This window comes from Pseudoalteromonas sp. NZS71_1, from assembly GCF_015864305.1.
GTDB lineage: Bacteria > Pseudomonadota > Gammaproteobacteria > Enterobacterales > Alteromonadaceae > Pseudoalteromonas > Pseudoalteromonas arctica.
On the sequence record NZ_JADYXM010000004.1, the window covers coordinates 288,358 to 387,480 of the forward strand.

72 protein-coding genes and 2 pseudogenes (1 of these 74 only partly in view) are annotated in these 99,123 nt (G+C 38.8%); 54 read left to right on the forward strand and 20 right to left on the reverse strand.

Annotation, left to right across the window (positions count from 1 at the left end; translation table 11 throughout):
- The 4 genes from I6F43_RS08955 to rluB all read left to right on the forward strand — a co-directional run.
- A protein-coding gene (locus tag I6F43_RS08955) for an exonuclease III (protein WP_197101948.1) crosses the window boundary here: on the forward strand, positions 1 to 102 show its final stretch. 330 nt of this gene lie to the left of the window's left edge; the window shows 102 of its 432 coding nt (coding positions 331-432); the start codon falls outside the window, past its left edge; the stop codon is at positions 100 to 102.
- Positions 103 to 332: 230 nt separating this feature from the next.
- Positions 333 to 854, forward strand: a complete 522-nt coding sequence (locus I6F43_RS08960) for an EF-hand domain-containing protein (protein WP_165721507.1) — start codon at positions 333 to 335, stop codon at positions 852 to 854.
- Between the two features lie 151 nt (positions 855 to 1,005).
- A complete protein-coding gene (scpB, locus tag I6F43_RS08965) occupies positions 1,006 to 1,596 on the forward strand; it encodes an SMC-Scp complex subunit ScpB (RefSeq protein WP_024592539.1) in 591 nt (196 codons plus the stop codon).
- On the forward strand, positions 1,593 to 2,465 hold the full coding sequence (gene rluB, locus I6F43_RS08970) for a 23S rRNA pseudouridine(2605) synthase RluB (protein ID WP_007582584.1): 873 nt from the start codon (positions 1,593 to 1,595) through the stop codon (positions 2,463 to 2,465). The genes scpB and rluB overlap by 4 nt, the downstream gene beginning before the upstream one ends.
- Positions 2,466 to 2,546: 81 nt before the next feature.
- On the opposite strand, the gene I6F43_RS08975 is transcribed toward rluB, so the two are convergent.
- Positions 2,547 to 3,293 carry a YciK family oxidoreductase gene (locus I6F43_RS08975; RefSeq protein ID WP_007375386.1) on the reverse strand — a complete coding sequence of 249 codons (747 nt, stop codon included), beginning with the start codon at positions 3,291 to 3,293 and terminating at the stop codon, positions 2,547 to 2,549.
- A gap of 206 nt (positions 3,294 to 3,499) precedes the next feature.
- On the opposite strand from I6F43_RS08975, the gene I6F43_RS08980 reads away from it, so the two are divergent.
- Positions 3,500 to 5,929, forward strand: a complete 2,430-nt coding sequence (locus I6F43_RS08980) for a VolA/Pla-1 family phospholipase (RefSeq protein WP_197101950.1) — start codon at positions 3,500 to 3,502, stop codon at positions 5,927 to 5,929.
- 100 nt (positions 5,930 to 6,029) lie between these two features.
- A complete protein-coding gene (gene sohB, locus I6F43_RS08985; protein WP_197101952.1) occupies positions 6,030 to 7,046 on the forward strand; it encodes a protease SohB in 1,017 nt (338 codons plus the stop codon).
- 96 nt (positions 7,047 to 7,142) lie between these two features.
- Here the strand turns inward: sohB and I6F43_RS08990 are convergent, their stop codons facing one another.
- Positions 7,143 to 8,477 (reverse strand): dicarboxylate/amino acid:cation symporter, encoded by a 1,335-nt coding sequence (locus I6F43_RS08990; protein WP_024590095.1) that lies wholly within the window; start codon positions 8,475 to 8,477, stop codon positions 7,143 to 7,145.
- A 194-nt stretch (positions 8,478 to 8,671) separates the two neighbouring features.
- On the opposite strand from I6F43_RS08990, the gene I6F43_RS08995 reads away from it, so the two are divergent.
- Positions 8,672 to 11,995: a hypothetical protein gene (locus tag I6F43_RS08995; protein WP_197101954.1), complete on the forward strand. Its 3,324-nt coding sequence runs from the start codon at positions 8,672 to 8,674 to the stop codon at positions 11,993 to 11,995.
- Between the two features lie 248 nt (positions 11,996 to 12,243).
- Positions 12,244 to 14,952: a type I DNA topoisomerase gene (gene topA / locus I6F43_RS09000; protein WP_197101956.1), complete on the forward strand. Its 2,709-nt coding sequence runs from the start codon at positions 12,244 to 12,246 to the stop codon at positions 14,950 to 14,952.
- A gap of 304 nt (positions 14,953 to 15,256) precedes the next feature.
- On the opposite strand, the gene I6F43_RS09005 is transcribed toward topA, so the two are convergent.
- Positions 15,257 to 15,499, reverse strand: a complete 243-nt coding sequence (locus I6F43_RS09005; RefSeq protein WP_007582596.1) for a hypothetical protein — start codon at positions 15,497 to 15,499, stop codon at positions 15,257 to 15,259.
- Between the two features lie 240 nt (positions 15,500 to 15,739).
- On the opposite strand from I6F43_RS09005, the gene I6F43_RS09010 reads away from it, so the two are divergent.
- A complete protein-coding gene (locus I6F43_RS09010; RefSeq protein ID WP_007582598.1) occupies positions 15,740 to 16,285 on the forward strand; it encodes a TIGR00645 family protein in 546 nt (181 codons plus the stop codon).
- Positions 16,286 to 16,377: 92 nt separating this feature from the next.
- Here the strand turns inward: I6F43_RS09010 and I6F43_RS09015 are convergent, their stop codons facing one another.
- Positions 16,378 to 18,000, reverse strand: coding sequence for an alpha-glucosidase family protein (locus I6F43_RS09015; protein ID WP_197101958.1), 1,623 nt, complete (start codon positions 17,998 to 18,000; stop codon positions 16,378 to 16,380).
- Positions 18,001 to 18,662: 662 nt separating this feature from the next.
- On the opposite strand from I6F43_RS09015, the gene I6F43_RS09020 reads away from it, so the two are divergent.
- From I6F43_RS09020 to I6F43_RS09045, 6 genes are all read left to right on the forward strand, one after another.
- The gene (locus I6F43_RS09020) at positions 18,663 to 21,446 is read left to right on the forward strand and encodes a TonB-dependent receptor (protein ID WP_197101960.1); all 2,784 of its coding nucleotides are present in this window, start codon (positions 18,663 to 18,665) and stop codon (positions 21,444 to 21,446) included.
- Positions 21,447 to 21,578: 132 nt separating this feature from the next.
- On the forward strand, positions 21,579 to 23,069 hold the full coding sequence (locus I6F43_RS09025) for a tryptophan halogenase family protein (protein WP_197101962.1): 1,491 nt from the start codon (positions 21,579 to 21,581) through the stop codon (positions 23,067 to 23,069).
- Positions 23,070 to 23,071: 2 nt separating this feature from the next.
- Positions 23,072 to 24,922 carry a glycoside hydrolase family 13 protein gene (locus tag I6F43_RS09030; protein WP_197101964.1) on the forward strand — a complete coding sequence of 617 codons (1,851 nt, stop codon included), beginning with the start codon at positions 23,072 to 23,074 and terminating at the stop codon, positions 24,920 to 24,922.
- Positions 24,923 to 25,012: 90 nt separating this feature from the next.
- Positions 25,013 to 26,872 carry an alpha-amylase family glycosyl hydrolase gene (locus I6F43_RS09035; RefSeq protein WP_197101966.1) on the forward strand — a complete coding sequence of 620 codons (1,860 nt, stop codon included), beginning with the start codon at positions 25,013 to 25,015 and terminating at the stop codon, positions 26,870 to 26,872.
- The gene (locus I6F43_RS09040; RefSeq protein WP_010555040.1) at positions 26,865 to 28,370 is read left to right on the forward strand and encodes an MFS transporter; all 1,506 of its coding nucleotides are present in this window, start codon (positions 26,865 to 26,867) and stop codon (positions 28,368 to 28,370) included. Before I6F43_RS09035 ends, I6F43_RS09040 begins: the two co-directional genes overlap by 8 nt.
- Before the next feature lie 10 nt (positions 28,371 to 28,380).
- Positions 28,381 to 30,789 (forward strand): glucan 1,4-alpha-glucosidase, encoded by a 2,409-nt coding sequence (locus I6F43_RS09045; RefSeq protein WP_197101968.1) that lies wholly within the window; start codon positions 28,381 to 28,383, stop codon positions 30,787 to 30,789.
- A 291-nt stretch (positions 30,790 to 31,080) separates the two neighbouring features.
- On the opposite strand, the gene I6F43_RS09050 is transcribed toward I6F43_RS09045, so the two are convergent.
- The gene (locus I6F43_RS09050) at positions 31,081 to 32,988 is read right to left on the reverse strand and encodes an alpha/beta hydrolase family protein (protein WP_197101970.1); all 1,908 of its coding nucleotides are present in this window, start codon (positions 32,986 to 32,988) and stop codon (positions 31,081 to 31,083) included.
- A 73-nt stretch (positions 32,989 to 33,061) separates the two neighbouring features.
- Entirely contained in the window at positions 33,062 to 36,247 is a 3,186-nt protein-coding gene (locus tag I6F43_RS09055; protein ID WP_101164482.1) for a TonB-dependent receptor, read from the reverse strand.
- Positions 36,248 to 37,665: 1,418 nt separating this feature from the next.
- Between I6F43_RS09055 and I6F43_RS09060 the strand changes: the two genes are divergently transcribed.
- The gene (locus I6F43_RS09060) at positions 37,666 to 40,593 is read left to right on the forward strand and encodes a TonB-dependent receptor (RefSeq protein ID WP_007582611.1); all 2,928 of its coding nucleotides are present in this window, start codon (positions 37,666 to 37,668) and stop codon (positions 40,591 to 40,593) included.
- Positions 40,594 to 40,800: 207 nt separating this feature from the next.
- On the opposite strand, the gene I6F43_RS09065 is transcribed toward I6F43_RS09060, so the two are convergent.
- Complete coding sequence (locus I6F43_RS09065; RefSeq protein ID WP_007582612.1) at positions 40,801 to 41,817, reverse strand: LacI family DNA-binding transcriptional regulator; 1,017 nt, start codon at positions 41,815 to 41,817, stop codon at positions 40,801 to 40,803.
- Between the two features lie 291 nt (positions 41,818 to 42,108).
- Here I6F43_RS09065 and glk point away from each other — a divergent pair, with 291 nt between their 5' ends.
- From glk to I6F43_RS09095, 6 genes are all read left to right on the forward strand, one after another.
- On the forward strand, positions 42,109 to 43,101 hold the full coding sequence (gene glk, locus I6F43_RS09070; RefSeq protein WP_010555044.1) for a glucokinase: 993 nt from the start codon (positions 42,109 to 42,111) through the stop codon (positions 43,099 to 43,101).
- 36 nt (positions 43,102 to 43,137) lie between these two features.
- Positions 43,138 to 44,151, forward strand: coding sequence for a LacI family DNA-binding transcriptional regulator (locus I6F43_RS09075; protein ID WP_010555045.1), 1,014 nt, complete (start codon positions 43,138 to 43,140; stop codon positions 44,149 to 44,151).
- 336 nt (positions 44,152 to 44,487) lie between these two features.
- Positions 44,488 to 46,338, forward strand: a complete 1,851-nt coding sequence (gene edd, locus I6F43_RS09080) for a phosphogluconate dehydratase (RefSeq protein ID WP_007582619.1) — start codon at positions 44,488 to 44,490, stop codon at positions 46,336 to 46,338.
- Positions 46,339 to 46,371: 33 nt separating this feature from the next.
- Positions 46,372 to 46,992 carry a bifunctional 4-hydroxy-2-oxoglutarate aldolase/2-dehydro-3-deoxy-phosphogluconate aldolase gene (gene eda / locus I6F43_RS09085; protein WP_002959756.1) on the forward strand — a complete coding sequence of 207 codons (621 nt, stop codon included), beginning with the start codon at positions 46,372 to 46,374 and terminating at the stop codon, positions 46,990 to 46,992.
- A 9-nt stretch (positions 46,993 to 47,001) separates the two neighbouring features.
- Positions 47,002 to 48,006, forward strand: coding sequence for a type I glyceraldehyde-3-phosphate dehydrogenase (gap, locus tag I6F43_RS09090; protein ID WP_007582622.1), 1,005 nt, complete (start codon positions 47,002 to 47,004; stop codon positions 48,004 to 48,006).
- A 212-nt stretch (positions 48,007 to 48,218) separates the two neighbouring features.
- Positions 48,219 to 49,343 (forward strand): sterol desaturase family protein, encoded by a 1,125-nt coding sequence (locus I6F43_RS09095; RefSeq protein ID WP_197101972.1) that lies wholly within the window; start codon positions 48,219 to 48,221, stop codon positions 49,341 to 49,343.
- A gap of 87 nt (positions 49,344 to 49,430) precedes the next feature.
- Here the strand turns inward: I6F43_RS09095 and I6F43_RS09100 are convergent, their stop codons facing one another.
- The 5 genes from I6F43_RS09100 to I6F43_RS09120 all read right to left on the reverse strand — a co-directional run bounded on the left by I6F43_RS09100 (position 49,431) and on the right by I6F43_RS09120 (position 58,075).
- Positions 49,431 to 50,753 (reverse strand): leucine-rich repeat-containing protein kinase family protein, encoded by a 1,323-nt coding sequence (locus I6F43_RS09100; protein WP_442960236.1) that lies wholly within the window; start codon positions 50,751 to 50,753, stop codon positions 49,431 to 49,433.
- A gap of 41 nt (positions 50,754 to 50,794) precedes the next feature.
- Positions 50,795 to 51,508 (reverse strand): YebC/PmpR family DNA-binding transcriptional regulator, encoded by a 714-nt coding sequence (locus tag I6F43_RS09105; RefSeq protein ID WP_010555049.1) that lies wholly within the window; start codon positions 51,506 to 51,508, stop codon positions 50,795 to 50,797.
- A 270-nt stretch (positions 51,509 to 51,778) separates the two neighbouring features.
- Positions 51,779 to 53,857: a M13 family metallopeptidase gene (locus tag I6F43_RS09110; protein WP_197101976.1), complete on the reverse strand. Its 2,079-nt coding sequence runs from the start codon at positions 53,855 to 53,857 to the stop codon at positions 51,779 to 51,781.
- A gap of 240 nt (positions 53,858 to 54,097) precedes the next feature.
- Positions 54,098 to 55,876 (reverse strand): ABCB family ABC transporter ATP-binding protein/permease, encoded by a 1,779-nt coding sequence (locus I6F43_RS09115; protein ID WP_197101978.1) that lies wholly within the window; start codon positions 55,874 to 55,876, stop codon positions 54,098 to 54,100.
- A 135-nt stretch (positions 55,877 to 56,011) separates the two neighbouring features.
- Positions 56,012 to 58,075 carry an HAD family hydrolase gene (locus tag I6F43_RS09120; protein WP_197101980.1) on the reverse strand — a complete coding sequence of 688 codons (2,064 nt, stop codon included), beginning with the start codon at positions 58,073 to 58,075 and terminating at the stop codon, positions 56,012 to 56,014.
- A 471-nt stretch (positions 58,076 to 58,546) separates the two neighbouring features.
- On the opposite strand from I6F43_RS09120, the gene I6F43_RS09125 reads away from it, so the two are divergent.
- The 7 genes from I6F43_RS09125 to I6F43_RS09155 all read left to right on the forward strand — a co-directional run bounded on the left by I6F43_RS09125 (position 58,547) and on the right by I6F43_RS09155 (position 63,843).
- A complete protein-coding gene (locus I6F43_RS09125; protein ID WP_197101982.1) occupies positions 58,547 to 59,008 on the forward strand; it encodes a hypothetical protein in 462 nt (153 codons plus the stop codon).
- A gap of 108 nt (positions 59,009 to 59,116) precedes the next feature.
- Entirely contained in the window at positions 59,117 to 60,955 is a 1,839-nt protein-coding gene (secD, locus tag I6F43_RS09130) for a protein translocase subunit SecD (protein ID WP_197101984.1), read from the forward strand.
- A complete protein-coding gene (gene secF / locus I6F43_RS09135) occupies positions 60,948 to 61,892 on the forward strand; it encodes a protein translocase subunit SecF (protein ID WP_197101986.1) in 945 nt (314 codons plus the stop codon). The genes secD and secF overlap by 8 nt, the downstream gene beginning before the upstream one ends.
- Before the next feature lie 181 nt (positions 61,893 to 62,073).
- Complete coding sequence (locus I6F43_RS09140; RefSeq protein ID WP_010555055.1) at positions 62,074 to 62,550, forward strand: GreA/GreB family elongation factor; 477 nt, start codon at positions 62,074 to 62,076, stop codon at positions 62,548 to 62,550.
- A gap of 322 nt (positions 62,551 to 62,872) precedes the next feature.
- Positions 62,873 to 63,130, forward strand: a complete 258-nt coding sequence (locus tag I6F43_RS09145; protein ID WP_010555056.1) for a type II toxin-antitoxin system Phd/YefM family antitoxin — start codon at positions 62,873 to 62,875, stop codon at positions 63,128 to 63,130.
- Positions 63,118 to 63,435, forward strand: a complete 318-nt coding sequence (locus tag I6F43_RS09150) for a type II toxin-antitoxin system RelE/ParE family toxin (protein ID WP_024592928.1) — start codon at positions 63,118 to 63,120, stop codon at positions 63,433 to 63,435. Before I6F43_RS09145 ends, I6F43_RS09150 begins: the two co-directional genes overlap by 13 nt.
- A 198-nt stretch (positions 63,436 to 63,633) precedes the next feature.
- On the forward strand, positions 63,634 to 63,843 hold the full coding sequence (locus I6F43_RS09155) for a zinc ribbon domain-containing protein (RefSeq protein ID WP_007582647.1): 210 nt from the start codon (positions 63,634 to 63,636) through the stop codon (positions 63,841 to 63,843).
- 299 nt (positions 63,844 to 64,142) lie between these two features.
- Here the strand turns inward: I6F43_RS09155 and I6F43_RS09160 are convergent, their stop codons facing one another.
- Entirely contained in the window at positions 64,143 to 64,481 is a 339-nt protein-coding gene (locus tag I6F43_RS09160; protein WP_197101988.1) for a zinc ribbon domain-containing protein YjdM, read from the reverse strand.
- Positions 64,482 to 64,774: 293 nt separating this feature from the next.
- Here I6F43_RS09160 and I6F43_RS09165 point away from each other — a divergent pair, with 293 nt between their 5' ends.
- Genes I6F43_RS09165 through I6F43_RS09175 form a run of 3 tightly spaced genes read left to right on the forward strand, consistent with a single transcriptional unit; the run spans position 64,775 to position 67,807 of the window.
- Positions 64,775 to 66,169 carry a RimK family protein gene (locus I6F43_RS09165; RefSeq protein WP_197101990.1) on the forward strand — a complete coding sequence of 465 codons (1,395 nt, stop codon included), beginning with the start codon at positions 64,775 to 64,777 and terminating at the stop codon, positions 66,167 to 66,169.
- A gap of 4 nt (positions 66,170 to 66,173) precedes the next feature.
- The gene (locus tag I6F43_RS09170; protein WP_197101992.1) at positions 66,174 to 67,286 is read left to right on the forward strand and encodes a GNAT family N-acetyltransferase/peptidase C39 family protein; all 1,113 of its coding nucleotides are present in this window, start codon (positions 66,174 to 66,176) and stop codon (positions 67,284 to 67,286) included.
- An 8-nt stretch (positions 67,287 to 67,294) separates the two neighbouring features.
- Entirely contained in the window at positions 67,295 to 67,807 is a 513-nt protein-coding gene (locus I6F43_RS09175) for an MgtC/SapB family protein (RefSeq protein WP_024608831.1), read from the forward strand.
- 54 nt (positions 67,808 to 67,861) lie between these two features.
- On the opposite strand, the gene I6F43_RS09180 is transcribed toward I6F43_RS09175, so the two are convergent.
- Positions 67,862 to 68,872, reverse strand: coding sequence for a GlxA family transcriptional regulator (locus I6F43_RS09180; RefSeq protein ID WP_101164035.1), 1,011 nt, complete (start codon positions 68,870 to 68,872; stop codon positions 67,862 to 67,864).
- A 126-nt stretch (positions 68,873 to 68,998) separates the two neighbouring features.
- Between I6F43_RS09180 and I6F43_RS09185 the strand changes: the two genes are divergently transcribed.
- Positions 68,999 to 70,906: a beta-ketoacyl synthase gene (locus tag I6F43_RS09185; protein WP_197101994.1), complete on the forward strand. Its 1,908-nt coding sequence runs from the start codon at positions 68,999 to 69,001 to the stop codon at positions 70,904 to 70,906.
- Between the two features lie 191 nt (positions 70,907 to 71,097).
- The gene (locus tag I6F43_RS09190; RefSeq protein WP_076923950.1) at positions 71,098 to 72,123 is read left to right on the forward strand and encodes an energy transducer TonB; all 1,026 of its coding nucleotides are present in this window, start codon (positions 71,098 to 71,100) and stop codon (positions 72,121 to 72,123) included.
- Positions 72,124 to 72,230: 107 nt separating this feature from the next.
- Here I6F43_RS09190 and I6F43_RS09195 read toward each other — a convergent pair whose 3' ends face one another.
- The gene (locus I6F43_RS09195; RefSeq protein ID WP_024590122.1) at positions 72,231 to 72,647 is read right to left on the reverse strand and encodes an MgtC/SapB family protein; all 417 of its coding nucleotides are present in this window, start codon (positions 72,645 to 72,647) and stop codon (positions 72,231 to 72,233) included.
- A gap of 213 nt (positions 72,648 to 72,860) precedes the next feature.
- On the opposite strand from I6F43_RS09195, the gene I6F43_RS09200 reads away from it, so the two are divergent.
- Positions 72,861 to 74,378: a BCCT family transporter gene (locus I6F43_RS09200; RefSeq protein WP_331460605.1), complete on the forward strand. Its 1,518-nt coding sequence runs from the start codon at positions 72,861 to 72,863 to the stop codon at positions 74,376 to 74,378.
- Between the two features lie 72 nt (positions 74,379 to 74,450).
- A complete protein-coding gene (locus I6F43_RS09205; protein WP_197101996.1) occupies positions 74,451 to 74,789 on the forward strand; it encodes a hypothetical protein in 339 nt (112 codons plus the stop codon).
- Here the strand turns inward: I6F43_RS09205 and fghA are convergent.
- Together fghA and I6F43_RS09215 are read right to left on the reverse strand one after the other, a co-directional pair.
- Positions 74,743 to 75,585, reverse strand: a complete 843-nt coding sequence (gene fghA / locus I6F43_RS09210; protein WP_121954832.1) for an S-formylglutathione hydrolase — start codon at positions 75,583 to 75,585, stop codon at positions 74,743 to 74,745. The two genes, I6F43_RS09205 and fghA, sit on opposite strands and share 47 nt — an antisense overlap.
- Before the next feature lie 72 nt (positions 75,586 to 75,657).
- Entirely contained in the window at positions 75,658 to 76,779 is a 1,122-nt protein-coding gene (locus tag I6F43_RS09215) for an S-(hydroxymethyl)glutathione dehydrogenase/class III alcohol dehydrogenase (RefSeq protein WP_182720871.1), read from the reverse strand.
- A gap of 134 nt (positions 76,780 to 76,913) precedes the next feature.
- On the opposite strand from I6F43_RS09215, the gene I6F43_RS09220 reads away from it, so the two are divergent.
- From I6F43_RS09220 to hflX, 8 genes are all read left to right on the forward strand, one after another.
- On the forward strand, positions 76,914 to 77,786 hold the full coding sequence (locus tag I6F43_RS09220) for a LysR family transcriptional regulator (RefSeq protein WP_197101998.1): 873 nt from the start codon (positions 76,914 to 76,916) through the stop codon (positions 77,784 to 77,786).
- Between the two features lie 147 nt (positions 77,787 to 77,933).
- Complete coding sequence (locus I6F43_RS09225) at positions 77,934 to 79,151, forward strand: lipoprotein-releasing ABC transporter permease subunit (RefSeq protein ID WP_197102000.1); 1,218 nt, start codon at positions 77,934 to 77,936, stop codon at positions 79,149 to 79,151.
- Entirely contained in the window at positions 79,144 to 79,842 is a 699-nt protein-coding gene (gene lolD, locus I6F43_RS09230) for a lipoprotein-releasing ABC transporter ATP-binding protein LolD (RefSeq protein ID WP_007375330.1), read from the forward strand. The genes I6F43_RS09225 and lolD overlap by 8 nt, the downstream gene beginning before the upstream one ends.
- Positions 79,832 to 81,076 carry a lipoprotein-releasing ABC transporter permease subunit gene (locus tag I6F43_RS09235; protein ID WP_008134012.1) on the forward strand — a complete coding sequence of 415 codons (1,245 nt, stop codon included), beginning with the start codon at positions 79,832 to 79,834 and terminating at the stop codon, positions 81,074 to 81,076. Before lolD ends, I6F43_RS09235 begins: the two co-directional genes overlap by 11 nt.
- Before the next feature lie 14 nt (positions 81,077 to 81,090).
- Entirely contained in the window at positions 81,091 to 81,483 is a 393-nt protein-coding gene (locus I6F43_RS09240) for a hypothetical protein (RefSeq protein WP_197102002.1), read from the forward strand.
- Between the two features lie 110 nt (positions 81,484 to 81,593).
- Positions 81,594 to 82,067 (forward strand): DUF1456 family protein, encoded by a 474-nt coding sequence (locus I6F43_RS09245; RefSeq protein ID WP_002960721.1) that lies wholly within the window; start codon positions 81,594 to 81,596, stop codon positions 82,065 to 82,067.
- Between the two features lie 373 nt (positions 82,068 to 82,440).
- The gene (gene gdhA / locus I6F43_RS09250) at positions 82,441 to 83,793 is read left to right on the forward strand and encodes an NADP-specific glutamate dehydrogenase (protein WP_197102004.1); all 1,353 of its coding nucleotides are present in this window, start codon (positions 82,441 to 82,443) and stop codon (positions 83,791 to 83,793) included.
- A 198-nt stretch (positions 83,794 to 83,991) separates the two neighbouring features.
- A complete protein-coding gene (hflX, locus tag I6F43_RS09255) occupies positions 83,992 to 85,341 on the forward strand; it encodes a GTPase HflX (protein ID WP_024592374.1) in 1,350 nt (449 codons plus the stop codon).
- Positions 85,342 to 85,441: 100 nt separating this feature from the next.
- On the opposite strand, the gene I6F43_RS09260 is transcribed toward hflX, so the two are convergent.
- Positions 85,442 to 87,175, reverse strand: a complete 1,734-nt coding sequence (locus I6F43_RS09260) for an AMP-binding protein (protein WP_197102006.1) — start codon at positions 87,173 to 87,175, stop codon at positions 85,442 to 85,444.
- 185 nt (positions 87,176 to 87,360) lie between these two features.
- Positions 87,361 to 87,807: a DUF3010 family protein gene (locus I6F43_RS09265; RefSeq protein ID WP_007582681.1), complete on the reverse strand. Its 447-nt coding sequence runs from the start codon at positions 87,805 to 87,807 to the stop codon at positions 87,361 to 87,363.
- Positions 87,808 to 88,162: 355 nt separating this feature from the next.
- Here I6F43_RS09265 and thrS point away from each other — a divergent pair, with 355 nt between their 5' ends.
- The 10 genes and pseudogenes from thrS to I6F43_RS09315 all read left to right on the forward strand — a co-directional run bounded on the left by thrS (position 88,163) and on the right by I6F43_RS09315 (position 98,824).
- Positions 88,163 to 90,073: a threonine--tRNA ligase gene (gene thrS, locus I6F43_RS09270; RefSeq protein ID WP_007582683.1), complete on the forward strand. Its 1,911-nt coding sequence runs from the start codon at positions 88,163 to 88,165 to the stop codon at positions 90,071 to 90,073.
- 59 nt (positions 90,074 to 90,132) lie between these two features.
- On the forward strand, positions 90,133 to 90,693 hold the full coding sequence (gene infC / locus I6F43_RS09275) for a translation initiation factor IF-3 (protein WP_002960714.1): 561 nt from the start codon (positions 90,133 to 90,135) through the stop codon (positions 90,691 to 90,693).
- Between the two features lie 212 nt (positions 90,694 to 90,905).
- On the forward strand, positions 90,906 to 91,106 hold the full coding sequence (gene rpmI / locus I6F43_RS09280) for a 50S ribosomal protein L35 (RefSeq protein WP_002960713.1): 201 nt from the start codon (positions 90,906 to 90,908) through the stop codon (positions 91,104 to 91,106).
- A gap of 15 nt (positions 91,107 to 91,121) precedes the next feature.
- The gene (rplT, locus tag I6F43_RS09285; RefSeq protein ID WP_002960711.1) at positions 91,122 to 91,481 is read left to right on the forward strand and encodes a 50S ribosomal protein L20; all 360 of its coding nucleotides are present in this window, start codon (positions 91,122 to 91,124) and stop codon (positions 91,479 to 91,481) included.
- Between the two features lie 486 nt (positions 91,482 to 91,967).
- Positions 91,968 to 93,785, forward strand: coding sequence for a M14 family metallopeptidase (locus I6F43_RS09290; RefSeq protein WP_197102008.1), 1,818 nt, complete (start codon positions 91,968 to 91,970; stop codon positions 93,783 to 93,785).
- Position 93,786: 1 nt separating this feature from the next.
- A pseudogene (locus I6F43_RS09295) lies at positions 93,787 to 94,428 on the forward strand (MBL fold metallo-hydrolase).
- 107 nt (positions 94,429 to 94,535) lie between these two features.
- Positions 94,536 to 94,994 (forward strand): Lrp/AsnC family transcriptional regulator, encoded by a 459-nt coding sequence (locus tag I6F43_RS09300; protein ID WP_007375323.1) that lies wholly within the window; start codon positions 94,536 to 94,538, stop codon positions 94,992 to 94,994.
- Between the two features lie 128 nt (positions 94,995 to 95,122).
- A complete protein-coding gene (locus I6F43_RS09305) occupies positions 95,123 to 96,679 on the forward strand; it encodes a SulP family inorganic anion transporter (RefSeq protein ID WP_010554472.1) in 1,557 nt (518 codons plus the stop codon).
- A gap of 251 nt (positions 96,680 to 96,930) precedes the next feature.
- Positions 96,931 to 98,007, forward strand: a complete 1,077-nt coding sequence (locus tag I6F43_RS09310) for a sensor histidine kinase (protein ID WP_197102010.1) — start codon at positions 96,931 to 96,933, stop codon at positions 98,005 to 98,007.
- Positions 98,000 to 98,824, forward strand: a complete 825-nt coding sequence (locus tag I6F43_RS09315; protein WP_007582688.1) for a LytR/AlgR family response regulator transcription factor — start codon at positions 98,000 to 98,002, stop codon at positions 98,822 to 98,824. The genes I6F43_RS09310 and I6F43_RS09315 overlap by 8 nt, the downstream gene beginning before the upstream one ends.
- Positions 98,825 to 98,877: 53 nt before the next feature.
- Here I6F43_RS09315 and I6F43_RS09320 read toward each other — a convergent pair.
- Positions 98,878 to 99,123: pseudogene (locus tag I6F43_RS09320) on the reverse strand (IS4 family transposase); the annotation flags it as partial.

Consider the following 99,123-nt stretch of genomic DNA (forward strand, 5'->3'; position numbering starts at 1 on the left):
TTAGCACCTGTTCGTCAAAAAATTGGTAACCTAAACTCATTAAAATGTAATGGTCAAAACGTTACTGAGTTTGTTAAGCGCTACCAAAACGCAGCAATCTAATTATTAGCTTAACTATAATAATAAGTAAATTTGAAATGCCTGGTTTTTACCGGGTATTTTTTTGCAAAAATTACAAGGTTGTTTGCAAAGCTTGCAAGCTTAACTTATTGAAACTGTTTAATAAATATACCGGTCGAGATTAAGTTATTGATTATTATAAGTTAACTATTATTGGCATTGGATTTGTATTAGTTAAAGTGACATTTAATTAATTACGAAGGATACGTCTTATGAAAAAGTTAACATTAGCAGCCACTATTTTAGCATCATTAAGCCTAGCGGCTTGTTCATCTAATCAAGGTCTTGAAAGAATAGACAGTGACTTTGCAAGTTTAGATAATGATAGCGATGGCTACATCTCAAAAGTTGAAGCTGATGACGATAGCATTTGGGGCCATTTTTCAAATATTGATACCAATATGGATAACGAAATTAGCCGCAAAGAATTTAACACTTATATGAAGCTTAATAATGGCAAAGTAGCCACTGATTCTGAAGTAAGTGAGTCGGCATTTAAAGCTGAAATTGCTAAATTCGATAAAATTGAAAGCAGCTTTGCAAGTCTAGATAACGACAGCAATGGCTATATCTCGGTAGTTGAAGGTAACGATGATGATATTTCAAATCATTTTGGTTACATGGATAAAAACCAAGATAAGCGCATCAGTAAAAGCGAGTTTATGGGTTACATTAAAAAATACGGTAACGCAGTGGCTGAAGATGATGCATTAGAAGCTTTTAAAAGTAACTAATAGTTACCATTTTAATAAGTAAGATTAAAGCCAGTGCTAGTCACTGGCTTTTTTGTGTTTTAAATTTAGTTATTTGATAGATATATTTTCCTAGTTTGGTGTTGTTCTGTCATAATAGATGGCTGTGTATTTTTATTTGTTAAGAGTGTGTATGGCGGGTCGGCGAATTAGTGATGAACAACTAGTTGAGATCATTGAAGCAGCTATTTTTGTTGCAGATAAGCCTGTTAGTAAACGCCACCTCAAAGACATCGTATTAATAGATTTAGCTATTTCTATGACGCGAATAAATGACGCAATAGATACAATACAAGAGCATTTTCAAACTCGTGGTATTCGCTTAGTTGAAGTGGGTAGTGGGTATCGGTTTCAGGCATGCAGTAGTTTAAGCCCTTGGTTAAATAACTTGTGGCAAGAACGCGCACCAAAATACTCGCGTGCTTTACTGGAAACATTATCACTTATTGCATACAGGCAGCCCATTACACGCGGCGAAATTGAGCAAGTAAGAGGTGTTACTACGGGTTCGAATATTATTAAAACCTTACTCGAAAGAGAGTGGGTTAAAGTGGTAGGGCATAAAGAGGTTCCGGGAAAGCCGGCTTTATATGCAACTACTAAGCAATTTTTAGATTATTTTTCGTTAACTGGACTTGAAAATTTACCTGCGTTGCCAACAGAGCAGCAAAGTAAAATTAACCAGTTATTGAGCGATCCTTCTGTGAGAGAACCATCCGAATGAGTATTATACAAGGTGAAAAGTTACAAAAAGTCTTAGCCCGTGCAGGCGTAGGCTCACGCCGTGAAATGGAAAAATACATTGACGCAAACCGCGTTAGTGTAAACGGTAAAGTGGCAAAGTTAGGTGACCGTGTTGAAGAAACCGATTTGATTCGTGTTGACGGACACAGTGTAAAAATCGAAGAAAAAGCAGACCGAATCTGTCGTGTGATTATGTATAACAAACCAGAAGGTGAGTTAAGCACACGTAAAGATCCTGAAGGGCGTCGTACTGTATTTGACCGACTTCCTCGTATTGATGGCGATCGCTGGATTGCGGTTGGTCGATTAGACGTTAATACATCGGGTTTAATGCTTTTTACAAACGATGGTGAACTGGCAAACCGTTTAATGCACCCAAGCTATGAAGTAGAGCGTGAATACTCTGCACGTGTATTTGGTGAAGTAACCAACGAGACGGTTAAAAACTTACTACGTGGTGTTGAACTTGAAGATGGTCCAGCCAAATTCACGACTGTAACCCCTATGGGTGGCGAAGGCGTTAACCGTTGGTTTAACGTAACGTTAAATGAAGGGCGTAACCGTGAAGTTCGTCGTTTATGGCAGTCTCAAGATGCGGAAGTATCTCGTCTTATTCGTATTCGTTACGGTAAATTAGAGCTTGATAAGCGCGTGCCACAAGGTGGTTGGATGGAGTATGATTTAGAAACAGTAAACTACTTGCGTAAAACCGTTAAATTAGGCCGCGAAACACAAACTAAGCTTTCTGTTATGCCTGAAAAACGCAAAGATAAACGCGCCAAAATCAACCAAATTCGTAAAGCAGTTAAAAAACACAATCAGCGTGTTAAGCCGACTAAACGTAAATAATCAATTAATTATTTATTGAACACAAAAAAGCCGCTAATTGCGGCTTTTTTAATGTGCTGTTTAAATTATTTAAACTCTAAATTACTTTTTTACTTGAGCATCTAACGATTCGCCATTCACTTCACTAGAATCGTCACTCATTAGATATAAATATGTAGGCATTAAATCCTCTGGTGTAGCAAGTGCGTCTCTATCTTCACCTGGATATGCAGCAGCTCGCATTGAAGTGCGAGTAGCGCCTGGGTTAATACAGTTTACACGAATATTCGTTTTACCTACTTCACATGCCCATGTTTGCATCATACCTTCTACTGCAAATTTTGAGATGGCATAAGGCCCCCAAAATTCACGACCTTTGCGGCCTACACCTGATGACGTAAATACTATCGATGCATTATCAGACTTACGAAGAACAGGAAAAAGTGCTTTAGTGATCATTGCTTGTGCAGTCACGTTTACTTTCATTATGTTTTCGAACGTAGATGAGCAAAAATGTTCAAGCGGACCGAGTGACCCTAAAATACCTGCATTATTAAGCAACCCGTCAAGGCGTCCAAACTGATATTCGATTGTTGCAGCAAGGTCACGGTAGTTTTGCTTCGTTGCGCCTTTTAAATCCATAGGGACTATTGCAGGTTTAGGGTAGCCAGCATTAACAATTTCATCGTAAACACATTCAAGTTTATTAGTTGTTTTTCCTAATAAGATAACTGTAGCGCCGTATTTTGCATACGTAATTGCTGCAACTCGGCCAATACCATCACCGGCGCCTGTTATTAAAATAACTTTATCTTTAAGTGCGTTTTCAGCTGCTTGATATGTGTGCATAAAAGTACCAATTCATATAATTTTTTTGATTTTAACATAGCGAAACGTGAAGTAATCGAATTTATTGTAAAATTAGGTGGCGAAAATAGAAACTTTACGTTAAGTTTAACTGGTCTAATGTCTCATTAATAACCTGATTACATTGTTTTAACTTAATACACTGATTAAACACACTATAAAAATAAAATACGTGCGGAGCCAACAATATGAAAAAAATGCTACTTTCACTCTCGGTTACAGCTGCTTTAGCAGGTTGTGGCGGTGGAGAAACGTTAACAGATGTCAAAAACGACACAGCACCAGTTATCCCAACAGCAACAGTTACATTTGATCCAGCAGCAGGTATCTTATCGGTACCTAATGATTTATTAATGAGTGGAACTCAAGACGGTACACTTAATATTCCTGGTGAATTAGATGACAACAATGTGTCTATTTCGCGCGCAGCTTATGCAAACCCTCAACTTGCACTAGGTGCACTTGATGGTTGGTCTTCGCAGGTTCCTTATAAAATCGATTTAACATTCCCACCAAATGTGAGTTTAGATGAAGCGTCTGCTGGGACCCCTGGTACAGTAAGAATTTTTGAAGTTGTAATGGGTGCAAGTTTAACTGATGCAGAATGTTCAGTTGTAGCTGCCGGTACTGCTTGTAAATTGGTTGGTGAGCTTACTTTTGGTGTTGACTTTGTTACTCAAGCTTCAGGTGATGGCGTTGCAATTATTCCTTTAAAACCATTTACCGCAGGTAGCTCATACATCAATGTATTAACTACTGGTCTTAAAGATTCATTAGGGCGCTCTATTGAGCCTTCTTCTACTTATGGGCTGGTTAAACAAGAAGCGCCATTAATTACAGAAGCTCAACTTGGTTTGCAGGGTGCTGTTAACAGTTACGAAAATGTAGTTGTAAGTTCAGGAGATATCGCAAAAGAAGATATTATTTTTTCTAGTGCGATGACTATTCAATCAGCAGGCCCTGTACTTGGGACAATTAAAAAGTTACTAGCTGCAAGCTTGCAACAGCCTGCGTTACCAACTCCTGCGCTTCAAGTTCCTGAACAGCCTATGGTAAATGTACAACAAGTATTTGCTTCTCAGGGTGTAGAAGTCTCTGCTGCTTTCTCTGGTGTGCAATATCAAAAAGGTAGCATTATGTTACCGATGTATTTAGGTACGCCAACGGGTACTGATATTAGTGATTTAAGTGATACATATTGGCAAGGTATGTGTGATAACGCGGTGGCAATAATTGGTTATAAGGCCGTTGCAGGCGATGCATTTCCGACAGATCCTATTAGTGAAAATGATGGTTTATGTTCTGCATTAAGTGACGGACAATTACGTGACTTAGGACTAGACAGCACACGTCATTTAACAAAATACAACTCAATTCCAAAAGTACAAAGCATGGCAAATGTGCCAGTGCAAGTTACTAAACCTATTTTACCGATAATTAATGGTGTCCGTGCACAGTTACAATTAGATCCTATCGCAATGCCTGAAGGTGGATGGCCTGTTGTGATTATGCAGCACGGTATTACAACACAAAAAGAAAGTATGCTTGCTTTAACTGCGCAGCTTTCTATTCAAGGCTTTGCAACGGTTGCTATTGACCATCCAAGACATGGTGAGCGCGGAATAGATGTTGATGGTGATGGAACAGACGACTTCAATGCAACAACGGGTTCTGTGCTTAGTTACATGAACTTAAGTTCATTACTTGTTGCACGTGATAGCTTACGTCAATCGGCTGCTGATTTATTAGGCCTTCGTTTAGGCTTAAACTTTATTAACGATACAACTATTAATAGTAAAGACGTTACCTACATTGGGCATTCGCTAGGTTCTATTGTTGCTCCAGCATTTATTGCTCAAGCTAATACGCCAATGGCAGAAACGCTTGATCCGCTATTTAATGTAAACACGGTAGCTCTCGCAAGTGGTGGTGGCGGTATAGCAAGCTTCTTACTTGAATCTGCTGCGTTTGGTCCATTTATTCAAGGTTCAGTACTTTCACAAGCGGGTACAACAGAAGCTGATGAATTTACTGCATACTTACAAGGAGATGCAGTTTCTAACTGTGGCTCATTAATACCAGACATGGAAGCTTACTTGACATGTGGCTACAACGAATATATTGCATCACTTACCACTGCGGGTGAAACGACTAAACTTACTAACATTCAAGGTGTATTTACACAGTTTGCTTTTGCGGCGCAAACTGCGCTAGATAGTGGTGATCCAACGAACTACGCAGCCACTGTGAAAGCATTAGGTACTCCTATTTATACTAATGTTGTTGTGGGTGATGGTGTTGATAACAAGCCTGACCAAGTGATACCACCAATGGCAGCTAATAATCCTATTTCTGGCACAATTCCATTAGCTAACTTGATGGGTCTTGAGACAGTAAGTTCTTCGCAAGCATTGAGTGAAACACCAGCAAGCTACTTAGTTAAATTTACTAAAGGGCATCATGGTTCTATATTAACACCAGCTCAAGATGCTGCACAGGCTGCAACTGTTGAAGGCAGTGCGGCCGCTAATGCAGAAATGCAGTTGCAAGTAGCTACTTACTTAGCTGCTCGCGGACGGATGTTATTAGTTTCCAACCCTGAGGTTGTGACTGATTAATAACCAGTAAAATAATTAACCTTTAAAAGCCACTGAAAAGTGGCTTTTTTTTGCTTTAAAGCATGCTAAATTAGCTGAAATTTATAAATGGAGAAACCAGTTGGAATTTTTATACGAATACGGTTTGTTTTTTGCTAAAACAGTTACTTTTGTTATCGCTATAGCAGTTATTTTAATGCTAATAGTTGGCGCTGCAGTTAAGCCAAAGGCCAAAAAAGGTGAAATACAAATTGACGATATATCAGAGCAGCTAGTTGAACTTAAAGAAAGTTTTTTACAAAATACGTTGGGTAAAAAAGAGCTTAAAGCGCATCAAAAACAACTTAAATCAAAGAGTAAAAAAGCAGATAAAGATGAGCCTAAACCTCGTTTATATGTAATTGACTTTGTGGGTAGTATGGACGCTCACGAAGTAGAAAGCTTACGAGAAGAAATAACGGCTATTATCTCTATTGCCGATCCAAGTAAAGACAAAGTACTTATTCGTTTAGAAAGTGGTGGCGGTGTTGTACATGGCTACGGACTTGCTGCATCTCAGTTACAGCGTATTAAAAGTGCGGGTATTCCTCTGAGTGTTGCAATTGATAAAGTGGCAGCAAGTGGCGGTTACATGATGGCGTGTGTCGCGGACGAGATACTTGCAGCGCCTTTTGCAATAGTTGGATCTATTGGTGTGATAGCTCAAATACCTAACTTTAATAAAATATTAAAGAAAAATGATGTTGAATTTGAGCAAATAACAGCAGGTGAATTTAAACGCACACTTACTTTATTTGGTGAAAACACAGATAAGGCCCGTGAAAAATTTCGTGAAGAAATTGAACAAACACATGGTTTATTTAAAACGTTTGTAAGCACTCAACGTCCAAGCTTAGATATAAACTTAGTTGCGACAGGTGAGCATTGGTTTGCAACTCAAGCAATTGATAAAGGCTTGGTAGATGTTATAAAAACAAGTGATGATGCATTGCTAGAGCAGCAACATGAGCGCCAAATTTATAAGATTAAATACAAAGTTAAAAAAGGGTTGAGCGATAAGCTAGCTCTTGGCTTGAGTAGTGGTGTAAATAAAGTGGGAATAAACTTACTTTCTAAGTTTAAGTCGTTAAATCCTTAGATTAGAATCTTTTTCAGGATTCAGTTTAATTATTTTTACTCGAAAAAAAACCTTGATGCAAAACATCAAGGTTTTTTATAACTCAATAACCTTAGATTATGAATCAATAGATTTATGATAATCTTCTAAGTCTTTAGCTGCATTAGGGTCGTTAAAGATGCTCTCATCTAGCTCACCTTCAGACTTGGCAACAACACAGGTAACCATACAATCGCCGGTTACATTAACTGCTGTACGTGTCATATCAAGTAATCTATCTACACCGATAATAATTGCAATCCCTTCTACAGGTAAGCCAACTTGGTTAAGTACCATTGCCAGCATTATTAAACCAACACCAGGTACGCCTGCTGTACCTACAGAGGCAAGTGTTGCTGTTAATATAACCATTAGATAATCAGATATTGTCAAATCGACACTAAACACTTGTGCAATGAACACGGTAGCCACACCTTGCATGATGGCAGTGCCATCCATGTTAATGGTAGCACCCAGTGGGATAGTAAATGAGGCAACCGAGTTATTAGCACCTAACTTTTTAGTAGCAGTTTCAAGTGTAATAGGCATAGTTGCGCTTGAGCTCGAGGTACTAAATGCAAATAAGCATGTGTGCTTCATTTTTGCTAAGAAAATAAGCGGGTTTAAGCCCGTTAATATTTTTAAAAGCAATGTGTAGTTTACAAAAGCATGTAATAACAGTGCAAGCACTACAACGCCAAAGTACTTCGCTAAGCTCACAATTAAGTTAAGCTCAATTGTTGTAAACAGTTTTGCCATTAAAAAGAACACGCCATAAGGGGCAATATTCATTAAAAGCGTAACTAGTTTTAAAATCACAGTGTTTAAATCTTCAAATACGGTAGCAACACGTTTTCCTGCTTTACCACTTAATGCCATTGCTACACCAAATAAAAGTGCAAACACAATAACTTGAAGCATATTGCCTTTGGCCATTGCTTCAAAAGGGTTTGTAGGAAACATATCTATAATTACACGGGCAAGAGTAGGCGCTTCTTTAGCATCATAAGTTGCATTAGATGGCAAGCTGATGCCCTCACCAGGGCTAAATAATAAGGCAAGCGTAATTGCTACTGTTATAGCAATAGCCGTAGTTAATAAATATAAACCAATAGATTTACCACCTAATCGGCCTAGTTTTTTAGGGTCGCTTAAGCTACAGGTACCACAAACAAGCGATACAAAAACAAGAGGCACAACTAACATTTTCAAGCTGGCAATAAATATTTGACCACCCACATGGAAAATACCATCAACAAAAAAGGCTTTAATTGGCAAAGAGAATAACCCAAGTGGTATTAGATAATCGTCTTCACCAGCTAATATAGCCTGAAATATAAAACCTACTGCAACCCCAAGCGCCATACCAATCATGATGCGAGTGGTTAAACTCATTGAACGGATTTTTGACATATTTCCTGATCTACATTTTTATAAATTTGCCATAGACTACCAGCAAGGAAATATTTACTACAGAAAAAGTTAGTATTTATTTAAAAATATTTTGCACAAAAAAGTAATAAAAAACTGTGATTTTAGACTAAGTTATAGGTTAATATTAAGTGTAAATTAATTTTAATTATAATAACAACGCTAGGGAGAGGTTCATGCCTTTAATGCGACTGCTCGGCATTTCATTGCTAAGTTTTTTACTCACAGCCTGTGGTGGCGGTGGGTCACTTGAAAAAGACGGCTCTATAAGTGATGGTGATTCCACTACAGAGGCTGCTACATACTCGGTTTCATTAAAGGGGTATTCTCAAACAGACGCAACAGAGTCAAATTCTGTTACCGCTACCTCCTCTTTAGATTTACGCGCAATTCTTACTCAAGACGGTGTAATTGTTGCGGGTAAGCGCATTACGTTTACATTAGAAGATGAGATTGGTGAACTGTCTCCATCAAGTGCATTAACTCAAAACGATGGTATTGCAACGGTTGAACTTACAGCCGGTGCTCAAGCCGGTGCTGGAGAAGTAACCGCTACCTATACAGTCGATGGCGAATCTTACTCAAGTACCTTTGCTTTTCAATCAAGCGGTGGGCAGGGTGATGATACGGGTGTTAGTGGGTCAACAACTCTAACAGTAAATATTGTCGATGAAAATGGTGCTAAGTATTCAGATACAAACCCGGTTACAACTGACAACTTAGGCACGGTTACAGCGACTTTAAAAAATGATGGAGTTGCACTTAGCGAGCAGCTTGTTACTTTTACTACAAACTTCACAGGTAAAATAACGCCTGACTTAGGTACTGCAATTACAAACTCAGCGGGTGAAGCAAAAGTAACTCTCTCTAGTGGTAGTTTTAAAGGCGCAGGTCAAGTTGTTGCAACTTATAATCCTACGAACTCAACAGAAGTGAGTAATACAGCTGTATTTTATTCATCAGGTGATTCTGCACCAGTTGATTTGGCACAATTCTCTATATCAGTAAAGCTCTTAACAGGCTGTAACGCAGGCTGGGACGATAATCGTTCTAGCGTAAAACTTGACCCTACACAAACAGCATCGGGTTGTACGGTAGCTAATACTATCTCTTCATCAGAACTAGGTGAATTATTTGTTGAAGTCATTGATGAGCAAAATGGTGAAGGTAGTAAAAATTCGCTTGTTAATATTTCAACAAATTTAGGTTCTGTTCTCCCTTCATCTGGGACAGCCCTTACCGATAACTTTGGTATTGCTTTACTAAAGTTGCAACCTGGTAATACTGGTGGCGCAGGTACTGTTACTGTAACGTCTGTAGGTGAAAGTAATTCAACTAATTTTGCTGTAGGTATTGCTGATTTAACCCTAGAGGTTGATAACGGGCTAAATAAAGATTCTTCAGGAAATGTTATTCCTCTAAAAGCAGGTGGTAGTACCGTTATTGAAGTAACACTTTTAGATGAAGATGGTAATTTATACTTAACTCCAACAGATGTTGAATTCAGCTCAACGTGTGTAATTAGCGGCGACTCAGTAATTGATGCATCAGTAAAATCATCAAGTGGTATCGCAACATCAACATACCGAGCTACAGGTTGTAGTATTGACGATGATATTAATATCACGGTTGAGACAGGCGGTAAAAACTTTACTGCTACTACGATTATTCCTGTGGAAACATCAGCGGTACAATCAATACAGTTTGTTGATGTCAGTGAAACATTTATTGCATTACCTCCAGGTGAAGGCGGCGCCCCGACTCAATCGATCGTTAGATTTAAGCTAATAGATGCGGATGGTCTTGCATCTACGCAGCAACGTATTGATTTCAAGTTAACAGATTCAGTGGGCGCAGCTAAACTGTCACTTAGAACAAGTGATACAAATAATGAAGGCTTTGTTCAGACAACGGTTGAATCTGGCATAGTGCCTGGTCCATTAGTGGTAAAAGCGTGTTTTATTTCTAAAGAAGATGTTAATAATTTACCTGAAGGTGATGATTTAACGTGTTGGGTTGATGATGTAGAACTGTGTACATCAGAACCAAGCAATGAAATTTGTCCAGACGGAACACTTACTTTAGTACCATTAAGCGAGCAGATAAGTTCTGTATCGGCTCAATTAACACTGGCTTCGGGCGTAACAGACCAAAACAGTTTTGATGCAAGCCCAAATACGTTCAATACTAACTCACTTAATTATAACGGTGTTTTAAATGATATTACGGTATATTTTGGTGACCAATTTAATAATTATAACGGTGACGGTGTAGAGGCAACTATTTTAGCTGAAGCTGGTGTCATTGGCTCATCTAGCAATGAAGTTACTTGTAAAACTGACGATGCTACTTGTGTTGTAACCTGGCGCTCTCAAGGAGACCGTCCATTTTATGATTACAAATGGGGTAACCGAATTGGCGATATTGACGGGGACGCAACAACTACTGAAGGTATTAATCCAAAAACAGGTATTATAAATTGTGACCCATATTTTGGTATTGCAGCTCCTTGTATAAATGGTATTACACGCGCTAAAAATAATGCTGATGGCGTTGTTATGGGAGGGCGTGTAAGTGTTCTCGCTGTCACTAAAGGACAAGAGAACTTTGTAGATGAGCAAACCACTGATGATGTTAAACGCACCAATGGTTTGTTTGATATTGGTGAATATTATACTAGTTACGATTTACCTGAAGCATTTATAGATCACAATGAAAATGCTGCCTTCGATAAAGCAAACTGTAGTGATGCAGATGCTTCAAATTATGACCCGTCTACGGATGAATGTTCTGAGTTAATTTCACGAGGTGGTCATAATGAAACATGGCGAGACCTAGATAATGACGGTATTTATGACTTTGCTGATGGTAAATATAATGGCTTATTATGTAGCGAAGCTGCTGAAAATGCAGGTGAGTGTTCTCGTGAGCTAATTGAAGTGCGTAAACAAATTGAATTGGTTATGTCTGGAGATAATCCATATGTTCGTTTTTCTGTGTTGAAAACAACGGATATTCTTGATGCACCGTATCCTGTTTATGTACCAGCAGATTGCTCTGTTTCAGTTACAGCAGTACTTGAGCCATCCGATGTATCTGAGCGTTGTGATATATCAGCAGTTGATTTATCAAATGTTTTTGCAGATAACCCTGAATATGATGAAACGGATCCAGATGAAACTGATCCTCAACTATTGGAAGTTGGCTTATCTGGTATTACAGTTCGTATTCACTACACAGATGAGTTTGGTAATCCACTACCAGCGGGTACAACTGTATCTATAGCCTCTACAAATGGCGACTTATCTATTATCGAAAATAACGCTATTATTCCAAGTACGAATACGGATAAACCAATGTATTCAGATGTTCGTATTTCTCGTGAAGCGGATGGTAATGATAAATTTGACGGTGTACTTTCAATAACATTTGAGTTTACTACTCAGGCTGGTGGCACTAAAACAGTCTCCAAAGGAATCGAAATTTACGATAGTAAATAAGGCTTTATTTTAAAAATGCCAACCTTTAGGTTGGCATTTTTGTTTCTGTTCTATATATTCCACATCAATTAATCTAAAAACACTAGTTTGTTTAATTTAACGACAAAAATTGTTCGTTTATTCAGTAAATACTGAAAAGTTTGTATTAAAAGCTTGTAACAACTAGTGTTTGTAGATATACCTATAAATATTCGCGCCGCTTATGTCGGCAAAACACATTTTCAATATTTGGTTAGAAATAGGCAACTATGGGCAAATCGCTAGTAATTGTAGAGTCTCCTGCTAAGGCTAAAACAATTAATAAATATTTAGGTAATGACTTCATCGTAAAGTCCAGTATTGGGCATGTACGAGATTTACCTACTTCAGGTTCGAGCAAAGCTAAAGTGCCGGCAACTAAAACGCCAGCAGAAGTTCGTAAAATGGAACCTGAAGAGAAAGCAGCGTATAAAAAGCAACGAGATTATACAAACTTAGTCGCGCGTATGGGTATAGACCCAAATCAAGGCTGGGATCCGCATTACGAAATACTGCCTGGTAAAGAAAAAGTTGTTCAAGAATTACAAAAGCTGGCAGAAAATGCAGACCAAATATATCTCGCAACGGATTTGGATAGAGAAGGGGAAGCAATTGCTTGGCACCTTCAAGAAATCATTGGTGGTGATCCTGCTAAATATAAGCGCGTAGTTTTTAACGAAATTACTAAAAACGCAATACAGCAAGCGTTTGAAACACCTGGCGAGCTCAATACTGATATGGTTTACGCTCAGCAAACACGTCGCTTTTTAGACCGTGTTGTTGGCTTTATGGTATCACCTTTATTGTGGGCTAAAGTGGCCCGTGGACTTTCTGCAGGACGAGTTCAGTCTGTTGCGGTACGTTTATTAGTAGAGCGTGAGCGTGAAATTAAGGCGTTTATCCCTGAAGAATTTTGGGATATTCACGCTGACGTTAAAAATACTGAGTCTGAGTTACGTTTAGAAGTAGCCAAACAAGCAGGAAAGCCTTTTAAGCCTGTAAATGAAGCTCAGGCTAGCGCAGCGGTTAAAAGCCTTGAGAATGCAGAATACAAAGTAATTAGCGTTGAAGAAAAACCAAGTAAAAGTCGCCCAAGTGCGCCATTAATTACTTCAACCATGCAGCAAGCAGCAAGCACACGTTTAGGTTATGGCGTTAAAAAGACCATGATGCTTGCTCAGCGTTTGTATGAAGGCGGGTATATTACGTATATGCGTACTGATTCAACTAATCTTTCGAAAGATGCCGTTGAAATGTGTCGTGAGTATGTAACAAACGAGTTTGGTGCTAAATACTTACCAAAAGATCCAATTAGCTACAGCTCTAAAGGCAATGCACAAGAAGCGCATGAGGCAATACGTCCTTCAAGCGTTACCGTGTTATCTGGTCATGTTGAAGGTGTAGACGCCGATGCTAAAAAGCTGTACGAGCTAATTTGGCGTCAATTTGTAGCGTGCCAAATGGTACCTGCTGAATACGATTTAACAACACTAACTGTTGCAGCTAACGACTTCCAGCTTAAAGCGAAAGGCCGTGTGCTCCGCTTTGATGGTTGGACAAAAGTACAACCTGCAATACGTAAGAAAAACGAAGAAGATCAATCACTACCGGCTGTTAAAGAAGGTGAAGTCCTTACTTTAATCGAACTTGATCCTAAGCAACATTTTACTAAACCGCCAGCGCGCTTTAGTGAAGCAAGTTTAGTAAAAGAGCTTGAAAAACGCGGTATTGGTCGTCCATCTACTTATGCGTCAATTATATCAACGATTCAAGATCGTGGTTATGTACGTGTAGAAAACCGCCGTTTCTTTGCTGAAAAAATGGGTGAAATAGTTACCGATCGCTTGGTTGAAAACTTCACTGATTTAATGAACTTTGATTTTACAGCTAAAATGGAAGGCCGTTTAGATGATATCGCTGAAGGCGAGCGTGTATGGACTCAAGTTCTAGATAAGTTTTATGCTGATTTTTCAACGCAATTAACTGTTGCTAAAGACGAGCCAGAGAACGGTGGTATGCGTCTTAACGAGATGGTTGAAACTGATATTGAATGTCCTACGTGTAGCCGAAAGATGGGTATACGAACGGCATCAACTGGTGTTTTCTTAGGGTGTACAGGTTACAGCCTTCCGCCAAAAGAGCGTTGTACTACAACAATGAACTTGGTGTCGGGTGATGAAGCAGTTGCAGCTGATGTAGAAGATGTAGAAACTGAAAAGTTAATGCAGATGAAGCGTTGTCCTATTTGTGAAACTGCAATGGATTCATATCTAATCGACGAAACCCGTAAATTACATGTGTGTGGTAATAACCCGGCATGTAAAGGGCATATTGTTGAAGAAGGTACCTTTAAAATTAAAGGCTATGACGGACCAATTATCGAATGTGATAAATGTGGCTCTGACATGGAACTTAAATCGGGTCGTTTTGGTAAGTATTTTGGCTGTAATAATGACGAGTGTAAAAACACACGTAAACTACTTAAAAGTGGCGAAGCTGCTCCACCAAAAGAAGATCCTGTTCACATTACTGAGTTAGAGTGTGAAAAGTCAGATGCGTATTTCGTATTACGTGATGGCGCCGCTGGTATATTCTTAGCTGCAAATACTTTTCCTAAGTCTCGTGAAACACGTGCACCTAAGGTAGAAGAGTTAAAACGCTTTAGAGACCGTATCTCGCCTAAGTTTTATTACTTAGCAGATGCACCTGCTAAAGATCCTGATGGTAATCTTGCTGTTGTACGCTACAGCCGTAAAAATAAAGCTCAGTATGTTATGACTGAAGTTGACGGTAAAGCTACTGGCTGGACTGCTCATTATGAAGCAGGTAAATGGACAGAAGAAGCGAAGAAAAAGGCAGCACCTAAAAAGAAAGCTGCTGCAAAAAAGGTACCAGCTAAAGCAAAGCCTAAAGCGAAAGCTAAAAAAGAAGATGAATAAGCACGTTATCGCTTATTCATAACTTTTTATAGGTTTTAAAAAACCATAAAAAAACCGGAATGCACAGCTTGTGTCTATTCCGGTTTTTTTGTGCCTAGTTAAATGTTTTCGCAACGGCTTTATTAGCAGTACATTCAACTAAGCGTATTGGAGATACCAGTTTTATTAAAAAATGGTCATTATATTGCACTAAATAACCCACTCACTGCGTTAAAAAACATTCATATAAAACAACTATATGTCATGCTATTGAGCTATTTTCTTAGCGCTAAAATAGATCACTAATTTAATGCAATTGGTATGATTAAATCTTAACAGAAGATACTTTTTTATAGCCTTCAGATTCAAGCTCATCATTTACGCATTTTAATACGTAGGCATTTAGCTCTTCATTGCTTACGTCATCATCTTTAGCCCAGTTAACACACATTTCTGTGTATTCTTTTACCATTTCGGCTGAAGCTGTTGGCGCATCGTCTGCTACCGCGTAAGTCGCAGATACTGCAAATAGTGGAGCTACGATTAATGCTAGCAATGCTTTTTTCATTCGTTTATTCCTAAAAAAATGGTGTGATGACTGATTTACCCAGTTTAAGATTAGGTTTAAACCAGTAGTGCCCAATCCAGAACAACTCTGTTGGTATACTGATTTTTAAACGAAAACGAAATAAAAGATAACGAAATTTTTTTATCGTGAAGATGAGTAATTTACTTGTCAGGATTTCGCAGCATTGTGTTGCAGTGGTTTATAAGCTAAGGTCGCTTTTTTTAATTAAAAGACAAATCAATGTCATCACACACCCCTAATAAAAAACCACGCCAAGCTAATAAAGTAGAGCATGCATTAGAATCTTTTATTTTTAAAGGGCGTTGGCTACTAGCCCCATTTTTTGTGGGTTTACTATTTGCAGTTGTACTGTTGTTAATAAAGTTTTTTAAGCAGCTTTATTTAATGGGTATTGCGACATTTACAGCAACAAATCAAGAGTTACTTGTCGGTATTCTAACTTTAGTTGATACGGCATTATTAGCGGGGTTATTGCTGATCATTACATTTAGCGGTTACGAGAACTTTGTTTCTAAGCTTAATATTGATAATCATGAAGACAGACCATCTTGGATGGGAAAAGTTGGTTTTTCAGGTCTAAAGATGAAATTAATAAGTGCGATAGTCGCTATTTCTGCTGTTGAGTTATTAAAAGTATTTATAAACTCAGGCGCATATCCAAGTGATGAGCTACTTTGGAAAGTGACTATTCATGTTACGTTTGTAATGTCAGGCGTTTTATTTGCTTTAACTGACTACTTAAACAGTAAAACCCAAAGTCATTAGAAAAATTAAACGCATAAAAGAGCCCAAGTAATTTACTTGGGCTTTTTATGTTTAGAGCTTAGCTGTAATATTAAGTGTAATTATTGATGTCATTAACACTTTGCATAAAAGCAAGCGAAAGGCTCAAGTGTTAGTGTGTCTTGGCTTAATTTTGCGCTGTGGTGGCTAAGCTCATTGTATTCTTTAACGATTGATGTTGGCATATCAGTACTTGTTTGTTGAGAGCTTAGATTAAACATGCACAGCATTTTTTGCGGTCCAAGCGTTCTATAAAAAGCAAGCACAGGCTCAGGCGTTTCAATAAACTCAATATCACCCTCTAGTAAAACAGTTTGGCTTTTGCGCCACGCCATAAACTCACGATAGGCGTTTAAAATTGAGTTGCTATCATTAGTTTGCACAGCGACTGATTGCTGTTTGTGTGCATCATCAACAGGTAGCCAAGGTTTTACATCACTAAAACCCGCATGAGGTGAATCAACTTGCTCCCAAGGCATTGGCGTTCTACAGCCATCACGCCCTTTAAAGTTAGGCCAAAATGTAATGCCGTATGGGTCTTGTAAGTCTTCAAAGGCAACAGATGCTTCACCTAAACCAAGCTCTTCACCTTGGTACATACATACACTGCCACGAAGGGAAGCAAGTAGGGCGGTTAGCATTTTACATTGCTGAGGGTTTATTTCGCCATTTTCGCTCCAGCGACTTGCTACGCGCTCTACATCATGGTTGCTAAATGCCCAACACGGCCAACCCTCAGTCATACGTTGTTCAAGAGTTTGAACCGTAGTTCTAATATATTCACTTGAATAATCATTTGTTAAGAGCTCAAAGCTATATCCCATGTGCAGCTTATCGCCACCTTGGGTGTACTGCGCCATTGTCGCCAATGAATCTTCTGATGAGATTTCGCCAAGCGATACAGTACCTGGGTATTTATTAAGTAATGTGCGAATGTCTTGCATAAACTCAATATTTTCTGGCTGAGTGTTGTTGTAGTAATGATACTGAAATGCGTATGGGTTATCTTCACTAAAACCACGACCCTGGCGCTTATCTTTTGGTTTAGCTGGGTTATCGCGAAGTTGTGCATCGTGATAACAAAAGTTAATAGCATCTAATCTAAAGCCATCAACGCCTTTTTTAAGCCAAAACTCTACGTTATCAAGTACAGCTTGTCTTACGTCAGGATTATGAAAGTTTAAATCGGGTTGTTCGGTTAAAAAGTTATGCAAATAATATTGCCCACGGCGAGGTTCCCACTGCCACGCGCCACCACCAAAAATAGACAGCCAATTATTAGGTGCTGTGCCGTCATCTTTAGCTTCAGCCCAAACATACCAATCCGCTTTATCGTTATTTTGATTTTCGCGGCTATCTGTAAACCATTGGTGTTGATCTGATGTATGGCTTAGTACTTGGTCAATTATAATTTTAATATTGCGATTATGGGCTTGGCTAATAAGTTCATCAAAATCGTTTAAATCACCAAAAAGCGGGTCAATGTCACGGTAGTCACTAATATCGTAGCCAAAGTCTTTCATCGGCGATTTGAAAAAAGGTGAAATCCAAATTGCATCAACGCCTAAGCTTTTAATGTAATCAATACGATTAATAATCCCTTTTAAGTCACCAATACCATCGTTGTTGCTATCTTGAAAGCTACGCGGATAAACTTGATAAATAACCGCACCTTTATACCACTGCTTTTGGGTCATGCTTTTCTCCGTCATTCCACACAGTATTTAGACTATTCTTTATTGTGATTACGATTAATCACGTTATTTTCAAAAAGCATACGTGAAGCCTTTAATTCTGTAAAAAGTCTGCATACGTATGCACTAAAAATAATGCAATAAAATTATTTAAAATAAGCGCTTAGCGCATCTTTAGCGGTGTTCGTTTTGTGTGTTTAATGTTTACCAATTATGTTATTCATTCATTTTTTAGTTAAATTTAACCTAACAGTTTGTACTATAAAGGAAATATACCCTTGGTTTTACTAGGAATGGTCTGACCAATTTAACACTTAGTAAATGTGCAATTATTTAAAAGTTATATAACAGCGCTAATTAATTTCATCTTGTTTACATTCAAGTAGGAAGGCTATTAGTTTTCTACAAAATAGATTTAATCTGTCATGCTCTTTCAGTGTTTTTTGTTTTGCTTATTTTTAATAAAATCATGTGGTTAAAATTATATATGTGTAATATATGTTAATTTTAGGCTACATTGAAATTGTTGAATACGTATGCATAAAGTTGTTAATAAAATAAATCTGGCGTTAATATTCATCCTGACAACAAAATTAGCTCGCCTTGTTTAACTATCACTTAAACATTGAACGCGGGTATCACAATATGGGTAACGGGAAAACATTATGTCTATGTTCAAACCAAGTATATTAACTTTGGCATTAACAGCTGCAGGCTTATCAAGCTTTGCTACACAGGCTGCTCAAGAAGATACAATAAAAAAAGATGATGTAGAAGTTATCGAAGTTAAAGGCTTTCGTGGCAGTGTTGTAGAATCAATCAACACAAAACGCTTCTCTACACAGGTTGTAGAATCTATATCGGCTGAAGACATTGGCAAATTGCCAGATTCTTCAATTGCTGAATCGATTGCGCGTTTACCCGGTTTAACCGCCCAGCGCTTAGATGGTCGAGCAAGTCGTGTCTCTATTCGTGGTTTTGGCGAGAATGAAAGTGGCACAACGTTTAACGGTCGTGAGCAGGTATCGATTGGTGATAACCGTGGTGTAGAGTTTGACCTTTATCCATCAGAAATAATGAGCGGTGTAACTGTTTATAAAACGCCAAATGCAAGTATTGATGCTGAAGGTATTGCCGGTGTTATTAATATGCAAACCGTGCGCCCTTTAAGTAAAGGCGAGCGTGTTGTGCAAGTAAATGGGCAGTATGAGCAAACCAGCTTTGGTAAATTAAATCCAGACGGTAATGATGACGGTTACCGAGGCACTATTTCATACATTGACCAGTTTGCTGACGATACAATTGGTGTTGCCTTTGCTTTAAATACAATGAGTTCACCAAATCAAGAAAAACGTTGGAACTCGTGGGGCTACCCAGAATTCACCGAAAATGGTAACGATTATTCAATTTTAGGTGGCGCTAAACCATTTGTACGTTCATCTACACTTGAGCGCGATTCTGCAATGCTTGTACTTGAAGCCGCACCTACAGATAAATTAAACATGACGTTTGATGCGTTATATGTAGATTTTACAGATGAAAAAATTCTACGCGGTATTGAAGTTCCGTTTGCATGGGGACAAGGTAGTATTGATGCAAATAGTGTTGTAGTTGATGAAGCATCTGGCTTTATAACTAGTGCAGTAACACAAGGCCAACGTGTAGTAGTTCGAAACGATTATGAAGAACGCGAAGCGGAACTTACAGCTTTTGGTTTTAATACTAAATATGATATTGACGATTCGTGGTCAGTAGAGTTTGACGCAAGCTACTCACAAGTAGACCGTAAAATCTGGAGTGTTGAGAGCTACTCAGGTACAGGGCGTGGTGATGCTCGCGGTGTTGCAGATAACTTAGGTTATACATTTAATGGTGGAAACACCGGCGCAAGCTTTACTCATGACTTAGATTATAGCGATTATGGTTTAATACAGTTAGGTGGCCCGCTATCGTGGGGTGCAAGCTCTGCACTTAACGATAAATATGGTTTAACTGGTACTGAGTATGAAAACCAAGCGCAAGATGGTTTTATTAATGCACCGACCATTGAAGATGAGCTGTCAACATTAAAAATAGCGGCTTCAAAGGTATTAGAAAACGAGTACATAAGCTCTATTGAATTTGGTATGTTTTACAAAGAACGTGAGAAAACAAAAGATTCAGAAGGTTACTTTATGACGTTATCTAGCTTTTCGCTTGATAGCCCAGGCATGCTTAATGTGCCAGAACAGTACCGTAACGGAAGTGTTGATTTAGGCTTTATAGGCATGGGCGATATGATTGCTTATGACGTAAATGGCTTAGTTAACGACGGTTATTACGACTTACTGGCAGAGAGCTTAACAAATACAAGTCATGCGACTAAATCGTGGACTGTAAAAGAAGAAATTACTTCTGCATTTGTTCAAGCAAATATTAATGCTGAAGTAAGCGGCCTTGCATTAACGGGTAACGTGGGCGTGCGTTATGTACAAACTGATCAATCATCACAAGGTAATGCATTTAGTACTGTTGATGGTGTGGTTGTTACATCACCGACAAACATAAGTCATGATTACTCGCACGTATTACCTAGCTTAAACCTGTCACTTGCGATTGATGAGCAACAAACGATACGTTTTGGTGCTGCTAAAACAATTTCTCGTGCACGCTTAGATGAAATGAATTCATCAGTTAATGCTTCATATAATCAAACACCTGATGAAAATGGCAACTATTGGTCTGTATCGGGTGGTAACCCAAATTTAGAACCTAAAGAAGCAACCGGCTACGATTTTACTTACGAGAATTACTTTAGCGATGAAGGTTACTTCTCTGCTGCGTTTTTCTATAAAGATTTAACTCAGTGGATTTTTGACGGCACGTATGCAATTGATATGTCAGGCGTAGCTGACCCTTCAACAGGTGAAGTTCCTGCAACAGCATCAGGTACAGGCAGCGGTAAAATAAATGGCGGCGGTGGCGATTTATATGGTTACGAGCTTTCACTAGCGTTACCATTTAAAATATTCCATCCATCTCTTGAAGGTTTTGGTTTAATTGCCAGCCATACAGGAATAGAGTCTGATATAGAGGATCAAAACGGTAACGATTACGAGCTACCAGGTCTTTCGGATAAAATTCAAAGCTTAACAGTTTACTACGAAATGCATGGTATGCAATTACGTACCAGTATGCGCAAACGCAGTGCCTTTAAAGGTGATGTATATGGTTTAGGTTTTAACACTGAACAAGTTGATATTTTAGGTGAAACTATTTGGGATGTTCAAGCAGGTTATGACTTCTCTGAGGCCGGTATTGAAAGCCTTGAAGGTTTATCTGTTCAGTTTCAAGTACAAAACTTAACTGAAGAACCGTTTACGTCACTTTCTGGCGATAATGCTCTACAAGTACGTGACTACCAAGATTACGGTCGTACTTACTTGTTAGGCTTTAGTTACAAGCTATAATAAAAGTTGTGTGTAGAAGCCCTTGTGATTTGTTTTACAAGGGCTTTTTTATAGCTAGTTTATCAAACACTGATTAATACCAATTCGCTTAATTAAGTTTATTGAGCGCTGTATTAAAGCGTGGGCAATAATATGAAACCAATAAAACATGTCGTAATTGCAGGCGGTGGTACCGCAGGGTGGATAACAGCAGCACTGCTTAATAAAGTGTTAGGTAAAGTAATTAATATCACACTAATAGAATCATCAGCTATTGGTACGGTAGGAGTGGGTGAAGCAACGATACCGCCCATTATGCAACTTAATAACGCGCTGGGTATAAACGAGCAAGATTTTATTAATGCCACTAATGCTTCAATAAAATTAGGTATAGAGTTCGAAAACTGGAAAACGCCAGGGCATAGCTACATGCATGCGTTTGGCTCGTTAGGTAAAGATTTTCCCTTTTGCGATTTTTATAACTTTTGGTTAAAAGGTCAAATTACGGGTTGCGAAGACGACTTATGGGATTTTTCACTCAATTACCAAGCGGCTAAACAGCATAAATTTGCACCCCTCAATACAATTCCTAATACCCAACTACCTGGGCTGAGTTACGCATATCATTTTGATGCGACGCTTTACGCTGAATACTTAAAAAAGTTGGCTATATCGCGCGGTGTTAAACACATAGATGCAAAAATAAGCCATGTTGAACAATGCGATACAGGCAATGTTAAAAGCCTAGCACTGGATAACGACAGTCAAATTAGTGGGGATTTATTTATAGATTGCACCGGGCTGCGTGCACTATTAATTGAACAAACACTAAATACAGGGTTTATTGATTGGTCTCATTACTTACCATGCGATAGTGCAGTAGCCGTACAAACAAAAAGTACTCATGAGCTTAAGCCCTATACGCGATCTATTGCACATAGTGCTGGTTGGCAATGGCAAATACCACTGCAAAATCGTATTGGTAATGGCCTTGTTTATTGCAGTAGATACTTGTCAGATGATGATGCTAAGCAGTTACTGCTAAAAAGCGTACCCGCTGAGCCAATTACAGAGCCCCGTATTATAAAATTCAAAACAGGACGGCGTTTAAAGCAATGGCATAAAAATGTGGTGTCGGTTGGCCTCTCAAGTGGTTTTTTAGAGCCGCTAGAGTCAACCAGTATTCATTTAATTCAAACTGCGGTTACGCGTTTAATTAAGCTATTTCCACACAACGGTATTAGCGATGCGTTAGTAACGGAGTTTAATAAACAAAGCGTTATTGAATTAGAGCACATACGTGATTTTATTATTTTGCATTATAAACTCACCGAGCGAGAAGACTCCCCGTTTTGGCGTCAATGCATGCAAATGGATATACCAAATTCCCTTACCCATAAACTGAATTTATTTAAACACACAGGCAAAGTAATACGTGAAGATGATGAACTATTCGCCGAAGTTGCTTGGCAGCAAGTCATGATAGGGCAAGGGCTTATCCCTGATGACTATAACAGTATTGTTGATTCACTAAGTGATGATCAACTGAGCGATTTATTTTCTACTTTAAAAACGTTGATCAGCTCAACTGTAACGCAATTACCAACTCACCAGAATTTTTTAGCCAGCATTAAAAAGGTATAACAATGCGATTTTTAAACACACTTTTACTAGTAAGTGCATGTAGCTTACCAAGCTTTAGTTATGCACTTAGTGTAGAGCCTGCCAATTGGTGGGTCGGCATGAATAAAAATAACATTACAGTACTCGTGCATGAGCAAAATATAGCTAACGAAGAATTTAAATTAGATAAGTATAAAGGGGTTGAACTTAATAACGTAACACGTACCGACAACCCTAATTATGCTTTCCTTCATTTAAATATTAGCGATAACGCCAAAGCAGGAACGCTCAAGTTTAACAGCACTAATACAGCGCATAGCTTTGAGTTTCCTTTATTTACCCGAGATAAAAATAGCGCGCAACGCCAAGGTTTCACAAGTGCAGATGCTTTATATTTAATTAACCCAGATCGCTTTGTAAATGGCGACTCCACAAATGACACTGTCAAAAGCATGCTAGAAGCTGTAAATCCAGGTTTTAAAGGCGGGCGACATGGAGGGGATATTCAAGGTGTTATTAACGCATTACCGTATTTAAATAATTTAGGTGTAACACAGCTTTGGCTTACTCCAGTGCTTGAAAACAACATGCCAGATTACTCTTATCATGGTTACGCGATTACAGACTTTTATAACGTTGATCCGCGAATGGGATCAAATAATTTATACAAAACGTTATCAATAAAGGCTAAAGAGCAGGGCATTGGGCTTGTTATGGATATGGTGCTTAATCACTTTGGTGCTGAGCACCCGTGGATGAAGGATAAACCAACTCAAGATTGGATTAACTTTAATGGGCAGTTTGAAAATGGTAAAAATGCCACAAGCCATGCGCGCCAAACAATTCAAGATCCACACGCAAGTAACTACGATAAACGCCAGTTTAGCGATGGTTGGTTTGTCGCTAGCATGCCCGATTTAAACCAGCGCCAACCATTATTAAATGAGTATTTAATTCAAAATGCAATTTGGTGGATTGAATACGCAGATTTAAGCGGTATTCGAGTTGATACTTACTCTTACTCAGACAAAGCATTTTTAAGTGATTGGACCAAGGCCATTATGGATGAATACCCACACTTTAATATTGTTGGCGAAGAGTGGACTTCAAACCCTGCAATAGCGTCGTATTGGCAGCGCGGTAAAGTAAATCAAGATGGGTATGTGTCAAGCTTACCCAGTGTGATGGACTTTTCGTTGCAAGAGGCGGTAATTCGAGCTTTAAATGAAGACGAGGGTTGGAGCACAGGCTGGGTTAAAGTATATCAGTCATTAGCTAACGATTTTTTATACCCAGACACCAATAACATTATGGTGTTTGCTGATAACCACGATATGAGCCGTTTATATACGGAATTTGGGCAAGACTTAGCTAAAACTAAAATGGCGATGACTTTGTTTTTAACAACGCGCGGCATTGCTCAAATATATTATGGAACCGAAATATTATTGGATAATACGCCGAGTAAAGATCATGGTGATATACGAATTGATTTTCCAGGTGGGTTCAAAAATCAAAACGCTAATGCGTTTACTGGAGTCGGGTTAAGTAAAGATCAGCGCGATATGCACGAAACTATAAGCACGCTACTTAACTTTAGAAAGCAAAGCCCGGCGCTTGCAAAGGGTAAGCTCGTTCATTTCAGTCCGAACAATGGTGTTTATAGTTATGCTCGCGTTAGTGATACGCAAACAGTATTAGTTTTTATGAATAAAAACAAAGTAACACAAAAGCATAATCTTGATTACATGCAAGAAGTTATACCAAAAAATGCCAATGCGCAGGCATTATTCACACAACACACTTTTAAACTAACTAACAGTATTAACTTAGAGCCAATGACTGCTACGGTATTAGTGATTAATACGCCGTGAATGTTTAAGTGAATACGTATGCAGCAACTGTATGCTTGCTGCAGATATCTTTAGTATAAAGCTATAACACTACTGACAAAAAGACACACAATGAAAAAATCAGTTTATGTACCCGCATTACTGTGTAGCGCACTTATAACAAGTGGGTGCTCAGACAATAATGAAACCGAACAACAGCAAGCCCCTAAACAGGCGCAAAATGAGTTAACAAAGCCTGTTGTATACCAAGTATTTACACGCTTATTTGGTAACACACAGACCGCGAATGTGCCTTGGGGTACAAAAGAGCAAAATGGCGTAGGTAAATTTGCCGACTTTAACGATGCTGCACTTAAAGGTATTAAAGAATTGGGTACGACCCATGTTTGGTATACCGGTGTTTTACATCATGCGCTAGTGGGCGATTATACCGAGTATGGGATTACGCAAGACGACCCTGATGTAGTTAAAGGCCGTGCAGGTTCACCTTATGCAATAAAAGATTACTACGACGTAAACCCAGATTTAGCCATAAATGTGACCAATAGAATGGGTGAGTTTAGTGATCTGATTGAGCGCACTCATGAGCATGGCATGAAAGTGGTTATAGATATTGTACCTAACCATGTGGCTCGTAATTATAAATCAGTAGCAAAACCCAAAGGAATAAAAGACTTTGGTGAACAAGACGACACCAGCAAAGAGTACGATAAAAATAATAACTTTTATTATGTACCAGGCCAGTCTTTTCAGGTTCCGACATCACAAAGCTATACAGTTTTAGGGGGTAATACTCACCCTTTAGCTGACGTTTTTTTTGATGAAACGCCAGCAAAATGGACGGGTAATGGTGCGCGTGCACCCAAGCCAGATATTAACGATTGGTACGAAACCGTAAGAGTGAATTATGGCGTTAAGCCTGATGGCAGCTATGACTTTCCTGTATTACCTAAAGAGTTAGAAAACCAAGATTATCGCGCTCATTATGCGTTTTGGCAAAATAAAGAGCTTCCTAATAGTTGGTATAAATTTAGAGATATCACATTGTACTGGCTCGACAAAGGCGTTGATGGTTTTAGGTACGATATGGCCGAAATGGTGCCGGTTGAATTTTGGAGCTTTTTAAATTCATCAATAAAAATGCAAAAGCCCGATGCGTTTTTATTGGCTGAAGTTTACAACCCACAAATGTACAGAGCGTATATTCAGCAAGGAAAAATGGATTACTTGTATGACAAAGTCGGCTTTTACGACACATTAAAAGCCATTATGCAGGGTAAGCAAGCTGCTAATACTATTTTTGCAGCCCAAAGCCAAGTGGCTGATATTGAAGCGCACATGCTGCACTTTTTAGAAAATCACGACGAACAACGCATTGCTAGCCCTGATTTTGCAGGTGATGCACGCTGGGGGAAACCAGCAATGGTAGTTTCTAGCTTAATGAGTCGCGCACCTACTTTATTATATTTTGCCCAAGATGTGGGGGAGGACGGATCTGAAAACGCAGGTTTTGGCACATCTACTCGCACCAGCATTTTTGACTATATTGGTGTACCAGCGCATCAAGCATGGATGAACAACGGAAAATTCGACGGCGCTAACTTATCGAGCGAGCAAGCATCACTTCGTGATTATTATAAATCAATAATGGCTCTTAATCGTTTACCCGCTGTTGTAGGTGGAACCATGTCAGAGCTTTCACTTAGCAATAGCGAACGCGTTGTTGGTTTTGTACGCTCGCTGGGACAGCAAGCTGTTTATGTTTTTAGTAATTTTAGTGAGGAGCCACAAACGGTATTAATTAATTTAACACCAGAGCAAGCAAATACCTTTGAGCGAAATAAACCGCTACACGACTTACTTGAACAAAACACGGTAAAGATCATCACTGACAAAGAAGTTACAAAGCTTATGCTTTCGCTAGATGCATTTAGTAGCGCAGTTTTAACTAATAAGGCTAATCATGAATAATCAAAATAATAATTATGACAGCAACAAACCAAATCTAAGTTTTTGGCAAATATGGAATATGTGCTTTGGCTTTTTAGGTATTCAATTTGGTTTTGCACTACAAAACGGCAATGTGAGCCGTATTTTTCAAACCCTAGGCGCACAAGTTGATGATATTCCTATTTTATGGGTTGCAGCACCGCTAACGGGCTTAATAGTGCAACCAATAATTGGTTATTGGAGTGATAAAACATGGGGACGTTTTGGTCGTCGTCGTCCATTCTTTTTCATAGGGGCGGTACTTACTACTATCTCACTCTTTATCATGCCGCATTCACCAACCCTTTGGATTGCTGCAGGTATGTTATGGATTATGGATGCCTCAATCAATGTCACTATGGAACCTTTTAGAGCACTTGTAGGCGATAACCTGCCAGAAAAACAACGCGCTACAGGTTACGGGTTACAAAGCTTTTTTATTGGTATTGGTGCGGTATTAGCCTCAGCGCTACCATGGATGATGACCAATTGGTTTGATGTAAGTAATACCGCTGCGCCAGGGCAAATCCCTGAATCTGTTAAATATTCATTTTATTGGGGTGGGGTCGTATTGCTAGTCGCAGTTCTTTGGACAGTTATGCGAACCAAAGAATATAGCCCTGAGCAATTAGCTGCTTTTGAAAACCACACTGCCAAACCGACTAACACCGCATTAGTAGATATCAACTTCAATAAAGGTGCCATTATTTTTGTGGTGCTAGGTTTAGCAACCCTTGCATTAGTAATGGGTTTATCGCTTGAAAAAGAGTTATACCTACTTGCTGGTGGCTTACTAGCGTTTGGTATTGTGCAGTGGATAGCAAGCGCATTAAAGGCTGCTAACAAAATACAAGGCGGTTTTTACCAAGTAGTACAAGATGTATTTACCATGCCAGAGGCAATGAAGCAGCTTGCTTGGGTGCAGTTTTTTAGCTGGTTTACGTTGTTTGCTATGTGGATATACACCACAGCCGCAGTAACAAGCTTTCATTACGGCAGCAGTGATGCAACAAGTAAAGCCTTTAACGATGGGGCTGATTGGGTCGGTATTTTATTTGCAGCTTACAACGGCTTTGCGGCTATTGCCGCTATGTGTATTCCATTTTTAGTTAAAAAAATGGGCTTAAAAGGCGCACATTGCTTTAACTTATTACTAGGCGCATTGGGCCTTGCGAGCTTTATGTTTATAACAGATCCAAAAATGCTCCTTATTCCAATGATAGGCGTTGGCTTTGCATGGGCTTCTATTTTATCGCTTCCTTATGCAATGTTAAGTAACGCACTACCGAGTAATAAAATGGGCGTGTATATGGGTATTTTTAACTTCTTTATTGTTATACCGCAATTGCTTGCTGCTAGTATTTTAGGGCTTATTTTACGCCACGTATTTTCTAACCAGCCTATTTACGCATTATTAATTGGTGCTGCATCATTCGTTGTTGCTGCGATTGCTGTAATGCGCGTTAAAAATTCAAACTAAGGGTCACACAATGAAAAAATATAACCTTATTACTACCGCTCTTTTAACTTTGGGCTTAACAGCCTGTGGTGCACAAAATACGAATAACGAAAATATTGATGCTACAGTTTCAGCAGCTCCTGGCGCACCAGGTGCTGAACCATATTGGGCTTACGCGGGTAAAACCGGAATTGGTACTTCTTTTGAGCAATACCAAAACGGCCAATATAATAACAACGCTGCGACAGGTGAAGTATCAAAAGTATGGTTTTCAATTGCCAAAGGTATGATCACCGAAACTATGTTTGGACTCATTCACCAAGCTCAAATTAAAGATATGCAGTTTGTAGTAACCGGTAAAGATTTTACAGTCACTGAAGCTGACGACTTAGACGTTACAATTGATTACTTACATAAAGACGATAAAGGCAGACCACTATCGCTTGCTTACAAAGTAACAAGTACAGATAAGAAAGGGCGTTTTACCCTCGAAAAACACATATTCACCGACCCTGACGGACAAACATTGTTTGTACGCAGTATTTTTAATACATCACTTAAAGGCGTGAAAGCGTATGTTGCTGTTAATCCTTATATAAACAACAACGGCTTAGGTGATTTTGCAAAAACCACTGAGCAAGGCTTAGTAGCATGGGAAGATGATAATTTTTTAACGTTGCAATCATCTACGTCATTCAAAATGCAAAGTGTAGGCTTTACAGGTGTGAGCGATGGCATCACCTCACTTAAAAAACAACACACACTAAGCAAAAAATATTCAAACACAGGCGATAAGGCCGGTAATGTCACTCTGCTGGCAGAGCTTGGTACTATCTATAGTAATACCACATTTGATTTAGCACTAAGCTTTGGTAAAACGCAGCAGCAAAGCCAGCAACAAGGTGCACAGAGCTTATCTAAAGGTTATCAAAATGTGCTTGATGCCTACAACGGTAAAGGTGAAGCGCTAGGCTGGGAAGATTATTTACAAAGCCTTGAGCCATTAAATACAATGGTTAAGCAAACAGCCGATGACGGTAAGCTACTTTACACCAGTGCAATGGTACTAAAAGCGCAAGAAGACAAAACTAATGCGGGTGCGCTCATTGCCTCACTTTCTAATCCTTGGGGTGAAACTGTTTCAGCCAAAGAGGGTTCGACTGGTTACAAAGCGGTATGGGTTCGTGATTTTTATCAAGTAGCTATGGCATTTATGGCCTTAGGCGATACCGCCACTGCAAAAACGGCCTTCGAATACCTTGAAAAAGTACAAGTTACTAGCATAACCCCCGGTAACAATGGTGATACAGGATGGTTTTTACAAAAAACACATGTTGATGGTGAACTTGAATGGGTAGGGGTACAGCTAGATCAAACAGCTATGCCAATTATGCTCGCGTGGAAGTTACATCAAGCAAACGTACTAAGTGATAACGAACTTAAAGATTGGTATGCACGCATGCTAAAACCGGCAGCTGACTTTTTAGTTGATGGCGGAAGAGCTAAAATTTTATGGAACGACATGCAAATCACTCCACCCGCAACACAGCAAGAGCGCTGGGAAGAGCAAAGTGGTTATTCTCCCTCTACAACGGCTGCCGTTGTTGCTGGCCTTATAACAGCCAGTGACATAGCAACACTCAGTGGTGATACTCAAAATGCAGATCGTTATTTAGCAACGGCTAAAAAGTACAACAGTGATATAGAATCGCAAATGTTTACCACCGAAGGTAATTTAAAAGGTGATAGCACCGATGGCGAGTATTTTATTCGTATAGGTCAAGACACCGACGCTAACTCTAATACTAAAATTAACGCCAACAATGGCCGTGAAGGTTTTAACAAAAAGCAGATTTTAGACGGTGGTTTTTTAGAATTAGTCCGCTATGGAGTAAGAAGTGCCAACGATTCAAGTATAGTTAAAACCCTGCCTGAGTATGACGACGAAACGCTTGAAGATAACTTACAAGTTAAATACAGCTTTAACTTTACCGATGGTAGCGGCACATTTGCAGGCTATCGCCGTTATGGCAACGACGGTTACGGCGAAGATGAAACCACAGGTACTAATTACGCCGAAAGCGGGAGCAACACGCCAGGCCAACGTGGTCGTGTATGGCCATTTTTTACAGGCGAACGCGGACACTATGAAATAGCGGCCGCAAACGCAAATAATACGCTAGATGATGCAAAACAAGCGGACATTAAAAATAGCTACGTAAAAGGCTTAGAGCAGTTTGCTAATAGCGGCATGATGCTACCTGAGCAAGTATGGGATGGCGTGGGTGTAAATAAAGCAGGTTATGTGTTAGGCGAGGGCACAAACTCAGCAACACCTCTAGCTTGGACACATGCAGAATACATTAAGCTTGTACGCTCACTCAGTGATAAACAAGTTTGGGACTATTATCCGGTGGTTGCCGAATCGCTTAAAGACTAATATATAATACCAATTCGCTTAATTAAGTGAGCTATTTTGAGGCAGGAAAAACGTGTTGTTAGCTAGGCAAAAAATTCGCTATTTAGTTGTTCTAAATAAGAATTTTTTAACGCAGTTAGCGACACGTTTAGCCCCGCAAAATGATTAAGTATTATTGCGGATTGGTATAAAATGCTGTAGTTATTAAAAAAGGCTTCTAAATAAATTTAGAAGCCTTTTTGTTATGTACTCACTTAATATTAAAACAAAAGAATGCTCTTCAAATAAAATGAATGTCACTTTTTAGTTACATTATTTGAGGCCACACTTATTATCAAACCATGATAACAACTCGGTATAAAATTCTTTTTTATGATCGTAGAAAAGCGTATCAGAAAAGTGATCGGCATCTTCAAGCTCAATATATTTAAAGTCTTTTTTGTACTTTTCAAGCTCAGATACGAAGTCTCTACTGTGTTTTACTGGAACACGACTGTCGATATCACCATGCACAACCAGTATAGGAATATTTACTTTATTTACTTGCTCTACAGGGGAGACACCTGTAATCGTAGGGCGTTGTAAAATACTTAAAAAGCGATTTTCGTTAAGAGTTGCATTAATACGGCTTAAATCACTTACCCCTGCACCGGCAACAACACATTTATATATGTTGTTTTCACGCATAGATGCAGCAAATGCAGCATAACCGCCATAACTCCAACCAAATAAAGCGAGTTTATCTTTTGTCGCTAAGCCTTTATCGATCAAGTACTGCGCAGCATCGTCTAAATCATCTTGTTTTTTCAAGCCCCAGTTATTATCACCTGCCATCCAATGCTCCAGACCGTACCCCGTAGATCCACGATAGTTTGGTTGAATAACGACGTAACCATGATAGGCGAGTAACTGCGCCCAGTCATCAAATACAATAGAGTCACGCACCCAAGGACCGCCGTGAGGGAGTACTATTGCGGGGTAAGGACCTTTAGTCGCAGGAATGGTTACATACGCTTTTATTTTGCGTCCATCTCTTGCTTTATAAGAGATATATTTAACGGATCCTAATTTACTTTTATCAATAAACGGAAGTCGGTCACCAATTTTAGTCAGCTTCTGTTTATTAGTAACAATGTAATAGCTGCCTGGGTTATCGTCAGCAGATATTCTCACTACTAAGACGTTATCGTTATCAGAGCTACTAATGATTTGTACAAATTTATCTTTAAATAAAGAAGCAACAGATTCGTTAAGTGCTTGAAGGTTTGGATCTGTGAAATAAAACTTAGGCTGCTTGGTTGTATAGCGAAAGCCTTGTAAAGTGCCGTCGGTATCAAGTATAACACCGTCTGTATCTACAGACTTAAGACCAAATTGACGTTCAGAATACTGACCTGTTTTAATATTGTAAATATAAATGCCAGTCGTATTTTCGCCTAAGTTGGCGTTAACATAAACTTCGTTAGGATTACCTTTTGCAAATCCTAATATCTCAAAGTTTTCACGCTTTTTAGGACTAACTTGCTTAATTACTTTCCAATCATCATTGCCTTTATCTCGGGCATAATAATCGATTGCGTTATCAGATTTATTCCAACCTTGGGCTATTCTTATTTCACCATCGTAGTCAGAAACAAACGAGCCTGATACTTTTTCATTTCCGCGCATTACAGTAACGCTTCGTCCAGTGTTAATATTAAATCTCACTACATCTGGAATGTAGTTATTATTAATATCAACTTCTACAAGTACTTCATCTTTTTTGTCTGGAAGTATATTTATTATATTAAATTGAACATTTCGCTTTTTCTTAAATGGTAATAACCAGTCGCCTTTACCATCAGCATCAGTTATTGCAAACTTATTAACCCAGTATTTGCGACTTCCATCTTCTAGTATTTGTCTAAACATAACGCCAATTTTTTCATCGTTTAACCATACGATGGAAGATATCAGCATTTTATCAGCGCCCAACCTTACGGGGTCTGCTTCTAGGTTATTTGGATCTCTTATCTCAATTATATAGTCACCATTTTTGGTAGTCGCTCTTAAAATAGCAAGCTTCTTACCATCAGGTGATGCTACAACACTACGGATAGCCGATGACATTGAGAAAGCATCGATACTGCTCACTTGTGTCGCATCTTCAGTTTCGCTATTAGCGAAAGAAGATAGGCTTAGTAAGGTAAATCCTACTAACATTCTTTTTTTAAGTTTCATTTTTTATTCCCTCAAAAAAAATGGCCTAAAATTTTAGGCCATCTGGATTGAATATATACTCAGCCAATTCTAATTAAAAAGAAGCTGTAAAACTGATGTATGGGCTACGTCCTGAAGTATCATAACCAACACCTAGAGGGATGTTAGTATTTGAGAAAGAACCATTTGGATCTACTTTCGGTGGAGCTTCATTAAATACGTTACGTACACCAAAGTTCACTTTATACGCATCGTTAGACCAAGTCATACCGATGTTATGTACAAAGTAGTCATCAGTGAAACCAACAGGGCGACATTTAAGTGGAGCACCATTTGCGTCAGTTAAACCACGACAACCTGCAGTACCTTCTTCAAACTCACCTAAATCATCTTCATCTTCACGACCTTTACCGATGAAACGTGTTTCCCAGTTAAATCTAAAATCAGAATATTTAAGTTGTAAGCGTGCTGTACCGCGCCATTCTGGTGAATCTGGCTCACCCATATTGTCATCAATAGTACCAAGTACATCAAAAACTTGCTCTGTCATGCGCGTAGCTTGAAGGTCTAGTGTAATACCTAAGTTTTCTTCTGCAATTACCGTATCTGTTTCAAAGTAGATGTTGTAATCAAAACCTTTAGAAGAGATTAAACCAATATTGATAAAGCTAGCATCAACTAAATCAATTTGACCATTTTCGTCACGCCCTATACGGCTACAAAAAGCATCATTACCATCTGCAGAATAACACTGACCAATACTGTAGAAAGCACTTGGCTCTGCAATACTATTTGTTACTTCAATGTCAAAACGAGTTAATGACATTGTTAAATCAAATGCATCAGTGAACGGTTGTTCAAAGATAAAACCGTATGTTTTAGCCACTGATGTTTCAGCACTAAGTTCAGTTGTACCGCCAGTTTCAATCTCAGCGCTGTAAGTAGCAGTATATGAATCAGTCCCACCTTGACCTAAACCAAGAGTAGTTGGATCAATACCTGATGCTTGACAAGCGTTTAATACCGCTGTATCGCGTGTTTCTTCAGCTGCATTATATGTAGCTGCTGAACCTGGGTTCAATGGGTCAATATTACGAGCATCTTCCGGAACAACACATGGATCGGCAACTGTATTAAAACCAGACGTACCGTTTAAGAAACGTTCACGTAAGTTTGGCGCTCTATAAGAAGTACCTTTTGTAGCACGAAGAGTAAACCAATCAACAGGACGGTAGATAGTTTTAAGACTATAAGTTGATTCAGCATCGTAGAAAGATTCTTCAGAAACACGGCCAGAAGCTGTAAATGTAAGTTCTTCAGCACCTTTAACTCCTTTAAGTAAAGGGAAGTCAACTTCTGTGAATATTTCTTTTAGATTACGAGAACCATCAGCGCCTTGGTCAGCAAAGTAGCCCCATAGTAAGCCTTGTGATGCTGCTGCATTAGGATTTGATTCAATCTCATCACGACGATATTCAATACCAACGATACCTGCAACAGTTTCGTTATTCCATGGTAGTGCGAAGAAGTCACCGCCCATGAATGCATTAAAAACAAACTGGTTTACTTTAGTTTCGATGTCGCGGTCAATAAATAAATAGGCCGCTTCTTCAGGTGAAAGCGTACCGCCACCTTCTTGGTAAATACTGTCTGCAAATAAATTAACAGGAACACATCCATCAGAACCGGTACCACAGGTAACAGTACCATCATCATTAAGAACAGCGGTTTCTAATGAGTTAATTAAGCGCTCTTCATCAATACCAACACGGTGGTCAGTACCTTTAGATGCGCTGTACGATACAGACGCGTCGTAGTACCAATTGTCTAAACCAATGTTTTCAAACATACCGAGGTTACCAGTAACACCAGTAACTAAACGATATTGTGAAACTTCAACCTCAGTTTGATCACGGTCACCACGAATATTGATAATTGGCTGAACGGCCTCAGGTCCACCAGGGCCCACACCTAACACGCCAAAACAGTCAATACCGTTTGTACCACAAGGGTTATATGGGTTTGATGCCGCTACTTGTTGAAATATTTGTGCACCAGGGCTAAAAATTGGAGATTTACGACTCGCATATAAACCTTCGTAGTAGAAAGTTGTATCGTTATCATCTTGGAAGTTATATTCACCATTAAGCATTAGTGAAATACGTTCATTTTTACTTCTGTAATCACCACTTTTGTAGTAATCAGATTGTTGGAAAGCGTATAGAGGGTCTTGGAAATCAACGTCACGGAAACCATCGCCGTTACCATCAACAAATACACCATCATTAATACCATCGCCATCGAAATCGCCAGCTACCCATGAAGGTAAAAATCCTTCAAGACTTGATGGTACAGTTGATTCGCTGAAGTTTGGAATACCAGTGTTTGTAAAGTTAGGAGTGTAATAAACACTACCAAAGAAAGAAGGTACGCTAATACGATTTGTTAGAGGGAAAATGTCACATGAATCTTCACCACTCGCTACAGGACCATAGCCACTGTTTCTCGTCACGATACTGCCATCTTCAGCTTCCCAAATACGCTCTTCACACCCTTTAACAAAAGGGTTACCAGATAAAGATTGAGATTTTTGTTCTGAATATTCAACGCCTACAGTGATAAAACCATTATCCATGGTTTTGCCCCACATACCCGAAAGTACAGTTTCTTCACCGCCTTCACCTTTAGGTTGACGATAAGATGCATCAAAAATAAAACCTTCAACATCTTTTTTCAATATTACGTTAGCTACACCCGCTACCGCATCAGAACCATAAACGGTTGATGCGCCATCAAATAAATTCTCTACACGCTCAATCATTACGCCAGGTATTAAATTTAAATCAGGGGATGTTGGTGCACCACCAACGCCAGCAGGAGCCATTCTTCGGCCATTAATAAGCACAAGAGTTCGTTCAGCACCTAAACCACGAAATCCGATTGTTGCAGCGCCCGGACCGTTATCTAGTACAAAACCACCAAATGTATTATCTATTTGAGCACCAGCCGCTTGGCTGGTCGATTGAAGCATTGAGCCTGCATCAAATAAACCCATTTCACGAGATAAGTCGCCATTGATAATTTGAATTGGTGATGCATTTGAAAATTCAGCTTTTCTTATACGTGAGCCTGTTACAACTATTCGTTCAGGTGCTTCTTCTTCTAATTCTACGTCTGAATTCAAGTCGTTTTCTTGAGCTAGCGCGTTAGGCGCTAAGGCTACAGAGCCTAGCAATAAAGAGTACCTTATTGCATTTGATAGAGCTTTAGTTTTAAACATATGTAAATCCCTGAGATATTATTGTTATTTAAGCTATAAAGTTACAGAGTAAGGTTATAGCGGCACAATAAATTTACATTACAGAAACAAAATAGTAAATACAGTTAACAGTTTGCTGTTGCTAAGGAATGTGTAATTGATGTTTTTTTGATGAAAAAGTATAGTTTTTTGGGTGGTGTTTTTTTTAATTTATTGTTTATTATATGATTTTATTGTTTGTAAATGAATGTGAACAGATGTAATCGGTATTTGCTTAATAAAGAAGGCTCAGCTTGACCTTTTAGGAGTGAGAATAGGATTTAATAGGGCACTTTGTACTTATTCACCACATATCAATTTTAATAAGTTCTCTACTACATTTGCCCAGCAACAGTGGTGTTTCGATCTATTGTAGTTAGTTGTGAGTTTACGTAATTTGCAATGACTGTAATAACAAAGCCGATGCAACAAATTTTGGTACGTTAATATTAGCTTCTTTAAGCGCACGAATAACAATAATAGCAACTGAATTGCTTGCAGCAAACAATGTGTTAAATTTTATGTTATTAGCGATAAGTGAACGGCGTGATACCTCAATTATTCAGTGGGTATAGTATTAGCCATTTTTCGCTCTCTTATTTTAACGTTATTAGCAAGTAATGCGCTAAATGATGTAAAACAAGCTGATATTAAAAATAGTTATGTAAAAGAGTTAGGGTAATTTGCTAATAGCGGCATTTTTTTACCAAAATAAGCGTGGGATGTATAGGTGTAAATAAAGCAGGTTATAAGTTAGGTCAGGGCACAAACTCAGCTACACCTAAATCTGGATACATACAAAATATATTAAGCTGGTACGTTTACTCAATGGTAAACGAGTTTGGGATCATTATTTGGTGGTTTCCGCGTTGTTTAAGTAATGGTTTTGAAATTATATGACATAAAAAAAGATCTTAATTAGGCGTTTTTTTTTCTAAATTAAATTCCGTTTTTTGCAATAGTTTAGGGTTTGTGAAGTGCGGTGTGAATATTTATGCTAATTAAGTGGGATAGTATTTTAATAGGGGTTTTAAGTAAGTTGTATAAGCATTGTTCTTTAATGGTGTTTCTGGCGCTATTTTTATAAATAATGGAGCCTGCTTTTTATTCATTTTGTTGGTTTTGCAAACAACCAACAATGTAAATTATATGTTTGTTTTTTTGTTTTTATTTTGTTTTTTGGTTTTATCCTTGGTTTTTTGTTAATTTATTGTTTTTTATGGTGATTTTCCTGTTAATTGCTGTCGCATTTTGTTGGCAAGTTTGTTTTTATTGTGTTATTAATTTGTTTCTCCTTACACGTTAAGGGGGGTAAATACTTTAAATTAGTAGGCGTTATATAAAGTATTTAACGTAAGACATAAAAAATAATAATCTAATTATCTAGGGATAAATCAAAAATGAACCATAATTTTTCTAAGACATTTAAACGCTCATTCACTGCAGCAGCAGTTGCAATGACGTTAAGTGCGGCAATGCCAGCAATGGCAGATAACGTTAATGGCGCTATCAAAGGTAGCTTAACGGCTCAGTCAGGTGTTTCATTAGCGGGTGCATCAATAACAATAACAGATAAAAGCAAAGGTTATTCTAAAACACTAACTGCTGATGCAAATGGTGAGTTTGATCTTAAGCAAGTGCCAGTAGGTAAGTATGATATTACAGTATCCCAATCTGGTTTTGACCAAGCTCAAGTTAAAGATGTTGTTATAGGGGTAGGTAAAACAGCTCTCATTCAAATTCCACTAACTACAGGTAATATCGAAAGAATTGCTGTTGTAGGTGGCTCTATTCGTGCAATAGATGTTTCTGCATCAGAGTCTTCATTAAATATTAGCTCTGAAGAACTAGCGCTACTACCAATATCTCGCTCAGTAACTTCAGTAGCATTGCTTGCGCCTGGCGCAACTGAAGGGGATAGTCGTTTTGGCGACCAAGCTTCATTTGGTGGTGCTTCTGTAGCTGAAAATGCTTATTACGTGAATGGTCTAAATATGACTAATTTCCGAAATGGTCTTGGCGGTGCAACAATCCCATTTACCGCGTACGATAGCTTCCAAGTTAAAACGGGTGGTTATTCTGCAGAGTTCGGGCGTACTACCGGTGGATTAATCTCATCAGTTACTAAATCTGGTTCTAATGATTTTCACTTTGGTGTTGAAACGATTTATTCATCTGACTCGTTAAGTGAGCAAGCTCCTGATTCACTTTACAAGCAAAATGATCGCTGTGAAGACGCGGATGGCCATTGTATTGGTGACTTATATGTTAATAACCAAGACGACTACGACAATTCATTTGAAACAAGTATTTATGCTTCAGGTGCGATAGTTGAAGACACATTATTCTTCTATGGTATTTACACTGCAAGAGATAATGACTACGAATACGGTAATGCATCTCAAACAGATTTAACAGTTGAAAAAGATGATGACCCATATTACCTAGCTCGTTTTGACTGGAATATTAACGAAGATCATCAACTAATGCTTTGGGGCTTTAGTGATAAACGAACTTATTCTGAAAAAACAATTTCAGACCCTCAAGGAAATGGTAATTACACTGAAGATGGTGGTACAGCTTACCATAAGCGAGGCGGAGAAAGTTTTGCAGTTCGTTATACTGGTAACCTAACAGATGATCTAAGTATGTCAGCAATGTTTGGTCAGGTTAAGTTTTCAGAAACTGATTACTCAGACTTTGATGATTGCCCTACAGGTTATGATGCCGATTTAGGTGAGGATACTACGTGTTATGTAAACTTTACCGTTGGTGAAAATGAAGATAAACGTGAGCAATTGCGCGTTGACTTTGATTATTACCTAAACGATGAGCATACGTTAAAATTTGGTTATGATTCTGAAACTAATACAGCTGATTCAACAACACAAAACTCTGGTGGCGTTTACTACTATTATCGTACATACGAAGAAGGCGCTAGACTGGCTAATGGTTATGTCTTACCTGAAGAAATGAAGACAACACGTGTACGCGATTATAAAAATGGCGGTTCGTTTGAAGTAGAAAACTGGGCTATTTATATTGAAGATCAATGGTCAGTTACTGAAGATTTAACATTAACATTAGGCCTTCGTAATGATAGTTTTACTAACTACAATGCAGATGGCGAAGAGTTTGTTTCTATTGATAACCAAATTGCCCCTCGTATAGGTGGTTCTTGGGATATTAATGGAGATGGCGATAGTAAGTTGTTCTTCACTGCTGGTCGTTATTACCTACCAGTTGCAGCTAATACTAATATCCGTTTAGCTGGTGCAGAGACTTATATTCAAACATGGTATGCGTATGAAGGCTTAAACGCAGACGGTACTCCTGTTGGTTTAGGTACTCAGCTAGGTGATCCTGCTATTTCTAATGGTGGTGACGGTACTGCAAAACCATCAAATACCTTATCTGATAAAGATCTTGAACCAATGTATAACGATGAGTATATGATTGGTTATCAAGCAGCAATTAATGATGATTGGTCATGGGGTATCAAGGCAACTTACCGTGTTTTAGGTAATCAAATTGATGATGGTTCTTATATCTTTAATGATGAAAATGGTGAATATTTAGGTGAGAACTGGTTCTTATTTAATCCTGGCAATGGCGCTACTTTCAATTTTGATCTTGATGGTGACGGCACCACTGAAGAATATAGCTTTACTGCACAAGAGTTAGGTTACCCGGAAGCTAAGCGTAAATACGCATCAGTTGATTTAACATTAGAAAAAACATGGGATCAGGTTTGGTCTTTAAAAGCGCTATACACATGGTCTCACAACTATGGTAATACAGAAGGTTTTGTTAAATCTGATAATGGTCAAGATGATGCTGGTCTTACGCAAGATTGGGATTACCCTTATTTAATGGATGGTGCTAATGGTAATCTACCTGCAGATCGTCGTCATAACATTAAAATTTATGGTGCATTTGCTGTTACAGAAGACTTCTTAATTGGTGCTAATGTTAATATCGCATCTGGACGTCCTTGGACTGCTTTAGGTCAAGGTTATACTCCAGACCCTGATCAATACGTATACGGTGATACTTACTATGTAGGTGACAAACGTTTCCCTCGTGGCAGCATGGGTACTACACCATGGACAGCACGTTTAGATCTTAACTTTACTTATAACCTTCGCTTTAATGATCAGAAAGTTCGTTTAGCTATGGATGTATTTAACGTATTTGATGCTTCTACTGAAACTCGTTACGACGAAGCTGCAGAAATAGCTGCTGGCGATGGAAATGCTACATTTGGTTTAGCTCAGTCTTACCAGTCTCCTCGTAGAATTCAATTATCAGCGTCTTACGATTTCTAATAACTTGCTAGTATGAGTTAAAAGTTGTTTAATAAAAAAGCCTCGTTAGAGGCTTTTTTTATATCTAAATTTTGAATTTTTGTGAGATATGAATACATCAGAAAGAAAAGTGAAATGAATAGATAAAAATATACTGAATAAAATTTAAGTAGTTGTAACTGCCAATTAAAATGGTTTGTTAATTCTGCTTTATTTTATCAGGCAGGCTCAGCTTGACCTTCTAGGAATTAGAATAGGAGCTAATAGGGTACTTTGCACTTCTTCACCACGTATCAGTTTTAATAAGTTCTCTACGAGCATTTGCCCAGCAACAGTGGTGTTTTGCTCTATCGTCGTCAGCGGTGGGTTTACATAACTAGCAATGGCTATGTTATCAAAGCCGACTACCGCAACATCTTTTGGCACGTTAATATTTGCTTCTTTAAGTGCACGTATAGCCCCAATAGCAATTAAGTCACTTGCAGCAAATAAGGCGTTAAATTTAATATTATTAGCAATGAGTGAGCGAGTGGCGTGATATCCAGATTCTTCAGTAGATATAGCATTAGCCATTTTACGTTCGTTTATTTTTACGTTGTTAGCCAGTAGCTCATCTTTAAAGCCCTGAAAACGACTAAAGAATTCAGGGCTATGATCAGATGCATCACCAATAAAAGCGCAGTCAGTTCTGCTGTGAGCAATAAAGTGCTCAGCGGCAAGCTTACCGCCACCGTAGTTATCACAACAAACAGTTAAATCTGGGCGATTATCGACCGTTGCACCCCAACAAACAAACTTAGTGTTTTGTTCAAGTAAGGTATTAAATTTTGGTTGGTAATCAATGTAATCGCCATAACCGAGTAAAATAATACCATCGGCTCTGTGGCTATCTTCATAGTCTGCTTGCCAATCAGCACTGGCCGATTGAAATGATACTAATAAATCGTAACCTTCTTTAGCGCAAGCACGGGTAATGCTGCCAAGCATGGCTAAAAAGAAAGGATTAATTTGTGACTCATCAGAAGTAGGGTCTTCGAAAAGAAGTAATGCAAGTGTGCTGCTTTGTTGTGTACGCAAGTTGCTGGCATTTTTATCAACTTTATAATTAAGCTTTTTAGCTATATCGAAAACACGTTTACGTGTTTCTTCATTAACAAGATGGCTGTTACGTAAAGCGCGAGATACAGTTGATTGAGATACCCCTGCATAGTGGGCAATATCAAATGAGGTGGCTTTACCTTTCATTGTTACAACTTAATTAATTTGATAAATAATTGTGCCATTTTCGGTTATTAATGAATAATTTCAAGCTTTTTGTGAATTAACGTATATTTTTATTGATAAACGGCTGACACCGGTGTCATAATATAAATGTTTTATCATTTTGTTGTCAAAACGTATTCGCTGTTTATATATTTTATAGGCAGCATTTTTTACTGTGATAGCTACTTTGAGGTGATAGCTCAAAGTATAAATAACAATGGTATACCATTGTAAAATAATAAGCACGAGTCGCTTAACAAAAGAGATAATACTATGAGCCTAAACTCTTCTGCCCAATTTGATCCCATCTTAGTTGCTGATGTTGGCGGCACTAATGCCCGCTTTGCTTTAATAACTGCTTTTAATGAGCACACTAACCAATTTGTAATAGAGCACATTAATATTTTTCCTAGTGCTAATTTTGGTTCACTTGAAAGTGCGCTTGAGCAATATTTACAAACAGTCTCGCATATTACACCTAAACGCGCATGTTTAGCCGTTGCAGGTCCAATAAAAGCTGGGCAGGTACATTTAACCAATTTAGGTTGGCATTTTAGTGTTAGTGAATTTAAAACTCATTTTGATTTACAGCAACTAGAAGTCATTAACGATTTTGCTGCCTTTGCATATGCGGCTCCTTACTTAGATCCTAAACAAAATGTCATTGTTAAATCAGGCCAAGCTGATGACAATGCTAACATTGGTGTTATAGGTCCAGGTACTGGTTTTGGTGCCGCGTGCTTAGTTAGAACGTCGCAATCTACCGCTGTTTTAAGTTCAGAAGGGGGGCATATATCGCTTGCACCAGTTAATGAACTCGATACTTTACTATTAAATGAGTTACGTAAAGATCATCCCCATGTTTCTATTGAAACTGTATTTTCAGGCCCTGGCATAACGCATTTATACAAAGCGATGTCTGCGGTTAAGGGTGTAACAGCTAAAAATTTAGATGCTGCGCAAATAAGTAGTCTAGCAAATAGCGGTGAATGTGCTGTGTGCGATGCAACGCTTAATCAATTTTGTGATTGGATCGGCAGTGTAGCTGGCGATCTAGCCGTTGTTTACGGTGCTTTAGGCGGACTATTTATTGGCGGTGGAATACTGCCTCGTATGCAAGCAAGACTTCTAGAGAGTCGTTTTGTTGAACGATTTTCGCAAAAGGGTATTATGTCGCAATACGCAGGGCAAATTCCTGTAATACTTGTAACACAAGATAATATTCCACTAATTGGTGCCGCAGCGTGTTTGCACAACAGCAAATAAGGAGCTTTCCTTGTTCGCATTTGGAAAAATAGAGTGATGAAAAAAGTAACAATAAACAGTGTGGCAAGTCATGCTGGTGTTTCTAAAAAAACCGTATCACGCGTTTTAAATAACGAGCCTAATGTTAGTGCTGCAACCCGAGAAAAGGTGCTTGCGGTATTTAAAGAACTCGATTACACCCCAAATCCAATTGCACGAGGCCTCGCACAAAATCGTAGCTTTATTATTGGGTGTCTTTACGATAACCCAAGTAAAAGCTACATTACTCGCGTGCAAACGGGTGCTTTAGAAGCATGTAAAGAAAATAACTATAATTTATTGATACATCCTTGTGAGTTTCGTGGTGAAGCCCTTATAAATAATATTGAGCAATTACTACAGACTTCTCGATTAGATGGCATAGTGCTAACACCTCCTTTTGGTGATTTTGCTGAGCTTGTTGCTTTTTTAAAATCTAAAAAAATTCCTTACGCAAGAGTTGCTTCAGCTTTACTTCAAGATGATTCTATTTCAGTTCGTAGTAATGATGAACAAGGCGCATTTGAAATTACTGAGCATCTAATTAGCCTTGGGCATAAATCTATAGCGTTTATTAAAGGGCACCCAGATCACAGTGCCACGCAACAACGCTTTAAAGGCTACAGGCGTTCACTTGCAAGCCACGGAATAGAGTTTGATGAGCGCTTAGTAGAGGAGGGTAACTTTAGTTATCACTCAGGTGTCGACAGCGCACGCAGTATTTTAGATTTGTCTCCTAGGCCAACAGCCGTATTTGCATCAAACGATTACATGGCGGCAGCGGTATTAAAATTAGCTACCCAGCGGCAATTAAAAGTGCCGGATGACATTTCAATAGCCGGCTTTGATAATGCACCCATTGCACGTCATATTTGGCCTGGTTTAACGACTATTGCACAGCCCGTTGAAGAGATGACTAAACAAGCCGTAACTCAACTTATTTCACACATAGCTCAACCACAAGAACAGCCTTATCAGGTAACGCTTGAGTCACGCTTGATTACACGCGAGTCTACTTCTGCGATAAAATAGTGAGTTAAAAACACTTTCACAGTAGCCCGAATATGAGTGACGCTTATTCGGGCTTTTTTTTGCGCTGAACTTGCTAAAATATACTTTGTGCCTAAAAATCAATTAGGTCATTATTCGGTCATGTTAAAATATTAAACTATTTTTGTTACCCGGGGTTGACACCGGTGTCATTGCTATGCGTTAATACAGTGACACCGGTGTCAGGGCTGTTGTGAGAGGCTCCCTGGTAGCGTACCTTTGAACGGGTAAATCAAAGATGCTCAGTACAGTTATTTACGTGGAGTCTGTAGTTGCTACTGAGCCTTTATCCTCTAACTAATAGAGATGAGTTAAATTATGTTACATCCTCGTATTCAAGAAGTTACCCAGCGCGTTATCGAACGCAGTAAAAATACCCGTCAAGATTATTTAGAACGTATTTCGCACGCAAAAAAACAAACAAGAGTTCGTGCCGGTTTAGGTTGCGGAAATATAGCCCATGTTATGGCTGCATGTAGCAGTGATGACAAAGCGCGCTTAAAGGCTGATGAGCAGCCAAATCTTGCTATTATCAACTCATATAACGATATGTTATCGGCTCATGTGCCATACAAAGATTACCCAGATTTAATTAAAGACATTGCTACTAAATACGATGCTACAGCACAAGTTGCTGGTGGTGTTCCTGCAATGTGTGATGGTGTTACGCAAGGGCGTGACGGCATGGAACTTTCGCTTTTTTCTCGTGATGTAATTGCTATGTCTACTGCAATATCGCTTTCTCACGATGTGTTTGATGGCGTTTTTTGTTTAGGTGTTTGCGACAAAATTGTCCCGGGTTTATTAATTGGTGCATTGTCGTTTGGTCATTTACCTGTGTTCTTTTTACCAGCAGGTCCAATGCAATCAGGTATTCCTAATAAAGAAAAAGCACGTATTCGTCAAAAATTTGCACAAGGTTTAGTAAGTCGCGAAGACTTATTAGAGGCTGAAAGCGCGTCTTATCACAGCGCAGGTACTTGTACGTTCTACGGTACTGCAAACTCAAACCAAATGTTAATGGAAATAATGGGCTTACACCTTCCTGGTAGTTCGTTTATTAATCCTTACACTGAGCTTCGTGATGGTCTTACAGGTAATGCTGTAGAAACTATGCTTAAGCAGCTTACAGATGATAAAGAAAGCCCGTGTTTGGCCGATGTGATCAGCGAAAAAACGATTATAAACGGTTTAGTAGGCCTGCTTTCTACAGGTGGTTCTACTAACCATGCAATTCATATTGTTGCGATAGCAAAAGCGGCGGGCATTCAGGTTACGTGGAAAGATATGTCTGATTTATCAGAAGTTGTACCACTACTTACACGTATTTACCCTAACGGCTCTGCAGATGTAAACCACTTCCAAGCAGCTGGCGGTATGGGTTTCTTAATGCGAGAGCTAGCAAGCGCTGGTTACTTACACACAGACGTTAAAACAATGCTAGGCGATGGTTTAGCACCTTACATGACAGAGCCTCGTTTGGATAAAGACGATAGCCTGATCATGAGCAACTCAACCGGCCCAACTAAAGTTAAATGGGTAGATTGCCCAGCAAACTCACACGATGAAGAAGTACTTCGCCCAGTGAGTAACCCTTTTAGTAAGCAAGGTGGTCTGCAACTTCTAACGGGTAACTTAGGTAAAGCTGTTATTAAAGTGTCAGCTGTTGCTATTGAACATCAGGTTGTTACTGCTCCTGCAAAAGTGTTTAGCTCACAAAGTGCTCTGCAAGATGCATACACGCGTGGCGAATTAAACCAAGACTTTATTGCCGTGCTAAAAGAGCAAGGCCCTAAAGCGAAAGGTATGCCAGAGCTACATAAATTAACGCCAGTAATGGCAACGCTTCAAGATGAAGGCTTTAAAGTAGCCATTGTTACTGACGGTCGTATGTCGGGTGCATCAGGTAAAGTACCAGCTGCTATTCACTTAGCACCAGAGGCAGTAGAAGGCGGCATTATTGCTAAAATTCGAGAAGGTGATTTAGTTACACTTGATGCGCCAAACGGAATATTAAAAGTACACGTTAGCGACGAAGAACTTGCTAAACGTGAAGCAGAACTTAGCCTGCCAAGTGCAACATTTGGTACAGGTCGCGAATTATTTACTGGATTTAGAAATATCGTAAGCAGTGCCGATTTAGGCGCGAGTGCTTTTGGACTTGAATAAATATTAGCCATACTGGGTAATGAGGAACAAGTAATGAGTATTGAAAAAATCTTAGCATCGGCACCCGTAGTGCCAGTGGTTGTAATCGAAAAATTAGAAGATGCAGCACCACTTGCAAGAGCGTTATATAACGGTGGCTTAAAAGCCTTAGAAATAACACTACGTACACCTATTGCTGCAGAAGCTGTAAAGCTGATGAAAGCAGAAGTACCTGAAGCCTATGTAGGTACTGGTACGGTAGTAGATAAAGCAAGTTTTGATCTTTCGGTTGCCGCAGGTGCAGATTTTATGGTGAGTCCAGGTGTGAGCGATGAGCTTATTGCTTTGGCTAAAACATCAGATATACCATTTTTACCAGGCGCTGCAACTGCAAGTGAAGTTATGCAACTTGCGTCGCATGGTTTTAAGTATTTAAAATTCTTTCCTGCAGAAGCTGCAGGCGGAACAGCAATGCTTAAATCAATCGGTGGCCCATTACCACATATTACTTTTTGCCCAACTGGTGGCATTAGCCTAGCAACTGCACCGAACTATTTAGCGCTTAACAACGTTATTTGTGTGGGTGGTACGTGGATGCTAGATAAACAACTAATTGAAAATAAAGACTGGCAAGCAATTGAAGCGCTTGCTCGCCAAGCAAGTGAACTTAAATAGGAGTCTAAAATGATTAATGTAGCAATTAACGGTTACGGCCGTATCGGTAGAAATGTTTTACGTGCACTTTATGAGTCAGCTCAAAACAGCGAAATTAAAATTGTAGCAATTAACGATTTAGCACCAGCTAACGTTAATGCACATTTAACGCAGTATGACTCAGTTCATGGTCAATTTTCTAAAAAAGTAACACTTGAAAATAACACCATGTTAATTGACGATGACGTAATTACGTTAACGCAAGAACGCGACCCTGCAAATTTACCGTGGAAAGCACTAAACGTCGATATCGTTTTAGAATGTACTGGTTTTTTCACTAAACGTGATGACGCTGCTAAGCATATTACAGCGGGTGCTAAAAAAGTAATCGTTTCTGCTCCAGGTAAAGATATGGATGCAACAGTGGTTCATGGTGTAAACAGCGATGTAATTAACGCTGATAGCCAAATCATCTCAAATGCATCGTGTACTACTAACTGTTTAGCACCACTTGCAAAAGCAATTAACGACACTGTAGGTATTGAAAAAGGGAGTATGACAACTATTCATTCTTATACGAATGATCAAAACCTATCTGACGTATACCACCCAGATCTATACCGTGCTCGTAGTGCAACTCAATCTATGATCCCAACTAAAACAGGTGCTGCGGCAGCTGTTGGTTTAGTATTACCAGAACTTGCTGGTAAATTAGACGGTATGTCGGTACGTGTACCTACAATCAACGTATCTTTAGTTGATTTTACGTTTATTACTAAGCGCGATACGACTGCAGAAGAAATCAATGCAATCATGAAAGAAGCATCAACGGGTTCAATGAAAGATATTTTACAATATAATGAGCTTCCGCTTGTTTCTATCGACTTTAACCATAACCCAGCGTCATCTATCTTTGATGCAACGCAAACTAAAGCCGATGGCAATCTAGTTAAAGTAATGGCTTGGTACGACAACGAATGGGGTTTCTCAAACCGCATGTTAGACCAAGTTAAAGCATTAGGTGCGTTTTTATAATACAGCCCTAATGATGTAAAGTTTTAGCTTTATCCAACCAAGCCACGCATTGCGTGGCTTTTTTGCGTTTGGTTTATCTGTATATTTGCAACTCAGACTATGGAGGGAACTATTTGTATTTTTTATACCCTAAATTTTGTTAATATGTGGGTGTGTAAATCAATGGAATTTCGTTGTATTTAATCAACTCAACGAAGCAAGGAATAATAAAAATGATCAGAGCTTTATCACGAAAGGTATTTCGCACAAATCATCTTCAGATAGGTGAGGGCAACATAAGTGGCTACATAGCCTGCTTTTTAGCAATACTGAGTTGCTTAGGCGTATTAGCGTTTCACTTTCCTGAATACTTAACCACACCAGAACTGAGAAAAAGCTACAGTGTCGACTTTTTACGTCAGCTTATGTTTGCATCATTATTGGTCTCGGGCAGTTTAGGATTACTTAACTTTGTACGCAATACCAATAAGCGTTTAGGGGCTACAGCGTGGTTTTTTATTATTCTGGCAATTATGTTTGGCGGACCAAACGTTGAGGTAAATGAGTTTGCCACCAACACACCTTACATAGGGCTCGATTGGTTTATTTTAGATTTACTCGGCTCAACACTCATATTTATTGTTATTGAAAAGCTGCTACCCCATCGAAAAGAGCAAAAAATATTACGTAGCGAATGGCGAGGCGATTTAAACCACTTTTTTGTAAATCATTTAATTATTGGTTTTGTGTTACTCGTTACTAACCACTTTGTGCATTATGGTTTTGGCTGGGCTGTATCATCTACAGTACAAGGTTATATAGAGCAAACACCATTTGTAGTGCAGTTGTTTTTAATAATACTCGTGGCTGATTTAATGCAGTATTGGGTGCATCGTGCTTATCACGAAGTCCCTTTATTATGGCGCTTTCATGGCGTACATCACAGTGCTAAAGAAATGGATTGGTTAGCGGGCTCTCGCCAACATATTCTTGAAATACTCGTAACGCGCAGCTTAGTGCTCACACCCATATTTGTACTTGGATTTTCACAGCAAATAATTAGTTTATACGTAATAATTGTGGGTTTACAGGCTGTGTTTAACCATGCAAATGTGCGTGTGAAATTTGGTTGGCTAAAATATTTTATGGTTACACCGCAGTTTCACCATTGGCATCATGCGTCAGATAAAGCTGCGATTGACCGCAATTACGCTGCGCATTTTTCGTTTTTAGATTATGCGTTTGGTACTGCTGTTAAAGGTCAAAAGGAGTGGCCAGAAGCATATGGCGTAGTTGGGGATTACATGCCGGTAGGTATGCTTAAGCAACAGGTTTATCCGTTTAAGCGTACTAAATGAGTACAGCTAATTGAACAAAGATAAACTAAAAAAAGAGCAACGCGTTACACGTTGCTCTTTTTTTAATTCATTCAATTAATATTGAATTTATTTTAGCTCTGCTAGTAACTCAGTAAATTTAGGTCTTTGATTTAACAAAGGCTGCACAGCGCGGCTTACAATATCGGACATTTTAACAAAGAGCTCACTTTGTCTATCATCGCCAGTTACCGTGCCTAATAAGTCTTCAATTAAACACCCTAATGCACGTACTTCAATTAACTCCATTTGCTTTTGTTGATAATCACTTAACATGGCTAAGTTTGTAGCTGCACCAAAATCACCAAATAATACATCAGCATCTTTGTTTATCATGGTGTTATGCGCATACACGTCGCCATGGCTTACTTTATGAATATGCAAATGGTGTAGGGTATTTACCATTTGCTGTGCAATCTTTAAAATAGCCTGAGTTGAGTAATGGCAATCATCATTAAAGGTGTCACGCGTACAGGTTTCAAGGCTTGGAGGTAAACCTAAGTTGCAAAAGCCTTCACCTATAAGCTCCATCACTAAACCAAGTTGCTCACTTTGCTCAATGTAGGCAAGTACCTTGATTAAGTTAGCGTGATCGCCTGCTTGTAAGCAGCAATTTACTTCATCAAGTGGGTAGCCGTCGCTGGTAATTGCGCCCTTGAATAACTTAATCGCTACAGCGTTATCAACCGATTTTGCTAAATGAATAACGCCAGATGCACCTTGACCAATAACATGACTAAGCGTGTAATCGTCAAGAGGTTTATTTTCTAAGCTGCACTTTGTAAGGCACTGGGCTTTATTAAAATCGTTACCGGCAAACGCAAGCCAAGCAAGTTTAGGCAGTTCAAACAGCCAGTCGTCTACGTGTGTTAAGTTATTAGCAGAGAGCCTAACAAGCTCGAGGTTTTTACACTGCGCCATGCTACTTGGCAGTTGCTTAAGTTGATTGCCCGCAAGCGCGAGCTTTTTAAGTTGGGTGTAATTACCAAAGTCTTCAGGCAATTCGCTTAACGTATTATCGGTGAGTATGAGCCACTCAATATTTTTTGGCAGGCTGTTTAAAGCAAACTCAGAAATTTGGTTACCCTTAAACGCGACCATAATTAAAGCAGGGCATTTAGCCAGCACAGTAGGAATATGCTTAAACTGATTAAACGATAAAAATACTCGCTTCAGGCGTGTTAAACAGGCAAATTCATCAGGTAGTGTTGATAAGTTATTATTTGATAAATCGAGTACTTCGAGCGTGTCAGCTAAGCTAAAAATCTCTTCCGGGAATATTGTTAACTCTTCTACTAATTGCAGGTGAGTAGCACCAGCAAGTTTGCCACTTTTAAGCTCTTTAAGGGAGTTCATATTAATACCATGTTCTAAAAATGAAAAAGCCAACATAGCTGTTGGCTTAAAGTCGTTCTAACTTAGTAAATCAGGTTTTAGAATTGCGCGTTATGGTAAACGTTTTGTACGTCGTCGCAATCTTCTAGCATGGCTAAAAAGCGTTCCATAACTTCAACATCTTCGCCTTCAATCGGCGTTTCAATTTGTGGCACAAAGCTAATTAGGTCTTCGTCAAATTCAGTCACGCCCATTTCTTCAAGCGCTGTACGTGTGTTGTTGTACTCTGTGTGAGGAGCAAAAACAGTGACTTTACCGTCATCTACTTCTACGTCAGTTACATCAACATCAGCCATCATAAGAGCTTCAAGTACTGCTTCGTCGTCATCACCGTCAAATACAAAAATAGCAAGGTGATCAAATAAATGTGAAACAGAGTTTTGAGCGCCAATTTTAGCATTTGCTTTAGTAAAACAAACACGTACATCAGCAAAGGTACGCTTGTTGTTGTCTGTTAAACAGTCAACAATAATCATACAGTTACCAGGGCCGTAACCTTCGTAACGTGTTGCTGAGTAGTCTTCGCCGCCGCCACCTTTTGCTTTGTCGATTGCGCGGTCAATAACGTGTGCTGGTACTTGGTCTTTTTTAGCGCGTTCAATTAAACGACGTAATGATAAGTTACCATCTGGATCTACACCGCCGTTTTTAGCACAAATATAAATTTCTTTGCCGTACTTAGAATAAACTTTAGTTTTAGCACCCGCAGTCTTAGCCATTGAATCTTTTTTGTTTTGGTAAGCTCTTCCCATCTGCGTTTCGCCTTAATATATGTAAATAATAGAATAAAATTATAATGCGTATTCTAAAGGTAAATGCATTCAAGGGCTAGTAAGTATTAAAGCCGATTAAAACTGTAGCGTTTAAAGTCCATCTAAAGTGTATTTTATTGAGGCGTTTTGGCGCTGATTTAAAGAGGATTTTCAGAGCAAATTTAATCAAATAAAAAGGCAACTTATTTAATGAGTTGCCTAATTGAGTAATAAAATTAAACGAGGCAAATTAATAGCCTCATATATTACTTACCAAATACGTACACGTTCATCTTCAGGAAGGTATAACTCATCGCTTGGTTTTACATCAAACGCTTTGTACCATGCATCGTGGTTACGCGGCGCTTGTGCTCTAAAGCGACCTGGTGCATGTGTGCCACCACGCAGTTGGTTAAGCATGCTTTGCTCAGTACGTTTTTCTTTCCATACTTGTGCCCACGCAAGGAAGAAACGTTGATCGCCAGTCACGCCGTCTATTACAGGCGCTTCTTTACCATTTAAACTTAGCTTGTACGCATGATAGGCCATTGATAAGCCACCCACATCACCAATGTTTTCGCCAAGGCTATTTCGACCATTAACAAAATTACCTTCAATTGGTTCGTATTTACTGTACTGGGCAGCCAGTTGATCTGCTTTTTTGTCAAATGCAGCGCGGTCAGCATCAGTCCACCAGTTACGTTGCACACCGTTTTCGTCTGATTTTGAACCTTGATCGTCAAATCCATGACCCATTTCGTGACCAATTACAGCGCCAATACCGCCATAGTTTACAGCCGGATCGGCATTTGGATCAAAAAATGGCGGTTGTAATATCGCAGCCGGAAATACAATTTCATTAAACGAGCTATTGTAGTAAGCGTTTACGCGTTGTGGCGTCATGCCCCAGCGGTTACGGTCTGTTTTTTGTAGCTCTTTTTCAACACTTTCTGCGTGGAAAAACTCACGCATGTTTTTCACATTACCAATTAAATCGTTTTTAGTAATGCTTAAACCGTCATAAGACTGCCATACATCGGGGTAACCAATTTTTGGTACAAATGCAGCCAGTTTAGCGCGCGCATTTACTTTAGTTTCATCGCCCATCCACTCTAGGTTATCAATACGTTCACCAAGGGCTGTACGAAGGTTTTCAACTAGCTCTGACATTTGTTGTTTTGATGACTCAGGGAAGTAACGCGCTACGTATATTTTACCAATAGCAAAACCAAGCGAACTTGTGCCCGACATTTCACTTATTGCACGTTTCCAACGAGGGCGAGGCTCTTGCTGTCCGTTTAGTTCTTTACCAAAAAAAGCAAAGTTAGTATTAAATACGTCTTCTGATAGTAAACCTGCGTTACCGCTAATAGCGTGATACGTTAGGTAGTCTTTCCATACTGCAATATCTTCTTGATTGATTAGCTCAATCATCGCTTTTATTGGTTCAGGCTGAGATACATTTAACTGAGGTACTTTATAACCTGTTTGCGCAAAATATAAATCCCAGTTAAAGCCAGGATAAGCAGTGCTTAAATCGGCACGTTCAACTTGGTTTAAGGTTAAATCGCGATTACGACGCTTTTCACGTGGCCAGTGACCTTGTGCAATTTTGGTTTCAAGATCAACAATTGCTTGAGCGCGCTCAGCGGTATTTTCGACTCCTGTAAACTCAAGCATGTCAGCAATGTGAGCAACGTAAGCTGCTCGGGTTTTTACAAAGCGCTCAGCGTCTTCAAGGTAGTAAGAGCGATCTGGTAAGCCTAAACCACCAGCACCTAGTGACATTTCATATTTGTTAGGGTCTAGGCGATTAAACCACATACCGCCGCCAAAAGGGGCTTTATTACCGGTTAACCAAGACTTACCAAACATTTCAGCTAAATCGTCAGTCGACGATATATCATTAATTTCACTTAACAATGGCTTAATAGGCGCTACACCTAGTTTATTAAGTGTTTCGGTATCCATATAGGCATTGTAAAAATCAGCAACGAGTTTTTCTTCTGCGTTTAAATCTTTACGTGCGGCTATTTCTTCAATAATAGCTTTAACATCGTCTTCACTGCGCTCAGCTAATCCTGAAAATGCACCGTAGCGGGTTTTATCTGCAGGCATTACGTAGTTGTCATACCACGTGCCACTGGCATACATAAAAAAATCATCGCCTGGTTTAACGGCTTCGTTGCGGGCTGTTAAATCAACACCAAAACTACCTAACTCTGCTTTCTCTGCTACTGCTGCAGTGGCTACTTTAGGTTGTTGCTCGTCTGTTTTTGTTGTTTGCGGCTCTGAACAACCGGTAATAAATGTGGCAGCTAATGCTGCGGCAATTAAACTCTTTTTCATTACTTACTCCTGAGTATCACTGATTGAATTAAAGCAGCAGTGAATCATTTTTATTGTTACGAATATTTAACTTATCGATTGTTATTGATATTAATCAGACAAACAAACCTTTTGAGGTGAATCACCACAGTGCTCGATAAAACTAATATAGAGGAAAAGAGAAAGGCTAATAGGCGCTATAAAAGCTTTATTTAGCTCGAATACTTGAAAGTATCCGAGCTAAGAGGGGTCACACACTATTTATTTTTTATGCTGAAGCTCCCACATACGGGCATATTCTCCGGCGAGTGTAAGTAACTCATCGTGCTTACCTTGCTCAATAATTCGTCCGGCTTTGAGCACAATAATGGTGTCTGCATCGGTAATAGTAGAAAGGCGATGAGCAATAACAACGCTCGTATGGTTACTGGCAACTTCACGCATTGCCGCGAGTATTGCTTGCTCAGAATGAGAATCGAGGGCAGATGTTGCTTCATCAAAAATTAAAATAGGGGATTTTTTCAAAATGGCGCGCGCAATAGCAATACGCTGTTTTTCGCCGCCGGATACTTTTAAACCGCGCTCGCCAACCAGTGTTTTATCGCCTTTATCAAGTGTCGCTATAAAGTCTTTTAAATGCGCCATAGCAATGGCTTCATCAATTTCTGTATCGCTTGCTGATGGTCTACCGTAAGCGATATTTTCACGAATAGTGGTGTTAAACAACACGGTGTCTTGCGGGACTATTGCAATGGCTTTTCGTAAACTATTAAGTGTTACTGAGTTTATTGCTTGATTATCGATACTAATTTCACCAGCGCTTACATCATAAAAACGATAAAGCAGTCGCGCTAATGAACTTTTACCAGCACCACTGGCACCAACAATAGCTACCTTACTGCCAGCTTTAACGCTAAAGCTAAGGTTATTAAGAATAGGGCGATGCGCATCGTAACTAAAACTTACATTATTAAATGTTATTTCACCTTGGCTAATATTGAGCTCTTTAGCATTAAGTGCATCGGTTATTTGTGGTTTTTTATTTAATAGTCCAAGCATGTTTTCAAGGTCGGTTAGGGCACGCCTTATTTCGCGGTACACAAAACCTAAAAAGTTAAGCGGTAAAAACAATTGAATCATATACGCGTTAATCATCACAAGTTCACCAATAGAAAGCGTACCTGCAACTACCTCGCTTGAGCCCAACCACATTAACGCGGTAATAGCACAAGCAATAATAAGTGCTTGGCCTGAGTTGAGGGCGAGCAGCGACATTCTATTTTTTAAACGGGCTTTTTCCCAGTTTGCTAAAAAGGTGTCGTACGTTTTTGCTTCAAACTGTTCGTTATTAAAATACTTTACAGTTTCATAATTAAGCAAGCTGTCTATTGCGCGGGTATTACTTTGATTGTCGGCAGCATTTGCTTCTCTAATAAAGCGGTTTCTCCACTGGGTAACCACCACAGTAAAGGTAATATAAATAGCGACTGCCAGTAATGTAATAAGCGCAAACCAAACAGAAAACAACGTGCCAAAAATAATCGCAACGGTCAGTATTTCAAACAAAGTAGGCACAATATTAAACATTAAAAAGCGCATTAAAAAGCTTAACCCGCTCGTACCGCGTTCTATATCACGGCTAATGCCACCGGTTTGCCTATCTAAATGAAAAGCCAGCTCAAGTGAGTGCAAATGCTTAAATACTTTTAAACCAATATCACGCATAGCGTGCTCGGTTACACGAGAAAATACAGCATCTCTTATTTCACCTAAAAATACGCTAGCAAAACGCAGTCCACCGTACATCAATAACAATAAAGCAGGAATAACTAACAGTGGGTTAATTGACTTATCTACAGAGTCTATTATTTCTTTAAGTGCCCAAGGCATTAAAAGCGTGGCACCTTTTGCGCCTATAAGCGCCATAAGTGCAATAAAAACACGGCCTTTAAATTTTGTAAGGTAGGGCCACAGTGTTTTTACACTTTGGCGTAAATTCATGGCGTCTGGTCGTTTTTCACTGCTTTGTTTGGAGCGCATTCAGTATCTCAGAATTGGTATGTGGGTAGATAAAATCACTTATAAGTTAAGTAAACGCAGTAAATTGAAACAAGGGAAGATATTTTTTAGTTTTTTTGAATATTAATTTATAAGCATTAAAATGGAGTTACCAACTTAATGCTTTCTAAAATAGCAGTATATATTTTCCGGTAGAATATATCGCATGTAACGTTTTCTGAAACCAGCTTTCCATAATGATTTGCTATAGGCTTGCTTAAACTTAATCGGGTTAAGAAACATTTTTAATGGATCGGACGTTTTAGCAAAGTAACTTTCATGGCTATTTGCTCCGACATACTCAGAGTGTTTTAGATTACCAAAGTTTACGGATTCGCTATAAGTAGGAGTTTTTAATAGTCGAGATATAGGTTTTATAGCTGTTTCAGGAGCGATATTTATTTTTTTATAGTCCCTCTCAATAGCCATAAAATCAGAAATAAAGTCCATAGCCCCTTTTTGAAATTCGTTTATTGTATTTAGCTTATCATTAGAAAAGTCATTAGGTTCGAATATAGCTACTATTTCATCATTCTTTTTATCGAATTTAATTACAGAGCCGTGAGGTGCCGAAAAAATAAATTCGAGCATATGCACACCTTCCGATAATACTTGAAAATTATTTTTAGGTTCTGAAAAGTTACACATATAGCCAGACATCGGAAACCCTTTTTCAGCAAACTTCATTGCAGTTTGAAATGTGCCTAGGTAATAACCATGAATATCTATTTCATTATTTTCTAATAGCATTAGCTTATTCAGTGAATTCTGGATTGTCCCTTGCCATCCAATGTCAACAATCGCGACTTTTTTGGTATCCATAAACCCAATTTGATCCAGGTAAGTTAATAGGTTCTCTCTTTCGACCGCTGCATTACTACATATATCACCAACTAATAAATGAAAGAGTTTTGCTAATTTATCCTTATCGCTATCTGTTTCTATTGTATGATTTTGATCAGAAAAGCCTACTTTTTTTATTTTTTCAATATGTTTTTTTGCATCTATATCAACTCTATCAAGGTAGTTTACGACGCTCAAATTAGGAACAAAATGACAAAGTACTTTTATCGAATATTCATCGATGCCATTGTATATAGTGGGGATGTTTATAGCTCGCCTTGATGCATACATATATTTACTAACAGGGGTTTTAATTCCTTGATTCATAAGGCTATACACTTTATGCATTATATAGCCGTCGCGCGCAAGGAAAAATACATGTTCTATTTCTTGATGTATTACCTGACTAGTAAGCCAGCGAGTTAAGCCAAAATATATTATTCCACAATAAACATAACCGAAGTCGTACCAAATATTTTCATTGTTATTATTTCTTTGAGTAAACGTTTTGTTGATGATAGTCGCAAAATAAATAGATTCTTCTATAGAGAGTTTTGAAGGATATAGCTCCCTTAGCCTTTTAAATGAATGATGACTAAGCGCATATTCACTGGTTTTTTTGTAATAATAAGGTTTGATGCCTTCTTTCATCGCATTAATTACATCGGCGAAGTAATAATCGCCAATATGTAATAGCTTAGATGGTTTACAGGATAGTTCTTTAAGTATATGTGGATATAATCCACCTTTAGACTTTGATTTACGGATTACAGAAGATAAAAATAATTGATGGTATTTTGTATAACCATTATCGTAAAGAATTTTTTTTATCACATATTCTGGTAAGTACATGTCTGAGGTGAAAATTACCTTTTTATCACTATCAATACAGTATTGATAAAAAGAGTGCATATATTCATTTTTAACACAAAATTTTAATTCTATTTCGATTTCTAGCGCTTTCAATATATTTATTGTTTTGCTGTCTAGATCTTGTGTTTTTTGTATGTGTGCATATATTTCATCCAAGCCTATGGATTGGGTACCATCAAGCTCAGTTAGTATCTTTGTCGCTTCTGGTTCTGCTTTACTTCGGATACTTTTAAAATCTATGTCTAGCTTTTTATGTTCATCATTATATAAATTTTCAACTATTGTAAAAATATCAGCTGGTTCGAGGACTTTTCTGAGGATCACTGTATCGAAAATATCGAAAGAGACTATTTCACTGTTGTTTATTAGCTTTTTTAGGTCAGTGTCATTACTTAGGGTATTTATTAGCTTTAAGCTTTTATTGTAAAATTTTGCGACAATTTTACTAACTATGTTTTTTTTCATAATGACTTTCCCTGCCTTATTTACTATCCATAACATAATTAAGAAAATCAAAATTTAGCTATTTGTTTACATTTAATTATACTAATTTCGTATATCCGCTGCAACTTACGCATTTAATAGTACGAAGCATCATAGGTTACCTGTTATTTTACCAAAAAAAACCACTAAATGAATGTTAAATGAATAATAAAACTGCAAATATTAGATGGTGGGTAAGCCTAAATAATTACTCAATTTTCATTGGATAAGGGGAAGGTATGTTGCCGAAGTCGTAGATTTAAACGTAACATATTTTGTAAATTAGATTTTCGAAAGAAAATTTAAACAATTCGCTCGACCTAAAGTAACTTAAGCGCTCAGAGGCGAAAGGAAAGCTACGGGGAAAATCAAACTAAATACATAGAAGACTATTGTATTTCAAATACTAGCCCTTATATACTACGCATCACTTATTTTAGTTTTAAAACGTGAATGTTTAAATTTAGAGTGTTTTTAACTGCCTTTTTGCTATTTGCTGCACTTTTTAGTGTGCAGAGCAATGCTATGGGCGCCTCACAAAATTTAAATATCAATGTTAGTACGCAGGTTTCGCTTACTGATATTGCCGATTTAACTAAAATACAGCCTATTAGTAAGTCTGTAGATACTTCGCAGCATAAAAAAACGCATCAAACCGATTTTGACGCGCACCAACCAAGGTTAACTGCCAATAATTCATCATTGTTTTTGCACACTGTTCAAAGTGAGCCAGAATACGATGTGGTTTTTGAATTTTTTGCTCAAAATCTTGTTAGGCATATATTCTTACGACCAAGAGCGATTAATCCTATACAGCCTTGGTATACGTTTGTAACTAATAGTAAAAAGTCGCGTTTGAGTGGCTGGAAAGACGTTAATTTACTCTACAAAGCTGTAACTACCTACCACGCTTAATTTTCCTTATTTAATTTTATTAGGTTTTAACTTTTAAAGTTTTAGCCTGCAGATTAATTGTGCTTTTAAAAAGTACGTTGCTAGCTTTGCTGGCAATAAGGATTCAACATGTTAAGTTTTAAAAAAGATAAAAAGCCGTCTACGGCTAAGTTCAAATTAAGCTATATAGCCATGCTAATAGTATTGGTTTTATTAGCTATCAGCGCATTACCAAATTTATACCCAAATAAATCGTGGTTGCACATCAGTGCTGCTCCGCACAGCGAAACGCAATCTTTACCGAGCACTAAAACGCTAGTTACTTTTTTAAATAAACAAGGGCTAGAGGTTGAGCAGGGTTTAGATAAGCAATCCACTATTAATATACTTTTAAACGAGCCAACTAAAAGCGCTCAGGCGCAAGCGGCTATAAAAGCGCAATATCCAAACACGCAAGTTAAAATTGTTGAGCATGCAACCAGCCCAACATGGTTACAAGATTTTGGTTTATCACCAATAAAGCTGGGCCTTGATTTAAATGGCGGTGTGCTATTTGTACTAGACGTAGATTTAGATAAAGCCGTTGATGAGCAATTAGTCAGTGCGTATCAACAAGCTAAATCAATCATTATTAAACAAAAAGCACATGGCGTAAAAGCGCAGCAAACTCAGCAGGGGTTTGAAATAAACGCACTGCCTAATGCAACCGACAAGTTAACCCCCGTTATTGAAGAGCTACAAAGCCGATTTGCTAATTTAGCCGTTGTAACAAGCAATAACGGCAGCGTTAAAACTGCCAAATTTAGTTATTCAGAGCAAGGCCGCAGCAGCTTTGATAAAGAAGTAATGGGACAAACACTTACAACCCTTCGTTCACGTATTGAAGAGTTAGGCATTACCGAAGCGGTAACACAGCAACAAGGCAAACATCGCATTCGTATAGAGCTACCAGGCGTGCAAGATCCAACCGAAGCAAAACGTATTATTGGTGCAACAGCATCGCTTGGTTTTTATCAATTAAAAGAAATTGGCGGACAAACATTTAATATGCAATCGGGCGGAACCATAAAGCTCGATCCTGTACCAATTTTTACAGGCGATCACATTAATAATGCCAATATAGGCCGCGATGATTGGGGCAAACCACTTGTTCAACTTAGCCTAGACGGCCAAGGCGGGGATGCAATGTCGGCGTTTTCAAAAGCCAATATTGGTAAGCCAATGGCGACAGTTTACTCTGAGTATTCTCAAAACGCTAAAGGCGAAGTAGTTAAAAAAAGCGAAGTTATTAATGTTGCTAATATTGCTCAGCATTTAAGTTCGCGTTTTAGTATTACCAATATGAAAAGCCAACAAGCGGCAGCCGATCTGGCATTGTTATTACGTGCAGGCTCGCTTACAGCACCCGTTACAATTGTGCACGAACAAACAATAGGGCCAAGCCTCGGCAGCGAAAATATTAGTAATGGCTTAGCCGCGCTTATGTTAGGCATGGGTATTACGCTTGCATTTATGGCGCTTTGGTATCGCCGTTTAGGCCTTATTGCAAACGTAGCACTTATATTAAATTTAACGTCGCTTGTGGGCTTAATGTCATTATTACCAGGGGTTGTGTTAACGCTTCCGGGTATTGCAGGTCTGGTGCTAACCATAGGTATGGCGGTAGACACTAACGTAATAATATTTGAACGCATTAAAGAAGAACGTCGCCAAGGCCGTGCACCATATCAAGCTATTCAAGAGGGGTATAAACAAGCCGCAAATACAATATTTGATGCCAATATAACGACCATGATCACCGCACTTATCTTATACGGCATAGGCTACGGGCCCGTTAAAGGTTTTGCCATTACATTAGCATTGGGACTTTTAACGTCTGTATTTACAGGTGTGTACGTATCAAAAATATTAAGCCAAACGTTGTATTTAAAAATGGGTAAAAAAGCAGGAGTAAAAGCACATGCTTAATTATTTTTTGAAAGGTGAAAAGGGTACACGTTTACGTTTTATGGGCATGCTTTCAAGCGCCATATTAGTGCTGCTATCAGTATTTACGCTTACGCAAAAAGGTCTAAATTTTGGCCTAGATTTTACCGGCGGTTATTTAACTGAGTTTACAACCAGCCAAAGTGTTGAGCTAAAAGAGCTTCAATCGTTTATTGCTAAAAATCACAACGGTGAGTTTGAGCTAACCGCGCAAGGTAATAGTCATTTTCAATTAAGAGAAGCGCCAAGTGCATCAACTACATCAACAACAGCTAATAGCCCTGATTGGCAAAGCGCTGTTACACAAAACGATGATATAAACGCACAGGTATTATCGTCAGCTTATATTGGTTCACAAGTGGGCGATGAGTTATTTGATCAAGGCTGTTTAGCAATGTTTGCTGCAATGATTGCAGTAATGATTTACCTTGCAGTGCGTTTTGAATGGCGCTTAGCACTCGGCTCTGTGGTAGCGCTAGTGCACGATTTAATACTCGTACTTGGGTTATTTTCACTATTACAAATTGAATTTAACCTAACCGTGCTGGCAAGTTTACTGGCTATTATTGGTTACTCACTTAACGACTCAATAATAGTAGGGGATAGAGTACGTGAGCTTTTACGTGTTCAATCAAACAATGTACTTAGCCCAGCGACCATTATTAATAATGCGATTAAAAGCACACTAACGCGCACCTTAATTACGTCGGGTACTACACTTGCAACGGTTGCGAGCGTTTGGTTACTTGCAGGCGCACCACTGCAAGGCTTTGCTATTGCATTATTTACTGGCATTGTAGTGGGTACGTTCTCGTCTATTTGTATAGCGGCAACCTTGCCGGAGCTATTAGGCTTAAGCGCTAAAAACTACGAAGTTAAAGTAGATGCCCACACGCAAACATTATTAGATATGCCATAAGGTTTTTAATAAAGCACAAGCAAAGAGCTGCACCAACCAGCGGCTCTTTGCTTGTTTAATGTTTATTTAAACCCGGCTAGTATTCCAACCAACCTTGCGGGGTTTAAAACAATGGTTTTAAGCCCCGCAAAAATGTTAAACTGGTAGCCTTATTTTTACTGCCTGTATTGTATTAATCCCCATGAATAAAACCCACGTTATCGAACATCTTCGTTTTGCGCTAGAAGCGCAGCTTACAACAGCTAAAGTAGCGGCAAAAACTGCGCACGACACCGCCACACATGAAGAAAACATAGCCGAAAATAAATACGATACCCTAGGGCTCGAAGCCGCTTATTTAGCACAAGGCCAAGCCCAGCGCGTAAACGATTGCTATAAAAGCATAGAATTGTTCGAACCTGCCTTTAATGAAAAACCAACCGACAAAATAGCTATCGGTTCGCTGGTATGTTTAGAAGATGATAACGCAGCCCAAAAATGGTTTTATTTAGGCCCTGCAGCTGGTGGTTTAACAGTAAACGTTAAAAAGCACGCAATTGCTGTTGTAACACCCGGCGCACCAATGGGTAAGCAGTTACTAAATAAACAGATTGATGATGAAATTACGTTAACAATTGCAGGTAAAGCCCACGAATATGTAGTGGTAGAGATTTTATAAAGCTTTGGTTTTTTAAGAGAACACCATCTGACAAAGCTATGCCAACGTAATAATCGCTTATTTATATTCATAAATTAATTGTCGGATGGCATGGCTCCGCCATTTATCCAACCTACAGCTATGTTTTTATAGCGTAACGTGGTGTGTATTTCAATTTCTACAAAGGCATATAATGAGAAGTACCTAATAGTTTAAAAGTGAGCAGGGTTGACGTTAGGTGCTCCCTTTTTAATTGATTTTAGTGGTTTACAGCCTCGTTAGTTGTATTTCCCAAGTTGGCTACTCGGTGCTACTATAGTGATACATTTGTTTGGGGATTATTATGAGAGTAGAACTAGTAACAACATTGAAGCGTCAAGCAACGAAGATATTATCTGAACTTCATTCCTCTAAAGAACCTGTGTTGATAACTGAACATGGACAACCATCTGCATACTTAGTAGATGTTGATGATTATGAATTTATGCAAAAGCGTATGCAAATTCTTGAGTCTCTTGCAAAAGGAGAGCAGGCAATAAGTCGTGGTGAAACCATGTCGAATGTTGAAGCTAAAGATAAAATGAATAAATGGCTGAAATAATTTGGACTAATCCAGCTTTGGATGATCTTAACGATATTGCTGAATATATCGCATTAAGCAATTTGCAGTCAGCGAAAAAATTGGTTTCCAAAATATTTGAAAAAGTTGAACGTCTCGAACTCTTTCCTGAATCAGGTAAAAAACCAATTGAGTTAGCTAACCTAAATTATCTTGAACTGGTCGTGAATCCTTGTCGTATATTTTACAAAAAAGATAACGATAAAGTATATATTTTGCACGTAATGAGACAAGAGCGGGACTTACGAAAATTTTTGTTGCTAACGCAATATACAGCTAACAAGTAGGTAATCCCTGAGTGAAATTAGTATGACCCCCATACTAATTATTATAAAAAGCAATTATTAAAAAGCCATTCAAACATTTATCAAAATTCCAACTTAACCAATATAAGAACTAAATATTGGTTTGTTTATTAAAAAAATTGCTACACGTGTTCGTTAAGTGTCTAATATACCGTACATAAATAATATGGAGGTTGAAAGATGAGACATAACAATTGGTCTTGCTCTAAGTGTAATAATAACGAATTTGATACCGGTGAAATAAGAGTTTCGGGTGGCTTTTGGTCAAGAATTTTTGATGTTCAAAATAAAAAGTACACCGCTGTGACATGCAGTCGATGTAGTTTTACTGAATTTTATAAAGGTTCATCATCAACACTTGGTAACGTATTTGATTTCTTTACTGGGTAATCAAAGCTTAAAAAGCACCTTAACTGAAATGTAAACTGATCAGTTCATGAGATACCTCCTCATTAAGGTGAGGAGGTTAAATGCTTAAACACCCCTAAGCGATAATTCGCCTTATTAAATGTATGGTGGAACTTTAGATATACACCAACTAATAGCAGTTAAACAAAATCAATTACACGCACTAATAATAGGCTTCAATAAAAGACTTCAATAATAGACTTCAATAATAGACCATAAGGCTTGGATGAATTTATTTTTATGATTTTTCATCTAACATCCTATATTTTAAATATCCAATTTTAGGTAGCTTTTTTCACAAACTTTGCTGTTACCATCATTTCGCCAATGCCTTCTACTTTACAATCAAGTTCGTGATCTTTTTTATCAAGCACTCTTCTAACGACCGCTTTGGTGCCAATTTTAATGACTTGCGAGCTGCCTTTAATTTTTAAATCTTTGGCTACTGTCACTTTGTCGCCATCACTTAGTACAGTGCCGTTGGCATCTTTAACTAAAATGGCGGCTTCATCGTTTATATTATTTGGGTTCCACTCATGGGCGCACTCGGGGCAAATAAGCAGTTGTTGGTCCTCGTAAACATATTCACATTGGCATTTTGGGCAAGCAGGCAGCGACATTTTTAACTCTCATAAGGTATTGTTTTGCGTATTTTAATCTGCGTTATTAGTTAATCAATATTTTTTATCTTCACGTTAAAAATATCTCGTTTGTGCGTTTTTAAAAAAGGGCATATAAAGCACATGTCGCTTAAGCAATTTAAGCGCTAACTCGTACAGTAGGTACCTGTTAAAGCACCCATCATATTAAGTGATTCGCGCAATGCCCACTTAGTACGATGGGTGTTTCTATTTATAATGCTTAGTATTTTACTAAGCATGCTTTTTATATTTTGACTTAACTAGGAAAAGTCGTGTTTAAAACCTTAATTGTGGTTGATAACAACGAGCAAACGCTTGCTCAATCGTTCGAAAATGTAATTACGTTTAATACCTACTTACGTGATTACCCAAAACATAACGAACCAAAAACACGCATTATTAATCTGTGCGACTCAAGCCAATACTTGAGCAAAGGTTACTATTGCTCGTTACTTGCAGAGGCGCGCAAGCACCAAGTTTTACCCAGTGTAAAAACCATTAATGCTCTTCGTAGTGGCCAAGCACCTATGTTAAATGTGGGCCAAATAGATGGCACACTTTACTTTGGCAATGCCCAAAATGATTTACAATCAAAAGCAGCAAAGTCGGTATTTAAACAATACCCAGCGCCTATTTTATTTGTTGATGAGCAAGGCTTATTACAACAAGGCTCGATGTCGTCTTTAAGCGAGCAACAGTACAGCGAATTTGTAGCCAAGCTAGATAACTTTACTAAAACGCAGTGGCGTATTAGTTCGGTACAACGTCGTTTTAGATGGGACATGGCAATACTTGTTGATCATAACGAAAAAGTACCGCCGAGTGATAAAGACGCCATTGCACGTTTTATTAAAGCCGCGGCTAAACACGGCATTAATGCACAAGCATTAAGCTTTGACGAAATTGATAACATAGCCCAGTTTGATGCGTTATTTATTCGCCAAACTACAGCGATTGACCATCCAACGTATCGCCTTGCAAGCAAAGCGCAAAGCCTTGGTTTAGTGGTTATTGACGATGCTGAGTCTATTTTACGTTGTTGTAATAAAGTGTATTTACACGATGCGTTTAATTACCAAAAAGTGCCAAGTTTAAAAACGGTTGTAGTGGCTGATCAATCAAGTGAAACGCTTGAGCAGCTAGAAGAAGCGTTTACGTATCCGCTTGTTTTAAAAATGCCTGAAGGGTCTTTTTCAAAAGGTGTTTATAAAGTGTCAAACCGCGATGAGCTTGAAGCTAAGCTTACAGAGTTGTTTGAATTTAGCGCATTAGTGCTCGCGCAAGAGTACATGTATACCGAATACGATTGGCGAGTGGGTGTGTTAAATGGCCGTGCTATTTATGCATGTCGTTATTTAATGGCGCGTAACCATTGGCAAATTTATAACCACGACGCTAAACGGTTTTTCTCAGGTGGTTTTGAAACTCTGCCAACCTTTGAGCTACCAAAAGCGGTGTTAGATGCTGCATTAAAAGCATGTAAAACAGTGGGTAGGGGTTTATATGGCGTTGATGTTAAAGAGCATCAAGGCAAAGCATACGTGCTTGAAGTAAACGACAACCCAAGTATTGATCACAAAGTAGAAGACGGCTATTTAGGCGACGAGCTATACATGATCATTATGGATGAGTTTAAACAACGTTTAGAAGCACGAGGCCGTGGGTAATAACATGAGCAACCTTGTTATTCGAAAGGCGCTTAGCAGTGATTTAAACGCACTTATTGACGTTGAAAACGCCTGCTTTAATAACGATAAATTAAGCCCGCGTAGTTTAAAGCGCTGGCTAAGTGCAAAACACGGTATTTTACTCGTTGCTGAAGACGACGAGCAAATATGCGGCTATGGGCTAGTGTGGTGCCATAAAGGCACGCGTTTAGCGCGTTTATATTCGCTTGCTGTAAAACCCACAATGCAAGGTAAGGGGATTGCAAAAGCACTGCTTACTAGCCTAGAAAAAGAAACGTGTGAGCGGGCTCGTATTTACCTTCGTTTAGAAGTGGCTGTAAATAACGAAGGTGCGATTGGGCTTTATAAAAGCTTGGGTTACAGAGTGTTTGGTCAATACAGCGATTATTACGATGACCACAGTGACGCACTACGAATGCAAAAAAACATTCGACAAACAAGTGAGTTAAAAGTGGCGCGTTTAACGCCGTGGTATCAGCAAACAACTGAGTTTACGTGCGGACCTGCTGCGCTACTAATGGCAATGGGGGCACTTGAGCCAGCTACTGAGCTTAGCCAATCACATGAGCTGGCACTTTGGCGTGAAGGTACCACCATTTTTATGACATCGGGTCATGGTGGTTGCCACCCGTTTGGTTTGGCACTTGCCGCTAATAAGCGTGGTTTTAAAAGCGAGGTAATGGTTAATACCACCGAGCCTTTGTTTTTAGATGGCGTACGCAACGAAAACAAAAAAGTGGTACTTGCCACCGTGCATCAACAATTTGTAGATGGTATTGCACAAGCAAATATACCGCTTACACATAAAGATGTAGAGCTTGAGCATATTGAGCAGTGGTTAAGTAAAGGCTTTAGTGTGCTGTTATTAATTAGCACATATAGTTTTGATGGTAAAAAATCACCACATTGGGTGTGTGTTACGCACCTTGATGAGCATTGCGTGTATGTTCACGATCCGTTTTGTGAGCCCGGTAACGATAAACAGCTCGCAATAGATTGCCAGTATGTACCTATTGCACGAAGTGATTTTAGTAAAATGTCAGCGTTTGGTAGCCAACGTTTAAGAACGGCGGTGGCTATAGCTAATAAAATATAAGGTTAACAGTGACTTTTTTAGATTTAATTGATGTAGCCCCGTATTCGTGGGCAGCTATTGGTACTGCGGCTTTTTGCGGTGCCATTATTGGTATAGAGCGCCAGTTGCGCGGTAAACCTGTAGGCATTCGTACATCAGCGTTAATAACCTTGGGTACATATTTGTTTTTATCCACTGCGTTTAATTTACAAGGGGATGTAATAGATCACTCTCGTGTGGTTGGGCAAATAATTACAGGTATTGGCTTTTTAGGGGCAGGCGTTATGCTCGCAAAAGATGGTGCGGTAGTGGGTGTAACTTCTGCTGCAACCATTTGGGTGCTTGCATCAATAGGCGTTATGATAGCGACCGAAAACCTTGGCGCTGCAATAAAACTCTCGGTGCTGGTGGTCGGTATTTTATACGGTGTTGACGTACTTGAGGCTAAATTTAAAAGCTTAAGCAAAGGCGTACACACTAAAGTAAAAAACTATCAAAAACGCTATTATCGAAAAGATTTTAACGATACCGAACGCCATTAAAAGTGGCGTTTTTTTAGTGTTATTGAAACAAGTACTAGTACTATTAAATATCGACTATCCAAATAACTTGCGTCTAACTACTTTTCTGTAGCCACTGGGTGTTTGGCTTAATACTTTTTTAAACACGCGTGTTAAATGACCTTGGTCGTTATATCCCACTTCTAAAGCCACTTCTTGAATTGATAAATTTGATGATGCTAATAACTCCTTCGCACCTTCTACGCGTAATTGTTGCCAATACTCAATAGGGCTTTGGTTCGTTGCCGCTCTAAAACGGCGGGTAAAAGTACGGTAGCTCAAGCTAAATTGGGCAGCGACTTCTTGCAGGTTTAACTCGGTAGCTAAATTGGTTTTTAGCCAAAATTGAATTTGTGCAATTAGCTCGTCGGGGTGACGGTCAACTGCACCCTCGAGATAGCGTTGATCTTCGTAGGGTTTGCGTATTTCGTGCGAAAAATTACGCTCTACATGTTGAGCGGCGGCTTTTCCATAGTACTGACTAATAATATGTACGATCACATCTGCAAGGGCATTAAGACTGGCTACCGTATACATGCGCTCTGACTGAGTTATAAAAAAGTCGGGTTTTAAACGCACTAACGGGTAGTCGTGGCTAAATTGATTGGCGTAGTGCCAATGGGTGGTAGCAGGGTGCCCATCAAGTAAGCCAGCCTCAGCTACTAAGCAGTTGCCAGTGCCTACACCAATTATATGGCTGCCTGCGCTAAAGCTTTCGCTTAGCCAATCAACTACGTCTTGATTTGTACGCACTACAGGGCGCGGGTTTCGCCAAATTCCGGGAACTATAATTAAATCGCTGTAGGGGGCGTTAGTTGTTATGCAATCAGGAATTATCGCAAGGCCTGCGCGAGTGGGTATAAATTCAGCATTTTTAGCCACTAAATTTATAGCAAGCGGTCTAAAACTTTGCTTATCAATATGGCCTCTAGCAAAGGCTTCGCCGGCTCTTAGCATCTCAATAGGCAGCGTTAAACTAGTCACTAATAAATGCGGATAAACCGCTATAGCAATGTTTAATGGTGGATTAGTGTTTTTTTCAGTCATATAAATGCTCCGACCAGTACATTTTGGCCTTTTGTGCTGAATATTTGGCTATTAAAGCACAATGTGTGGTGCATAATCCATTTAAACTGCCACCTCTCCTTATAACACGTTTCTAAAAGGTAAATTATGACAGCATTACCCGTTATAGTAGGCATGGGTGGCATTAACGCCGCTGGCCGTACTTCTTTTCATCAAGGTTATCGCCGTATCGTGTTAGATAGTTTAAATGCTCAAGATCGCAGTGAAACATTCTTAGGCCTCGCCACACTGATGAATCTAGTAAGCGTTGTAAACGGCCAATTACAAGATACACAAGGTAATAATGTTGAGCAAAGCGACATAGAAGCACGCTTTGGTGAGCAAATTATTGCCGGTACACTTATTCGTAAAATTGAAAAAGAACACTTTGATGCAGATGCCACACCGTGGCAGCAAAAAATGACGCTAAACGCATCAAGCGATAACGCTATTGTGTTTGAAACTCGCGCTCGCGACTTACCGGTACCTGTTCCAGCTAGCTGGCAAGTTGAAGAACTTGAAGGCAAAAAAGTAAAAGTAACTATTGCAGCCGACTTAGATGTTAAGCATGACTCAACACGTGATAATCCAATTAAATCTGCAGGGCAATTTCCGACTGGATTTGATCCATCTGTTATGTATAACAGCCGCTATCAGCCTCGTGGTTTGCAAGCGACTATTTTTGCAGCTACCGATGCGATTAAATCAACAGGGCTTGATTGGCAACACATTATGAATAGCGTAGAGCCAGATAAAATTGGTACCTATTCAGCATCGGTAATTGGCCAAATGGACGACAAAGGCCTAGGCGGTTTAGTGAAGGCGCGCCAACAAGGCGACCGTGTTAGCACTAAGCAGTTAGCACTGGGCTTAAATACAATGTCTACCGATTTTATTAACGCGTATGTTACGGGCAATGTGGGAACTACGTTTTCGACCTCGGGCGCCTGTGCTACGTTTTTATACAACTTACGTGCAGCAGTAAACGACATACAAGCAGGGCGTACACGCGTTGCGGTTGTCGCAAGTGTTGAGTGTGCTATTACACCCGAAGTGATTGAAGGCTTTGGTAACATGAGCGCACTTGCAAATGTTGAAGGTTTGCGCCGCTTAGATAACTTATCACATGATGAAGAACCAGATTATCGCAAAAGTAGCCGCCCGTTTGGGGATAACTGCGGCTTTACATTAGGTGAAGGCGCACAAGTTGCTATTTTAATGGACGATGCATTAGCCCTTGAATTAGGCGCTGACATAATGGGCTCTGTGCCGGATGTATTTGTAAATGCAGATGGTATAAAAAAATCAATTACGTCACCTGGTCCTGGTAACTACATTACCATGGCTAAATCGGCTGCTTTAGCAACGAGCCTTTTAGGCAAAGAAGCTTTGCAAGCACGTAGCTTTATTTTAGCGCATGGCTCAAGTACACCGTTAAACCGCGTAACAGAGTCGCTGATATATCACAAAGTGGCACAAACGTTCGCTATTGATAATTGGAAAGTGACAGCGCCTAAAGCCTATGTTGGTCATACTATAGCTCCTGCAAGTGGCGACCAATTAGCGATAGCTCTCGGTGTATTTAGTCACAACATTATGCCGGGTATTACCACAATTGATAAAGTGGCTGATGATGTTTACATCGATCATCTTGATATTCGTAATAGCCATTACGAATGCAGTGAAATGGATATAGCTTTTATAAATTCAAAAGGCTTTGGCGGTAACAATGCAACAGCAATAGTACTTTCACCAAAAGTGACAATGCAAATGCTCGCTAAGCGCCATGGCGATGAAGCTATGAGTAGTTACGCGCAGAAAAATGTAGCAATTAAAGCCGCTCAGCAAACGTATAAAACGCAAGCCGATTTAGGCCAGTACGAACTTATTTACCGCTTTGGCGACGGACTTATTGATGACAATGACATTTTAATAGACGAGCAAAGTATTCAGTTACCAGGCTTTGAAAAAGCAATTACGTTTAGCACAACAAATTCCTATCAAGATATGTTTTAAGCACACATACTTGTTAGCAAGGCGCTTTTTAAGCGCCTTTTTTAATGCCTAAAATATATGTAGCTATTAGATTATTTTTGTTACCCCCCAAATTTAGCTTATTAATTGAACTTATTTTTTGTGTTGATACTTGCTTTTATGTTGATCGTTTGTTTCTATTATATAAACACTATCTAGGATGGATAAAACCGATGAAAAAACTCATATTAGCGCTTTCTTTAACTTCTGCTTTTACTCAACTTCCTGCTTTTGCAGACGACTTTGTTCCTGCAGAAGTGATTAATAAAAACTACGATCAGCTCACTAATACTTCCTCGCGCGCTTCGAGGTTAGAGGGGATTAACTTAAGCAGTTACGTTGTCGATAAAAGCGGGCAGGTTAGTGATATAGAAATTGTAGCTACGGTCGGGCAAAAAAAGTACCAAAGAGAAGTAATAGATTACGTATCTAAACTAAATTACAAAAGCGCAAAATTAAATGGTGAGACTATACCTGTAGCAAAAACTATTACTGTAAGTTCACAAAATTTACATGTTGGGTTTTCAAACGATAAGGCATCACGTGGCTTTTTTAATGATTATGAGCAAGCTAGTAAATTAATCGACGAAAAGAAATACGATGAAGCTAAAAGCCTTATTGATGAACTAGAAAATGAACATACCAAAAATACGGTTGAAATTGTTTTACTTGCGTGGCTTAAAAGCCAGCACAGTTATTTTGTACAAGACTGGAAGAGCTTTGATCAGCATATCAACGAAGCGTTCTTATTTAGAGGTAACTTACCTGATCAAATTCAAAAACGTGTGATTAAAAATGCTTTACAGTGGTTTATATCAAAGCAAGATTATGTCCGAGCCTATGATGCAATAGATGCACTAGGCAATATTGAATCTATAACTTTTACAGATCAAAATAAGGAACAGTTGTTAACCCAAGTGAACGATATTTATAAAAACTCGGGAGATATTGAACAACAATTTAGTTTAGCTTCAGAGCAAGCTGTAATGCCTATGATGTCGAAGTCTGAGGTTAAATTACAATCAGAATTACCACTGAGCAAAGTGCAACTTAGATGCGAAAACAAAGTCGTTGACTATGACACTAATACAATTGATAAAATTGTTATTTCGAAAAATGATTTACGTTGTGGATTATTAATAAAAAGCGCTCAAGCACAAACAATTACACTTAAGCAAAGCGGTGAAAGCTTTTTATAAAAATTGTAACTCCCCACATATAAATTATGGGGAGTTATTGCATTAATAAGTCTTGGCTATACAAACAATGCATTGGAATTTTGCTGCAATACTTATTAAAAAAACTGTTACTTAAACTTTTTTACATACCTAAGCGTTATAAAGTTAATAATGGCAAGTAAAATTGCTATTTCGTAGCGGCTGTACGCTACGGCTATACCAATTAAACCCATATTCCAAATACTTGCTGCGGTTGCTGTGCCGGAGGTTGATTTATTATTTTTCAAAATTGCGCCACCGCCAATAAAACCAATACCAGTAATGATGCCTTGCAACATTTTTGATTGAGCTTCTGCGCCATCTAAAACCGACATAGCAATTAATGCATACCCACACGATGCAACAGCAACAAGAGGAAAGGTACGAAGGCCTGCGCCATCATTACTTCGCTCTCTGTCGTAAGCCATGGGCAGTGCAAGTAGGTATGCAATACCTAAGTGTATTAAGTTATCGATGATTTCATTCCACTGTAAATCAATTTCCATTATTGAGCCTGTGCTGGTTAACTTTGTTAATAATAAGCAAACAGCAAGCCATGGCATAAATAACTATTAATCAATGAGTTATTGTTAATACCTGTATTTAACAAGAATTATTGAGGAAACTTTTACATGTTTTTATTACTATTTTACGCAATAGTTAATTTGATCTGAGTTTTAAAGCCCCGTATTCTTTTATCCAGACTAAAAGACACCTATGTGAATCTCTTGCCTTTAAATAAAACATTAAGCACACCCACTAAGCTTGAAAAAACAGCCTTACTATTTTGCGTTGGATTATCTGTTATTGCTTTTTTATTTCCTGAATTACTCACAGAGCACTTACAACCCGCTATTAATAAAATTTTAGGTTATTTAGGGTCGCCATTTTTTATATTGGTAAACTTGTTACTTTTTTCTGTGATAGCTATTGCTATAAGCCCATTAGGGCAACGAAAAATAGGAGGAGCGCAAGCACTTGTTGAGTTTAGTACCTTTGGTTGGCTTTCTATGTTGTTTGCAGCAGGGATGGGCTCAGGACTTATATTTTGGGGAGTAGCAGAGCCTGCACTACACACGGTTAATTCGCCTTTAAAGCAAAGCTTGTATCCTAACAATCAAACAAGTGGTTTGGCACTTACACTAGTTAATTGGGGCGCGCATGCATGGGCGCTCTATGCAGTATTTGGCTTGGTATTAGGTGGGCTTACTCGCAATAGTGGTACAGCGGGCGATATTAGTGCTCCTGTGATCAGTGCAACTAAAGGCGTTATTAATCGGGCTTGGCAGTTACAGTTGAGCTTTAGTATTAAATTAATTGCCATACTTGCAATATTTTTTGGTGTCGTGGGCACAATTGCTAATTCAACTTTATTACTGCGTAAAGGGCTCGAGCTTGAGCTAGGGCTTGAGTCTGCTTTATTTTCGGGGTTTATTATAATTTGTTTAATTGCGCTGCTTTATACTATTTCTGCAAAGTTGGGGCTTAAAAAAGGAATTCAAACTCTTAGTAAATTTAATGTGTTTTTAGCATTTGCACTTATAGCATGGCTATTAATTTTTGTGCCTATACAGCCAATTATAGACATAGCTGTAGGAGGAACATGGGATTACATTCAGCTCATAACCACAGGTACATGGCAGTTTGAAAGCGTACTTAATGACCCCGCATGGGCAACAGGTTGGACATACAATTACTATTTTTGGTGGTTAGCTTGGGGCCCGTTTGTTGGTGTGTTTTTGGCAAAAATTAGCCAAGGACGGCCGGTTTGGCAATACATTTTAGGTGTCGTATTTGTACCAACCTTTGTGACTATTATATGGTTTAGTGTGTTTTCGGGCTCTGCAATTGCGTGGGATCAAACACATAATGCAGGCATTTTAGCGGCTATTAAAGCCGATTATACGCAAGGGCTGTTTGTATTTTTCGAGCAATTAGGCTGGCAAGGCGGTCTATTAATTTGGTCAAGTTTATTGCTGTTACTCATTTTTGTAGCTACATCAGCAGACTCAGCTATTTTGGTTATTCGCCAATTAAGTGGTGCAAGTGAAGCTCAGACATGGAGCTTGTATGCTTGGTCGTTTGCACTAGGTTTATGCGCTTTTGTTTTGTTAGTACAAAATAATGAACCATTAAACAGAAGCGTTGCTATTATTGGAGCGCTTCCTTTTTTAATTATATTTATATTGCAATTAATTGGTTTTATTAAAGAGTTCATACGTGAATTTAAGCACTAAGGCTTACATTTATTTACAATGCTATTTTTAAAATTGTATATAATTTAGGTAATTATATTGGTGGGGTTAATAATGCGTACTTTTTTGATTATTCTATTTTCAAATGTGTTAATTGGTTGCGCTGCTGCGGGTATAATTTTAGATGGGGCAGCGCGCTCTCAACCTGGTCCAGTAAATGCGGGGCCTGTTGTAAAAGATAAAGAGGGCTTTAGCTTTACTAAACTCGGTGTTGAAGCCGATATGGCTATAGTTGAATTTATTAAAGGTAAGGGCGATAACAATACGGTACAAGTATGCAGGCAAGTGAGTAAAGTATTGAAAGAGTGTGTAGAGTTAGAAAAGTCATCCCTACACACTAATGAGCCTATGCAGTTAAAAACTGATGATGAAATAATAAGTGTTGGTCAATAAAGCTGCTTATAAAAAAGTAGCTATGATCGTAGCCTGCTTGCATTTCAAGTGTAAGTGGGTAGCCTTTTTTATCAGCAATAGCGACTAAGTTTTCTGGCTTAAGTTGCTCTTGTAAAAAGCCATCAGCATCACCTTGACTCACTAACATAGGTAAGTAATGAGCTTGCTCTGCGTTTTTCATCAACTCGCAGCTATCATATTGTGCCCAAAGCGCCTTATCATTTCCTAAATAGCCAGTAAATGCTTTTACACCCCAAGGGCATTCAATCGGATTTACAATAGGGCTAAAAGCCGAGGCACTTACAAACGCAGTCGGGTTTTTAAGTGCAACCATTAATGCACCGTGCCCGCCCATAGAGTGACCACTAATTGCTTTTGTGCTTGTAATCGGAAAATGTTGTTCAATAAGTGCTGGTAATTCACTAACAACATAATCGTACATATTAAAATGAGTGTTGTAAGGAGCTTGCGTGGCATTTACGTAAAAGCCTGCGCCTTGTGCAAAGTCGTAGCTGTCTTCATTGGGGACGTTTTCGCCGCGCGGGCTAGTGTCAGGCGCTACAATAGCAATACCCAGCTCAGCTGCTTTTTTAAATGCGCCGGCTTTTTGCATAAAATTTTCGTCTGTACAGGTTAAACCTGATAGCCAATAAAGTACCGGTACTTTGTTTGTCTCACTTGCGCCAGGTGGTAAAAATACGGCAAAGCGCATAGTGCTATGTGTACTTTGCGAGCTGTGAGTATATTGTTTATGCCAACCGCCAGACACTTTTACACTTGAGATATTTTCTAACATACTTAATCCTTAAAAGCCGTAAACTTAAAAGTATTACGGCTTATTAATAAGCTATTTTACGAATGCAGTTTATTAGTAATGAATGACTGTACGAATGCTTTTACCTTCGTGCATTAAATCAAATGCTTCGTTAATATCTTCAAGGCCCATTGTATGGGTAATAAAGTCGTTAAGAGCAAATTCTCCAGCCATATAACGCTCTACTATTTCAGGTAGTTGTGAACGACCCTTAACGCCACCAAATGCACTGCCACGCCATACACGCCCAGTTACCAGTTGAAACGGACGGGTTGATATTTCTTGGCCAGCACCGGCTACACCAATAATTACCGATTCGCCCCAACCTTTATGACAACACTCAAGCGCTGAGCGCATAACATCAACATTACCAATACATTCAAACGAGTAGTCAACGCCACCGTCAGTCATTTCAACAATAACTTCTTGAATTGGCTTGTCGAAATCTTTTGGATTAATTAAATCAGTTGCACCAAGTTTTGTTGCTAAATCGAATTTAGTGGTGTTTATATCAACACCAATAATACGACCCGCACCAGCCATTTTTGCGCCAATAATGGCTGATAAACCAATACCGCCTAAGCCGAATATAGCAACAGTGTCGCCAGGCTTTACTTTAGCAGTGTTGGTAACTGCGCCCATGCCTGTTGTTACACCACAGCCTAGTAAGCAAATCTCTTCTAGTGATGCTTCTTTATTTACTTTAGCGAGTGAGATTTCTGGCAATACAGTGTACTCAGAGAACGTTGATGTACCCATGTAGTGATAAATTGGTTGGCCGTCTTTAAAAAATCGTGTAGTGCCGTCTGGCATTAGGCCTTTACCTTGTGTTTCGCGCACGGCTGAACACAGGTTAGTTTTACCTGAAGTACACATTTTACATACGCCACATTCTGCAGTGTATAAAGGAATAACATGATCCCCAACTTCAACACTCGTTACGCCTTCGCCAACAGCATAGACAACACCAGCGCCTTCGTGACCTAAAATAGCAGGAAATATGCCTTCAGGATCTTGGCCCGATAATGTAAATGCATCGGTATGACACACACCTGTAGCGGTAATTTTTACCATGACTTCGCCTTTTTTAGGCATCATCACATCAACTTCTTCAACACTAAGTGGTTGATTAGGACCCCAAGCAATGGCAGCTTTTGATTTAATAAATTCAGACATGTGTTTTATTTCCTTTAACTGGCTATTAAAAAATAATTGTAGACCCAATTTGCTTGGGTGATGTGCTTATTGTATTTGTTTCTCAAACAATGATAATCTCAATTTTATTAAAACACTTTTACAGTATGGTAATAATGGCACGTTGGAATGGAATAGATGAGTTTATAGCTGTTGGGGAGGAGGGCAGCTTTACTGCGGCTGCAAAAACGCTTGGACTTTCGGTTGCGCATATTAGCCGCCATGTTACAGCGCTTGAGCAACGTTTAAATACCCAGCTTTTAACCCGTACAACCCGTAAAGTGGTTTTAACTAAAGAAGGCGAAATGTATTTACATCAAATAAAACACTTACAACACGCTATGGACGAGGCAACTCAAGGTCTTGCCACGCACCAAACTACACCAAAGGGTAAAATTAAGCTCACAGCCCCTGTTATGTATGGGGAAACGTTCATTATGCCTATAGTGCATAATTTTATGAAGGATCATCCCGAGGTAGAAGTTGTTGCCACATTAAGTAACGAGCAAGAAAACTTATTAGAGGGCGGATTTGATTTAGCCATAAGGTTAGGGCATTTAAAAGATTCGAGCTTAAAAGCGCGTAGGTTAAGTGCGCGGCGTTTTATTATGTGCGCGGCACCACAGTATTTAACGCGATTTGGTGAGCCGCATACTTTAGGCGAGCTAAACAGCCATGAATGCTTAATTGGGAATAGTAGCTACTGGCGTGTAAACGAAAATGGGCGCGATAAACACATTAAAATAGCGGGGCGGCTACAATGTAATAGTGGTTGGGCGCTGGTGGATGGCGCAAAAAAGGGGCTTGGTATTGTGCAACTCCCAGACTACTACATTGAGAACGAAATTAACTCAGGGCAATTGGTGCCTATTTTAACACCCTATCAACCACAGCAAGAAGGGGTATGGGGCGTATATCCACCAAGGCAGTTTGTGGCCACTAATGTACGGGTATTGCTCGATTATTTAGTTAAAGGGTTGAAAACTTAACCGCGAATTAATGGTTAAACATGTATTGCTGTAAATATAGCCAAGTATCAGATTTTTAAATTATTTCTTACATTTTACGCCATACCCAAAGGCACTTTTTTCGTGCTACTATTGATCAATACTTTTACGATAAGTGTTAAAAATAATATGTTTCAACCGGTTAGCTTATTTATAGGGCTTAGATATAGTCGCTCCTCTAAAGGAAATGCGTTTATATCGTTTATTTCGTTTTTTTCTATTGCCGGTATCGCTATTGGTTTAATGGCATTATTTACGGTAAGCAGTGTAATGAACGGGTTTGAAAATAGCCTAAAAACCAATATGCTTGGACTTATTCCGCATGTTGAAGTTCGCGCAGATAAACACACTGCCACCCAAATGAACACCCTAAAAACCGACCTCGAACAATCTCCTTATGTTGATCATGTAAGCTTATATCGCCACGGCGAAGCTATTTTGCAAACGAATAAAGACTTGCACGGCGTTTTATTACAAGGCCTTTATAACGATAGTGGTTCTTTGTATAGAATTACCGATAAAATAGTGCAAGGCGATTGGAAAACTGTATTAAACAAAAATTACAACATTGCTATAAGCCGTTATTTGAGTCGTAAATTAGGCGTTAGCGTGGGTGATAAGCTTCGCGTTATTATGCCTAATGCTTCAACGTATACACCACTTGGGCGAGTACCCAGCCAGCGTTTATTTAAAGTTGCCGCAATATACGAAACCGGATCTGAGATAGATATGGCACTTGCGTTTACGAGTGGCGCTTCACTACAACGGGTGTTAAAGCTGGATAAAAACACTGCCCCAAATTTAAGTGTTTCATTGCACGAACCTTTCGAACTAGATGAGTTTATTGAAGCAAGCCAGCGTATTTTACAAGATCATAATTATAGTGATTGGCGCAGTACCCAAGGTACTCTATTTGCAGCCGTTGCTATGGAAAAGCGCATTATGTCTATGTTGCTTGCCCTCATTGTATTGGTGGCTGTATTTAATATTGTATCGGCATTAACCATGATGGTAAGCGAAAAACAAGGTGAAGTAGCCATACTACAAACGTTAGGTTTAACACCTTCGCAAGTGCAAAAAGTGTTTATGGTGCAAGGCCTATATAATGGCGTAATTGGTACCGCAATAGGCGCATTTTTAGGTGTAATATTTAGTTTATATATAAATGAGCTACTTGCATTAGTGGGCTTAAACTTACTGGCGGGTATAGAGCTTCCGGTAAAATTTGATATTTTGAGTTTAGTAATAATAGCGTTTGCCAGTATTGCTATGAGCTTTTTAGCTACCTTATATCCTGCGCGTAAAGCCGCAAAAGTAAAACCAGCAGAGGTATTACGTTATGAATGATTTAGTAATTAGTTGTGAAAATTTAAGTAAGGTTTATCAAGATGGCAGCAACCAAGTTGAAGTATTAAAAGGCGTTGATTTAGCGCTTCAGCAAGGTGAAATGCTGGCTATTGTGGGGAGTTCTGGCTCTGGTAAAAGTACGCTTTTACACATACTTGGCACATTAGATACCGCAAGCTCAGGTAGCGCTAAAATTAAAAACCAAGAAGTTGCAAAACTTTCGCGAACAGAGCAAGCCGCATTTAGAAACCAAAATTTGGGCTTCATCTATCAATTTCATCACTTATTAATGGAGTTTAGCGCAGTTGAAAACGTGGCTATGCCATTATTAATTAAAGGCTTGAGTGCAAAAGAAGCCAAAGCTCAAGCGCTCGATATGCTCGAAAAAGTAGGCCTTGCACATCGCAGCTCGCATAAACCGTCTGCGCTTTCTGGTGGAGAGCGCCAACGCGTGGCTATTGCCCGCGCGCTGGTTACTAAACCTGCGCTTGTGCTTGCTGATGAACCAACCGGTAATTTAGATAAACAAAATGCGATTAAAATTTACGATTTAATAAATGAGCTTAACCAAAGCTTAAACACCAGTTTTGTGGTAGTTACACACGATTTAGAACTTGCCGATAAGCTAGGCAAAATAGCTTATTTAGACGATGGAAAACTAGCTATTAAAGAGTCGCAGCATGTTGCTTAGTGCATTTTTAAGTAAACGTTTTAGAGCCTATTCAGGCCACAAAGATGAAAAAAACGGCTTTGTTAGTTTTATCGCTAAAGCGTCGACTATTGGTATTTTATTAGGTGTCGCGGTTTTAATTGTGGCGCTGTCGGTAATTAATGGTTTTGAGCAACAACTAGTACATAGATTGCTAAGCGTTGTGCCGCAGGTGGAATATGTAGCACCAAGTAGACCCATCGCGAATTGGTCGCAAAAAGTTGAGGATTTACAAACACAACCGCATGTAACAGGGGCTGCGCCATTTATTGCAGTGAATGGGATGGCGCAATATAAAAGCCAGCTAAAAGCGATAGAAATTCGAGGTGTTGAGCCATCGCTAGAGAGTAATGTATCGGCGGTAAACCAGTTTACCAGTGGTAAGTTAGTGAGCCAGTTAGGCCTTGACGATGTAATTTTAGGTAAGCAAATAGTAAAACAGTTAGATGCAAAAGTAGGCGACAACATTACGTTACTTATTCCGCAAATAGGCCAAAAAGGTCAGTCATTATTAGCGCCTAAACGCGTAACACTTAACCTTGCAGGTGTTATAGAAATGGGAGGCCCCATTGATAGTACAGCTGCGTTTATACATCTTAATAAAGCGCAGCAAACATTGGGTTACGATGAAACTCAAGTAACAGGGCTGCGGTTAAGTGTTGATGATGTGTTTTCGGCGCACCAAATAGCGCTAAAAGTGGGCCAAACTATTGACGACTACGTGTATGTTTCCAGTTGGTTTAGAACCCAAGGCAGCCTTTATCAAGATATTCAAATGGTACGTACCATTGTTTATATTGTGGTGTTTTTAATTATAGCGGTAGCCAGTTTTAATATTGTGTCCTCCTTGGTGATGGAAGTACGCGAAAAACAAGGCAATATCGCAATTTTAAAAACCATGGGCGCGAAAGACAGTACTATTTTAGCCACCTTTGTAATGCAGGGCTTAATGCAAGCATTTGTAGGCGTGGCACTAGGAACACTAATTGGTGTGGTATTAGCGCTTAATATAAGTGAGCTTTTTACGTGGATAAGCCAATTATTTGGAGCTAATCCACTTGAGGGCGTTTATTTTATAGAGTTTTTACCAAGTAAATTAGTACTTGAAGACATTGGTATTACAGTGATTGTTACGTTTGTGCTTGCGATACTTGCCACTATTTATCCTGCATGGCAAGCAACACGGGTAGATCCTGCTAAAGTGCTTGGTAATTAGTAAAAGGGTTTAACATGCGAGCCAGTTACAGTGCAATGCACTTTGTTTATGTGCAATGGCTAAAGAAACGCTCAAAATCAGCAAGTGGCGCAGATGGCATTTTTGCCTTTTCGCTTATTTTATTATTAAATTGTATCATGCTAGCTGGGGTGTTTTCCCCGCATTTATTGCACAACATAACCAGTGTGTCTCGTGTGATGGTGTGCTTAATTGGCATTGTTTTATTGTTAGGGATTGCTGTGTTGAATGGGCTTTATTTAGGAAGCGGTAGCAATTATATCAATAATGTAAAACGCGCTTTTAGGGCTAATTCTAAAAAACGCTACTTTGTAGCAATGATAATTTGGTTATTTGGCTCTATTATTTTGGTATTTCCTTTATTGGCACTAAGGTTTGTTTATCCTTAGCGTTAACAGTAATAAACAATAGGGCACTATAACGAAACCTGTTAAACTAGGCGCTTATTTAAAATTAAGCAATAACTGCTTGGTTGCTATACCTCACTTTGGGATTTACTTTGACTAATAACGATATTTTACGCCGCATTCGCTACACTTTTAACTTAACTGATACTGCTATGGTCAATGTTTTTGCATCAGCAGAGCATACGGTCACCAAAGAGCAAGTAATTGCATGGTTAACTAAAGAAGGTGAAGAGGCTTTTACCCCAATAAGTGATACTGAGTTTGCTAGCTTTTTAAATGGGTTTATTAATACCCAACGTGGCAAACGCGAAGGTGAGCAACCAGAGCCTGAGAAAAAGCTGAACAACAATATTATTTTTATGAAGCTACGTATTGCTTTAAATATGAAAGCAGAAGATGTTATAGCAACACTTGCACTTGTTGATTTTGATCTGAGTAAACATGAGTTAAGCGCGTTTTCTCGAAAAGTAGATAACAAACATTACCGTGTTTGTAACGATCAAATATTACGCTTGTTTTTAACCGGCGTACAAAAGCAGCACCGTCCAGAAGAGTCTGCTGAGTAACTGGTTTTAGCTAATTAGCTTTTAGTTAATGGGTTTTTTGCGAGCGCAATGCAGTATAAAGCCCATTAATTGTTATATTTTTTAAAAAATCCACACCTAACCTAATACTTCTAAAACTCCTTTTTGAAAATATAAAAATTCGCTTGGCACTGTTCTAATTTTAAATCTGTGAATTTAAATTCATCTTTAATAAATAAAAATCAAACTTCTAATCAAAAATAATTCACGTAGCTCGCGTTAAATATCTTAATTTTTCATGCTAAGGTAATAGTTAATTATATTAAATTAAGACCTTAAAGCATGAATCATAAACTTGATCACGTTTACTTTAACATCTGATAAATACTTTTATTATTAACACGGAAGAATAATTATGAATTATATCCATAGCACAATCGCACAATTAAAAAATAGTAGTCCTGCACAATGCGAGTTTTATCAAGCTGTTGAAGAAGTACTTGAATCACTCGAACCTATCTTAGAAAACTCAGAAAAATACAAAAAAAATGCCATTATACAACGCTTAGTTGAACCCGAACGTCAAATTATGTTTAGAGTTCCCTGGGTTGATGACGAAGGCAATATTCAGGTCAATAAAGGCTACAGAATTGAGTTTAACTCTGCACTTGGCCCCTATAAAGGTGGCTTACGTTTTCACCCAAGTGTAAATGCCAGCATAATTAAATTTTTAGGGTTTGAGCAAATATTTAAAAATGCTTTAACAGGTTTACCAATCGGTGGTGGTAAAGGCGGGGCAAACTTTGATCCAAAAGGGCGCTCAGATGCTGAAATAATGCGTTTTTGCCAATCATTTATGAGCGAGCTCTATCGCCATATTGGCCCTACAACCGACGTACCCGCTGGAGACATTGGAGTAGGGGCAAGAGAAATAGGTTACTTGTTTGGTCAATATAAGCGTTTGACTGGGCGCTATGAAGGTGTTTTAACAGGTAAAAGCTTATTGTGGGGTGGATCGCTTGTACGAAAAGAAGCCACTGGATACGGCGCTGTTTATTTTGCTGACTACATGCTGCAAGCGCGCGGCGATAGCCTACAAGGTAAGCGCTGCTTGGTCTCGGGCGCAGGTAATGTTGCTATTTATGCTATGGAAAAGCTTTATCAAATGGGGGCAACACCAGTAAGTTGCAGCGACTCTCGTGGCACTGTGTATCATAAGTCGGGTATAGATTTAAATCTTATTAAATGTTTGAAAGAGCAATCGCGTGATTGCTTGAGCGTATATAAAAAAACTCACCCCGATGCTATTTATATTTCTGCAATTGACTACCCTAAAGATGGGCACGCTGTTTGGCGCTTTAATGCTGCCGCTGCTTTTCCGTGCGCCACACAAAATGAATTAACACAGGCAGACGCTAACGCATTATTATCCGGCGGTTGTTTATTAGTAAGTGAAGGCGCAAACATGCCTTCAACAAAAGAGGCTATTGATTGCTTTATTGCTGCAAAAATTGCGTATGGGCCAGGTAAGGCCGCCAATGCTGGCGGCGTTGCAACAAGCCAATTAGAAATGGCGCAAAATGCGAGCATGCAAAGTTGGACCTTTGAAGAAGTTGATGAAAAGCTAAAACAAATTATGAAAAATATATTTGTTACCGCTAACGACACCGCTACAGAATTTGGTGAGCCTGGAAACCTTTTATTAGGCGCTAACATTGCAGGCTTTAGGCGCGTTGCAGATGCAATGATTGAGCAGGGTGTCGTTTAATATTAAAGCTGAACAATAAGGCTTTAATATAATGTGATTTTAAAACTAGCCATAAAATTGAGTATATTATGGTTAGTTTTAAATATTAACGCCATTAGTGAACTATAACCCTATAAAGCTGGGCTATAACAGCGTAGGATCAAGTTACTTTCGAATGAAAATTAGGTTTGCACTTTAGGTGCATTAAGACAAAAAATTATGCAACTAACTGCAAAACCATCACTTCCTAATGCGTTACTTATTTCTATTAGTACACCACAATTTAAAGGTGACGAAGCAACAGAGTCGCTAGCAGAGCTTGCTCGTTTGGTAACTACGTTAGGCTTTAAAGTAGTAGGTACACAATCGCAAAAGCAAAGTTCTACCCAAAAAGTTAATGTACTGGGCTCAGGAAAACTAGCTGAAATAGCACACCTTACCGGCAATAAAGGGATGGTTGAAAACGAGCAAGAAGATGATTTACTTGATGAAGACCCTTTAACCGAAATATCCTCAGAAATTCCATCAGACGAACTTGATTTTGCATGTGCCGATGTAGTGGTATTTGACTGTGATTTAACGCCTTCTCAACTACGTAATGTTGAGAATCAGCTGGGTGTGGAAGTATTTGATCGCACCGGTATTATCATTGAAATATTTAGCCGTCATGCGCGTACTAAAACTGCAAAATTACAAGTTGAAATTGCTCGCCTTAATTATGTCGCGCCACGACTGCGTGAAACATCAACAGGTGATAAAGAACGCCAAATGGGTAAAGGTGCGGGTGAAACCACACTTGAGCTTAATCGCCGTAAGGTGCGCGATCAGTTAGCAGAATTAAAGCGCGAACTTGTTAGTGTTCAAGATGTAATGATGGACAGACGTACGCAGCGCTCTGAGCTATTCTCAGTGGCTTTAATTGGTTATACCAATGCGGGCAAGTCATCAATGATGCGCGCAATTACAGGTAGTGATGTAGAAGGCGAAAACAAACTTTTTGCAACGCTAGATACCACTGTTCGCGCACTGTACCCGATTACGCAGCCACGTATATTGGTTTCAGATACGGTTGGTTTTATTAAAAAATTACCTCATGATTTGGTGGCTTCATTTCATTCAACGCTCGCTGAGGCACATGATGCGTCGTTATTGCTGTATGTTGTAGATGCTTCAGATCCTTCTTTTCGCTCACAACTTGAAGTAGTACATAAAGTACTGGCAGAAGTTGGGGTGGAAGGCAGCAAAAAATTATTAGTACTGAATAAGTCAGACCAATTAAGTACTGAGCAGCAGCAGTCGCTAATGGATGAATTTCCTGATGCGATGATGACCTCTACGCGTAATCCAGATGATATTAGTAAATTGCACAAATACATTATTGGCATTGCTCAAGAGGACATGATTGAAGAAGAGATTGTTATACCGTACACAGCCAAAGGTATCGTGGGCGAAATTCGATCGAGTATGAGTGTTGTTAAAGAAGAATATGAATACAGCCATATTAAATTAACAGTGCGCTCGAGTGCGATTGATTTAGAACGTTTAAAAAAGAGAATGTTAGATTTATAATAAATTTAGTATACAAAAAGCACAGCCGATTGGCTGTGCTTTTTAATCGTTACTTGAGGTAGATTTATTATTCAGAGTTCAGATTTTTTGTAGAGAAAAATTAGGAGAAGGCTTTGTCGCTTAGCTCTTCTTGCATTTGCTCACGCATTTTAAATTTTTGCAGTTTACCTGTTACTGTCATTGGATAGTTTTCTACAAAACGGATATGTCGTGGCATTTTAAAATAGGCTAGTTTGTCTTTTAAAAACTCACGAATTGCTTGCTCATCAAGCACAGCGTCTTCTTTTGGTTGGATCCAAGCGCACACTTCCTCGCCATACCTTTCATCTGTTATACCAAATATGGCAGCATCTTGAATGCCCGGGTAGGTGTAAAGCACTTCTTCTATTTCGCGCGGATAAATGTTTTCGCCGCCACGAATAATCATATCTTTAATACGGCCAACAATAGTGACAAACCCTTCTGTATCCATGACACCTAAATCGCCAGAGTGTAGCCAACCACTTTCATCTATTGTGGCTTTTGTTTTAGCATCGTCATTCCAATAGCAGCGCATTATGCCTGCACCTTTACTACACACTTCGCCAGGTTGACCAATTTTTTGAATGTTACCCAGCTCGTCAATTATTTTAACCTCAGTATGGGCAAGTGCGCGGCCAACCGTCGTTACTTGCCGCTCTATTGAAGAGTCTGTTTCGGTAATGTTGTTTATGGGGCTGCACTCCGTTTGCCCGTAAGCAATCAGTACTTGATGCATGTTCATTTGTGTTTGTACTTTGCGCATTACTTGCTCTGGGCATGTAGAGCCTGCCATTACACCCGTGCGTAAAGTACTTAAGTCATAATCGTTAAAATTACTTAGCTCAAGCTCACTAATAAACATAGTAGGTACACCGTGCAGCGCTGTACATCCTTCTTGTTGAACTACATCTAGTATGGTTTTTGCATCGAATGAATCGCCTGGGTAAATAGCTGCTGCACCTTTACTAACACACAATAAGCTACCCAATACCATTGCAAAGCAATGATATAACGGGATAGGGATACATAACTTGTCATCGCTCGTAAAGTGCATAGATTCGGCGACGAATAGCGCATTATTTAAAATATTTTTATGAGTGAGCGTTGCGCCTTTCGGGTTGCCTGTTGTGCCTGATGTAAATTGTATATTGATGTCTTGCTCAGCATTTAAGTTTGCACCTATTGCTTTTAATTCAAGCTCATGTGCCGGTGCTGGCAAGTTAATAACATCGTTAAAAGAGTACATACCAGGAGATGCTTCATCGCCGATGCGGATTATATTTTTAAGAGTGGGCAGTGCTTTTAAATTAAGTGTGTCTTTATCGCAAGTTGCAAGTTCTGGAGCCAAACCATTGAGCATTTCTAAATAATCACTGCCTTTAAAGTTTGATGCTGTGATTAGAGTAGAGCATTCAACACTATTTAAGGCGTATTGTAATTCGTTAGGGCGATATGCAGGGTTGATGCAAACCATTATTGCGCCAATTTTTGCGGTTGCAAATTGGGTTAAGCACCACTCAATATTATTAGGAGACCAAATACCAACACGCTCGCCTGGTTTCACGCCAAGTGCCAGCAACCCCATAGCAAGTTGATTAACTTCTTTTTGAAATTCTTTATACGTTAAGCGAATACCCTGGTGATGAACTACAACAGCTAACGCCTCTGGATTTTTGTCGACAATAAAGTCAAAGTACTCGCCTATAGTTGAATTTGTTAAAGGTGTGCTTTGTATACCTTTAAAATAGCTTTGCGATAACGGTAAGTGATTTATTTGTTCTACTTCTTTTACCGCAATAGTGTGTGTGTGCATTGCTCTCTCCATGAAAATGTGTGTGAGTTATGTAAACTACAAAGTTAAAATAAACACATATTGTCGACAAAGAGAAGTGCAGTTAGACTAATGTATTATTAGATTAATAAAATCTAATTATGTTTTTTAGATACAAAAAAACGCGTCTTACAATGTAAGTACGCGTTTTTAAACGAGTAATGAGTTTACATTTCGTCGCTGCGGTATGTTTTTTTCATTATGTAAACGTAAGCGTTTACAAATGCATTTTCTTGGTACTTTTTAAGACCTGTTTCTTCAAAATCAATAGGAATAGGATTACGCTTTACCTGTTCTTTAATTTCAGTTGTGGTAAATAAACGTACGTCTAAATTGTCGATTAATTGAATCGCAGTTTCCATTTTGAATCCCTTTGCGCTGCCAGCAAATTTACCTTTAGGCTGACGCTCACGGATTGCAACAGAATCAATTTGGTAATCTTGCATTAGTTTTGCAAAATCGAATTGAAATTTACGCATTACTTCAGTGTCGTTACCGTTACCTAAGGTAAAGCGTGTTTGGCGCACATCGCGAATATCAAATACGTCATTATCTTTACTTAAAATACAAAGTAGTACATCACTACCGGTAATTTCTACACCACATGTTCTCATGTCTATTCTCTAAAATAACTTAATTACGCAGTATTATACGCAACACACATTAAAATGCGAGTGTAGGTATAGTTGTAGGTGCGTAATTAGTGCGTTGATGCTTTTATATTTTAATGAAATGATTTTTTTTGCTCTAAAAGTTACATTTTGTGCTCAAAACGGGTGGATTTCACCCCTTAAAACTTGTAATTAAATGCGCAGCACGCGACAATATATCTTTGTAGTTGAATAGACTCTGCATCTACATTTATTAGTCAATGCTTATTCGTAAAAGCGTTGTCGAGTCATTCTCATTTAATTTATTAAAAATACACGTGATACATTGTAGGTGTCACCACTGTAGCAAGGATTTATAATGCCAGTTATTACTCTTCCAGACGGAAGTCAACGTAGTTTTGAAAACCCTGTAAGCACGCTTGATGTTGCAAACGATATTGGCCCTGGTTTAGCTAAAGCGACCATTGCGGGTCGTGTTAATGGCGACCGTGTTGATGCATGTGATTTAATTAGTGAAGACTCTCGTCTTGAGATCATTACCGCTAAAGACGATGACGGCCTTGAAATCATTCGTCACTCTTGTGCTCACTTAATTGGTCATGCAGTTAAGCAACTTTTCCCAGACGCAAAAATGGCAATTGGTCCTACCATTGATAACGGTTTTTACTACGATATCGATATGGAACATTCATTATCACAAGATGATCTTGAAGCAATTGAAAAGCGTATGTTGCAACTTGCAAAAACCAACTACGACGTAGTGAAAAAAACAGTAAGCTGGCAAGAAGCACGCGATACATTTGAAGCGCGTGGCGAAACATACAAAATAGAAATTCTGGACGAAAACATCGCTAAAGATGACCGCCCAGGGTTATATCATCACGAAGAATATGTAGACATGTGTCGTGGACCTCACGTTCCTAACATGAAATTTTGCCAAAACTTCAAAATAATGAAAGTTGCGGGTGCATATTGGCGTGGTGATTCAGAAAACAAAATGCTACAACGCATTTACGGCACAGCGTGGGGCGATAAAAAGCAACTTAAAGCGTATTTAAAACGCCTTGAAGAAGCTGAAAAACGCGATCACCGCCGTATTGGTAAAGCGCTTGATTTATGGCATTGGCAAGAAGAAGCGCCAGGCATGGTATTTTGGCACAACGATGGTTGGAGCATTTACCGCGAGCTTGAAGAATTTGTACGTGAAAAGTTACGCGAATATGAGTACGAAGAAGTAAAAGGTCCAATGATGATGGACCGTTCACTTTGGGAAAAATCAGGTCACTGGGAAAAATATTCAGAAGCAATGTTTACCACTGAGTCTGAAAAGCGTGAATACGCGATTAAACCAATGAACTGCCCAGGACATGTGCAGATCTTTAACCAGGGTTTAAAATCGTACCGTGATTTACCACTTCGTATGGCTGAATTTGGTTGTTGTCATCGTAATGAACCATCAGGTGCACTACACGGTTTAATGCGTGTACGTGGCTTTACACAAGATGATGCTCACATTTTCTGTACCGAAGAGCAGATAATGGACGAAGTTTCAGCGTGTATTAAGATGGTTTATGATACATATGAAACATTCGGATTTGAGAAGATTGTAGTTAAGCTATCTACTCGCCCAGAACAACGCATTGGTGAAGACCATATGTGGGATAAAGCAGAGCTTGCTTTAGCCGAAGCACTTAAGCTAAACGATATTGAATTTGATTATCTTCCGGGTGAAGGCGCGTTTTATGGTCCGAAGATTGAATTTACTTTATACGATTGTTTAGACAGAGCGTGGCAGTGTGGTACAGTGCAATTAGACTTTGCATTACCGGGTCGTTTAGGCGCTACTTATGTAGCAGAAAATAACGAACGTCGTACACCTGTAATGATACATCGTGCTATTTTAGGCTCTATTGAACGCTTTATTGGCATTTTAACTGAAGAGTACGCTGGTTTATTCCCGACGTGGCTTGCGCCAAAGCAAGTGGTAATTATGAATATTACCGATAAACAGGCTCCTTATGTTAAAGAAGTAGTACAAAAATTAAATAAACTTGGAATTAGAGCCGCTGCTGACTTGAGAAATGAGAAGATTGGCTTTAAAATCCGTGAGCATACACTGAAGCGTATTCCATACTTGCTTGTTGTTGGCGATAAAGAAGTTGAACAACAAGAAGTAGCAGTGCGTACTCGCACAGGTGAAGACCTAGGCAAATTTAATGTCGATGATTTTGTAGCTAAAATTAGCGAAGAAATTAAAAATCGACAGTAAAAATCGAGCGTGTAAGGCATTAACAAACAGCCAATTACACGCTTATATTATTGATATTCTTGGAGGAACGTACTATTAGAGGCGGCAAGAAAGGGCAACAAACAGCTCAAAAAAATCGTATTAACGAAGAAATTACAGCGCAAGAAGTTCGTTTAATTGACATTGAAGGCGAACAAGCTGGAATTCAGTCATTACAAGACGCGCAAACTATGGCCGATGCAGCGGGTGTTGATCTTGTTGAGATCAGTCCAAACGCTGAGCCGCCTGTTTGTAGAATCATGGATTACGGTAAGTTCATCTTTGAAAAAAGCAAAGAACTAAAAGAGCAGAAGAAGAAGCAAAAGCAAATCCAGATAAAAGAAATCAAATTCCGTCCTGGTACGGATGAAGGTGATTATCAGGTTAAGCTTCGCAACTTACGTAAGTTCTTAGAAGCTGGCGATAAAGCTAAGATTACTATCCGCTTCCGTGGTCGTGAAATGGCTCACCAAGAAATTGGTATAGAATTATTAAACCGTATCAAAGCCGATTTAGAAGAACTTGCAGTAGTTGAGTCTTTCCCAAATCGTGTTGAAGGTCGCCAAATGGTTATGATGATGGCGCCTGTTGCTAAAAAATAATTTTTAAGCGATAATACGCACCGAAATTAGCTCAGGTCTGCAAGTAATATGCGAATATTCACCTGAGTTAACCGGTATTAAAGTAAGATTGCGGCATTTATGTTGGGTCTTCACCGGAACATGGCAGTAAGTTAGGCCTAAAAGTGGAGCTATAGAAATATATCTCACGCCTGCTTACTAATTTAAAAGCAATACAATTTGGAGTTATTGCAATGGCTTATAAGCTAAAAAGTCACAGTGGCGCTGCTAAGCGTTTCAAAAAGACTGCTTCTGGCGGTTTCAAGCGTAAACAAGCGCATCTTCGTCATATTCTGACTAAGAAAACTTCTAAGCGTAAGTTACACCTACGTCCTAAGATGATGGTTCATAAAAATGACCATGGTCTAGTTTCACGTATGTTACCGTTCGCTTAATAGGGGTTTTTAGAAATGGCAAGAGTTAAACGCGGCGTTGTCGCACGTGCACGTCACAAAAAAGTTTTAAAACAAGCAAAAGGTTACTACGGAGCACGTTCACGTGTTTACCGCGTAGCTTTCCAGGCTGTTACTAAAGCGGGTCAATACGCTTACCGTGACCGTCGTGCGAAGAAACGTACTTTCCGTCAATTATGGATTGCACGTATCAATGCTGCTTCACGTCAAAATGGTCTGTCTTACAGCCGTTTTATCAATGGTCTTAAAAAGACATCTGTAGAAATCGATCGTAAGATCCTTGCAGATATCGCTGTTTATGACCAAGTTGCATTCGCAGCGCTTGTAGAAAAAGCAAAAGAAGGCCTAGCCGCTTAAGCTTTTTCATATAAGTATTAAAAAGGAGCCTATGGCTCCTTTTTTTGTGCCTGTAATTTAATAACTTACACTTTTTTATAGCTGAGCTAAATCGGCTTTTTCAAATTAATACCCATCTGCTTATATTAGCTCTATTTATCGATAAAAAAATACGTTAGAGCAGGGCGAAATTCACTATTTAGTTGTTCTTGGCAATTGCTCCATCATTACTCACTCTCCTGGATCCATGCAGACGTATATCAGACATTTTTGGCGCTGTTAGCGTCAGATGTAATCCTTTAAATTGATTAAGTATTTTTACGAGTTGGTATAAATAGTAATGTAATGAATTACTGTACATTAATAACGTTATATAGCCTTAAAAGACAGGTGTGAATGAGTGACATGTAATTGGCTGCATTTTTTTGTTGAATCACCGCAGTTTCCTCATTATAAAAAATTTAGTTGATATAATTTATATAATTAAGGCGTTTGTTAGAGAATTTTATGTTTGCAAGTTTACTAGTTTTATCTGCAAGTGTGGCGTATGACGCACACTTACCTCCATTAATTGAGTGGCAGGGGAAAAGCGTAGAGCTTTTACAAAAACAAGGGCCGTTAACTACTGATTTTGAGTTGTCAGAAGGTGAAGCGTCGCCAGATTATGCAAATACAATGGCATTTGTAGATAGATTAGTTGCTGCAAACCCTACTCAGTTTCAATCTCAAACCATTGGCTATAGTAATAGCAAGCGTGCAATAAAAATGTTGATTGCCAGTGAACAAGGTTTTTTTGAAGCAAGGCAAATGGCTAATAGCACTAAGCCAACTATTTTTATTCAGGCAGGAATACATTCTGGTGAAATAGACGGTAAAGATGCCATGTTTATGTTACTCAGAGATATAGCGACGGGTAAGCGCCGTGACATTTTAAAAAAGGTAAATATATTATTTATTCCTATATTAAATGTAGATGGACACGAACGTAGTAGTGCATTCAATCGCATCAATCAACGGGGCCCTACAAAAATGGGCTTTAGAACAAATGCTAATAACCTTAATTTAAATCGTGATTTTACTAAATTAGATACCCCAGAAGTTAGAAGTGTTCTAAAGGTTATTAACGACTACAACCCAAATTTATACATTGATGTACACGTAACCGACGGCGCAGATTACCAATACGATGTGACTTATGGCTACAATCCGGTATTTTCAAGCGAGTCGCCTGCGGTATCTGATGCACTAAACCAGTTTTTTAAACCTCTGATTGACGATACGCTAGCTAAGCAAGGGCACATGCCAGGGCCACTTGTTTTTGTTATGGACAAGCGCGACTTTAAAAAAGGATTAGCGGGATGGGTTGCTACGCCGCGCTTTTCAAATGGTTGGGGTGATTTAAAGTCATTACCGACTATTTTAGTTGAAAATCATTCATTGAAGCCTTACAAGCAACGTGTATTAGGAACTTACGTATTTTTAGATGGTGCTATTACTGCGCTATCAAAGCACAGTCATGAATTAGCTAATGCAGTAAAAAAAGAACAGGAATTTGTTCCTAAACAGTTAATAGTAAAGCGTGGCTATGCCAAGCAAGCTGATACGATTGCGCAGTTTAAAGGTATTGAGTATTCATCAAGCATGAATGCGCTCTCAGGCCAAAATGAAGTGAAGTATTTGGGTAAAGCACATACATATACCGACTTACCTATTTATTGGCAAAAAGATGTACAACATACAGTTGAAGTACCTAAAGCTTTTTTTATTCCGCCTGTATATCGCAATATTATTAAGAAACTAAAGTTACATGGTGTCTCTATTAATAAACTTGAAGGGGCAAACACACAGCCTTTAAAAGTAGCAAAGGTGGCAGACTACACGTTTGATAAAGCACCCTTTGAAGGCCGTTTTAGAGTATCAGCAAGTTTTGATTATGTCCCTGCTATAAATGTAGATTTAGATGGTTGGTATCAAGTCAATACTCAACAAAAAGCAGGTGAGCTTGCTGTGCATTTATTGCATCCTGAAGCACCAGATTCGTTTTTTGCATGGGGGGAATTTAATACTATTTTTCAGCGTACTGAGTACATGGAAAACTATGCACTAATTCCGTTTGCACGCCAAATGCTAAAAGACAATCCAAAGCTAGCGCTTAAGTTTGATGAAAAGCTTAAAGATAAATCGTTCGCAAGCGACGCTGATGCGAGATTAAACTGGTTATATGAGCAAAGTCCATTTTATGATCAAGCGTACTTAAAGTACCCAATATTGATGTCATTTGAAGAAGAAGTTGTTATCCCGGATCAAAAAAGTAAAGAAATCTAATATGCAAATTATAACCATTCCCGTCACTGCATTTACACAAAATAGTCGTATTATTTGGTGTAGTGAAACTAAACAAGCCGTAGTCATAGACCCAGGTGGCGACCCTGATAAAATAGTAGCAGCCCTTAATGAGCATAAACTAGAATTAAGTGCTATTTGGTTAACGCACGGGCATTTAGATCATGTGGGTGGGGCTGATATTTTACGTAATCAATTTAACGTACAAATTATTGGCCCATAAAAAGATGAGTACTTCTGGTTTGAAAACTTACCTATGCAAGCACAAATGTTCGGGTTTAAACCCATTGAGCCTTTTTATCCGGATATTTGGCTAAACCATAACGATACCGTGAGCGTAGGTAAACTTAGCTTTTTAGTGAAGCATTGCCCAGGGCATACACCTGGTCATATTGTGTTTTATCAACAAGACAATGAATGCGTTATTGTAGGTGATGTTATTTTTAAAGGCTCAGTAGGGCGAACTGATTTCCCTAAGGGGAATAGCGAACAACTTATAGAGTCGATTAAGACGCATATTCTAACCTTACCTGATAATACTAAAATATTGGCAGGGCATGGGAGCGACACTACGGTTGGATTTGAAAAACAAACAAATCCTTTTGTGAGTGGTAAGTTTGGTTAAGTTACTTATTTGAAGTTTGGCAAACTGCATAAAAATTAAAAATAAGCAGACTGAGTTTTAAAATGGTTGTATAATTTAACCAGTTTATTTGATAAATAAGAAATAAAATGTCTCTAAATCACGTAGATCGCCAAATATTGGCACTTTTACAACAAGATGCTAGTTTATCAACCGCAGAAATTGCTGATAAAGTAGGCTTGTCTCAATCTCCATGCTGGCGTCGAATTGCCAAGCTAGAGCAAGATGGTTATATAAAAAGCAAAGTGGCTCTTTTAGATGAGAAAAAACTTGGCTTTGATATGCTTGTATATGCACATGTGCGTTTATCAAATCACGGTAAAAAGAACCTTGCTGAATTTGAAAAACTTATAATGAGTTACGATCAAGTAACAGAGTGTTACACCATGGCTGGAACAATGGACTTTATGCTACGCATAATTTCACAAGGCATAGAAGGTTATGAGCACTTTGTACGCGATAATTTACTAAGCTTAGAATATGTACAAGAAGTACATTCTAATGTAACAATGACATGTGTAAAACGTAGTACTTCCCTCCCTTTATAAAAGCACTTCTTTTAAAAGCTAAACCTCTTTTAGTTTAGTTTAACCACATAATGACAATTGTTAACTGAGCGCTAATTTGGTAGAATTTAGCGCTTTTTTGATACCCATTACACCATTTGAGGAACTCAATGTTTAACTTACTCAGTAGGGCGCCTAGCTCTGCTAAAAACGATATTCTATCTGGATTAACTGTGGCGCTAGCCTTGGTGCCAGAAGCTGTTGCGTTTGCCTTTGTTGCAAATGTAGAACCTTTAGTTGGTCTATATGCCGCGTTTATCGTTGGTTTAATCACGGCTATATTTGGTGGCCGCCCCGGTATGATTTCAGGTGCAACCGGTGCACTAGCTGTTGTTATGGTAAGTTTAGTGCTTGATCATGGTGTTGAGTATTTATTTGCGACCGTATTGCTCATGGGCATACTGCAGATACTCGCGGGTGTATTTAAACTCGGTAAGTTTATCCGCATGGTTCCTCATCCGGTAATGCTTGGTTTTGTAAACGGCTTAGCTATTGTTATTTTTCTTGCTCAGTTAGGACAATTTAAAGTGCCTGATGGTATGGGCGGACAAGAATGGATGACGGGTAACCCGTTATATATTATGCTTGGTTTAGTGGCTTTAACCATGGCTATTATTCAGTTTTTACCTAAACTAACAACGGCTGTACCCTCTACATTAGTCGCTATTATTACAGTGACTGCTTTAGTCATTGGTTTGGATTTAGAAGCGCATACTGTAGTTGATTTCTTAAAAGGAATGACAGGCGACGAAGCTGCAACAATTGCAGGCGGTTTACCTCAATTTCATATTCCTATGGTGCCGTTTACTTTCGAAACGCTACAAATTATTTTTCCTTATGCACTTATTTTAGCGGCTATTGGTTTAATTGAATCATTATTAACGCTTAGCTTAATTGACGAGATTACAGAAACTCGCGGTCATAGTAATAAAGAGTGTATAGGCCAAGGCGCTGCAAATATTACTTGTGGTATGTTTGGTGCTATGGGTGGTTGTGCAATGATTGGTCAATCAATGATCAACATTAACTCAGGTGGTCGTTCTCGCTTATCGGGTATAAGTGCTGCATTGATGTTGCTTGCGTTCATCATATTCGCTTCAAGCTTAATTGAGATGATCCCACTAGCTGCACTTGTTGGTGTTATGTTTATGGTTGTATTAGGTACGTTTGAATGGGCCAGCTTTAAAATGATGAAGCGTGTGCCTCTATCAGACGCGTTCGTAATAGTACTTGTATCGGGTGTGACTGTTATTACCGATTTAGCGATTGCAGTATGTGTAGGTGTTATTGTATCTGCATTAGTATTTGCTTGGCAGCATGCTAAGCACATATACACAACTAACTATATTGATGAAGAAGGCGCTAAAGTATATGAGTTACATGGCCCGCTTTTCTTTGGTTCAGTTAAAAACTTTGCAGAGTTATTTGATGTTAAAAATGACCCTAAAAATGTAATTGTTGAATTTAAGCATAGCCGCGTATCTGATCACAGTGCAATAGAAGCAATTGACACACTTGCTGATAAGTACACAAAAGCAGGTAAACAACTTCACTTACGTCACTTAAGTAAAGACTGTACGCAGTTGTTGCATAAAGCACGTGATTTGGTTGAAGTGAATGTGATTGAAGATCCAACATACAAAGTAGCATCAGACAAACTAGCTTAATTTACACAAAGCTATTTATATTTAAAAAGCGAAAGGTGAATAACCTTTCGCTTTTTTAGTGTATCTACTATTTGTTTGCGGTAAGACTATTAAAAAGCAAGGTAGGCTGTAGTGCTATGCAAACTCATAAATCTATATAATAAGACTATCTAATTTTATTGAAATTAGCCCTACATAGGTAAAAATAATAAAGAATAACAAGCGCCTATTTTATAGAATTAGTCTTTAACTATACGGAGTAAACATCTATTTTGAACTGGCAATATTTAGTCGATAACAGACAACGCTTTTTTTGGCTTTTGCAAATTGCAGGCTGGATTGGTTATGCGTTAGTAAATTATATTGGCTCTAAAGTATTTGAAATGCGTGATATATACGTATTTGTTATTTTATTGAATGCTTACGCTGGTTGCTTAATGACAGTACCGCTTAGGTATATTTACCGTAAAATTTGGAATGCCTCGCCTTGGGTATTAATGATTGTAGTATTTGGTGCCTCTTATATAACGGGCACTCTATGGGCTGTCGTTCAAAAATTTAATTTGTGGGAAATATACCGCCATGGTTATAGACCAGAGGAGTGGTTTTATTACCTGCAGCAAGGCTTAGATTCTGTATATATTATTTTATGTTGGAGTGGTTTGTACTTTGGTGTTAAATACTATCAGTTATTACAAAGTGAGCGACAAAAAGCACTAAAAGCCACAACTATGGCACACGAAGCGCAATTAAAAATGCTTAGGTATCAGCTTAACCCCCATTTTTTATTCAATACACTTAACGCTATTTCTACTTTAATTTTGGTTAAAGAAAACAAAGATGCTAACTTAATGGTAGCAAGGTTAAGTGACTTTCTACGTTATACATTAAATACCGATCCAATAAAAAAAGTACCGTTAGAGCAAGAGTTACATGCGCTCATGCTTTACTTAGAAATAGAACGTGTACGTTTTGATGAGCGATTAAAGGTAAATGTAGATATAAGCGAGCAAGCTAAAGAGGCTTTAGTACCGAGCTTAATTTTGCAACCTATTATAGAAAACGCGATTAAATATGCTATTGCCCATCTAACAGAAGGTGGAGTAATTGATATAAAAGCACAGGTATTTGCGAATGAGTTATTACTAGAAGTGGGCGACAACGGCCCAGGAACTGACATACTCGATGGCCAATTAGTTAACGCTCAAGGCGTAGGTGTCGCTAATACCAAAGATAGATTAAAAACGTTGTATGAAAATAATTATTCGTTTGTATTATCACATAATACGCCAAGTGGATTAAAAGTTAATCTGCGAGTACCTTTTGAGAAGGCTGTGAAAAATGACTAAAATAAAAACACTCATTGTTGATGATGAACCGTTAGCACGAAAAGGTTTAGCGGTAAGGCTCGAAGAATACTCTGATATTGAAGTAATTAAATTGTGTAGTTCAGGGGCTGATGCAATTGAAATGTGTCAAAGCGAGAAAATTGATTTGGTTTTTTTAGATATTCAAATGCCAGGTATGAATGGCTTTGAAGTAGCAAGAGCCCTTAGCGAAAGCTCAAAAGCATTACCAGCGATTGTATTTGTAACGGCCTTTGACCAGTTTGCTGTAAAAGCGTTTGAAATTCATGCTCTCGATTACATTTTAAAACCCGTTGATGATAACAGACTAAAACAGGCGGTAGAAAAAGTGCATACCTACTTAAAAACGCAGCAAGACAACGCCCATAAGAAAAAATTAGCGAGTTTTGTAGCCGGTATTACTGGTAACAATTGCGAAGAAATACTTAAAAAATTAGCCACTGGCGATATGCTAACAGACAGACGTTACCCAGAATCGCTTGCTGTAAAAGAGCAGGGTGAAATTATACGGGTACCTGTAGCGACTATCCAATGGGTTGATGCAGCAGGTGACTATATGTGTTTACACTGTGAAGACGGACAAACGCATATTCTACGTAAAACAATGAAAGAGCTTGAGCAAGAGCTCGACCCTCAGTTATTTGTGCGTGTACATCGCAGCGCAATAGTAAATACAAAACAAATTAGTAAACTGGTTACACAAGTAAGTGGTGAGTATTTATTAGTACTTGAAAATGGCCAAGAATTAAAAGTGAGCCGTAGCTACCGAGATAAGGTTAAAGCGGCATTAGCAAGTTAAAGCCAACGCTTTTATTACAGACACAAAAAATGCGAGCTAAGCTCTAATGCCGTTCACTTAAGGTGAACGGCTTTTTTATTTCTAGCGTACCGCTGTGGTCTTGGGTTGACTGAACGAGGAAAACTTCGCTCCCTTCGTGGCTCTAGAATGAGGCTTTCTGCCATCGCATAAAAGTATTTTAATTGACGTGGTATGGCTCCAGGTGTTGAATAAGGTAATCCAACAAGCAACCTCATTATTTGAGCTAAACTACCATTGAAACTGAGTTGGTATGGTAAATAATCACCTTTTAATGTGTG

Coding starts and splice junctions, on each gene's coding strand:
- I6F43_RS09235 (WP_008134012.1), top strand. CDS start 79,832: ATGTTGCTTAGTGCATTTTTAAGTAAACGTTTTAGAGCCTATTCAGGC.
- gap (WP_007582622.1), top strand. CDS start 47,002: ATGATTAATGTAGCAATTAACGGTTACGGCCGTATCGGTAGAAATGTT.
- scpB (WP_024592539.1), top strand. CDS start 1,006: ATGGCGGGTCGGCGAATTAGTGATGAACAACTAGTTGAGATCATTGAA.
- I6F43_RS09305 (WP_010554472.1), top strand. CDS start 95,123: ATGTTTAACTTACTCAGTAGGGCGCCTAGCTCTGCTAAAAACGATATT.
- I6F43_RS09105 (WP_010555049.1), bottom strand. CDS start 51,508: ATGGGAAGAGCTTACCAAAACAAAAAAGATTCAATGGCTAAGACTGCG.
- I6F43_RS09060 (WP_007582611.1), top strand. CDS start 37,666: ATGAACCATAATTTTTCTAAGACATTTAAACGCTCATTCACTGCAGCA.
- I6F43_RS09300 (WP_007375323.1), top strand. CDS start 94,536: ATGTCTCTAAATCACGTAGATCGCCAAATATTGGCACTTTTACAACAA.
- I6F43_RS08995 (WP_197101954.1), top strand. CDS start 8,672: ATGCCTTTAATGCGACTGCTCGGCATTTCATTGCTAAGTTTTTTACTC.
- I6F43_RS09020 (WP_197101960.1), top strand. CDS start 18,663: ATGTCTATGTTCAAACCAAGTATATTAACTTTGGCATTAACAGCTGCA.
- I6F43_RS09125 (WP_197101982.1), top strand. CDS start 58,547: ATGTTTAAATTTAGAGTGTTTTTAACTGCCTTTTTGCTATTTGCTGCA.
- I6F43_RS09265 (WP_007582681.1), bottom strand. CDS start 87,807: ATGAGAACATGTGGTGTAGAAATTACCGGTAGTGATGTACTACTTTGT.
- I6F43_RS09155 (WP_007582647.1), top strand. CDS start 63,634: ATGAGACATAACAATTGGTCTTGCTCTAAGTGTAATAATAACGAATTT.
- I6F43_RS09215 (WP_182720871.1), bottom strand. CDS start 76,779: ATGTCTGAATTTATTAAATCAAAAGCTGCCATTGCTTGGGGTCCTAAT.
- I6F43_RS09025 (WP_197101962.1), top strand. CDS start 21,579: ATGAAACCAATAAAACATGTCGTAATTGCAGGCGGTGGTACCGCAGGG.
- I6F43_RS08960 (WP_165721507.1), top strand. CDS start 333: ATGAAAAAGTTAACATTAGCAGCCACTATTTTAGCATCATTAAGCCTA.
- I6F43_RS09040 (WP_010555040.1), top strand. CDS start 26,865: ATGAATAATCAAAATAATAATTATGACAGCAACAAACCAAATCTAAGT.
- fghA (WP_121954832.1), bottom strand. CDS start 75,585: ATGTTAGAAAATATCTCAAGTGTAAAAGTGTCTGGCGGTTGGCATAAA.
- I6F43_RS08980 (WP_197101950.1), top strand. CDS start 3,500: ATGAAAAAAATGCTACTTTCACTCTCGGTTACAGCTGCTTTAGCAGGT.
- I6F43_RS09315 (WP_007582688.1), top strand. CDS start 98,000: ATGACTAAAATAAAAACACTCATTGTTGATGATGAACCGTTAGCACGA.
- I6F43_RS08975 (WP_007375386.1), bottom strand. CDS start 3,293: ATGCACACATATCAAGCAGCTGAAAACGCACTTAAAGATAAAGTTATT.
- I6F43_RS09140 (WP_010555055.1), top strand. CDS start 62,074: ATGAATAAAACCCACGTTATCGAACATCTTCGTTTTGCGCTAGAAGCG.
- I6F43_RS09240 (WP_197102002.1), top strand. CDS start 81,091: ATGCGAGCCAGTTACAGTGCAATGCACTTTGTTTATGTGCAATGGCTA.
- I6F43_RS09260 (WP_197102006.1), bottom strand. CDS start 87,175: ATGCACACACACACTATTGCGGTAAAAGAAGTAGAACAAATAAATCAC.
- edd (WP_007582619.1), top strand. CDS start 44,488: ATGTTACATCCTCGTATTCAAGAAGTTACCCAGCGCGTTATCGAACGC.
- I6F43_RS09120 (WP_197101980.1), bottom strand. CDS start 58,075: ATGAAAAAAAACATAGTTAGTAAAATTGTCGCAAAATTTTACAATAAA.
- I6F43_RS09065 (WP_007582612.1), bottom strand. CDS start 41,817: ATGAAAGGTAAAGCCACCTCATTTGATATTGCCCACTATGCAGGGGTA.
- I6F43_RS09075 (WP_010555045.1), top strand. CDS start 43,138: ATGAAAAAAGTAACAATAAACAGTGTGGCAAGTCATGCTGGTGTTTCT.
- I6F43_RS09160 (WP_197101988.1), bottom strand. CDS start 64,481: ATGTCGCTGCCTGCTTGCCCAAAATGCCAATGTGAATATGTTTACGAG.
- I6F43_RS09045 (WP_197101968.1), top strand. CDS start 28,381: ATGAAAAAATATAACCTTATTACTACCGCTCTTTTAACTTTGGGCTTA.
- glk (WP_010555044.1), top strand. CDS start 42,109: ATGAGCCTAAACTCTTCTGCCCAATTTGATCCCATCTTAGTTGCTGAT.
- I6F43_RS09110 (WP_197101976.1), bottom strand. CDS start 53,857: ATGAAAAAGAGTTTAATTGCCGCAGCATTAGCTGCCACATTTATTACC.
- I6F43_RS09030 (WP_197101964.1), top strand. CDS start 23,072: ATGCGATTTTTAAACACACTTTTACTAGTAAGTGCATGTAGCTTACCA.
- thrS (WP_007582683.1), top strand. CDS start 88,163: ATGCCAGTTATTACTCTTCCAGACGGAAGTCAACGTAGTTTTGAAAAC.
- rpmI (WP_002960713.1), top strand. CDS start 90,906: ATGGCTTATAAGCTAAAAAGTCACAGTGGCGCTGCTAAGCGTTTCAAA.
- I6F43_RS09150 (WP_024592928.1), top strand. CDS start 63,118: ATGGCTGAAATAATTTGGACTAATCCAGCTTTGGATGATCTTAACGAT.
- I6F43_RS09050 (WP_197101970.1), bottom strand. CDS start 32,988: ATGAAACTTAAAAAAAGAATGTTAGTAGGATTTACCTTACTAAGCCTA.
- I6F43_RS09195 (WP_024590122.1), bottom strand. CDS start 72,647: ATGGAAATTGATTTACAGTGGAATGAAATCATCGATAACTTAATACAC.
- I6F43_RS09100 (WP_442960236.1), bottom strand. CDS start 50,753: ATGTTGGCTTTTTCATTTTTAGAACATGGTATTAATATGAACTCCCTT.
- eda (WP_002959756.1), top strand. CDS start 46,372: ATGAGTATTGAAAAAATCTTAGCATCGGCACCCGTAGTGCCAGTGGTT.
- I6F43_RS09205 (WP_197101996.1), top strand. CDS start 74,451: ATGCGTACTTTTTTGATTATTCTATTTTCAAATGTGTTAATTGGTTGC.
- rplT (WP_002960711.1), top strand. CDS start 91,122: ATGGCAAGAGTTAAACGCGGCGTTGTCGCACGTGCACGTCACAAAAAA.
- I6F43_RS09145 (WP_010555056.1), top strand. CDS start 62,873: ATGAGAGTAGAACTAGTAACAACATTGAAGCGTCAAGCAACGAAGATA.
- I6F43_RS09180 (WP_101164035.1), bottom strand. CDS start 68,872: ATGACTGAAAAAAACACTAATCCACCATTAAACATTGCTATAGCGGTT.
- I6F43_RS09015 (WP_197101958.1), bottom strand. CDS start 18,000: ATGACCCAAAAGCAGTGGTATAAAGGTGCGGTTATTTATCAAGTTTAT.
- I6F43_RS08990 (WP_024590095.1), bottom strand. CDS start 8,477: ATGTCAAAAATCCGTTCAATGAGTTTAACCACTCGCATCATGATTGGT.
- secF (WP_197101986.1), top strand. CDS start 60,948: ATGCTTAATTATTTTTTGAAAGGTGAAAAGGGTACACGTTTACGTTTT.
- I6F43_RS09005 (WP_007582596.1), bottom strand. CDS start 15,499: ATGAAAAAAGCATTGCTAGCATTAATCGTAGCTCCACTATTTGCAGTA.
- I6F43_RS09190 (WP_076923950.1), top strand. CDS start 71,098: ATGAAAAAACTCATATTAGCGCTTTCTTTAACTTCTGCTTTTACTCAA.
- lolD (WP_007375330.1), top strand. CDS start 79,144: ATGAATGATTTAGTAATTAGTTGTGAAAATTTAAGTAAGGTTTATCAA.
- I6F43_RS09055 (WP_101164482.1), bottom strand. CDS start 36,247: ATGTTTAAAACTAAAGCTCTATCAAATGCAATAAGGTACTCTTTATTG.
- I6F43_RS09220 (WP_197101998.1), top strand. CDS start 76,914: ATGGCACGTTGGAATGGAATAGATGAGTTTATAGCTGTTGGGGAGGAG.
- topA (WP_197101956.1), top strand. CDS start 12,244: ATGGGCAAATCGCTAGTAATTGTAGAGTCTCCTGCTAAGGCTAAAACA.
- I6F43_RS09185 (WP_197101994.1), top strand. CDS start 68,999: ATGACAGCATTACCCGTTATAGTAGGCATGGGTGGCATTAACGCCGCT.
- I6F43_RS09290 (WP_197102008.1), top strand. CDS start 91,968: ATGTTTGCAAGTTTACTAGTTTTATCTGCAAGTGTGGCGTATGACGCA.
- I6F43_RS09225 (WP_197102000.1), top strand. CDS start 77,934: ATGTTTCAACCGGTTAGCTTATTTATAGGGCTTAGATATAGTCGCTCC.
- rluB (WP_007582584.1), top strand. CDS start 1,593: ATGAGTATTATACAAGGTGAAAAGTTACAAAAAGTCTTAGCCCGTGCA.
- I6F43_RS09170 (WP_197101992.1), top strand. CDS start 66,174: ATGAGCAACCTTGTTATTCGAAAGGCGCTTAGCAGTGATTTAAACGCA.
- hflX (WP_024592374.1), top strand. CDS start 83,992: ATGCAACTAACTGCAAAACCATCACTTCCTAATGCGTTACTTATTTCT.
- I6F43_RS09095 (WP_197101972.1), top strand. CDS start 48,219: ATGATCAGAGCTTTATCACGAAAGGTATTTCGCACAAATCATCTTCAG.
- secD (WP_197101984.1), top strand. CDS start 59,117: ATGTTAAGTTTTAAAAAAGATAAAAAGCCGTCTACGGCTAAGTTCAAA.
- gdhA (WP_197102004.1), top strand. CDS start 82,441: ATGAATTATATCCATAGCACAATCGCACAATTAAAAAATAGTAGTCCT.
- I6F43_RS09010 (WP_007582598.1), top strand. CDS start 15,740: ATGTCATCACACACCCCTAATAAAAAACCACGCCAAGCTAATAAAGTA.
- I6F43_RS09035 (WP_197101966.1), top strand. CDS start 25,013: ATGAAAAAATCAGTTTATGTACCCGCATTACTGTGTAGCGCACTTATA.
- I6F43_RS09115 (WP_197101978.1), bottom strand. CDS start 55,876: ATGCGCTCCAAACAAAGCAGTGAAAAACGACCAGACGCCATGAATTTA.